We start from the raw sequence: 95227 nt of genomic DNA on the forward strand, positions 1-95227 counted from the left end.
GCATTGCAGGCTCGTATTGGTGTTGTGTGAGAACTCCAACAATACGGGCCTGTTCTCATTGAGATCAATGGATTACGTCGAAACGGGAACAGACCCTAGGGCCATGAGCTGGTGAAGAACGACGCTGAGCAGCTTCATTTCCACCAGCAGCCTCACGCAGAAGGCGCGATTTTTCACACCGGTCATCTACACGGGAATATCGTCGTCGAAATCCGGTGGTGCGTCGTCGTTGTTGTTCTGCGCCCGCTGGGGCTGATGCGTCCGGGCCGCTTGCTGAGGGTGAGACTGTGCAATTTGTACCGCTTCGATCCGGGCAGGCAGGATGCCCACACGAGAGGCCTGTACCTTCAACGCCGAAAAGTCTTCTCCATCTTTGGTCCAGGTATCCATGACCGCCCGGCCTTGTATCAGCACCCGCATACCTTTCTGATAAACGTTGGCATAGTGCTCTGCGTCTTTATGCCAAAACTCGACGTTGGCCCAGAATCCTCCGCGGTCCTCATAGCCTGTGCCATCGCTTTTCGGAATTGAGTTGTCGAAGTAGACGTTCAATCGTAGCAAGCGACGTGGATCCTTGTTGCCATTGGCAAACTCCTTGAATTCTGGAGCAGAGCCGATGTTGCCTTCCCAATCTACTGATGTGCCCATGGTGTATCCCTCAGTGTGTGAATTTTGGAGCAAATGGTGTGCGTGCTGCGTGACTGGCGACGTAGCCGAGCAACTCGCGGGCCTGGCGTGAGGTGTCGGCGAGCTTGCCGGTCATGTGGTTTTTGAAGGCGTCGCTGGCCAGTGCCTCGACCCCCTTGTCGTACAACGCGTTGAACATCAGTTCAGCGTCGTGTGCGGAGCGCAGAAGACCGTAGAGCAAATCCTTGGCGATGGAAGAACCCGCGACATTGGGCAGGTTCACGGCGGCAGACCCCTCGCCGATGATTTGACCCTGGACGAAGATCAACGCCAGCTTGACCTGTTCAGCGGTGGCTTGATCCAGCGACTGGATATCGAGGTAGGTCTGGACCACCTGCTCGCTATTGGGCCGAGGAGGACGACCTTGCGATTGGCCGCGCATGAGTTCGAGTGTCTTGAGGGCGAAAGCGAGCACCGCTTTGTTGTCGACTTCCACGGGCTGGGCTTTGAGGGCCAGCTCCATCTGATTGAAGGCGTTGATGTAGGCCTCCTTCCAGCGTGCAGCTTCCTTGCCGGTGAACCCCATGCACAGAAAAGTAAAGCCATCGCGGGTAATGCGGAATGCTGGGTCTTTACGCGTTCTACCCATACCTAGATCAACGTCAATTTGTATCGGCTCAAAATTGAGCTTATGGAAAGAGTCCGTACACTCAAGGCCTTTGATGGCCTTGATGACATTCTTGTGCAGCTTCCCAAAGTGCGATGCGATATCGACGCTGGTCGTCATGGGCTGGCCCTTGACCAGTTCGATGCTGACCTCGGAAGTCGCGTTAGCGTCGGAAGAAGTGACGATTGATTCAGTCATTGCAATTACTCCTGAGAGACATTGGCGACGCGGGATTGGTTGATCTGTTGCAGCCGTTCTGCGTAAACGGCATCAGCCTGGGCCATCTTCTCGGCACACTCGGCAGCCTGACGGCCGATGCTATGGACCAGACTGATCTGCATGTTCAAAGCGACGCGCTGCTGTTCCATGGCGTGCAGATCCTGGAGCAGTGATTCGGGTGTTCTGGGATCGGTCAGTAAGCTGGACCAGACATTGACGCCCATCTGCCGAGTGCCCATCTCCTGCCAGCGAAGAAAAACGGTGCCGGCGCTTGTGCGTTGCCGAACCATCCGAACCGGTAGAAGGGTGTAGGGATGTCTGTTCGCCTGGGCCAGCACTTGATCTTCGGCCAGCGCGTTCAAATCTTCTTCAAGGGAACGGCACAGCTCGGTCAACTGGAGCATCCCCCCCTTACCTTTAAAAGGTTTTAAAAGGCCTTTTAGGAAGGGCGCGTGTTGCAGGGTGCTGAAAGCATCCTGTTGCAGAGGCTGAAAGGCACCCTGTTGCAGTTTTTTCCCGTTAGCCGCCTGCTGTTTCACGCCGCTCACTCTTCGGACTCTGAACCAGGCTGTTCGTGGTCAGGCTGGCCCAGTGTCATTGCCTCGTCGAAACTGTCTTCACGGTCGTCTACGTCCGCTGGGCTGTTTGATGCGGTGGCCAGAGCTGGAGCAAACTTGGAACGTCGGACGCCCTCCAGGATGTCTTGGGGGATTTCGCCAAACGGCGCATACATTTCGCGCGCTTGCTCGGCGCGTGCGTTCTTGGCTGCAAAGTCTCCCCGGCTAGCGCCCGAGAATTTGTAACGCTGACTCAGGCCGAACAGGCGTCTCAGGATCGCAGCACCTTCATCCAGCCACTGGCCCTTGGCATTGTTGTCGATCAGGCCGACGTGGCTGGCCAGCAGGATGCGGCGCACCAGTTCGTCGTAAGCGGTCAGCAGATACACCGCCTTGAAGGCCAAAGGCGTCGACAGGTATAACGGGAGTGTCACGGGCTGCACGGACAGGTTCTCGCCAATGGACAACATGGCGGGCAGCGCAGCCATGACTTCATCCAGCCTGTTATCGATGTCCTTCATTTCCTGTTCGGCGGTGTCGATCTTTTCTTCTATAAGAAGGAGGAACCAGTCCGAATAAGGATCGTCCTGTTCGCAGCCACGTTTGATGCGATTGAGGATGTTGGCAAAGCCACTCAGGCCGATCATCCCGGGCTTGCCTTCGGTGCGTTGACGACCAAACCAGAGCCTTGAGGCGTGGTGGGTGTGCAGGGTCAGATTGACGCTGCTTCGCAGTGAACCGAGGTTGAGCTGAAAGTTGTCAGCCATGCTGAGCGCTTCCTTTATATGAGCGGATTGATGGAGAGAGGCAAGATTGCCCGCGCGTGCTGGCTCTGGTCAGTAACAAACCGTTTCTTGGTCGATTGGGGTTTCTCAATATCCGTGTTTGAAGTGATTCCCGGGGCATCACCCTGATGGGGGCTCGAAGTGATGCCCGGGGCATCACCCGGATCGGTGCGTGAAGTGATGCCCGGGTCACCACCTGGATCGGCGTTCGAAGTGATGCCCGGGGCATCACCCAGATCGGTGCGTGAAGTGATGCCCGGGTCACCACCTGGATCGGCGTTCGAAGTGATGCCCGGGGCATCACCCTGGTCGGTGCTCGAAGTGATGCCCGGGGCATCACCCAGATCGGTGCGTGAAGTGATGCCCGGGGCATCACCCTGGTCGGTGCGTGAAGTGATGCCCGGGGCATCACCTGGATCGGCGTTCGAAGTGATTCCCGGGTCATCACCCAGATAGGCGTTCGAAGTGATGCCCGGGGCATCACCCTGGTCGGTGCTCGAAGTGATGCCCGGGGCATCACCCTGCTCGGTGCGTGAAGTGATGCCCGGGTCATCACCTGGATCGGCGTTCGAAGTGATTCCCGGGGAATCACCCAGCTCCAGATGTGGCGGGGCGTCCCCAACGGAGCAATCATCAAGCATTTTCAACCCCGAGTCCTCGGTCGAACCATCTGCTTGATGCTCAACATGGCATCGCGTCCGGTTGCCAGTGACGACGCATCTCGTTCTCGAGTCGAAGCCCTCATGACAGGGGGATGGGGAGCTTGAGTGGAAGCGGGTGGCTGGGCGATCGGTGACCTTGAGTGACTGGCGGCCACCTGTGGCTGCTGGGTGGCCGCTGAGGGAGCCTGCCATTGGGCATTGAATTCACCACTCAGGGCTTTCTGCGTGCAGCTCAACAGGTAGCCAAACGGGTTCTTCACCGATCCGCTCTTGCACCGATGTTGCCACTGATCAAGCAGCGGTGTTCGCAACCTAGGTTCTACGCGCTGCAAGGCGATCATGGCCTTGTCACGTTGATCCTGTGTGAACCGCTCAAACCCGGAGGGCAGATCCTGCGCACTTTCCTGAGCTTCGCGCGGTACAAAGCTTTTACATACAGATGTATTTGTATTGGTATACGTACTATATGAGTTCGGAATCCGAACCAAGCCGAAAGAGGCCGAATTCAGACTGAGTTCGGAATCCGAACCCGGTGTTTTTAAATTCGCTCCCGGGCTTTTTTTACTGAGTTCGGAATCCGAACTCAGTGAATCTGACTCGTCTGAGCCCTTGGTTCGGATTCCGAACTCAGTGCCATCCTGTGCGTGTTCGATGGCTTGCGGTGCGTCATGCCATCCCTGCTGCTGCCATCTCTGCTCGATGACTTCGAGTCGTGAAGGCATCGTGCCTGTTGCCGCTGCAAACTCTTTGAACGCATGGTCTGCAACGACTCTGACGGCTTTGTTGGCATGTTCAAGCGCCTGGCCGACGAGTTGCATATAGTGGTGATCGATTTCCATCGCCTCGGCACACCCCACCGGTTCATCGTGCAGGATGTAGACGTTGCCTTGCACCCGACCGCTGACCGAGTCACGTACCCGTTGTCCAAGGCTGAGCCAGCGCGTCAGTCTCAGGACGGTCAACGCCTTGGCCACGGTTTCTTTGGAGGCCGATTTACCTGGCGACGAACCGAGGTAGGGACGTAGCTTTTCATAGCTCGGAAAAGCCGTGACGCCATCACCGTTGATCAGCAGCCTGAAGACTTGCCAGACATTGCGCTCGAGCGGTGAGAGACGATCATCGAGCAGCAGGCCACGGGGCACCGTTTCGTGCGGATTGCCACTGAAGACGACGCCTGCATACGGTTCGTCGCGCACTGATTCAGTGTCACTGGGTGTGGAACCTGAGCCAGCATTCTGCTGTTGAGCCAATTTCATCTGCTGGAGCAGCAAGTGGTTTTGCAGTGTTCCAGCCGCAGCATTGATGGCGACTGCCAGGGGAGGGCGCCGGTTCATCTTCGTCACATCCGTTCGCCTTCTACCTTGCCAGCGGCGCTTTCTTCCAGGCCACGTTCGGGAGCCCTGCCTTTCGGGTTGGCTTTGGTCAGTCGTCGGGATTCGCTCATCAGAACGAGGCTGGCGGATTTACGGTTTTTCCCCGGGGGGTAGAGGTCCTGAGTCAGCCATTGCTGAATCTTGTTCCACACCAGGCCCAGCGTAATCGGTTCGGGCGAGTGACTATCCTGCTCTTCAGCCGGAATGTTGATTTCTTCTGTCAGTAACATGGCAACGTCGAGCAAGGCGACGCCGTCGGTGTAATCGACGTTGAGATCAGCCATCAACTGGACGAACCGGTGCCATAACGGCGTGTCATCGGGCAGATCGCGAAAGCGTCCGGGCTTGCCAGGTACGCCGACCAGAACTCGCTGCAGAGAGACTTCTTGCGGCGACATGCCGAAGAACTGCTGAAGCATCGGTGTGGTGGCACCCAGACGAAGCGCGCGCTGCACGATGCGGATCTCTTCGTCGGTCCGCTCTTTGTTGGAGAGCAGGCGCTTGACCATGTCTGGATCAATCGCCACCTGGCACCAGATGACGTTGGAGTTCAACAGCACACTCTGAGAGGAAGGCTGCTGGAGCAGTACCAGAATTTCCGGGTCCAGGCCCATGTCGATGCAGCGCTTCACCTCACCGTTGCGCAGGTGATGCAGAATCTGGGCGACCATGGCTTCATTCAGTGGATTATGTCGTTTTGACATGTTCAAACTCCTGTCGCAGAACGCCGCGATAAAACCTCACGAGGTGTATGGCCCATCAACGTTCATCGCTTCCAGCTCGACCAGCCGGCGGCCTAACCGGATCAGCCGGAAAAGCTTGACGATGCAGGCATCATCCAGACGGCCCACCAACACGGCCTCCCGGTCTTCATACCTGGGGCTGCCGATTAGCAACTGGCCCAGCGCTGCCGTGAATTGAAACTCCGCCACGTCCAGGGGAGCCTCGGGTGTCTGCCGGTTCAGGGCGATGGCGTAGACCCCGCTGATGGCCTGGAGCAGGGTCAGGGTGTTGTTGGCCAGTTCTGTGAGTTCCAGGTCCATCGGCGGCTCGTGACATATAAAGCCCAGACCTCCAGGTACTCGCGCCACGGTGTCGCGGTTCAGCCCGGCGGTCGTGGCGATTTCGTGAGCAAGCTGAGCGATGACCTGACGCAGTTCATCGGGCTGGTCAATGATGCGTTCGATGTACCAGACATCCGATATCGGATGCAGTCCCCCGGCTTGCACGGGAATCGACACCAAGGCGTTGGCTTTGAAGTCCGGCAGTTCCTCGCCATCCAGCGCCGCAACCTGGCGCTTGATCTCAAAGACGCGGTCGGTAGTTGAGACCGGTGTGACGACATGGGCTTCCAGCCGCGCGATACGCTCTTCGTCAGAGAGTGGGGGCGGCAAAGGCTTGTCGGTTTTCAGGGCAGAAGCCGACGGTGCAGCCAGCGTGCTTTTTTCAGTCACCTGCGTGTCAGGTGACTGGGGCTTTGATTCCGATTGCAGCGTTTTTGGTTCCTGGTCTTCTTGGGGCCGGTGCGCATCAGATTCGGAGTCGGGTTCGGGCTGCACCTGCGGTGTTGGTGGTAATCGCAGCGGCGTTTCAATGACCGATGAACGACGTGCCATCGTCAGGTTTTCGTTGACGTTCAGCAGGACCTGCTCATACGTCCTGCCCGTACCTTCCTTCATATGGCTGATCAGTTCATCCTGAACACGTTCACAGACGAATTCGCTGGCATCGCCATCGAACATTGACAGCACGTCCTGGAACAGCACCTCGAAGTCGGTGACGTTCGGTTTGCCTTCGGTGTGCGTCTGCCACGTCTGAGCGGCGGCTTTACGAAGGGCCAGCAGCCGTTCGACCTGATGCTTGCCCAAACCGGAGTAGAGCGCGGCGGGGATCACTGGCAGCAGGCAACGGATGGTCTCTTGCATGCGGCTGATATGGGACTGCGATACCGGATAACCGTCCGCTTTCAGCCTCTTCGCCAGCTCTCGTTGAGATATGGGCTCGCCGGTTTCTTGCTCATAGATGGCTCGGGCATTTTCAATGCCCACGGCGCGCTCGATGAACATCAGGTTACCGCGCAGGTCGTTTTCGGCCAGGTGGCCGGTGAGGGCAATGATTTCCCCACGCTCGCCATCCCAGGGGCGGAACAGCACGCTGATCCTGTAAAAGCGCTCGTCCCCCGTTTCTTTGTACAGCTCTCGCAGAATCGACAACCGCGTATTGCCGCCGTTGCGGATGATGAACTTCTTCTCACCCGGACGACGTGTGACCTGGGGGGGCTGATCCAGACCCCTGACCCGAATGGAGTCCTTGATCTCCTGGTACTTGATGTTGGTCACCGTGCGAGGGTTATGCTCGTACGCTGACAGCTCATCCAGGGTCAAAACCATAGGCGTGTCTGCAATGGGGTCAGGCAGGCGATCAACCGAGGGGCCAGAGCGACTAAATGAGCCCTGGAGCAACTTGCCCGTTATTTCATCGGCAGTGAGTTTGCTCGCCATGATTATTGACCCGCCTCAGAAAGTTGAACGACATTGCTCGCTGGCGTCCCGCCGTTGAGCAACACATCGATCACGGCCTTGAGCCTTGCGATCTCCTGCTCTTGCTTCAGGCTGCAGTCGATGCGGTGTACGCATTCGCTATTCATGGAGCGATGACTGGCTTTGGCTGCCATCGATAGCCGAGCTCTCATTCCCATCGGGAAACGAACAACAAACTTTTCGTCTTTGTCGTCGTCACGGATATTCACGGTTTCGTTATTCAACATGGCGTTCTCCATCATGGCTGAGGGGGTGTGCGCGGCGCAGTTGAGCGCGAGCATTGAGGCTGGCCCTGTGGTCGCTGGGTGTGAAAGAGGTGAAGATGGGCGAACATCCACCTTTGGTGAACTTGACGTGGCCACCGTGAGTGCGATGGACCGCCCATCCCTGCGAAATGGCGAAGTCAGCCAACGCCTGCAGAGATTTTTTTGCGCCTCGAATAGATGCAGGCATATTGCTCATGATCGTGCCCTCGCATGGCCGAAAGCAGCCGAGCGAAAGGGGATCTGGTAGCGGCGAGCTATGGCTTCACAACGCTTACGCGTTTGATTGAGCGACGCAGCTGCTGAAAAGAGTGATGAACCGGCAGTGCAGTGAGCTCTAAGCAAGCGTGCGAGCTCGGTATCGCTGAGCGCATTTGCTTTTTTCTGCTTCTGAGACTCAGTACCAGCCTTCAACAGGGCCGTTTTTTCAGCATTGATGATGAACGAAGGGTCATTCACACGCTGATCGGCTTCCACTCGTTGGATGGACCCTCCGCGATTGAAGTATTCCGTAATGGCCTTCTCGATCCGCAGCCTGTCTCTCTCTCGATCTGACTGACTGGGTAGATCCTCTTCAAGAATGTTGTGGTGGCGCGCCATGTCACTGTTCCTCCGATCCGCTGAGCTTGTTACCCGCCTGGATCTCCAGGATTTCAACCTCCTGGTCGGCGAAAGTCTCGGTGAGCTTCTCCATGAACGAGCGACGCGAACAGCCATCTTCCATACGAAACACAACGGTGTACTCCATGCCGCGGGGCATCTGATTAGGAGCGGCATCAAGTGCCTTGGTCTCGAACGTGAGGACCTCAACCAAGTCGCCGCTATGGCATACCGGACACTCTCCCTCCGCAATGGCTACATGAGGTGGGAGGTGTTGGCCGCAGTTGCGGCATTCATCTGTAATCGAAAGGGCGTTAGCACACGTATTCATAGCGATTCCTTGGCTGCTTGGGACAGTTCGGGCCATGCCAATTCGGGATAAGTGGCTAGTACTCCATGAAACCCTGGCAGGCCTTGAGCTGAATGCACCTGAGAAGGACGCGTGGCTTGATCTGGCAGGAGAGCCATTAGGAGAGGCAGGGAGCTGCGACGCCCCTTGGTGTTGCGATTCGCCCGGCTTTCAACTACCCGCAAACCCATACAATCGAATGGTTTTGTGAGCCATGACATAGGACGTGGTTCGCTTTCCCCCCAAATAATCTCGGGATTTATGCGAATGACTTCCGAGAACTGAAAATTACCTTCGTGCTGATTCATTACGGCAGCACAGCGTTCGCTGATCAGTTGTTCCTCTCTGAGCCTGTCCATCATGGTTTTGCTGTTAAAGGCTCGACCGTCAACCAACAGGTCGGTGTTGTCTTCGAAGTAAGTTCGAATTTCGGCAAATAGCCACTGTTGAGCGGTCAGGAGCACATCATTGACGAGCCAGGCGTTGGTCCTGACGCCTTCGTAGGTGAGTTGATGACGGCAAACTTCAATGAGCGCGGTACAGAGTATTTCGCTGGAAATACCTGACATATCCGGCGACGATAAAAGCGTGGCGGTGGCGGGCAGCGGTGTTTCTACCGATACTGAGTTTGGTTTTTTGGGCGTGAGCATGTTTGCCCACCAACCTGCAGGCGCTTGTCGTAAGTCGACTATTTGAAATGGAGTAGGGGCATTACCCTCTTTTCCATCCCAGTACCAATAGTAGCCGGGTTGGGTTGGCGTTGACTGCGACCAGACAAGTGTTGCTGTGCTGAAGTTGGTTGGCGTATTCATAGCGAGTGGGCCTCAGACGGCTGGACAGCAGACCGTTGAACATGAGCGGGCAAGACCGCGCGGACTCGTGGGGAAAGGGTGCCGGACGCAGCCAGTGGTAGAGTTCGGTTTCCAAACGAAAACCCAAACCACCGGAGGTCCGGCATGAAACCTAGAGAAGTACAGTCGTACGATGCGCTTGCGGAAGAAATTTGGAAGTCCGCGCAGGCGCTGCTAGGGTTTGACCAGATTGCACAGCGGCAGTGGTATGAGCAGACCTTCTGCCTTTCTGCGTGGGGTGATTCACTGGCTGTCGCAAGAAACTGGGATCTGTCAGGCTTGGAGGCGATTGAATATGCACTCATTCTCCGGCACTCCTGGTTTCCTCACCAGATCCGACAAATGACTCCTCGCGATAAGTGGCTATCACTGCATGAGGAGCTGGCAGGACTGGAGATGGCCTATGGTGCGAAGCAAGCGTGGAGGGATCGGGAAGCAACAGAGCTAGACGCCAACGATTCGCCTGAGGACGTGTGGCGTGTATATCCCCGGGGATACCCAGTGCCATGAAGGGGTGATCTTCAACCTCATGGCAGAACCAGGGAAATGCATCCAGAAGTGCGTTGTCAGGTAGCTCGCCTTTGGCGAGCTGCAACAATGGACGCCAACGCGCTCGGCCGCCGAATTTCGAGTCATACCTCAGAACGTAGCGTTGCGGACGTGATACCAATTCGAGTTGCAGCAGAAGGTCAGCCAAATCGCTCGGAATTTGCCGACGTGGTAGAGGGTTCAATGCAATGCTGATAAGCGCGCTCAGGGCGGCTGCATCTATCAGCACGATGTCATCCACCAGCCAAGCAGACGGATGAGGCTTTTCTGTCAGGCATTGACTTATTGCTTCGTGCAGATGAGGGGCAAGAGATTCCTTTGTCAGTTCAATGAAGGACGTCATGCCCTTGCTCCTTGCCAGGTGCTGGCCGAAAGATTTTCAAAGCGGGTGTGCTGGGGGATGAAAGCCGTTCTGACGGTGCCGAGCGAGCCATTGCGATGCTTGCCAAGAATCAGCTCAGCGATGCCTTTGTGCTCGGTGTCGGCGTTGTAAACCTCATCCCGATACACGAACAAAATCAGGTCCGCATCCTGTTCAAGCGCGCCCGAGTCACGAAGGTCCGCGTTGATAGGTCGCTTGTTCGGGCGTCGCTCCAGTTCTCTGTTCAGTTGAGAGAGCGCGACGACAGGGCAGTCGAACTCCTTGGCCAGCGCCTTGAGGGAGCGAGATATCTCGCTGATTTCGTTGGCCCGATTTTCCGTGCCTGGGCACTTCATCATTTGCAGATAGTCGATCATGATCAGGGCTGGCTTTCCGAAACGCCGTGCCCCTCTGCGTGCCCGGGCACGTATTGCCGAAGGCGTCAGGTCTGCTTGGTCATCAATGACAAGGCGGTCCCTGTAGGAATTGACCTTGGCCACTGCCAACGAAAGCCTCGACCAATCCTCATCTTCGAGCTGTCCGCGTATCAGCTTCTCAAGATTCAGATGTCCCAATATGGATAGAAGCCGGTAAATGATCGCTTCGGCTGGCATCTCCAGGCTGTAGATCTGAACAGTGGAGTGGTCATCTTTCTGAAGCGCAGCGTCCACGAAATTCAGCGCCAGGCTGGTTTTTCCCATCGATGGCCTTGCAGCGAGGATCACCAGATCCGCTGGCTGTAAGCCACCCGTCAACTCGTCCAGATCGGACAGTCCAGTGGGCACTCCGACCACCGACTCTCCTGCGTTGAAGCGAAGATCGATCTTGTCGACCACCTGCAGGAGCATCTGGTTGACGTCGACAAAGTCAGACGCGTGCCTTCCCTGTCCCAGGGCAAACAGCTGCTGTTCGATGACGTCCTGCACGACAGCCGCATCCGCCTGAGGATCCGAAGCCTCCCGGGTGCATGCATAGCCGTGTGAAATCAGCCGACGCAGATGAGCTCGGTTGCTCACTGTGTCGGCATACGCCTTGATGTTAGCCACGGAGGGTGTGTTTTTGGCGAGCTCACTGAGGTAAGCCAAGCCACCAGCAGCATCTATTGCCGCAATGGAGTCGGACACCGTGACCACGTCAAATGGTCTGTTCGATTCAGCCAGCGCCGCAATGCTCTGGAAGATCAGACGGTGCTCGGCCCGGAAAAAGTCATCGGCTTTGATTCGGTCTGCAATCAGGTCCCAGGACTCGTTGTCGAGCATCAGCCCGCCTAGCACCGCTTGTTCGGCTTCGACGGAGTGAGGGGGTGACATATTGGATATATCCATCACGTCCTCCCGATTCGGGCAGAGGACGGGGAATGCTGATCGACACCGCTGGCCATCTCAAAGGCCCCCTTTGACGAGGGTTTCTACGGCGTTTTCGGTCATCGCCTCAAAGCGGTCCGCCCATTGCGGAAAAAGCTCGATGGCCAGATCTCGGATGATCTTCAGGGCGCTGGGCGCTGGGCGCGCGGCGATTGCTAGGTTGCTTGTACTCTATCCGATGAGCCGACATGCCTGCGGTTGAACCTTGGCGGAAAATAACTGAAGCAGGAACTGTATTTCTGAGGACGTCGATCTCAGTGTTGTCAGCAAAAGTCCTTCTGATCGCGTCATGGATCTCGCGGGCATCAACAGTCTGGTCGAGACAGTTCACCACGACCTTGATGGGGGGAACGAGCAGTCCCAGCCTTGAGTAAGGACGCAGGCCTTCAAGCATCTGCAACGTGCCACGGTTAAATTCCCGGGCGCTCAGCATGTTCGGTGGTAAGGGTGAAACGGCCAGATCTGACGCTAACACCACCATTTCCAGCATGACGCTGCGTGCGCCTTGAGTATCTATGAGGATCAGATCGAATTGGTTCGCAAACGCTTTCAGAAGATGAGCCAGTCGAAGCCGTCCGTCAGGTGCCTGGAGCAGCAGGTTGATCAACTGGTTGTTCGGATCGTTTGACAGGATCAGAGACAGGTTTGGGATGCTGGTCCGGGAGATGATTCTTTCTGGATCAGTGAGGTTGTGTGCGATCAGGTCGAAGATGCCGCCGCTGACTTCCTCTGTCATGGGGTAGTAAGAGGAGAGAGAAGGCTGGACCGGGTCCATGTCTATGAGCAGGACCTTCAAGCCGGCGTCGGCGCAGAAGCCGCCCAGGTTGGCAGCAAGCGTGGTTTTTCCGACACCACCTTTGGTGGACAAAAGCGAGGTTACGAACATGGTATAAAGCCTCTAATGGGGACATTAGAGGCTGCGTGGTCTTTCAAAACCGGCTACAGCGTGCTCGTTCTCAAGTTGTCAGCAGGACCAATTGTCTTTTAACCAATTGGTCGTAGGTTCGAATCCCACACGACCCACCATTTCGAAAATCTGGAAGGCCCATGAAAATGCGGATTTCCAGATTTTTTTTTGCGTTGCAGATCATCCGGTCGGATAGCTGATTCGGCTTCTGTGATTGGGTTGAAGCAACCATCTGTAAGGCAGTTGGCAAGTCTTTCGAAGCTTAAGGCAGTATTACCGTTTGAGCGTAATGCGCACCCAGACAAGCAGCCGTCTGTCGCGAAACGTCGCGCCGGAAAGTGGTGATGTCAATTGCGCAGCGGAGTGCCTGTTCGAAGCCCCTTAATGCCACGCGTTTTGCTCACCCTGATACACCGTGTCCGCTGTTATCGGCTATTGCAGGGGTTTGCTGAGTTCGAATGTCTGCTGAATCGACTGCAAATGATGATGGCATTCGGCAAATTCCGACGCCCTCGGCTCATTGTGAGGATCTACTTATTCAAGGGATCCTGTAAAAGCCCTCAGGTGCTTGAGTCGATCTGCGCGCACTTGCCTGTGGCGGTCAGCGCAGCCCGGTGACACTCCCATTCATTTATGCAAGATCGCCTGATGAATATCCTGCAGCGCCATGATGCGCTGGGCGGCATTGAGCTTGATGGCTTCCTTGGGCATGCCGAACACCACGCAGCTGGCTTCATCCTGGGCTACCGTGGCAGCGCCGGCATCGAGCATTTCCTTCAGGCCACGGGCGCCATCGTCGCCCATGCCGGTCATGATGATGCCGGTGGCGTTCTTGCCGGCGAATCGGGCCACGGAGCGAAACAGGACGTCCACTGACGGGCGGTGACGGTTGACCAGTGGGCCGTCGATAACCTGGGCGTGGTAGTAGGCGCCGCTGCGGGTCACCATCAAGTGCTTGCCGCCGGGAGCGATCAGCGCCAGGCCGGGGAGGATGCGGTCGTTGTTACGCGCCTCGCGTACCTCGATCTGGCACACGCTGTTGAGACGTGCGGCGAAGGAGGCGGTGAACTTTTCCGGCATGTGCTGCACGATCACTATGCCCGGACACACCCTCGGCAGCTCGGTCAGCACGGACTCCAAGGCCTGGGTGCCGCCGGTGGAGGTGCCGATGGCGACGATGCGCTCGGTGGTCTGGGCCATGGCGTGGCCGTTCGCGGCGGGCAGCACGGCGTCTGCGCTGAGCTTGCCGGCAGGGGCGGGTGCGGTGGGCGGTTTGACACTGCGTTTGCCCAGGTTCTTGACGTTGGAGTTGGCCGCCGCACGGATTGCCGCGACCAACTCGGCCGCCGAGTCGATCAGGAAATTCTTCAGCCCCGTGGTGGGTTTGGCGATGACTTCCACGGCCCCGGCCGACAGCGCCTGCAGCGAAGTCTCCGCGCCTTTCTGGGTCAGCGAAGAACAGATCACCACCGGCGTCGGCCGTTCGCTCATGATTTTGCGCAGAAATGTGATGCCGTCCATGCGCGGCATTTCCACGTCCAGCACGATGACATCCGGCCATTCCCGGGCGAGTTTGTCCATGGCGAAAATCGGGTCGGATGCCGCGCCCATCACATGGATGTCCGGCGTGTCGCTGAAGATCGCCAGCAGCACCTGGCGCACCACGGCCGAGTCATCGACCAGCAGCACGCTGATTTTTTTGGTAGGCATTTATTAGAGTGTTCCCATTGGTTGGTGCCGGACCCAGACGTTGCCACTCCACAGGTCGAACATAATCATGCGACAGCCGGTGCTGCCCATGTCCTGCGCGGTCAGGTGCAGGTGATAGCGCTCGGTCAGGTCCAGCGCCGCGCGGATATTCAGGCTGGCCACGTTCTGCTTGGAGGGGTGATGTTGCTGCTCGGGAAACATATTGCCGCCGCCGAACAACTTCACCTGATAATCCTCGGGCCGCGTGCAATGAGCGTGGGCGTGGCGCAGCAGCAGTTCGACAGCCTCATCGGCATATTTGCCGTCCAGAGACAGCCCCCTGCACAAACGCGTCGGTAGCATGAAATGGCACATGCCGCCAATCAGCCGCTCTGGGTGCCAGAACGTAAACGCTACGCACGAGCCCAGCAGGGTGCGCAAGCGCGTCGGCCGGGTCGCAAAGCTGACTTGCCCAGGCGCGAGCACCACGTCACTCACCACCAAGGGCATTTTCATGGCTTGCGGTAAATCGACGGTGCCACCAGTTTCAGGGTGTCATTCACGCCGTTGAGGCTTTCCGAGTGGCTGATGATGAAATGGCCACCGGGTTTGAGCAGCGGCAACAAACGTGCCACCACTTGGCTCTTGGTTTGCTGGTCGAAATAGATCATCACGTTGCGCAGGAAAATCACCTCGAACTCGCCCAGGTCGGGCAAGCTCTCGTTGAGGTTGACCTGGGCGAAATGGACGCGGCTGCGCAGGCTTTTGTCGATCAGGAAGGTGCCTTCCTGGCGACCGATCCCCTTGAGGCAATACTTGCTCAGCAGCGGCTGGGGCAGGGTGCTGGCGCGCTCCATGGAGTAGTGCCCGGTGCGCGCCTTGGCCAGCACCTGGGTGCTGATGTCCGATCCGACTACTTCCCAGGGTGTGGTACCCAGGCTTTCGGCCAGGGTCATCGCCAGGCTGTAGGATTCTTCGCCGGAGGAACTGGCCGCACTCCACACGCGAAACAGCTTGCCCGGCGCCGTATTCGGTAGCACCTGCTGACGCAGGAATTCGAAGTGCTTGGGCTCGCGGAAAAAATAGGTTTCGTTAGTGGTCAGCAAATCCAGAGCGACCTGCAGTTCGCCCTTGCGCTGATCGCTCATGATCAGCTTGAAGTACTCCCCATAGCTCTCCAGCTCATAGTGCTTGAGGCGTTTGAACAGGCGTCCGGCCACCAGCGCCTTTTTCGCCGGCGACAGGTTGATGCCGGCCGCACGGTACAGCCAGGACTGGAAATGACCGAACTCGCGGTCATCAAGCGACGAGGTATCTGGCATGACCGGGCCTCAGCGCACGTCGGCATCGAGTGCCGGTGCCTGGCCGGCCTCGGCGAGGCTGGACATCTCGTCGATGGACAGCACCTTGTCCACCTCCAGTACGATCACGAACTTGCCTTCAACCTTGGCCATGCCGCTGATGAAGTCGGCGCGAATCCGCGCGCCGAAGCTTGGCGGCGGTTCGATCTGCGTCGCTGGGATTTCCTGAACCGCCGACACGGTGTCCACCAGCAGCCCGATGTCCTGGGGCTGACCATCTTCAGTGCGGGCTTCGATGATGACCACACAGGAGCGCCGGGTGATAGCCGAGTTCTGCCGGCCAAAGCGCGCCGACAGGTCCACCACCGGCACCACGGCGCCGCGCAGGTTGATCACGCCACGCACGAACGCGGGCATCATCGGCACCACCGTCAGGCTGCCGTATTCGATAATTTCCTTGATGCCCAGAATACCGATGGCGAACATCTCTCCGCCGAGCATGAAGGTCAGGTATTGCGCGTCCTCGTCGGCCGCAATGGCGGTTTGACGTGGAGTGGTTGCTGCGCCCATGTGATTCTCCCTGTGAGCCCGTAGCGTCGCGTACGATCAGAAACGGGTGAACTCCGATTCGTCGGGGGCGCTGGCCATGTTGTAGGCAAATGCCTTGCGCGGTGCCGGCGCAGTTGGGCGCGGCGGCTGGCGGTTGGGCTTGTTGCCGGTGTCCACCGCGCTGCTTTGCACCGTGGCCCTTGACGACGCATCGAGCACGAAGAAGCTCATGGCCTGTTGCAGCTGTTCGGCCTGGCTGCTCATTTCTTCGGCGGTGGCGGCCAGTTCCTCGCTGCTCGAAGCGTTCTGCTGCGTCACCTGATTGAGCTGGGTCATCGCCGTGTTGATCTGCGCAACGCCGGCGGCCTGCTCCTCGGAGGCGGCGCTGATTTCCTGCACCAGGTCGGAGGTCTTGTTGATCGACGGCACCATTTCGCCGAGCAGCTTGCCAGCGGTCTCGGCCATCTCCACGCTGCTGGACGACAACTCGCCGATTTCCTGCGCGGCCACCTGGCTGCGCTCAGCCAGCTTGCGCACCTCGGCGGCCACCACCGCGAAGCCCTTGCCATGCTCGCCTGCCCGGGCCGCTTCGATGGCCGCGTTGAGGGCCAGCAGGTTGGTCTGGTAGGCGATGTCATCGATGATGCTGATGCGCTGGGCAATTTTCTTCATCGCCACCACGGTCTGCTGCACCGATTCGCCGCCTTCGGTGGCTTCCTTGGCGGCCTTGCTGGCCATGCCGTCGGTGACCTTGGCGTTCTCGGTGTTCTGGTTAATGCTGGCGCTCATCTGCTCCACCGACGCGCTGGTTTCCTCGACGCTGGCGGCCTGCTCGCTGGTCGCCTGGCTCATCGATTGCGCGGTGGCGCTGACCTGTTCCGAGGCGCTGGCGAGGTTGTCGGCGGCGTTGCGCACTTCGCCGATGATATGCGCCAGTTTGCCGACCATGTTGCGCATGGAGTTGAGCACCATGCCGGTTTCGTCTTTGGTTCCGGGTTCGATATGCGCGTTGAGGTTGCCCTCGGCCAGTTGCTCGGCGGCGGTCGCTGCCTGTCGCAACGGGCGCGAGATGATCCGCGAGATGAACAGCGCCAGGCACACGCCGATCAACAGGGCCGCGACCAACACTGCAATGATCGACAGGCGCGCGCTTTCATACAAGGCCGTGCCTTTGTCGCCCGCGATTGTGGCGCCGGTGTCATTGAGCTCGACCATTTTTTGCAAGTTGGTGATTGCCTCTTCAAAGCGCAGCTTGGACTCGCCCTTGAGCATTGCCAGCGCCGCAGCTTCCTGGTTCTGCCGGGACAGCTCCAGCAATTGCTTGCTGCTGGCCAGGTAGGCATTCCAACTGTTGTTCACATTGTTGAAAAACTGACGATCGTCATCGCTGACTAACAGCTTTTCGTAGGTGTCCATACGGGTTTCGAGTTGCTGGTTCGATTCGGCGGCCTCTCGCTCCATTTGTGCCTTTTCCTCGGCGGTCTCGGCGCTGAGATGGCGGTATTCCTTCAGGCGATAGTTGGCGGCATAAAAACGCATGCCGGACGCAGCGCGCACCGATGGCAACCAGTTGCTCTTGATGTCCTGGGCAGTCTGGTTGACGGCGCCAAGCTGGAGGATCGCGAAGCCGCCCATGCCTGCCGTGAGCGTGAGGACCAGCAGGAACGAGCTGATCAGCTTGGTGGAAATCTTCAGGTCGTAGAACCATTTCATCAGGAAAACTCCATGGAATTGCAAATACATCAGCGAACGACGACCAAGGGCGCCTGAGGCGCCTGGGCAGTACGGGCTTCCAGTTGTACGATTTGGCTGAGCAGGGCGGGCACGTCCAGAATCAACGCTACGGCACCGCTACCCAGGATGGTTGAGCCGCTGATGCCGCGTAGTGCGCCAAACAGCTTGCCCAAGGGTTTGATCACGGTCTGGAACTCGCCGAGCAGGTCATCCACCACCAGCCCGGCCTTATGCTCGGCGTAGCGCACCACCACCACATTCTGGCGCCGCGCTGGCGGGCCTTCATGGCTGAAGTGCTCACGCAGGTCCACCAGTGGCAACACCTCGCCGCGCAGGTCCAGATAACCCTGGTCGCGGCTCGACTGGCGCTGGTGTTCGTCCAGCTCGATGCATTCCTGCACCATGTCCAGTGGAATCACATAGGTGGACTGATCGATCCCGACCAGAAAACCGTTGATGATCGCCAGGGTCAGCGGCAGGCGAATACGCACCACCGTGCCTTGGCCGGGACGGCTGTCCAGATCGACAGTGCCGCGCAGCAACGTGATGTTGCGCTTGACCACGTCCATGCCGACGCCGCGCCCGGACAGGTTGGTGACCGCATCGGCGGTGGAAAAACCGGCCTCGAAAATCAGGTTGTAAATTTCCTGATCGGTGAGCTGTGTGCCGCTGGCAACCAACCCGCGCTCCTGGGCTTTTTCGAGGATGCGTTCGCGGTTGAGGCCGGTGCCGTCGTCGGCGATTTCGATGACGATGCTGCCGGAGTCGTGGTAGGCATTCAGACTCAGGTGGCCCTTGCTCTGCTTGCCCGCCGCGCGCCGCGCTGCGGCATTTTCGATGCCGTGGTCCATGGCATTGCGCAGCAGGTGCATCAGCGGGTCGCCGATTTTTTCCACCACCGTTTTGTCCAGTTCGGTTTCCGCGCCGCTGATGATCAGGTCGATATCCTTGCCCAGTTCCTGGCTGACATCGCGCACCACACGTCGAAAACGATTGAAGGTGTCGCCGATGGGGATCATGCGCAGGCGCAGGGCGCCATCGAGGATCTCCTCCACCAGCCCCGATACAGTCGACGTGGCTTCCAGCAGTGGATCGTCTTGGCACGAGCGGGCCAGCAGGCTCGCGCCAGCGCTGGCGATGACCAGCTCGCCGACCAGGTTTATCAGTTCATCAAGCTTGTCTGCGTTGACCCGTACGTAGTTGCCATCACGGGGTTTCGCTTCGCCGGTCGCGGCGACTCGTTGAGCGCTCGTGGTCCGTGGGTCGGGCTCGGCTTGCGTTTTGGGTTCGATGCCGCTGGACGCGGAGCTGTCGTGCGCTGCGTCGACTGCGCTGATGTGCACTTCACAATCATCGCGAACGAAGTCGAATACTTCGTTGAGGGCTGCATGGCTGGCTGTCGAGCGCAGGTCTAATTCAAAGCCCAGGTAGCAGCTCTCCGGGTCCCAGCTGTCAACGGGCGGAATGCTGTCCGTCAGTGTGCTGAGTTGCATGATCTGGCCGAGGGTTTCCAGGTAGCGCAGGAAGGACAGCGGGTCCATGCCATTGCGGAATACGTCCACACCAAAGCGCAGAGAGATATGCCACAGCCTCTCGGCGTCTGCATCGCCGTTTGCCGTAGGGGCATCCGCGCTGGCACCAGGCGCGTCAGCCTCCTGATAGGCGCTCAGTGCCTGACGCAATGTCGCTTCGCGTTCCAGCGCGGCGGGCGTCAGGGCTTCGCCCCGGCTGGCGACGACGTCGATCAACTCGAGCATATGGTCGCCAGCATTGAGCAGCAACGCGATCAGCGCGGCATCCACCGCTACGCTGTCGTCGCGCAGGCGGTCGAGTACATCCTCGACGATGTGCGTGAAATTCACGATCGGCGTCAGGCCGAACAGCCCGGCCGAGCCTTTGATGGTATGTGCGGCACGGAATACCGCACCGATCGCACCTTCGTCGTCAGGATCGCTCTCCAGTTGCAGCAGGGATTGCTCCATGGCCTGCAACAGTTCGCGTGCCTCGACGATAAATGTCTGCTGTGCCTGATCGAGATTGATGCTCACCGGGACCTTCCTTGTCGATCATTGAACGAAGTGTGGTGCAGGTTCAAAGCCGTCGCTGCGGCACAATTGCAACGTCTGCGCGACCGCCTGGCTTTGGCCGGCCAAGCTCAAGACCGTGCCGGTATTGCCCGCTTCGCGCTGCATGAGCGCAAGCAGTTGCAGGCCGGCGCCATCCATTTCCGTGACTTGGCACAGATCCAGGTGCAGACGCGGTGTCGTGCCAATCTGTGGCAGCAGCGCGGCGGCCAGTTCGGCCACGGTGTAAATCGTCAGCTCGCCGTCGATGCCCACATGGGCGGTGCCGTCGAGCGTTTCGCGGGTAATCGACATGGGACGCTCCTGGGTTGTAACTGTCAGGGCAGGATCAGCTTGGACACTGCCGCGAGCATCTGCGCCGGCTGGAACGGCTTGACCACCCATGCCTTGGCGCCGGCGGCCTGGCCTTCAGCCTTCTTCGATTCCTGGGACTCGGTGGTCAGCATGATGATGGGCGTGAACTTGTAGTTCGCCAGCTTTTTGACCTCCTTTACGAAGGTGATACCGTCCATGTTCGGCATGTTCACGTCGCTGATGATCAAGTGCACTTTTTGCCCGGTGAGCTTGCCCAGCGCATCGCGGCCGTCACAGGCCTCGATAACGTCATAACCGGCGCTTTTCAAGGCGATACCGACCACTTGCCGCACGCTGCTCGAGTCGTCGACCACTAATACATTCTTCGCCATGGTGTGCTCCCTAAAAGAACGTGATGTCTTGAGAATTCTGTGGCGCGACCGCTTTGCCATGGTGGGTGCGGCGTTGCTCGTCGGTGGCGTAGGTGGCCTCCATGCTCGCCAGCCACTGTCGGGCGTCGACGGACGCCGCCTGGTCCGGCGCCTGGCTGGCCTGCACCAGATGGCCGTGCAGGGCGTCCATGTTGTCGCGCACGTGGCTGAGAATCTGGCTGACTCGATCCTGGAATTGCAGGTTGACCAGCACTTCGGTCATCTCGTCGCGAATGCCGTAGCTTTCCTGCTTGAGCAAGTCAGCTGAGTCGGCCAGGCGCCCGGTGATGTTCTGGAAGCGCTCAAGCACCTGCTGGATACTCTGCTCGGATGCGCTTACCGAGTGGCTGTCTTGATCGGCGCTGCTGGACGCCGCCTGCACCAGTTGGGTAATGGCGTTATTGATGATGTCGACCTTGGCCGACATCTGCTTGCCGGTTTCGCTGGATTTGCTCGACAGGCTGCGCACCGCATCAGCCACCACCGCAAAGCCGCGACCCGCTTCGCCGGCACGCGCGGCCTCGATGGCGGCATTGAGCGCCAGCAGGTTGGTTTGCGCGGCAATCGCTGCCACGTCGGCCGCCATGGTGCGCAGCTCGCCGGTATAGGCGGTAAGGCCGCGCACCTGGGAAAGGGTCTGGTCACGGCTCGATTGAGTCGCCTTGAGAGAGTCGATCACCTGGCTCAGCGCACTGTCGCTGCTTGCCAATACCTTGAGTGCGCCGTCGGCGGCCTGGCCATCCAACTCGCCGGCGGCTTGCTGCGAAGCCTGCACGGTGTCCTGCAGTCGCGCGGAAATACCTGTGAAGCGGTTGGCCAGGCTCACGATCGCGTCTTCGGTCTGCTGACGTGAACTTTCCACTTGTTTTGCCCAGATCGGCATGGCGCCCAGCAATACTTCGTCGAGCTGCGCGCGCGAGTGCTTGTGCTGTAGTCCGGCCTGCACTGTTGAGTCAGCTGCCATCGCGATGGCGCGTTGCACCGCATCGTGCTGCGCACGTCCGCTCCAGGCGCAAGCCCCCAGGCCGATCAGCACCAGCACCGCGCAGGCCCCCAGGTTGGCCGCAGCGGCCGACTGCGCGAGTATCCAACCGACGGCAGGGATTACCGGAATGAACGCAAACCAACGAAAACGCGGACCAGTCGAAAGGGCGGTAAGGCTGGATTGACTTTGGGGCATGAGTTCGATCCTTGAACGTTGATGCAAATCTGAGCGACGTAGCAGGGTTATCAGCGTAGCGCGTCACAACTTTAGGCGCCCGATGTGCATTCGGTCGGATTCATGACCGGCGCGTGACTGAATCGTGAGCTGAGAATCGCCTGCTCCTGCCTTTTCCAGGAGCCCCGGGCCATGCCAGAAGAGGTTTGGCGCGGTCAGGGGAGACATCTTTGAAACAGCATGGGGATTAACGTCAGGTATGGAGCGCTGACAGTCATTTGCACTGTCGGCGCCAAGTCTGCATGGCCACCGTCTCGGTCAGACATAACTTGCTGTCTTTTCTGTGATCACAGCGCATGAGCAAGGGCGTGGCTGCTTTTGATTCAAGTTCTCTGTTGTCTTCGTCAGCACTCAATGCTGGCTCGCTGAGCCAGCATTGAGTGACGGTCTGTCCGGGCCTTATAACATCGTTGTCTCAGGTTGGCTGACGCACCTGTTACTGCCCTTGACCGCTTTCGATGGCTTCCCGGATTTTGCGGATGCGCGAAGCTTCGATAGACATGCTGTAGGAAAGGTCACCCCGTTGGACACGGAACGCCTGAACGCGATCTTGCAGTGTTTCGGCCGGACCTCCGCGGTGGGTGCTGACATCCTTGCTCGCCATTGCAGGTTGTTCGCGCAGTACTGTGGCTATGGTGGCCCGAGATTCTGCGTGTTTGTAAAAGACGGCCGGCAATAGCTTTGTTCCGGAGAGGTATTCCGTTCCGTTGATAAATTCTGCATCACCCCTGCGGGTCGAGCACTGGCCGTGGTCATGCAGCCGCTGGTGCAGGTCGTCGAAAAAATCGGATTGATGAAAGGCATTCAAGGCGAAGTCGAAGCAAAACTGTTGGCAACCGATTTTGGATTTTTGCGCCCTTACGTCGATGACTGCCATCGAAACGGTGTTACCGAACTCATGCTTCAGGTCTTCGATGAATTCCTGGTAACCATCCTGGAGCAACGTTTCACCCTTTTTGTCGCGCTTGAATGCTGCGCCGGTCTCCATGACCAGTAGTGACTTGTGGCCACCTGCATGTGTCCTGACATCGATTGCAACGCGATGCGATCCTCGAGAGTGCAGAATGGCGATTGATCGCCAACTGACTTCATCGGTGTCAGCCAATGCGTCTCTGAACTCGCTCGGCGTTCTCGCGTATTGCAGGTTCAAGCCTTGGTATCTGGCGTTATAGGTTTTCACCAGAGTCGCCAGATTCTTCGCAAAGGTTACTGATTTCTCGAGTCGGCTGGCTGTTACCCACCGTGGCAAGCACTCGTTGCGCGTAGTGCGCCAGTTCAGGATTGACGTTGCCCGCCAGCCTGAGAGCGTCGGCCAGCGCCCTGGCTTTGGTGTCGGCTCGTCGCGGCAGGTGCGAGAAGTTTGTTGCTTCAGCGTCGCTCTCTTGGGCGGGCGAATGGGAAGGGGGGGAGGTGGCGGCCTGGTTTTCAGACTGCCCGCTACGGACCGGGTAGTGCAGGTCTAACGTGGATGGCTTGGATATGCATATGCCCATGTTTTGGCCTTCTGTGTGTATAGGCTGTGTATTGCGGTGCAACGATCCAGTGAGAGAAGCCGTCCCTGCAGGGCGCTCATGGTCGAACGACGGGGCCAGACAATTGCTACCCAACGCCCATATCAACTGTGCAGAGGGTGCTCTGATGGGTTCGGACATCAAGGTGGCCAAAGCAATCATCAGTCAGAGCATGATTGACGCGTCGTTCAGATCGTAATTCTGGACGTCGGGAGTGCAAAGCTTTTGCTCTGGTCTGTTCCCCTGCACAAGATCTTTGGCTGAGTGGCAGGCTGATGTGAACGGGTTCCAATGGTCAAGCGGTTGCCACCTCCGGAAGCGTCGACGTAGATCTGCGGATGTCGAGTAACTGTCAACCGGGCCAGAGTATGAAAAGGGGCTGCCTCGCGTGGCGTCGAGTTATCTGGCGACGATCATGGTTCTGGCAACCGCATAGTCGGATCATCCTGATGACGTAACAATACGTCCACGACCCTTGCTCAGAGACCGTGCCGCCCTGTATCAGGTTTCGGGAACTCATCCGCCTCTGCAACCACTCAATGCGCATCTTTTGGATAGAGCGCTGAACGATGACAAACGTCTCTGGACATATCGGTACCTACTCGAGTCTTGCTACAGCCCATGCGGGTTCTTCGGCGTCGGTCGAAAATCAAATGCCGGATCCTGCACAGTTCAGTGACCCTCGGTGGAAAGAACTTCCAACAGCGCTATCGACTATTGCACTGTCGAGATTTGATCAAGATATTTGCACAAACAACCACGGGATAAGTCAACGTGCGATGTGTTTTGGTCTTTCCTTGAGCTGGATTAACATGATCCACGCAGGTAAAGATCATGCTACACCGTACGCATCGGCAGAAAGAATGAGGTTTCTTGGCTCTTTCGAAGGTGTAGTGCATGCCCGTACGCTTCATAACTTTTATCGAACTGAGCATAAGTTTCTGATGGAGGACGCGGCCGCGAATCCCGGTGTATCCAGCGGCGCCATGGCGGGCACCGAAAGCTTATTGCAAACCGCGGAGTTGAAGGGCTTCGCGCTTCGGCCTGTATTGGAGGATACCTCGAATTCAGGCCTTCCCTTTCGAGTGGCGTGCAAGCAGTCCGGCCGGCAACTTGTGGCTGATGATGCTGCCATAGGTTCGTTGTGCGAAGCCATCGTGGATAATCGAAACGGAGTGTTGGTCATTTACAGCGAGGGAATTGCTCACGCGCTGGGGTTTTCTGTATCCGCAGACCGTAAAAGAACGACCTTGTTTGATCCCAATCTTGGAGAGTTTCATACGCACTCAAAAGCGTTGGCGAGTACCATCAAAAATATAGCGTCTGAGGATGGATTGTCTTTTGTAGGTGTTCAAATATTTGCTTCAAAGCGGCGTTGATGTTGAGCGTTTGGCGTTCGGGGGGCACTGAAGAGCCGGATTGCCGAACATTCATAGGTCCGGCTTTCAGTCTGACGATGACGCGCTGATTGGTTTGTGGCGTGAGTCATACACCCTGTGCGATCAATTCTCGTTGCCGGAAGCTGTCGTAAAATCTTCCGTTAAATCAGTTTTTTAGGGGTAGAATCAGGCCGCTTTCGCAAGCGTGGCCGGCCTATTGATCGTGATCTGATTATGTGTCGCTCAACGGTTGTAACGCGATGCTTGCGCAAAGCTGGGACGCCTCATCACCGTGAGGGCTTCCGGCTTTTTTACTGCCTGTCTTTCGGGTGTAAACTTGTTTTTCGCGCTCAGGCGCTTTCAGGTCCCGCGAACATGACCCAAATTTCCGAACGCTTTCTGGTGCAGGCGCACCTGGATGCCAAGCAACCGAAGGCGTTGAGCCCAGAAGAAGAGACGCGCTACCGCGCCGAAATCGCCGCCGAGCTGAAAAAGCAGGACGCCGTTCTGGTGGCCCACTATTACTGTGACCCTGTTATCCAGGCATTGGCCGAAGAGACTGGTGGCTGCGTAGCAGACTCGCTGGAAATGGCGCGTTTCAGCAACAACCATTCGGCCAGCACGGTTCTGGTGGCCGGGGTGCGATTCATGGGAGAGACCGCCAAGATCCTCAATCCGGAAAAGCGCGTGTTCATGCCGACCCTGGAAGCGACCTGCTCGCTGGATGTGGGTTGCCCGGTCGATGAGTTTTCTGCTTTTTGCGATCAACACCCTGAACGCACCGTTGTGGTTTATGCCAATACCTCTGCGGCTGTGAAAGCGCGTGCTGATTGGGTGGTGACCTCAGGCTGTGCGCTGGAGATCGTCGAAAGCCTGATGGACAACGGTGAGAAGATCATCTGGGCGCCGGACAAGCATCTGGGACGCTACATTCAGCGTGAGACCGGTGCTGACATGCTGCTCTGGGACGGTGCCTGCATCGTCCACGAGGAGTTCAAGTCCAAACAGCTGGAAGACATGAAAGCGTTGTATCCCGAGGCGGCCATTCTGGTTCACCCGGAGTCGCCTGAAGCGGTGATCGAGTTGGCTGACGTTGTCGGTTCGACCAGTCAGATGATCGCTGCAGCACAACGGTTGCCCAACAAGATGTTTATCGTGGCGACCGATCGCGGCATTTTTTACAAGATGCAGCAGCTGTGCCCGGACAAGATCTTCATCGAGGCGCCAACGGCCGGTAACGGCGCAGCGTGCCGCAGTTGCGCGCATTGCCCATGGATGGCGATGAACACGCTTGAGCGCACCTTGCAGTGCCTTCGTGACGGTTCCAACGAGATACTGGTTGACCCTGCGCTGATTCCCCACGCTGTGCGTCCTCTGCAGCGCATGCTGGACTTTACTCAGGCTGCTCGCATCAGACAGGCCGGCAACGCCTGACCGCTTCTGGCTGCGAAACAAAAGCCCGACTGAAGAGTCGGGCTTTTGCATTCAGGGGGGCAGGCAGCAGCTCTACGGCATTTGACGAGCATCAGTTCATCATGTCCTTGACCATGCGCTCTTGCTCGATCAGGTCTTTCTGACGGGCATCGATGCGTGAAGCCAGCTGAAAATTGTTGCTGGCGCGGCGTTTTGCAAAATCCAGTTGTTGAATGGCCTGGCGGAAATCACCCACCAGTGCGAAGTATTCAGCACGCGCCTGGTGCAGGCCGACGGTATTGCCGTTCAGGCCACGGGTCTCTGCCACGACGTACCAGATGTCGGGATCATCCGGGCGGCTCTTGAGCAGCGCCTCAAGGCCTTTCTCGGCTTCGGCGGTGCGGTTCTGTTTCAGCAGTACATCGATGCGTACATCATTGAGCGGATAGTTGTTCGGGTACAGTGCAAGCATCCGGTCTACCCGCTGCTGTGCTTCGGCCAGACGGTTGTTGGTGATGTCGAGGTCGATCTGCGTCAGGTTGTAAGTGATGTCGTTCGGTGACTTTTCCAGCAAAGGCTTCAGGCCTTCGCGTGCTTCATTGAGCTGTCCACCCTTGATCTGGGCGATGGCCAGACCGTAGCGCGCAGGCTCCGATTTCGGGTTTTCCACCAGTTGTGCCCGGAAGCGCTTGGCGGCAATGCCCGGTGTTTCTTCGTAAATCAAGGCGACGCGTGCGCGCATCAGTTGATACTGCAGGCTGTCTTCCTTGCCGCCGGGCTTGGCCTGCTCGGCGCGGTTGCGGGTATCGGCAATACGCGATTCGCTGACCGGGTGAGTCAACAAAAACTCGGGTGGCCTGGCGTCGAAGCGGTACTGACGCATCAGGCGCTCGAACATGGTAGGCATGTTGCGCGGGTCATAACCGGCTTTCTCCAGATTCAGGATGCCGATGCGGTCAGCTTCCTGTTCGTTCTGGCGAGAGAAACGACGCTGCTCCTGAATGGCCGCAGCCTGGGAGCCTGCAATGGCGGCGATACCGGCGTCCCCTGCGCCTGCCGCGGCCATGACGATGCCTGCCAGCATCGCCGCCATGACCGGCACTTGCATGCGTTGTTGGGCTTCTATGCCCCGTGCAAAGTGGCGTTGCGACAAGTGAGCCAGTTCGTGCGCGAGCACCGATGCAAATTCGCCTTCAGTCTGTGCATTGAGGAACAGACCGCCGTTGACCCCGATGATCCCGCCGGGTGCGGCGAAAGCGTTGAGCTGAGGGCTGTTGATCAGAATGAATTCGAGGCGACGGTCCTGCACCTGACTGGTTTCGGCGAGACGATAGACCGATGTTTCGACGTAATCCTTGAGCTGCGGGTCCGACAACTGAGACACCTGACCGCGCAGCAAGCCCAGCCACGCACGGCCCAGTCGGTGCTCCTGTTCAGGGGAGACGATCGAGGAGCTGGCGTCGCCAAGAGAGGGCAGGTCATCAGCCATGCTCGGCAAGGCAAACAGGCAGGCGAGCGTGAGCAGTGTGGGACGCAAAAAATTCATGCACGAAGCTCTTGTCAGAAGAGCCTGTACTGTAGCTGGCTAAATGGCGTGCTGACCAGAGTGAGGTATTCTTGCGGGCATGTCTGTGACACCTTTTTTGCCATCCTTTGTAATTCGATGTGTCCGCCTGGAGAGAAACGATGTCTGACGCTGTACGTCCCGAGGTTTGTGATGCCGAACTTGATGCCTCTGGTCTCAACTGCCCTCTACCGCTGCTCAAAGCCAAGATGGAACTCAACCGTCTGGCCAGCGGTGCTGTGCTCAAAGTGGTTGCAACCGACGCCGGATCACAACGTGATTTCCGGACCTTCGCCAGGTTGGCCGGCCATACGCTGGTGCACGAAGAAGTGGATGCGGGCGTTTACAGCTACTGGCTGCGCAAGGCTTGAGCCATCGCCTGCGTTTTTCTCATAAAAAGGATGTTTGATGTTCAATGTGCTTCGCGGTTGGGTGCAGCGGTATTTCTCTGATGAAGAGGCCGTGGTACTGGCGGTCCTGCTGTTTTTGGCGTTCACCATCGTTTTGACTTTAGGCGGAATGCTGGCTCCGGTTCTGGCCGGGCTGGTGCTGGCGTTTCTGATGCAGGGGCTGGTCAGTCTGCTGGAGCGCTTGCGCTTGCCGGAAGTGGCTGCCGTGGGTTTGGTGTTCGCGCTGTTCATCGGCGTCCTGCTGGTGTTCATGCTGGTTCTGGTGCCCTTGCTCTGGCATCAGTTGATCACCTTGTTCAACGAACTTCCGGGCATGCTCGCCAAGTGGCAATCGCTGCTGTTGTTACTGCCGGAACGCTACCCGCATCTGGTTTCCGATGAGCAGGTGCTTCAGGCCATCGAAGTGGCGAGGGGGGAGATTGGCAAGTTCGGCCAACTGGCGCTGACGTTTTCGTTGTCGAGCCTGCCATTGCTGGTCAATTTGATGATCTATCTGGTGCTGGTGCCGATCCTGGTGTTTTTCTTTCTCAAGGATCGCCGAATGATCGGGCGCTGGGCACGCAATTATCTGCCCCGCGAACGTGCCTTGCTCAATCGTGTGGCGGAGGAGATGAACCGTCAGATCGCCAACTACATTCGCGGCAAGGTCATTGAGATTTTCATCTGCGGGGGCGTCACCTACGTGGCGTTCGTTGCGCTGGGGCTCAACTATGCCGCGCTGCTGGCGATGCTGGTCGGTGTGTCGGTGGTGGTGCCTTATGTCGGCGCGGTGGTGGTGACGGTGCCCGTCGCACTGATCGGTCTGTTTCAGTGGGGCTGGGGCGATCAGTTCATCTACCTGATGATGGTGCACGGCATCATTCAGGCGCTGGACGGCAACGTACTGGTGCCCTTGCTGTTTTCGGAGGCGGTCAATCTGCATCCGGTCGCGATCATCTGCGCGGTGCTGTTGTTTGGCGGCCTGTGGGGCTTCTGGGGGATATTCTTCGCGATTCCGCTGGCAACCCTGTTCAAGGCTGTACTTGATGCCTGGCCGCGTAATGAGCCCACAGTAGCGCCATTACTTTAGTAAAGATCAGCGAGCCGCTGCGACAGGTTGCGCGTCGCAGCGATCGTTGTGCGATCAAGCCTTGTTCAGTGCTTCTGCCTGAGCCAGGACTTCGGCCACATGGCCCGGGACTTTCACGCCACGCCATTCCTTGCGCAATACGCCGTCCTTGTCGATCAGGAAGGTACTGCGATCGACACCCAGGTATTCCTTGCCGTACAGCTTCTTGAGCTTGATGACGTCGAACAGCTGGCAGACCGCTTCGTCCTTGTCCGAAATCAGCTCGAACGGGAACGACTGCTTGGCCTTGAAGTTTTCATGCGTCTTCAGGCTGTCGCGGGAAACGCCCAGCACCACGGTATTGGCCGCCTGGAACTGCGCGATATGGTCGCGAAAGTCCTGGCCCTGTGTCGTGCAGCCTGGGGTGTTGTCCTTAGGGTAGAAATAAATCACCACCTGCTGGCCCTTGAGCCCTGACAGGCTGACAGTCTGTCCGCTGGTGGCGGGTGCCTGAAAATCGGGTACGGATTGATCTACTTCAACGGCCATGAGAATTCCTTACATCGGGGCTTGTGGGCGCCAGGGTTCGATCAGCGCGTCCAGATTCAATGCGTCGGCGAAATCAAGAAACTGATCACGCAGCCAGCTGATTTGAGTACCGGCAGGCAGGGTCACGGTAAATGTGGCGTTCAGCATCGTGCCGCCAGTCTGTGGCGCCTGATAGGTATCGCAGATCAGGTTTTCCAGCTCAACGTTATGATCAATGAAGAACTGGCACAGTTCATTGATGATGTCCGGCCGATAAGCCGAACTGACGTAGGCCACGTATGGCAGGGCTTCAGGGCGACTTTCAAGGGTCGCACTGCGCACGACACTGATCGTGAACGCGTGCTTCTTGGCAAGGCCCTGCAGCCCGGTTTCAAAGCGGGCAAGGGCGTCCCAGCTGCCGGAAACCTGAAGGATCAACGCGCTGCACTCGCCATGGCGGGTGAGACGCGAGGTCACTACCGCGCATCGGTTTTCATGGCTGGCGCGACACAGGACGTTGGTCAGCTCCATGGGATTTGCGCCAAGGGCACTGATGACAAGGAATTGTTCGCGAACTGTGGGGGTGGACGACATGCAGCATTCCTAGACGATGAGCGGTCGGTACATTTTCGGTCTTGCGGGGCTTTTTCGACAAACGGGAGTGCGGGTTATCGTCTTGAGGCCCGGCGCGCCTGGCTTGCATGGCATTGCCATGGCTGGGCTCGAGTGCGCTGGGACAAGGCTTCCGGCGACAAATTCGACCGATTGAACGAGGTGCGCAGGTGACCAGTACCGATCAAAGGACGAAGGGTAGCGAAAACCATCGCTCAGGGGAATGCTCAGAGCGCGGTACTTCGCTTGTACAAGGCTGATGGCGCCAGTACCATTACCGCTCTCTTTTTCCGGCAGGAGCGGTTGCATGATTGCGGGCAGTATGGTGGCACTGGTCACACCCATGGATGCACAAGGTCGTCTGGACTGGGACAGCCTGAGCAAACTGGTGGACTTCCACTTGCAAGAGGGCACCAACGCCATTGTTGCCGTCGGCACTACAGGTGAGTCTGCGACGCTTGATGTAAATGAGCACATCGAAGTCATTCGTCGCGTAGTCGATCAGGTGGCGGGACGCATTCCTGTCATCGCGGGCACGGGTGCCAATTCGACGCGCGAAGCCGTTGAGCTGACAACCAACGCCAAGACCGCCGGCGCTGATGCTTGTCTGCTGGTCACGCCTTACTACAACAAGCCGACGCAGGAAGGGCTGTTTCAGCACTTCAGCCATATCGCCAATGCGGTCGATATCCCACAGATTCTCTACAACGTGCCCGGCCGTACTGCCTGTGACATGTTGCCTGAGACGGTTGCGCGCCTGTCGGTTGTGAAAAATATCATCGGTATCAAGGAAGCCACTGGTAATCTGCAGCGCGCCAAGGACATCCTGGCCAGCGTCAGCAGCGACTTCCTGCTGTATTCGGGCGACGACGCCACGGCGGTCGAATTGATGCTGCTGGGTGGCAAGGGCAACATCTCTGTGACGGCCAACGTTGCACCGCGCGCCATGAGCGATCTGTGTGCCGCTGCCATGCGCGGCGATGCCGACATTGCGCGAGCCATTCACGACGCACTGATGCCGCTCAACAACACACTGTTTATCGAATCCAACCCTATCCCCGTGAAGTGGGCTTTGCATGAAATGGGTCTGATGCCGGACGGTATCCGTCTGCCGCTCACCTGGCTCAGTGAAGCCTGCCACGAACCGCTGCGTCAGGCCATGCGCCAGTCCGGCGTCCTGGTTTAATTGAGGAAGCATTACGCAATGAAGCGATTGGCCGGACTTTCCGCACTTGCTCTGATTATCTCCAGCACCAGCGGTTGCGGTTGGCTATGGGGTGAAGATGGCTACTTCCGCGACCGCGGCAGTGACTACCTCCATGCCACCCAGACCCCGCCGATGCAGTTGCCTGCCGACGTTTCCGGCGTCAAGCGTCTGGATCCACTGTTGCCGATCCCGCGCAACGTTGCTGAAAGCGCGCAAAAGGACGGGGAATACATCGTCCCGCGTCCATTGCCTTTGGCAGCGACCTCCGAGTCCAGTGACTACAGCCTGCAAAAAAGCGGTGACGCTCGGTGGATTCTGGCTCAGCGCCAACCCGCCGAAGTATGGCCAGTGGCGCATCAGTACTTCGAAGACAACGGCTTTCGCATCGCTGAAGAGCGTCCGCAGACTGGCGAATTCAGCTCTTCATGGCAGCGCCTGGACGAACTGTCCGCATCAGTGGCCAAGCGTCTGAGCGCCAGTGGCGTAGCGGCCGACTCGGAAACCCGCGTACGGGTGCGTATCGAGCCGGGCGTGCAGCGCAACACCAGTGAGGTTTACGTTGTCAGCATCGAGCGTCCGGCTGGCAGCACTGCCGATGTCGCGTTCCCTGCTCGCACCACCAATCTGGGTCTGGATGCTGCGCTGACCGATGATCTACTGGCCAGCATGAGCCGTAACGCCGAGAAGGGTGGTGCTGTCTCGCTGCTGGCGGCGCGTGATTACGACACCCCAAGCCGTGTTGCGTTGAGCGAAGACGGCAGCGGCAACCCGGTATTGAACCTGGGTGCCGATCTGGACCGTGCATGGTCGAGCGTTGGCCGCGCATTGGATCAAGGCGGCTGGCGTGTTGAAGACATCAACCGCAGCCTGGGCCTCTACTACATCAACCTTGCCGAGAAAGCGAAAAAGCCTGACGAGCAGCGTGGCATCTTCAGCCGCATGTTCGGCAGCGATTCCAGCAAGGAAGAAATCGACGCCCGCGCCGAACGTTATCAAGTACGTTTGAGCAAGGTGGGTGACAACGTTCAAGTGACTGTCGAGAAGAACATCAATACCGTTGCGCCTGCAGACATCGCTCGCCGCGTATTGAGCGTTATTCAAGACAACCTGGGTTAAGTGCGTTTCGCGGTTCTGGGCAGTGGCAGCCGTGGCAACGGCACGCTGGTCGCAAGCAACGATACGTACGTGCTGGTCGATTGCGGTTTCTCCCTGCGGGAAACCGAACGGCGTCTGGCACGCCTCGGTGTAGGCGCCGAGCAACTGAGTGCGATTCTGGTGACCCACGAACATGCTGATCATGTGCATGGCGTGGGTTTGCTGTCTCGGCGCTACAATCTGCCGGTTTACCTCAGTGGTGGCACCTTGCGCGGGATGCGCAAGCCTGTGGAGGTCACAGGGTTGCTCGCGGGCGGGGAACAGTTGCAAGTCGGGGCGTTGAACATCGATGTGGTGTCTGTCGCCCACGATGCGCTTGAACCCACGCAGTTCGTGTTCAATGACGGTCGCCGCCGGTTCGGCCTGCTGACCGATCTTGGCTCTTACTGTCCGAACGTGCTGGAGCGTTATCAAGGCCTCGACGCATTGATGATCGAAGCCAATCACTGTCGCGATATGCTTGCCCGAGGTCATTATCCGGTTTTCCTCAAGCAGCGCGTCGGTTGTGAAACGGGACATTTGAACAACCATCAGGCTGCCAACCTGGTGAGCGAGCTGGGATGGCAGAGCCTGCAACATCTGGTTCTGGCTCATCTGAGCAGCAAGAACAACCTGCCGCATCTGGCCCGGCAATGTTTTGTCGACACCCTCGGGTGCGACCCGGACTGGCTGCAATTGGCCGATCAAGATTCAGGGCTCGACTGGCGACATATCGCCTAGCCCAACTACTTAGCAAGCGGAGCCCATCATGGAAAAACGTGAAGAACTCTACCGCGGCAAAGCCAAATCGGTTTTCAAGACCGACGACGCTGACCGCTTGATCCTGCTGTTCCGTAACGACACTTCGGCGTTCGACGGCAAGCGTATCGAACAACTCGACCGTAAAGGTATGGTGAACAACAAGTTCAACGCCTTCATCATGCAGAAACTCGAAGAGGCGGGCGTTCCGACCCAATTCGACAAACTGCTGGGCGATAACGAGTGCCTGGTCAAGAAACTGGACATGATCCCCGTCGAGTGCGTCGTGCGTAACTACGCCGCCGGCAGCCTGGTCAAGCGTCTGGGCATTGAAGAGGGCACAAAGCTCAATCCGTACACCTTCGAACTGTTCCTCAAGGACGACGCCAAGGGCGACCCATTCATCAACGAATCCCACGTCGTGGCCTTTGGTTGGGGCACCGCCGAGCAACTGGTTCGCATGAAAGAACTGTCGCTCAAGGTCAACGAAGTCCTGAGCAAGCTGTTCGATGACGCAGGCCTGCTGCTGGTCGACTTCAAACTCGAGTTTGGCGTATCGCATGGCGAGATCATCCTGGGCGACGAATTCAGCCCTGATGGCTGCCGTCTGTGGGACAAGGACACTCGCAAGAAGATGGACAAGGACCGCTTCCGCCAGGGTCTGGGCGACGTTATCGAAGCTTACGAAGAAGTCGCAAACCGTCTGGGCGTGCCGCTCTAACCCGGAAAAACGCGCAAGCGCTTGAAAGCACGAAAAAAAACAGCGTAGGGGCTTCGCCTTACGCGCCGATGCTGTTATGATTCGCGCCGTTGGAGAGATGCCAGAGTGGCCGAATGGGACGGATTCGAAATCCGTTGTACTGGCGACAGTACCTAGGGTTCGAATCCCTATCTCTCCGCCATATACTTAAAGCCCCGGAAGCAATCCTTCTGGGGCTTTTTTGTTTGAGGTCTGTTACGGTCTGTCAACACTACGCCGGAGAGGTTGCAGATGGATTTCCAGCCCATACTGACGCACTTGAGCACTCGGTTGCCTCACTTGCTGGGAGTTTACCTGTTTGGTAGCCAAGCCAGTGGTCATGCCACCTCAGCAAGCGATCTGGACATCGCGGTGCTGGTGGACGGCACATTGAAGCCGCTTGAGCTTTGGCGCCTGGCTGGAGAGATTGCAGACATCGCGGGCCTCTCTGTTGATCTGGTAGACCTGCGGGCAGCGTCCACCGTCATGCAGTATCAGATAATTACCCGAGGCCGTCGTCTTTGGACCAAAAATGAAGTGGCGGGCATATTCGAGGCATTTGTGCTCAGCGAAAAGACTTCACTGGACTCGGCGAGAGCGGGTCTGATCGAAGACATTCAACGCGAAGGTATTATTCATGGTCGATGACGTGCTGATCAACAAGGCAGCCTCCATCGAGCGCTGTGTTGCCCGTGCGCGAGAGGAATACGAGAAAGGTCCTGAAACGTTCGAGGCCGATTTCACACGACAGGATGCCGCTATCCTCAACATCCAGCGCGCCTGTGAAGCGGCGCTCGACATGGGTCAGCACTTGATTCGGCGTGAAAGGCTTGGCGTTCCTCAAAGCGCGCGCGATGTTTTTGAATTGCTTCATCGCGGTGGCTGGCTTGAGACGTCATTGGTGCCTGTTCTGAAAAATATGGTGGGGTTTCGGAACATAGCCGTGCATGAATACCAGACGCTGCAGTTGCCGATCACCGTAGCGATCATCACGCAGCATCTGGACGATTTCGTTTTATACAGCTCGGCAATCCTGCGTAAGGACTCCACTGCCTGAACGCCCGAGTTTGAGATCCGCCCCTAAGACCTCACTCCTCACCGTCGCCCCGTCCGCGTGCTCACATCGACCCATACCGCCAGTACCAGAATGCTGCCCTTGACGATCATCTGCCAGTAGCTGTCGACATCAAGCATGGACATGCCGTTGTCGAGGCTGGTGATGACCAGTGCACCGAGCAGGGCGCCGTAGACGGTGCCTGAGCCGCCGCGCATGGAAGTACCACCGATGAAGCAGGCGGCGATGGCGTCGAGTTCGCCCATGTTGCCCGCCGACGGCGAGCCTGCAGCCAGGCGTGCAGTGTTGACCATCCCGGCGAGGGCGCACATGACGCCCATGATGCCGAAGATCCACAATTTGACGGCCTGCACATTGATGCCGGACAGACGTGTAGCCTCCATGTTACTGCCCACCGAGTAGACGCGGCGCCCGAACACGGTCTGGCTGGTCACATAGCTGAACACACCGAGCAGAACCAACAGAAGCAGCACCGGAACCGGTATGCCGTCGTAGCTGTTGAGGGTGTAGACGAAACCGGCCAGCACCGCGCCGATCAATACGACGCGCGTCAGGTCGCGAACCGGCGAGTGCGCGGTCAGGTCATGCAAGGCTCGATTGCGGCGCTGGCGCCAGGTCAGGAAAAGCGTCAGGGCGAACAGCAAGATGCCCAGGCCTGTTCCCACTGAGTGCGGCAGGTATCCCTGGCCGATATACACCAACTCAGGCGATACCGGCGCGATGGTGGTGCCGCCGGTAATGCCCAGCAGAATGCCGCGAAACGCCAGCATGCCCCCCAGGCCGACGATGAACGAAGGAATACGCAGGTAGGCGGTCATGTAACCGTTGGCCAGCCCGATCATCAGCCCGCAGAGCATCACGATGCTCAGATTGGCCAGCAGCGGGATGTGATAGATCACATCGAGAATCGCCGCCAGGCCGCCCAGCAGACCCAGTAATGAACCCACTGAAAGGTCGATTTCACCACTGATGATCACCAGCACCATGCCGCAGGCGAGGATCCCGGTGATCGACATCTGCCGCAGCAGGTTGGAGAGGTTGCGCGGGGTCAGAAACCCGCCGTCGGTCTGCCAGCTGAAAAACAGCCAGATGATCGCTATGGCAATCACCAGCGCGAGCATTTTGTAGCGGGAGAAGAGCTGTTTGACCTGATTCATCTACGCGGTCTTCCGATCATTATTGTTATGGCTGTCGGGCTGGCTGAGTGCAGCGGCGAGCACTTGTTCCTGAGTCAGGTCATGGTTGATGAAGTCCCCACGCAGTTGGCCTTCACCAATCACCAGAACGCGGTCGGAGACGCCGAGCACTTCAGCCAGCTCCGAGGACACCATGATGATCGAAACGCCCTCGGCTGCCAGGGCACCCATCAGCTTGTAGATCTCGTATTTGGCACCCACGTCGACGCCGCGTGTGGGCTCGTCGAGTATCAACACCCGTGGTTTGGTGAGCAGCATCTTGGCCAGCACAGCCTTTTGCTGATTGCCGCCCGAGAGGCTGGTAATCGGCAGGGACGGGCTGGCGGTCTTGAGGTGCATGCGCGAGATTTCTCTGTCGATGCTGCCCAGTTCGGCTTCGGCGTCGATGCGGGTCATTTTTGCGTAGTTGTCCAACACGGCGAGGGTGATGTTCTGGCCAACCCCCAGATCCGGAATGATGCCTTGGCGCTTGCGGTCTTCAGGCACCATGCACAGGCCGGCGCGGATCGACTTGAGCGGCGTGCGGGTGTCGATCTTTTCACCGTTCAGCCACACCTCACCTTCGTAGCGGCCGGGGTAGGCGCCGAACAATGCGGATACAAGTTCAGTACGTCCGGCACCGACCAGCCCGGCAATGCCCAGAATTTCGCCACGCTTGAGAGTGAACGAAATATTGTCGACCCGTTTGCGCCTTGGGTTATCGACGTCGTAACAGGTCACGTTGCGTGCTTCGAAGATCACCTCGCCAACCTCGTGCGGCTCGGTGGGATAAAGATTGCTCATCTCCCGACCGACCATTTGCGTGATGATTTTGGGGATGTCCATGTCGGCCATGGCGGTGGTCGCGATGTGCTTGCCGTCGCGGATCACCGAGATGGTGTCGCACACGGCGGCCACTTCGTCGAGCTTGTGGGATATGTATACACAGGCCACGCCCTTGGCCTTGAGATCACGGATGATGTCCAGCAGGACTTCGATTTCCGAGCGGGTCAGGGCCGAGGAAGGCTCGTCAAGAATCAGCAGTCGTGCCTGCTTGTTCAACGCCTTGGCGATTTCCACCAGTTGCTGGTGACCGCCGCCGTACTGCGAAACCGGCAGCGCCACGTTCATGTCAGGCACCTTCAGCTCACGCATGAGCGCTTCGGCACGGTGGATCATGGCCGGGTAGTTCATGCGTCCGCCGCGCAGCGTCAGCTCATGACCCATGAAGATATTTTCAGCCACCGACAGGTCAGGAACCAGCGTCAGTTCCTGGTGAATGATGACGATGCCAGCGGCTTCTGTTTCGCTGATCGATTGCGCCTTGAGCGGCTGTCCGTCCCAGAGGATTTCGCCGTCCCAGGTGCCGTAAGGATAGACCGCCGACAGAACCTTCATCAGCGTGGATTTGCCGGCACCGTTTTCGCCGCACAGACCAACGCATTCGCCTGCCTTGACCTTGATGTCGATGCCATTCAGCGCTTTGACACCGTTGAAGGTTTTGACAATGCCGTTCATTTGCAACAGGTAATCGGACATGACAGTTACTCACGCATACGCAACGGGTGAGGGTGGCAGCGCTTGCTGCCGGAGACCTGCATAACCGGGGTGTGCCGGTTCTGCAGGTTTGTCCTCAGGTTTTCAATCGAGTCGGTGAGGCTCGATCAGTCACTGCCCGGCGATCTGCGCTTTGGTGTAGAACCCGTCCTTCTCCAGCAAATCGATGTTGTCCTTGGTCAGCGGAGTGGGTGTGAGCAGGATGGTGTCTACTTTCTTGCTGCCGTTGTCGTACTGGGAGCTGTAGGTCGGCTTCTCATTACGCGCCAGTTGCACCGAGAGTTTGGCGGCTTCGGACGCGATCAGTTTGAGGGGCTTGTAGACCGTCATGGTCTGCGTACCGTCGATCACCCTTTTGACTGCCGCAAGGTCTGCATCCTGGCCTGAGATTGGCACTTTGCCTGCCAGCTTCTGCGCGGCCAAGGCCTGGATGGCGCCACCGGCCGTGGCATCGTTCGAGGCGACGATGCCGTCGATCTTGTTGCTGTTACGGGTCAGGGCATTCTCGACGATGCTCAGGGCTTCGGTGGGGTTCCATTCTTTGACCCACTGCTGGCCGACAATCTTGATGTCGCCTTTGTCGATAGCCGGCTGCAGTACCTTCATCTGACCTTCGCGCAACACTTTGGCGTTGTTGTCGGTAGGCGCGCCGCCGAGCAGGAAGTAATTGCCCTTTGGCGCTGCTTTCAGCACGCCGCTGGCCTGCATCTCGCCAACCTTCTCGTTATCGAAGGAGATGTAGGCATCAATGTCGGCGTTGAGGATCAGGCGGTCATAGGAAACCACTTTGATCCCGGCTTTCTTGGCCTCTGCAATGGCGTTGGTCAGAACCGTGGCGTTGAACGGCACGATGACGATCACATCGACGCCGCGTGAGATGAGGTTTTCGATCTGCGAAATCTGCTTCTGCTCGTTGGCATCCGCCGATTGCACAAAGACTTTGGCATCGAGTTTTTCTGCGGCCGCGACGAAATAATCCCGATCGCGTGACCAGCGCTCCAGGCGCAGGTCATCGATTGAAAAACCGATCTTCGGGTGAGCAGGATCAGCCATGGCGGGAAGCGAAAGCAGGGCCAGAGCGGTGGCGAGCAAGGTGCGTTTTACGTTTTTCATTGTGGTGCGTCCTTTTATTGTTTTTTGAAAGACACTGCCTGACGAAACATGTGGAGCCGGTAGAACTGTAGAGACTTGAAAGGCGCTGCGAGCAGAGATTTGTCGCGAGAATGTAACCGCGTCGCAGCGCTATCCAGTTCATGCAGTCGGAGTGGTAACGGACTCGTTTCAGGTATAGATAAACCGGTTGACGACGTTTTCCAGCATCTCCTGACGGCCGCTGACCGCTTGTGGGTTGAGTTCATCATCAAAGGCTTTTTGTGCCAGCGATTCCAGGCTGAACTCACCGGCGAGCACGGCCTGACCGAATGGCTGCTGCCAACCCGCGTAACGCTGGTCCTTGAACTGCTGAAGCGTGTCGTTCTGCACCATGGCCGCTGCACGTTCCAGTGACAGGGCGAGGACATCCATGGCGGCGACATGGCCGTGGAACAGATCGGCATCGTCCAGGCTCTGGCGACGAACCTTGGAATCGAAGTTGAAGCCGCCATTGCCGAAACCGCCGGCCTTGAGGATTTCGTAGGTGGCCAGGGTCATTTCTTCAACGCTGTTGGGAAACTGGTCAGTGTCCCAGCCGTTCTGCGGATCGCCGCGGTTGGCGTCGATGCTGCCAAAGATTCCCAGCGATACGGCGGTGGCAATTTCGTGGTGGAAGCTATGCCCGGCGAGGGTGGCATGGTTCGCCTCGATATTGACCTTGATCTCCTTCTCAAGCCCGTACTGTTGCAGAAAACCAAAAACGGTAGCGCTGTCGTAGTCGTACTGGTGCTTGGTCGGTTCCTGCGGTTTGGGTTCGATCAGCAGATCACCTTGGAACCCGATCTTGTGTTTATGCTCGACCACCATGCGCATGAAACGGCCCAGCTGTTCGCGTTCGTGTTTCAGGTCGGTGTTGAGCAGCGTTTCATAACCTTCACGACCGCCCCACAGCACATAGTTCGAACCTTTGAGGCGTAACGTGGCGTTCATGGCACTGAACACCTGCGCAGCGGCATAGGCAAACACTTCAGGGTCTGGGTTACTGGCAGCACCGGCCGCGAAACGGGGGTTGCTGAAGCAGTTGGCAGTGCCCCACAGCAGTTTGATCCCGGTCTGTTCCTGATGGCGCTCCAGGTGGTCGACCATCTGCGCAAAATGATTGCGGTACTCTTTGAGCGAGCTGCCTTCGGGCGCGACATCGGTGTCGTGAAAGCAGTAGTAATCGATGCCCAGTTTGGAGAAGAACTCGAAAGCCGCTTCGGCCTTGCCGATGGCCTGTTCCATGGGGGCCGCCGCGCGGTGCCATGGGCGCTTGAACGTGCCAGCGCCAAACACATCGGAACCTGGCCAGACAAAGGTATGCCAGTAGCAGGCCGCCATGCGCAAGTGTTCGCGCATGGGCTTGCCGAGGACCAGCTTGTCGGCGTCGTAGTGGCGGAAGGCGAGGGGTGAGTCGCTGGACGGGCCTTCGTAAAGAATCTTGTCGACGGTTGGGAAGTACGACACGGGCGATTTCCTTATTGTTCTTGGCGGTGTCCTGATACTAGCAATCACCTCTTGGCCCCTGATTATGAAAATCACCAACACCTGGTTCGATTTTGAGTATTGAGATCCGGCGTTTACGGGCATAGCCTGTGTCGATAAACGCTGCGTTTATCGGATCTATGTTTATCGGGCCTACAAAAATAATGAAAACCGTACCTCCCGTGCACCGGATCGCGCTGTTGTTCAACGGCAGCAAGATCTACGACCGCGGCATCATCAGCGGCATTGGCAACTACCTCAGCAGTACACGTGCATCCTGGGACCTGTTCCTTGAGGAGGATTTCCTTTGCCGGTTGCGGGGGATCGAGCGCTGGCAGGGTGACGGCATCATTGCCGACTTTGATGACCCGTTGATCGGCGAAGCGCTGGCCGGGATAAAACTGCCGGTGGTGGCAGTGGGTGGGTCTTATCAGGATGGGCGGGCGTACCCGAAAGGCATTCCCTACGTTGCAACGGATAATCACGCGCTGATGAAGTTGGCGTATGAGCATTTGATCGAGGCCGGGTTGACTCGCTTTGCCTGCTTCAGCCTGCCTGAGGCACAAGCCAATCGCTGGGCACAGGAGCGGGAAAAGGCTTTTCGCCAGTTGATGCAGCGCGATGGTCTGCACGCCGAGGTCTATCGAGGGATGGGCACCAGCGCGCCACTTTGGGATAGCGCAGTTGAGCAGCAGATCGCCTGGCTGCAAGCCTTGCCCAAGCCGATCGGTATCATTGCGGTAAGCGATGCTCGCGCCCGACAACTGCTCCAGGCATGCCTGACGGCGGGGATCGCCGTTCCAGAGCAAGTGGCGTTGATCGGTATAGACAATGACCCGTTGACCCGCACCTTGACGAGGGTGCCCTTGAGTTCGGTGATTCAAGGCACTGAAACCATGGGCAGGACCGCCGCGCACCTGCTGCATCAGATGCTGCACGGCATGCCCTCCACCGGCACGCAGATTCTGGTGCCGCCGGATGCAATCAACGTGCAGACCTCAAGCCTGCATCAACCGCTGGGCAATCCCTACGTCATGCAGGCGCTGCTGTTCATTCGCCAATATGCCTGCCAAGGCATCAAGACCGCGCAGGTAGCGGCCTACGTTGGGGTATCGCGCTCATCGTTGGAAGCGCACTTTCGCAAGGTGCGAGACTGCACCGTGCACGACGAAATACTGCGTTTCAAGCTGGCTGCCGCCGCCAACGGGCTGGAAAATACTGATTCACCGATTGCCGACATCGCTCGTGATTGCGGCTTTAAATCACCGCAATACCTGCACACTGTTTTTCGTCGCGAGTATGGCTGTACACCAAGGGAGTATCAGCAAGGCGCCAGCGCGCCGATGCGGTGATCCGGCGCGCATCTGGTGTGCCAAAGCATCACGTCAAAAAGTGCCACAACAGCGAGGTGCCAACGAGCCCGACCACTGAAACGATGGTTTGCAATACCGACCAGACCCACAGAGTCTGTTTCAGTTGCAGGCCGAAGTATTCACGGACCATCCAGAACCCGGCATCGTTGACGTGACAGAAAAATACCGAACCTGCGCCGATCACCAGCGCAACCAGAGACGCTTCAATCGGCGCCAGGCCGGCCATCATCGGCGCCAGGATGCCTGCTGTTGTAGTGGTCGCCACCGTGGCCGAGCCGGTCGCCTGGCGCAGCGCCACGGCAATCAGCCACGCCAGCAGCAGATAAGGCATGTGCGCGCCTTCTGCCACTTTACTGATGGTCTGGCTGACACCCGCATCCAGCAGCGTCTGTTTCAGGCCGCCACCGGCACCGATGGTCAACAGCAGCACGGCAATTGGCGCCAGGCTTTTACGCAACGTCCCGCCTACCTGTTCACGAGACAGGCCATTGGCCCACCCCAGGCACACCGTTGCGGCCAACACTGCGATACCCAGAGCGACGAGTGGCTCGCCGAGGAACTTCAAGCTCAGCGCGATAGTGCTTTCAGGCGCCATGGCGACTTTGGCCAGCGTGCTGCCGAGCATCAATAGCACCGGCAAAAGAATGATCAGCAGTGAAATGCCGAAGCTTGGCTGCCGACTGGCGTCGGGTCTGGCGCTGAACAGTTTGCCCAGTTCTGCAGGCTCTTCAATGTGCATGCGCCTGGACAGCCAGTTGCCGTACAACGGGCCTGCAAGAATCACTGCAGGCACCGCAACACAAAGGCCGAGCAGCATGGTCAGCCCCAGGTCAGCGTGCAGGGCGCTGACCGCGATCAGCGGGCCTGGATGAGGTGGCATCAACGCGTGCAGGGTCGTCATACCCGCGAGGGCTGGAATCGCAATTTTCAGCAGCGATTGATTGGACTGGCGGGCCATCACGAAGATGATTGGCACCATCATCACCAGACCGACTTCGAAGAACAGCGGAAGACCGATGACCATTGCGACCAATGCCATGACCCATGGCAGGCTCTTGCCTTTGCCCAGCCCGAGCAGCGTTGATGCAATGCGGTCCGCCGCGCCTGACTCGGCCATCAGCGCACCAAGCATCGCGCCCAGGGCAATGATGATTCCGGCCTCGCCAAGAATGCCTCCGGCACCTTTGCTGAACGCTTTTGCCACCGCTTCGGCCGGCAGTCCTGCACCTATACCGGCAATGAAAGTACCGACAAGAATCGACAGGAACGGAGGAAGTTTGGTGGCGCTTATCAGGATGATGATCGTGGCAATTGCAATCAGGCAGCAAACAATCTGACGGGTGTCATGCAACACCCATGCAGCAGACGACAGATCCAATGCGGGACCCCCTTGTCATTCGGAGTTCTGGTGTTTTGGCCAGGATGCGCCTGTCCGTTGAATTGATACATTTTGTTTCAATTCTCCGAACCATACCTGAATGTGGCAATACGTCGCAGCTAAATATTCAGCGGTTTTGGCGCAATCACCCTGCTGTCGAGATGCGACTGTCGAGTTTCGCTTTTGGCCGATGTGATCTATACCTTGGGTTCACGTTTTGTGAAGCAATGGAGCTTTCAGATGTCGGACGTCGATCAATCGCAACACTCACAACCTTCCCCCAACCAGAGTCACGATGACGTGATTGCCCAGATCAAATGGCAGGGCAAACAGATCGACTGGCTGCTCCAGTGGCTGGTCAAATTCGTGGCAAATACCAAAGTTGAATTGGGCGTGACCCTGACCGTGGGTGGGAATCTGGTGTCCGGGCATCTGATTTCTCACGATTCCTATTTCGAACAACTGGCCGAAGATATCTCCAGGCCGTTCACTCAGTTTGCAAACGGCACTGATGAGTCCATGAAGGAGATGATTCTGTCGTTCAAGCCCGGCGATTCGTTCGAGGACACGCCCGCTTTTCACTTTATTCACTTGAAGGATTGCAAGACCTACTCGAGCGACGGCAATCCGGTCTGTGAGGCAGGTGTATTGTGGCGTGGCAGGATTGCAGCGGTGGATGGCTTTACCATCGGGCTCATCGCGCGACAGTAGCCCTGGCTTAGCATGCTCAACGAAGCCCCGTATTGTCGGGGCTTTTCTTTCTGGCTCTGAGCGCTATCTTCTAGCGAACAGTCGCCTCGAGCAGCTGCGCGAACTCGTTTCGATGCTTGATCTGGCGTTGGGTGGCTTGATTCAGGGCCGCGAGGAAGTAGCTGTTTGATGTCATCGTAATGAGTCGCTCGTAGATGGCTATCTGTTTGTCTTCGGTCGCAATGTATTGCCTGAGATAGTGCTCTCGTGACATTCCTGCTTCAGCCTGCTCTGCTCGTGATGCCGCACCGGCGGTACGCTCGGCAGCATCTTGCGTGTCTCGCAACACGTCGTTTTCAATGCCTTTGTCGATGAGCAGGGTACGCAGTTGGTCATAATCCGGCTCAACTTCAAGGTCTTGCTGACCAGCCTGCTGACCTTTGGCCAGCTCCAGCAGAATTGAAGCAAGCACTCTGGCGTTACTGATTTTTTCCTTGGCGATGCGGGTGAGTGTTGTCTTGTAGGTCGCATCTGTCTCATCGACCGCTTGCGCAAAGTAAGCTGTCGCCATGGGTAACTCACCTTCGACGCCCCTGAACTGTTCAAGCAGGAGATCAAAGAACGCGCTGTCAGGCGTCAGGTCGCTGTTTTGCTGGTTAGTCATGCCGGTCTCCGGTTTACCGCTTGTGCTCTTTTTTCTGATCCCGGAGAAAAAATGATCGTTCACTGTATTTTGACGAGTGGAGCGCTGACCTGATCAAGACATCATCGTGGACAGTCACTTGCCACCAGGTTGACTGTGGCATCAGCGAATGGTCAGGGTTAGCCGTTCTTGCTTGAACATGACGTCAAGACCGAGGTAGTTGGGGAGCGTCGCATCCTGTGTCTTATAAGGGTGCAAGTGGGCTGCGGTGATGACCACCACATGAGCCCCCGCTGCCTTGGCGGCTTCGATGCCTGCCGGTGCGTCTTCAAACACCAGGCATTGGCGCGGATCGACGCCCAGCCGTCTGGCCGCCAGCAGAAAGCCGTCAGGTGCGGGCTTGCCCTGTGTGACATCCTCGGCGGTGATCACGATGCCCGGAAGTGTAAGACCTGCGGCATTCATGCGCGCTTTGGCCAGTGCAAGCGGCGCCGAGGTGACCATTGCCCAGCGATCGGCAGGCAGGGAGCTCAGCAGCGCAGCCACGCCTTCAATCGCGACCACACCTTCGACATCGTCAATTTCGGCCTGCGAAATGGCTTGGGCTTCAACTCGGGCGTCGACGCCGGGCAGGTTCTGTTTGCGCACGGTGTCGATACTTCGCACGCCATGAATGGTCGGCAGAAACGAGTCCACGTCCAGACCGTGCTTGCGCGCCCACGTTGCCCAGACGCGCTCGGCGGCCACGACAGAGTTGAGCAGCGTGCCGTCCATGTCGAAAAGAAAGGCGGCGAATGGCGTACGTTCGAGCATGTTTTGCCTCACGAATCAAAGATGAAGGGGCAATGCGGACAGCAAAGATGCCCGGTGCGGCAGGGCCAGCGCAAGGCCTTGATCTCGAGTGTCTGCCCTGAATCGTCGCTGTCGTTCAGTCATTGTTTGCGCGACAAAATGCCGCAACGCCGACCGAGGCGAGTAATATGTGCCCCTGACCTCGAACACCGAGCTGGTCCGCAAAGGCCTGATAGAGAGCTGGCGACAAGAAAAAGAAGAAAAACACGAGCCAGGCTGCCCGCCCCGGTCGACGCACAGAATCAATGAGTAGACGAAAAAGGCGATTAGAAAAAATGACCAACACTTCGCGACCTTTGTATATTTCCTATGCAGGACCTTCACTGCTGGAAATGCCCCTGCTGAACAAGGGCAGTGCCTTTACCCCGCAAGAGCGGGTCGAATTCAATTTGATCGGGCTGCTGCCGCAGAACGTAGAGACGATCGAAGAGCAAGTTACCCGGGTCTACAGCCAGTACAAGCAATGTGCGAGCGACCTGGACAAGCATATCTATCTGCGCTCGATTCAAGACAACAACGAAACCCTGTTCTTCCGTTTGCTGGATTCGCATCTGGACGAGATGCTGCCCATCATTTACACGCCAACGGTTGGTCAGGCGTGTCAGGAGTTTTCCAAGATCTACCGTACGCACCGCGGGCTGTTCATCTCCTACCCTGAGCGTGACCGCATCGACGACATCCTGCGCAGCGCCACCAAAGACCGCATCAAGATCATTGTTGTCACCGACAGCGAACGCATTCTTGGTCTGGGCGACCAAGGCATTGGCGGCATGGGTATCCCGATCGGCAAGCTGTCGCTGTACACCGCCTGTGGCGGGATCAGCCCGGCCTACACGCTGCCAATCGTACTGGATGTCGGGACCAACAATCGTGAGTTGCTTGACGACCCGATGTACATGGGCTGGCGTCACGAGCGGGTGTCTGGCAAGGAATACGAAGACTTCATCGCCTTGTTCATTGACGCCGTCCAGCGTCGCTGGCCTGACGTGCTGTTGCAGTTCGAAGATTTCGCTCAGTCCAATGCCATGCCATTGCTGGAGAAATACCGCGACGAGCTGTGCTGCTTCAACGACGACATTCAAGGCACTGCGTCGGTTGCCGTCGGGACTCTGCTCGCGGCATGCAAAGCCAAAGGCGAGACGCTTGGTCAGCAGAAAGTTGTGTTCGTCGGTGCCGGTTCTGCCGGCTGCGGGATCGCCGAGCACATCATCGCGGCCATGCGCATCGAAGGCCTCAGCGAAAGCGAAGCGCGCAAGCGCATTTTCATGGTGGACCGTTTCGGCCTGCTGACAGATGGCATGGACAACCTGCTGGACTTCCAGAAGCGTTTGGCCCAGAACACCACTGATGTGTCGGGCTGGACTGCCGGCTCCGAGGCGTTCCCGCAATTGCTCGACGTGGCAACCCATGCTGGCGCCACTGTTTTGATCGGCGTGTCGGGCCAGCGTGGTCTGTTCACCGAACAAGTCATTCGCGAACTGCACAAGCATTGTGCCAAGCCATTGGTCATGCCGCTGTCCAACCCGACGTCCAAGGTAGAGGCCACGCCTGAAGAGATTCTGCGCTGGACCGATGGTAACGCTCTGGTAGCGACGGGCAGCCCATTCGCGCCGGTTGAAATCAACGGCCGTACTGTGCACATCGCCCAGTGCAACAACTCCTACATCTTCCCGGGTATCGGTCTGGGTGTGGTCGCATGCAAGGCGTCGCGGATCACCGACCGCATGCTGATGGCCGCGTCGAATGCCTTGGCGGAATGCTCGCCGATGGTGACCGGGCAGGGTGACGCGGTCCTGCCGCCGCTCAAGGACATCCAGCAGGTGAGCCGCAAGATTGCATTGGCCGTGGCCAAGGAAGCTCAAGCCGAAGGCCTTGCCCTGGAAACCACCAAAGAGGTGCTGCTGGCCGCTATCGAGCGTAACTTCTGGCAGCCGGACTACCGTGCTTACCGCCGTCGTTCGGTCTGATCGACACTAAGCGTCACTATGCCTTCGTGCGCCTGCGTGCGAAGGCATTTTTGCAAGTTCATGGCGTTTCCTGAAACGCCTCTCATTTGTTCCTGTGAAATAAACTTCATAAGACCGGATCTTGGCGTTATTTTCACAAAAAATTGATAGCAGTCTGCTTAAATTGTCATCAACAGCAGGGTTGCCTGACTCGCGCTGCAGACGACGTATTCCTATTTGATAAGCAGACCGCAATGCCGAAAATCAGAGCTGTTCGTCCTGAGTTTGTTACCTTGCTTGCCAGTGGCTTTTTATTACTGGGTTTCAATCTTAATCTTTGGCAGCATCTGATTTCGATTACCGGCTCTGACACCAAAGGCCTTGCCATGCGCATTGCCTTCGGGGTGATGGTGTGGGGCGCCTTCAATATCATTCTGACCTGCCTGGCGTTCAGGCGCGTACTCAAACCCGTTTTAATCCTGTTGTTCATGTTCAGCGCAGGCGTTGTTTATTTCATGTCGGAATACGGCGTGATGATTGACGCTGGCATGTTTCGTAACTTTGCCGAAACCAACGCCACCGAAGTTCAGGGCTTACTGTCCTGGAAACTGTTTTTTTATATTCTGCTGTTGGGCGTTTTACCCTCTCTGCTGCTCTGGAAAACCCCAATCAACTACCGTCGCTGGCACCGTGAGTTGCTCAGCAAATTGCTGGTGGGCGTGATCTGCAGCGTCGCGATTGGCGGGGCGGCACTGGCAAACTATCAAGGGTTGTCTTCGCTGTTTCGCAATCATCATGAGCTGCGCCTCATGGTGGTCCCGAGCAACTACATTGGGGCCTCATTAGGTTACCTGAGTGAGCAGGTCATTTCGGCCCGACGTCCGTTCGTGAAGATTGGCGAGGATGCTCGTCGCTCACCGGAGTGGGCCACACACACGCGTAAATCGCTGACGGTGCTGGTTGTCGGTGAGAGCGCCCGTGCAGAAAACTTCGGCATTCTGGGCTATGGACGCAACACCACGCCGAACCTGAACAAGGAGAGCGGGTTGGTGGCATTTACCGACGTTTATTCGTGCGGTACCGAAACCGCAGTGTCGGTGCCCTGCATGTTCTCCAACATGGGACGCAGGGACTACAACGCGACCAAAGCCCGTAATCAGGAAGGCCTGCTGGACGTGCTCAAGCGTGCCGGGATAGAGGTGATCTGGCGTGACAATCAGTCGGGCTGCAAGGGCACTTGCGACCGGGTGACCTTTCAGGACGTCAGCAACCTCCAGGATCCGCAACTGTGTACCGACCATGAGTGCCGCGACGAAATCCTGCTGCAAGGTCTGCCAGCGTTCATCGACAGTCTCGACAAGGACACTGTGCTGGTTCTGCACCAGATGGGCAGCCACGGTCCCGAGTACTTCAAGCGTTATCCGAAGGCCTACGAGAAATTCACGCCGGTGTGTGAAAGCAACGCGCTGAACGATTGCAGCCGTGAGAGCATCGTCAACGGTTATGACAACACACTGCTCTACACCGACCATGTGTTGTCCAGTCTGATCGATGTGTTGCGCAGTCATCAGGATAAAGTCGATACGGCCATGGTGTATCTTTCTGACCACGGTGAATCTCTGGGTGAATACAACCTGTTCCTGCATGGTACGCCGTATGTTCTGGCGCCTGACCAGCAGAAGCATGTGCCGATGCTGATCTGGATGTCGGACAGCTACCAGCATGCATTTGCCGTCAACCCGCAGTGCCTGGGAAAGGAGCGCGATACGCCGCTGAGCCAGGACAACCTGTTTCACTCCATGCTCGGCCTCTTGAAAGTCGACACTCAGGTCTACAACCCCAGCCTGGACATGTTTGCAGGGTGTCGCAGCGAGCAGGCGATGGCCGGCAAGCAATAAGGCATCGGTGCGCTGTGCGTCGGTTATTTGGATGAAGATGCGCAAGACTTGAATGACAGATGCGCGATAACCGCCGATGGCGATATATACTGCGCGCCATTGTTCAAGGGAGAGCCGTGTGGCCATCGATATTCACTGGATTCGCGACGACGACAGCCTCGCCCTGCAGTGCGCACAGTGGCAGTCGCTGCCATTTGTCGCGCTCGACACCGAGTTCATGCGGGTAGACACGTTCTACCCGATCGCCGCGTTGCTGCAGATAGGCGACGGTTCGCGTGCCTGGCTGATTGATCCATTGCTGATCAACGACTGGCGTCCGCTGTCGGCGTTGCTTGAAAACCCCGATGTCATCAAAGTGGTTCATGCGTGCAGTGAAGACCTCGAAGTCCTGCTGCGCCTGACGGGCAGCTTGCCTGTCCCGCTGTTCGATACTCAACTGGCAGCTGCTTACCTGAACCTCGGGTTTTCCATGGGCTACTCGCGATTGGTGCAAGAGGTGTTGAACATCGACCTGCCCAAAGGCGAAACCCGTTCTGACTGGCTTCAACGCCCGTTGTCGGACACCCAGATCAGTTATGCCGCCGAAGACGCAGTGCACCTGGCCGAACTGTTCGAGATCCTGCGCCCGCGTTTGTCTGACGACAAGTACGCCTGGCTGCTGGACGATGGTGCGGAGCTGGTCGCCAACCTGCGTCGAGAAGTCGACCCCTATGACGTCTATCGCGACGCCAAGCTGGCCTGGAAACTGTCCCGTGCCCAACTGGCGGTGCTGCGCGAACTGTGCGCCTGGCGTGAAGTTCAGGCCCGTGCCCGCAATCTGCCGCGTAACCGTATCGTGCGCGAGCACTCGCTGTGGCCATTGGCGAAAACCCAGCCGGACAACCTCGGTGCACTGGCTCGAATCGAAGACATGCACCCGCGAACGGTCCGTCAGGACGGTGAATTTCTGATCGAACTGATCAGGACTTCCAGCAGCCTGCCGCCCGAAGAGTGGCCGCCTGCCTTGCCTGAGCCGTTGCCGATTGACGCAGCCGGTTCAATCAAGCGTCTGCGGGCGATAGGTCAGCAGTACGCCGAAAAGCTTGAAATGGCGCCTGAATTGATGCTGCGCAAAAAGACCCTCGAAGCCTTGCTCAAAAGCGGCTATCCCGACGGTCCTTACCAATTGCCTGATTCGTTGCGTGGCTGGCGTCGCGAATTGATGGGGCAGGCACTGCTGGACAGTCTGTCTACCCCCGGAGAACAGTCTTGAAACGTATCTGCTCCATTTATCGCAGCCCGAAGAGAAACGAGATGTACCTCTACGTGCTGAAAAGTGATGTGCTCAAACGTGTGCCGCCTGAACTGCTGGTCGCGTTCGGCACGCCGTTTCATGCATTCGATCTGGTGTTGAGCCCGGAACGGGCGCTGGCGCGAGAGGACATCAATCAAGTGCTGGAAAATCTCGACAGCCAGGGCTACCACCTGCAAATGCCGCCCGCCGAAGACGAATACATCGAGCATCTGCCGGAAGAACTGTTGCGCCGCAACGATCCGATGTAAAGGGTCGTCTGTCGTTGATTCTGCCTGGCGCAGGCAGTGCTGTTGTGCGATAGCGCTGCCCTGACTTCTGTTTTGTCGGCCTACGCCTGTTGTTGGTTGTCTGTCCTGTTTTTAAGGTTTTTGAAACATGCGCGTTCTGATTGCCGAGCACGATTACCCCGTCTACACCCAATTGCTGCGCAAGGCTGCGCCTGATCTCGACGTGCTGAGCAGTGGCGATTCCGCCGAGCTGTCCCGCATGGCCAGTGACTGTCCGATCTGGCTGGGACAGCCGGATCTGATGGCCAACCTGTTGCGCCAGGGCCACAAGCCGCAATGGCTGCAATCGACCTGGGCCGGCATTACGCCGTTGCTGGCCGAGGGTCTGTATCGTGATTACCGGCTGACGCGAGCGGTCGGGATCTTTGGCCAGGTCATGGCTGAGTTTCTGCTGACCTACATGCTTGGCCATGAACGTGAAGTACTGGCGCGGCTGATGAGTCAGGTCGAACGCAAGTGGGACAACCGGCCGGGTCACAGCCTTGCTGGCCGCAAAGTGTTGATCGTCGGTGCTGGCGACATTGGCCAGCGGGTCGCCGGTTTTCTGGTTCCGTTTGGCGTACAGGTGTATGGCGTTGCGTCGTCAGCCAGAGTTCAGGAGCCATTCATCGAGGTGACAGCACTGGCGGACATGGACCGTCTGATCGGCGAGATGGATTACGTCATCAACCTGCTGCCCAACACTGCGGAAACTCACGATCTGTTTGACGCGAAACTGTTTGCCCGCTTCAAGCCCACAGCGTTATTCATCAACGTCGGGCGCGGCGTGGCGGTGGTCGACGCGGATCTGGTCGAGGCGCTCAAGGAAGGGCATCTGGCAGGCGCGGTCATTGACGTTTGTCGACAGGAGCCGCTGCCTCAGCGCCATCCGTTCTGGACCGCGTACGGGCTGCTGCTCACCGGTCACAGTTCGGCGCCGACTTCTCCCGTGGCCATGACGGACTTGTTCGTTGATAACCTCAAGGCGTATCAGGCGAGCGAAACGTTGCGTGGGGAAGTGGATTTTACGCGAGGCTATTGAAGCCGCTTGACTGGGCCAGCGGTTGACGCTGGCCCAGTCTGGAATTTGCGTCGCTGATCGATGCAAATTGCCGTCTTGTAACTGGAGTCGCAGTCGCTGCGACAGTTACAGGGAGAAATCACCTTCGGCGGCCAGTTGTGCAACAGGCACACGCGGGCTGGGTGCTTCGCGACCTTGCAGGTATTCCGGCAGTGTCGATTTGTCGCCAAGTTTACCTACCGCAACAGCGGCGTGCAGCGCGTAGCCTTCGGGAATATTCAGCTCTTTGCGCGTCAGGTCCTGATCAAAGCCTGCCATGCCATGCGTGTACCAGCCGCTCAGGCTGGCTTGTAACGCCAGGTACGCCCATGCCGAACCCGTATCGAAGGTGTGCCACAGCGCAGGGCTTTCTTCCGTTGCGCCAGGTGCTGTAAAGGTGGTCTTGGAAATAACGATTACCAGCGCCGACGCATGTTGCGCCCAGCCACGGTTGAACTCGTTCAGCAGGCCCAGATAGCGTTCCCAGTTCGGGGTATCACGGCGGGCGTACAGAAACCGCCACGGCTGCGAGTTGTAGGCGGATGGCGCCCAGCGTGCCGCTTCGAAAAAACTCAGCAGGGTTGCTTCGGAAATGGTTTCACCGGTAAAGGCGCGTGGGGACCAGCGATTGGTGAATTGCGGGTCGATGGCATGATCAGCGATGCGGGATGAAGTGCTCATGAAAGTCCTGAATTCAAAGGGGAGGGTGAGCGTGGCTTGATGGGCCGTTGTCGGCAGTCACCGCCTGAACGCGCATGAAGCGCATCAACGCTACTGTTTTGCATTCGTGCTGACAAGCCCTTGATGCCGATGGTCGCAAGTGCTTGGCCCACACCCGATGTACCTCTAGACTGGCGGCCTTTTCATTATCGATACCGTTGTCCGAACCATGGCCGCTAAAGTTGAACCCTTCTGGATACGCAAAACCCTCGATCAGCTTGACGCTCAGGAGTGGGAGTCGCTGTGTGACGGCTGTGGATTGTGCTGCTTGCAGAAGCTGGAAGACGAAGATGACAACAGCGTCTACTACACGCGTATCGCCTGCAAACTGCTGGATCTGAAAACCTGCCAGTGCTCGGATTACTCGAATCGTCGGGCTTCGGTGCCGGACTGTATCCAGCTGACACCGGGCCAGGCCAATGAATTCAAGTGGCTGCCGCCGACTTGTGGGTATCGACTGGTCAGTGAGGGCAAGGATCTTCCGCTGTGGCACCATCTGGTGTGCGGCGACCGCGACGCGGTGCACCACGAGCGCATCTCCCAGTCAGGACGCATGCTCAGCGAGAGCAGTGTGTCCGAAGATGACTGGGAGGATCACCTGATCTTCCGGGCAGGCTGAGCGCTTAGACGCCTGCTTTAGGCTCGGTCAGGGCATCGATACTTTTGTCGGCGGCTTTCTTGACGGCTTCTTCGGCGTCGTCCTTCAGACCGGTCAACTGAGCACCTGCACGTTCGATCGTGGAGCGAGCGCTGTTCAAGTCACTGCGGCCTTTTTCCACCAGGCTTTTTGCCGAGCAATGCCCGGTAATACCCCGCGCCAGGACCGCGCCACCGATTGCCAGTTGGATCAAGCCCAGAAACCCGCCACGGCGCACGCCTTTGCCCATCATCACAACGCCGCCTGCCAGCGAGCCGATACGCTCCCAGCCTTGGACGTTCTGTTCAGGGGTGTGCTTGAGCAACTCGGGCGTGTCGATACGTTCGATGATTGGGGTGTCGCGCATGGTAGCTCTCCAGTGTGTAGTGGGTCGGTTCAGAGAAACTGACTGCCCGCCCTCGTCACTGGTTCAATGCTTTTTACGTCACCGTTCACTGGATGGGTCGGTTTTTTCGCGACCGAACTGCGGGCCCGAACGGGTATTGATACCTTTGGCCATGCGGTCATAGAGCACGACATTGACGGTGGCCGCCAGGTTCATACAGCCCTCGGTAGGGATGTAGACCACGTCTTCGCACCAGTCACGAATCTCTTGATCCAGCGAGCCGTCTTCCGGCCCGAAGATATACAGCGCACGGTCCGGGTGTGTGTATTCGGGCAGTGCGCGTGCGCCTTCCACCAGCTCGACCGCGACCGGGATACAGCCCAGCGGCAGTATGCTTTTCAGGTCTTCGATGCCGATCAGCGGAATATCCTGATGGATTTTCTTGGTGTCGGTGATGAAGTCGCGCGCCCGCTCGTAGCGCTTGCCGGTATAAAACACCGAAGCCACGCCATAGCAGCCCGCAGCTCGCATTACTGAGCCAACGTTTTCCGGCGATTTTGGGTTGTAAAGACCGATGCAGGCGTACCGTTTGTTTGCCACAAGAAGGGTGCTCTGGGAAAACCCGGGATTATACGGCAGCGTCACGGCAATGCCATTTCCATTTCCGGGCTCAACGTTCCCAGCCAAGCAACGATAGCGATGATCAATAGTGCGGCGCCAAGCTCCAGCGTTACGCTGCGTCTGATGGTCTGCGTTGCTTGCGGGTGATCGCCATCAAGCAGGGCGCTCTGGAGTCTGGGGCCGAGGCGAAAGCGATTGAGCGACGCGAAGCCGATCATGCAGGCGAACAGCGCCAGTTTGGCCAACAGCAACTGCCCATAAAGACTGTAAGCGATAGCGTCGAGGGTTGGCCCGACAATGAACAGATAATTGACGATACCGGTCACGCTCAGCGTTATGACGATGGCGCTGCCGGTCAATCCGAAGCCGGCAAGGCTGCGAGAAAGCAGCTCCACCTGCTGAAGGTTTGTCAGTCGGGAAGGGCGTAGCAACAGGCCGAACACCACCAATGCGCCCAGCCAGCCGCCAGCTGCCCACAGATGCAGGATGTCGGCAGTGAAGTGCCAGAAGCGGCGCTCACCTTCGTCCATTGCCCCGTGGCCGTTCCATGCCAGCGTCGCCACGGCAACTGCGCCACCCAGCATCGCGATGCCAAGGCATGCCGTCGGACGCTGCCTGCTGAAGACCATCGCCAGCCCCGCCAGCGTGATGGCCGCGATACGGACTGCCCAGGCCTGGCCCATGTCCGTATCGTTCAGCATCATCGCGATGTGTGCCCACAAAGCCGCGGGCGCTGTTTCGCCGCTCATCAGCATCGCCAGCAGCCACATGTTGGACAGCGCCAATGCGAGCCCGACAAATGCCGTGCCCGCCAGCAGCGATCGCAGGCGCGACAGGGTCGCTGCGGGCGGCTCGCATTCGCGCAGGCTGCACAGTCCGAATGTCGCGATGCCGAATAACAGCAACAGATCAATGTACAACGCCAGACGCAGGGCGACGTTCAACGCGTCGCTCATCATCACTTCACTGTGAAGGTGACATTGCCGGTAACGACGTGGGTGTCGGCTGAAACAACACGCCATTCGACGACGTAGGTGCCTTCAACCAGCGGAGTAGCGGGCGTGATTACCATGGTCTTCGGGTCGGTGCTGGCAGAGACCGCGGTCTTCATGGTCATGGGCGGATGCTGCATGCCAGGCATCTCGGTCATGACCAGTTTGGCGCCGGAGAACTGTGCCACCAGATTTTCGGAGAAGCGCAATTCAATCTTCGCAGGCGCTGGCCCCTGTGACTGATCGGCAGGTGTCGAGGACAAGAGCTTGGAGTGTGCCTGCGCAAAGGGACTCAGCAGCAGGCTGCTGGAGAGGGCGAAAACGACAGCGGCGGATCGAATCAGGGACATGCATGCTCCGTGCAGCAAAGGCTGCGGACAGGGTGACCAAACGTTTTCAGGCGGGGCTCAAAACCACATACGCACACCCAGCACCAGCCGCGCTTCGCTGCGGTCCTGGCCATCATCGCGGGCATAGTCTGCGGTCTTGCCGTAAATTCGATTCCAGTTTACGCCGATGTAAGGCGCAAATTCCCGGCGTATTTCATAGCGCAGCCTGAGGCCGAACTCGGTGTTGGATAACCCCGCGCCAATGCCGCGCTGCGGATCGTCCTTGCCATAGAGGTTCAGCTCGACAGTGGGCTGAAGTATCAGCCGATTGGTGAGTAGCACGTCGTAGTCACCTTCGAGGCGTGCGGCGGTCTGACCCGCTTCGCCAATGAATGCCGTGGCTTGTGCTTCGAAGTTGTACAGCGCCATGCCCTGTATGCCGAAGGCGGCCCAGGTCTGCGACTCGTCGGGTTTGAAGTCCTGACGCACGCCACCCACCAGGTCCCACCAGGGGCTGATGGCGTGCCCCCACAATGCCTGGACTTCGGCCTCGTGGGTCTTGCCATTGATGCGCTCGCCTTCCGAGCGCAGCCACAGGCGATCGATATCGCCGCCTATCCAGCCCGACAGGTCCCAGGCCAGTGCACTGCCCTCGTCTGCATTTTGCCATTCGAGCTTTTCCGCCAGAAAAAAAGAGTTGATGGCGTCGTCATGAACCTGATGACCTGCATGGCTGGTATAGACGGCTGCACGGTCAGCAGCCGTAATGGGCGGGATCGGCGTGCGACTTTCACTGGGCGCAGCCTGAAGCGGCTGCATGGGCTGCAGATCGTCCTGCATGGGTGTCATGCCGTTCATCGAGTGGCTGCCATGGTCCATGCCAGCCATGTCTGCGGCCTGCACGGTTTCCATTGAGGCGCACAAGGTCAGCCCGGTCATGAGAAACCGTAAAGGTTGGCGAGGGGCAGGCGAGCGTCCCGTCAGCATAAGGCGTTTCATTCTTCCACCCGCACTTCACGGAACATACCGGTTTCCATGTGATACAGGAGATGGCAGTGATACGCCCAGCGTCCGAGGGCATCGGCGGTGACGCGGTAACTGCGTCGTGAGCCGGGCGGCATGTCGATCGTGTGTTTGCGCACCATGAACTGGCCGTTCTCGTCTTCGAGGTCGCTCCACATGCCATGCAGGTGGATCGGGTGGGTCATCATCGTATCGTTGACCAGCACCACACGGACTCGCTCGCCGTACTTGAGCCGGAGCGGTTCGGCGTCGGAAAACTTCACGCCATTGAACGACCATGCGAACTTCTCCATGTGCCCGGTCAGGTGCAGCTCTATGGTCCGGCCTGGCTCACGCCCGTCCGGGTCCTCGAACGTGCTGCGCAGGTCCGAATAGGTGAGCACGCGCCTGCCGTTGTTGCGCAGCCCGATACCTGGGTCGTCCAGTTTCGGCGACGTGCTCATAGCCTGCATGTCGACCAGCGGGTTATCTTTTTCGCTCGCCGGGTGCGATTGCATGGTAGGCAGAGTGGTCATTGGCATTGCGCTGTGATCCATGCCCTGCATCGTGCCGTGCCCCATCTGGCTGTGGTCCATCGTGCTCATGTCGTGCATCGGTGCTGTGCTGCCATGGTTCATGCTGCCGTGATCCATTCCAGCCATGCCCATGTCATCCATGCTCAACAGCGGGCGCGGGTCCAGCGGCGGGACAGCCGCTTGCAGGCCGGGGCGGCTGGTCAGCGTGCCACGGGCAAATCCGCTGCGGTCCAGTGCCTGGGCGAACAGGGTATAAGCGCCTTCAGCGGGTTCGACAATGACATCGAATGTTTCCGCCACCGCAATCCGGAACTCATCCACGGTTACCGGTTTGACGTACAGGCCGTCGCTGGCCACCACGGTCATTTTGAGGCCCGGAATGCGCACATCGAAATACGACATGGATGAGCCGTTGATAAAGCGCAGTCGAACCTTTTCGCCCGGTTTGAAGGTGCCGGTCCAATTCATGTCCGGCGCCTGGCCGTTCATCAGGTAGGTGTAGGTGGCGCCGCTGACATCCGCCAGATCGGTCGGATTCATTTTCATTTCTGCCCACATCTTGCGGTCGGCAGTCGTTTTGCTCCAGCCCTTGTCGCTGACGTCGCTGATGAAATCGGCAACAGTGCGTTTGTGGAAGTTGTAGTAATCGGACTGTTTCTTGAGCGTCTTCATCAGGCGCGTGGGACTTTCGTCTGTCCAGTCGGTAAGCATGACCACGTGCTCACGGTCGTACCGGAAAGGCTCAGGCTCTTTGGCGTCAATCACCAGCGGCCCGTAAACGCCCGATTGCTCCTGAAACCCTGAGTGGCTGTGATACCAGTACGTCCCGTTCTGGCGGACCTTGAAGCGATAGACATACATGCCGTCGGGTGCAATGCCGTCAAAACTAAGCCCCGGGACGCCGTCCATGTTGGCGGGCAGGATGATCCCGTGCCAGTGGATGGAGGTGGATTCGCTGAGGCGATTGCTTACCCTCAGCGTGACGGTGTCACCTTCGCGCCAGCGCAGCAGCGGGCCTGGGATACCCCCGTTGATGGTCATGGCAGTTCTGGGGTTGCCAGTGATGTTGACTGGGGTGGCGCCGATAAACAGCTCGAAATCGGTACCTGACAACTCCACCGGCTGGCTCGCATGAGGGTTGGCCCACACAGGACTGCGCCAGAGCCCCAGTCCGCCGAGCAGACCGCCTGCGGCGAGCCCCTTCACGAAAGTGCGTCTGGAAGTCTGGGAGGGCATGGCAAGGTTTCCGATCAGTCGATGCGTGGCAGGCCAGCAGGCATGCCGGTTCGACAGAAAGATGCCACAACGAGTGGCAAGACGGGATTACATTTCAGTCAGGTTGGGGATGAATCATCTCCAGCTGGAGCCTGGATTTAAAGTTGAAACCAGTACCCGTGGGCACCACCTGTGGGAGTAGGCGGGCGGCGTTCCGTCTGCTGACGAAGGGGCCGGTATGGTCACTGAAAGTCTCGGCTCAGCTCAGCGATCAGAATCGAGAAAGCCCAGCCACGGCAGAGCCAAAAACAAACAGCGCCTTTCTACCCCGATAGCCTTCACACCGTCGAGCGCGACGTAAGGTGCCGGCTGAGTTCTGGCGCTGACCCGATTTCCAATTGAAATTCGTATGTATGAGTGAATCCGTGGGAGCGCCAAGGCACGCGGACCTGCTTGCAAAAAGGCCGATATATCCAATGGGGATATACCGGCCTTCTGCGTTCAACCAGTCGCTACTCGTCTTTTTTCATCAATCCCGCCAGTGCTGCGAACGGGTTGTGGGTGGCTTTGGCCGTTTTCGGTGTGCTGAGCGAGCTATCGGAAAAATACTGCTGATCGGTATAACGAGAGTGCTCGTTATCGTGGCAGTACAGGCAGAGCAGCTCCCAGTTGGAACCGTCCTGCGGGTTGTTGTCGTGATTGTGGTCGCGGTGATGTACGGTCAGCTCGCTCAGGCGCTTGCCAGCGAACTCGCGGGCGCAGCGGCCGCAGACATGCGGGTACATCCGCAGAGCCTTGTCACGGTAGCCCATTTCGCGGTCGCGCTGGGCGTCGGCCAGGATACGGTCCAGCTTGGCGGTGTGAGAAGGAGGGTTGGCCGTGCTCATGGTGTCACCTGTTCGTGTGCGCATTGAAAGCGGGAATGAGCCCAAGTTTAGCGCCAGATGGACAAACTCACACCTGTTGCGACAGTAATTGCCCGTCGATTACCCGCAGTATGGTCTTTGTACTCTTGACGTTGGCGGATTGACAGGTTGGCGTGGATTTACAGATCTGTTACCTGGATTTGGCGAATATTGGCGTCTGAATGGGGTGTCCGTTTTCATGAAGTCACCACACCCATTGGCCGATGCCCGGCAGCGTTTTCCAGGCATAAACACCCCGCGTCCTCAGGTTGTGGTCGTCGCCACCGCCCCTCAAAAAGGCGCGTCAGGCAGCACCGTCTTGAAACTCACAAAAGCATGGCTGCAATCATGGGTGGCCCCAGCGGCAGGTGTCCCGGTGAGAACGCTGTCACGTAGGCCGTTTGCCAAGAGTTGTGGGTAAAAGCTGACGCGGCCGCCGCTGAATTCAACGTGCACGTTGGCCGGTGATATCGGACTGCCGTGTCGGCTTCCCGCAAAGGTGAGCGTGCCGCCGTCGAGTACCACGTTGTCCAGGCTGAGCTCGATCGGCAGGCCGGGATATCCAACCCATGTGAGTGTGCCGGCCCCGTAAATCGCGCTGCCAAGGGAATGGATATTCTTGAATACGATGTGTGTGTAGTGCGGCAGTTTTGTGCCGGTGTCGGTGCCGTAATACGAGTCCAGCAGAATCGGCGCCTGCATCCTGCGCATGCAGACGTTTTGATAGGTGACGTGATTGACGAGACCACCTCGGCTTGAGTCTGACTTGATATGCAGGCCGTTACTGTTGGCACTGTCGAAGCCGTCCATGGTCAGGTCATCCACCAGCACGTCGCTGACACCTGCGTCGGTTTCGCTGCCAATCGACATACCGTGACCGTAATAGAAATGGTTGTGCGTAAACATCAGGGCGTGACTGGTTTGCCTGGACCCCGACGACTTGATAGCCACTTGGTCGTCACCCGTGCTGATGTATGAGTAGGCCAGCAATACCTTGGAGGCATGACTGGGGTCAAAGCCATCGGTGTTTTTGACTGTCTGTGGGGTGAAGCATGTGGCCGGGGTCAGTTTGTCAGGGGTTGTGTTCTCAGGGCATTGATAAGCCCCTTGGGTATATACCTGGCTGGGCGAAAGAATTTTTATGCCCCAGGCCGTCACCCCCGTGACTTTGTCGGGGACAATGTGAAAGTTGGGTGAGTTCTCGAACGCCACGCCATAAAGGATGAAGTCGCTGCCTGCATTGATGTGCAGCAGGCGAGGGGTCTGCTGGTAAAGACCCTCGGACTTGTTCTGGTACGCGACGTCCCACCACGAGCGGGCATTTGCGTTGGCGCCGAGGGTGAGCAAGCTACCGCCACGCCCGTCCAGAGTGCCCTCGCCGACAATACCGCTGTGGCGGGTATTGTTGGCGACTATAAAGTCATTACAGGAACGGGTTTTGCTGCGCGTGGCGGTGCCACAGGTGCCCACGCCATTGTCGAAGTCCTCTGGATTGCGCGAGGCGTACAAGGTCACATCACGGTCAATCCATAATGTCACCCCGGAGGGGAGTGTCAGCGGTCCGCTGAGGAAGCCCTTTTTATCGTGCTCACCGATGATCAGTTTGACCGCGCTTCCCGAGGGGCATTGGTCAAGTGCGGCCTGGATGCGCTGTTGATCCGGTGCAGACTGGCTCGGGTTGCTGTCCAGGCTGTCTATGGAACCTTTGACTGGCACAAGGTCGGCCACCAGCGTCGTGCACACTCGAGCGGGCAAGCCCGGCTCAGAGACCATGCCCCACCCGGTACTGACTGGCGAAGTCGGCGAGTCGGGTGAGGCCAAGCCAGATCCCGGAAACCCCAGCAACAGCCCAACGACAACGCTCGCCAGATGCCAAGGGTTTCGCGAGCGCTTGCAACGTATGGTGGATGGCATAGCTTTCTCTTCAGCATAAGGTTTGCCGAGCTTTGTCTTTGCGGCTCAAGCCATTGTACAGGCTCGATTGCCGGGCTTGAAAAGCCGTCCCCGTCTTGCCTGAGTCCACCGGGTTCAAAGCTACGCATCACGCGGGGGATCGATGTCTGACAAGTCAGATTTTGAACGCTGACTGTGAGCTCTACCCCCGATGCATAACCCCATTCTCTTGATGCGTTCAGTTGGCAGTCACGCCGTTGGTCGATCTTGTCGCGATACCCTTGGGCGGTTTGTCAGTTCCTGCGAAGTTTTCCTGTGCAAGCCAGGCAGACAGGTTTCCGGGTACGTGACACTTTAACCGGCCTGCAGGATCGCAACTGCTCACGATGATTCGAGTTCATTTGATCCGGTGTTGTCGTCCCGTTATCCGCCGTGAAACGGTGTGATCCTATTTCAGCGTGTAGGTCAGGGTGCCGTAACCCAGTTGATCAAACCCACCGCTTTTTGGACCGTAGTTGCCGCCCCCACCTTCTGGTCGTACGTTTTTGGCTAAAGCGCTGATGTAGGGCGCATCGAGACCTTTGAGTACCACGTAGTGGTTGTAAAAAAGCTCCCAGACGGGACGAGTGTCGCCACGCCCCTTGTTTGAAATGACGTCCTGAGTGACATCGCTGTTGCTGTACGGGGTGTAAGGTACGTCCTGTCCCGAATTATACTTCGCGATGTACTCCATACCCTGCATGACGCGGTTGTTCTGATAACCGAAAAGATCATCGCCCTGGCTCCACGCCATTTGGCAGAACGCACCCAACTCAGCCGCATTCAGGGTGTTATGCCCCTGATCGCGCCCGCTCTCCTGAGTCTGGCCAAGGCCATCGGGATAGAGCTTCCAAACGACATGATCAATGGCCCCATTGCCTTTACCGTGCTTGAAGTACTCGACGGCCTCATCGTAGATATCTCGACGATCCGTCAGGATGCCGATGGCAATCATCGAGTCCATGTTAGCCAAGTCCCAATTGGCCCAGTAATGATCAATTTTCGCGCCGTTGTGGTTCACCAGAAAGTCGTGGTTCATCGGATAAAACACGTCAAGCATCAGGCTTTTGAAGCGGTTGAAATCCTGGGCAGGCCATCGGGGGTATGTACGCATTATTTCCGCCGCGTTAGCCAACTGATAGCCGTAAATGCCGGAGGCGAGGAACTTGTCGGATGTCCCATCGATATGGGTCAGTTTTCTCGACCAGGCATCCAGGACAGAGACGGCCTTATCGGCGTAGGCCGCGTCGCCACTTACTTTCCAGCGAAGGGCAAGTGCGTAGGCTGCGGCAGCGTCGTTGAACAGCAGGGCATAGTTCTCCTTGTCTGTGCCGTTGTAACCTCGATAAATCACGCTCTGTGCCCGGGGAGTCCAGGCCAGCGCCGCATGTGGATTCTTGATCAGCACGTTCCATCCGTCAGTCCACGGTTGCAAGTGTTGCGTGACTTTAGTCTTCATGCGGTCGAAATCTGCCTGGGTATGAAGAGCTCCGGGGTGGATGAAAGTGCTGGCCATGATGGGCGGTGCAAACAAGGCGATCACCGCAGACGTACACACGAAACGGCGCATGCTTTTGAACGAGAGAGCCATTTTTTTGAACTCCGGAAGACAGGCAATCGACACCGTACGTTATCGGCAGGCCTGGAATCAGCCAGCGGAGTCAGCACGCACCCTTTTGAAACTCACAAAAGCAAAACTGCAACCAACGAAGATCACCCGCATGTAGGCTTCTTTCACACCTGTTGCGACAGTAATTGCCCGTCGACCATACGCAGGCGCTTGGACAGCGAGATTGCAAGGGCGCGGATGATTTTTGCCGCCACCTTGGGTAAGTCCTCCAGCATCTTGTCCAGCGAATCCCGACCAAGATTCAGCAGCTGGCAATGGGTGGCGGCAATGCAACTGGCCGAGCGCCGTTCACCGTCCAGCACGGCCATTTCCCCGAACGAGCGACCACGACGCAAGGTGGCGATTTCGACCTGCTGCCCATCGCTGGCAAGCTTCTGAACCGAAACTGTCCCTTGGTGAATGATGCACATGAACGTCCCGGCGTCGCCTTCAGCAAAAATACTCTGGCCTTTCTCGATGTCGGTGATGCTGAAATAACCGGCGACCGCGAGGAAGTCATTGGGCAGCAGAGTTGCGAACAGTCCGCAATCCAGCAGCATGTCGCGTATGGCGTTGTTCAGGTTGGACAATTGATCTGACATGGTTCGGTCTTGTTATCGGTCGCGTGAAAGGGCAGGTCCGAGGGGCAGTCCTCTGCCCCCGATGCTAGTAAGACAGGTATATCACTTCAAGTTCATTCCTTGAGCTGCAACACCTTGAAGATGAAACCGTACTCCAGCGCTACGTCACGCAAGCCCTGATAGCGCCCGCTCATGCCGCCGTGTCCGGCGCCGAGCTCGGTCTTGAGCAGGAGCAGGTTGTCGTCGGTTCTGGTGTCGCGCAATCGAGCGACCCATTTGGCTGCTTCCCAGTACTGTACGCGACTGTCGTTGTAACCGGCGATCACCAGCATGGCCGGATACGCCTGCGCCCGGACATTCTCATACGGTGCATAGGCTTTGATACGGGCATAGACATCAGGGTCCTGAGGATTGCCCCATTCGTCGTATTCGGTGACGGTCAGCGGCAGGTCCGGGTCGAGCATGGTGTTCAGCACGTCGACGAAAGGCACTTCAGCAATGGCAGCCTTGAACAGCTCGGGCCGCTGGTTGAGCACCGCACCGATCAACAGACCGCCAGCGCTGCCGCCGCTGATGACCAATTGCTCTGTAGTAGTCAGGCCTTTGTCGATCAAGTGCTCGGCGCAGGCAATGAAGTCGCCGAAGGTGTTCTGTTTGTGCTCCTGCTTGCCGTCGCGGTACCAGGCTTCGCCCAGTTCACCACCACCACGCACATGCGCAATGGCGAACGCCACGCCTCGGTCCAGCAGACTGAGACGAGCGTGCGAAAACCAGGGGTCGAGACTTTCGCCGTAGGCACCGTAGCCATACAGATACAGCGGTACAGGCTTGCCGGCCAGTTCGCGCTTGACCACCAGGCTGATCGGCACTTGAGTACCGTCACTGGCTGTGGCCCACAGGCGCTGGCTGACGTAGGCATCGGCGTCGAATATGCCGAGCACCGGTGTCTCCTTGAGCACTACCTGCTCGCCGGTTGCGAGGGCCAGTTGGCGTACCTGAGCCGGACGGTTCAGCGACTGATAGCGCAGACGAATCTTTTCGCTGTCGAATTCCAGCGTGTCCTGCACATAAAGGCTGTATGCCGCGTCGGGTAGTTGAACGCGATAGGCCGCAAGACCTTGCGGCCGGACTTCAATGATCGGCAAGCCGCCTTCACGCAGGCTCAGACTGATGCCTCGGGCGTTAAGGCTGAGGCCTTCGAGCATTACCGAGTCGTCGTGCGCGATGAGCGTCTGCCAGTCTTCCCGCAGCGGGGCGCCGGCAGATGTTTGCGGTGCATGATAAAGGGCGAAGTTGATCCCGCTCTGGTTGCTGCGGATGAACCAGCTCCATACGCCATCCAGCAGGCCATGATCCGGGTAGTACTCGTGGCCTTCGACGCGCGGTGCCAGGCATGTGAACGCCTGCTCGGGATGATCAGCGTTCAGCACCCAGGCTTCGCTGGTGGTCTTGCTGTTGAGCAGCAGCACCAATTGGCGTTCGGAGCTGGTGCGAAAGCAATGCAGGAAGAACCGGCCATCCGGTTCATCGAACACCAGGTCAGCCGACTCGGCACCCAATGTGTAGCGATGCAGCCTGGAGGGGCGATGAGTGTCGTCCAGTTCGCCAAAAAACAGCGTCTGACTGTTGTTGGCCCACGTCATGCTGCCGTCGCAATCTTCGAACGGCAGGCTACTGACCTGACCCGTGCTCAGTTCCTTGACGTAAAGCTGATACACCTCGTCGCCGCTGGTGTCCAGACTGTAGGCCAGACGCTGATGGTCCGGGCTGATACTGAAAGCGCCCAACGAAAAGAAGCCGCCATCGGCCATTACGTTCGGGTCCAGCAGCAGTTCTTCGCCGCTTTCATCCACCGTATTGGAGTCGTCGGCCGGGCGCGGGCAACGGTAATGCCGCGCATATTCATCGCCTTCGGTGGTACGGGTGTAATACAGATACGGTCCCCACGGCGAGGGCAGCGAAAGATCGGTTTCAAGGATACGGCCTTTGATTTCCTGAAACAGCGTCTCGCGCAGTTGTGCCTGATCCGCGAGCTGCTGCTCCTGATAGCTGTTTTCGGCCTTGAGGTAATCGAGCACTTCATCGGTGTCGCGGTTCTGCAGCCAGGCATAAGGGTCGGAGCCGTCGGCCTTGCGAGCGATGGGGGCGCTGGAGGTTGCATTCGAAAAGGACATGCTGGGCTCTCTGTAAAGGCATCAATCAGGAAAATATCGGTACACGCTGAACCGATTACTGAAGCCAGGCAAGCCGGGCCAGTGAAAAGTCGTTATCATAAGCGCCTCTTTACCTGCCTTACCACGGACGACATGACCGAGAACGATTATCTGATCGCCTGGAGCCTCTACGCCTTCGCCGCGTCGGGTTGCCTGCTGGTATGGTTCCTGATGACCCGCTGGATGTGGCGGTATCTCAAGGAGCCGTTGCTGGTGGTGGTCGCAGTGTTGCTGTTCACCCCCACCCTGGTAGACCCTGCCAAGGACGCGTTTGCTCCTGCCGTCGCTATCACCGCGCTTGACCTGTTGTTCAAGGTCGGCAGCAATGTGTGGACGGCTGTGTCGGACCTCGCCATGTATGGCATGTTCGCGCTGGGTGCTTACCTGTTATTCGTACTGGTGCGCTGGCCGATAGAAAAAAGCCGCAAGGCCCGTCAGCCCAAGCCCGTTGCCGAACCCGCCGATGGGCAGGCAGACGATGCCGCCGACGAGCCGTTTGCCACTGACGAACGCTATGCGCGCAAACCGGCAGCACCTGCCGGGCCGGTCCGTGGTGCACGGGTCGAGCCACGTCTGTAGAGTCCCGCTTCGTTGGCATGCGCCGTTGTGTGCGGCGCATCGCCTGCTGCAAAACGTCTTGAAGCGAGAAACTGAACATGTGTGAATTATTGGGCATGAGCGCCAATGTCCCCACCGACATTGTTTTCAGCTTTACCGGGCTGATGCAGCGTGGCGGACGTACTGGCCCGCATCGTGACGGCTGGGGTATCGCCTTTTACGAAGGTCGCGGCCTGCGCCTGTTTCAGGATCCCGCAGCCAGCAGCGAATCTGAAGTCGCGCAGCTCGTGCAGCGCTACCCCATCAAAAGTGAAGTCGTGATTGGCCACATTCGTCAGGCCAACGTCGGCAAGGTCTGCCTGTCCAATACCCATCCCTTCGTGCGTGAACTCTGGGGTCGTAACTGGTGTTTTGCCCACAACGGCCAGTTAGCGGATTTCAACCCGCGCGCCACGTTTTATCGCCCTGTGGGTGACACCGACAGCGAAGCGGCGTTTTGTGATTTGCTCAATCGCGTGCGTGAAGCGTTCCCCGAGCCGGTCGATGTCGAGCAACTGTTGCCTGCCCTGATCGAGGCGTGCGCCGAGTACCGCAGTAAAGGCGTGTTCAACTGCCTGCTCAGTGATGGCGACTGGCTGTTTTGTTTTTGCAGTACCAAACTGGTGCAGATTACCCGTCGCGCGCCGTTTGGCCCGGCGCGGCTCAAGGATGTGGATGTAATCGTCGACTTTCAGGCAGAGACCACGCCCCACGATGTCGTCACCGTGATCGCCACCGAGCCGCTGACCGAAAACGAAAACTGGAACCGCTACGAGCCCGGTCAATGGAGTTTGTGGCGCAAGGGCGAATGCGTGGCCAAGGGTTCTACCGACGCCACTGCCTGATTTCCGTTCGCACGACTCAAGCGTTTATGAAGAAGAGGGATGTCAATGCTGCGAAGTTATCTGCGACTGGTCCTGTTTACCGTGGGCCTGCTGTTCGGGGTTCAGATTCCGGGTTTCATCAGTGATTACAGCAAGCGTGTCGAAGCGCATCTGATTGAAGCGCAGCAAGCCATCAAGGGCTTCAACGCGACGGCGCAGCAGTTCTTCAAAGGTGATATCCAGGCGCTCATCCAGCATTATCGCAACAGTGAAGACCCGGTCTTTCGCAGCGACGCGGACAACATCGACACCTTGCTGACCCGCACCCATGTTCTGGAGCGTCAGTGGCTCGGGCTGCAAGGCGCCTGGTACTCCCGGGCCATTTTCGTGGCCACTTCCTCGGATCCGGACATCCGTCGCGAGACCTACAATGGTTACACCTGGCAAGTTCTGCTGGCGCCCGAAGTCGTGGCGTGGGGCATTATCAGTGCGCTGCTGTTGGCGTTGTTGATCGAAAGCCTGGTGCTGTTGATTGGCTGGGTAATACATGGCGGACGACGCAAGCCTGAGTTGAACAGGGACTGGCGTTAAGCGAATCCGGTAACCGGGCTGTCAGATGACCGCCCGTGTTTCCCTGTCAATATAGGCGACGACTGTTTCAGGCGTGTTCCACATCAAAACGTCCAGTATTGAAAGACTGGGCAAAAAGTTGAATGGCGAGGCGTTGTAAGTCAGCGCAGACGGTTCAAGGAAACGCAACTCTATCCCTCTTTGCTGCCATTCACCGGGCACATAAATCTCGCGTCCGCCCGTAGCGTTTATATATTGTCGGGCTTGCATGATCGTACTGATTTCCAGCGCCCACTGACCCGCGTGTTGAATGGGCGGCAGGTCAAAGTTCATCTCTGAGCAGGTCTTCCAGTTGAACGGCATGCCCAGGTAGTCGCACACTACTTTCAATGAACGCGTGTTCAGCTCGCACAGGTGGGTGACGGGCCGGGCAAAGGTGAGGTCGACCAATTGCTGGACTTCCTGAAACCATGGTGCCTTGCCTCGATAGTGGTCAAGCTGGTTCCTGACGCGCTTGTGGGCTGCCGCGCAGTCGATCACCGTGGCGTCCTTGATCAGTGTTCCGTCCCTGGCGCTCACCGGAACCTTGACGTACTGCCAGCCACCATTGGCATCCAGTACTCGATTGCGGTTCATCCAGCTTTTGCGTTTGTATTTGACGGTGTCGAAGACGAGTCCCTGTTCGACAGCAGCGATGAGTTGGAAATAACCGATATAAGGAAAAAAATAAGGCTGCATGATCCCCAGCGTTTTAATCATAAGTCACCCGCGTAGTCGCGACGGCTGCTCAGGCAAAACGATGGAGTAACGGCAAAACTACTTACTCAGTCAGCACGGTGACCGTCTGAATGGTTGTCAGTGTGCTCAGCGTAGTTGCGGGTCTTGAAAATTGAGGTGCTATTGGTCGGCTTGGAACAGCCAGTCGATGACTGGCTTTTTGGTATTTCCGAGTGCTGTTACTTGGCGAGGTATCGCATGCCTTCTTCAAGGCCGCGCAATGTCAGGGGGTACATGTGATCTTCGATCAAGTCACGGACGATATGCGCAGACGTGGTGTAGTCCCAGGCGTCTTTGGGGTAGGGATTGATCCAGATGATTTTCTTGAATTTGCCCATGAATCGCTGCATCCAGACGTAGCCTGCTTCTTCGTTCCAGTGCTCGACACTGCCGCCTGGCTGGGTGATCTCGTAGGGCGCCATGGCTGCGTCGCCGATGAAAATCACTTTGTAGTCCGCGCCGTATTTATGCAGCAGGTCCTGAGTGGAGGTGCGTTCCGAGCCGCGACGCAGGTTATTCTTCCACACCGATTCGTAGATAAAGTTGTGGAAGTAGAAATACTCCATATGTTTGAACTCGGTCTTGCAGGCCGAGAACAGCTCCTCGCACACCTTGATGTGCGAGTCCATTGAGCCGCCTATGTCGAACAGCAGCAGTAATTTGATGGTGTTGCGGCGTTCCGGGCGCATCTGAATGTTCAGCAGGCCGGCATCGCGTGCGGTGTGATCGATGGTGCCGTCGATGTCCAGTTCGTCCGCTGCACCTTGACGTGCGAATTTGCGCAGACGGCGCAGGGCGACCTTGATATTGCGGGTGCCCAGTTCGACCTGATCGTCGAGGTTTTTGTACTCGCGCTGATCCCAGACTTTGACGGCCTTGCCCTTGCGTTCGCCCGCGTCACCCACGCGGATGCCTTCAGGGTTGTAGCCGCCCGAGCCGAATGGACTGGTGCCGCCGGTGCCGATCCATTTGTTGCCACCGGCATGGCGTTCCTTTTGTTCCTCCAGTCGCTTCTTGAACTCCTCGATCAGCTTGTCGAGGCCGCCCAGCGACTGAATTTGCGCGCGTTCTTCGTCGCTCAACGAGCGCTCGAATTCCTTGCGCAACCAGTCTTCCGGAATCAGTGCCTGGAGATGGTCGTCGAGCTTTTCCAAACCATTGAAATAAGCGCCAAAGGCTCGGTCAAACTTGTCGAAATGGCGTTCGTCCTTGACCAGAATCGTCCGTGCAAGAAAGTAGAACTCGTCGATATCGGCAAAGATGACCCGCTGCTTCAGTGCATTGATCAGGTCCAGCAGCTCACGCAGGGACACCGGCACCTTGGCCGCACGCATCTCGTTGAACAGGTTGAGCAGCATGGGTGTCGCCCTTTTTCGTCACAGGGTGGATGAAGACGATCAGCGGTTGCCGCGACGGCTCATGAAAGCCAGTCGTTCGAGCAGATGAACATCCTGTTCATTCTTGACCAGTGCGCCTGCCAGTGGCGGGATGGCTTTGGTCGGATCGCGTTCACGCAGGACCGCCTCACCAATGTTGTCAGCCATCAGCAGCTTCAGCCAGTCGACCAGTTCGGAGGTTGAGGGCTTCTTTTTCAGGCCAGGGACTTTGCGCACGTCAAAAAAGACGTCCAGCGCCTCGCTGACCAGATCTTTCTTGATATCGGGGTAGTGCACATCAACGATGCGCTGCAAGGTCGCCCGGTCTGGGAACGCAATGTAGTGAAAAAAGCAGCGGCGCAGAAATGCGTCCGGCAGCTCTTTTTCGTTGTTGGACGTAATAATGATGATCGGGCGCTTTTTGGCTTTGATCGTCTCATCAATCTCGTAAACGTAGAACTCCATCTTGTCGAGTTCTTGCAGCAGGTCGTTGGGGAATTCGATGTCGGCCTTGTCGATCTCGTCGATCAGCAGGATGACCCGCTCCTCTGACTCGAACGCCTCCCAAAGCTTGCCCTTCTTCAGGTAGTTGCGCACGTCGTGGACTTTCTCCACACCCAGTTGCGAGTCGCGCAGGCGGCTGACCGCATCGTATTCGTACAGGCCTTGATGCGCCTTGGTGGTGGACTTGATGTGCCAGGTAATCAGCCGCGCCCCGAAAGACTCGGCCAGTTGTTCGGCCAGCATGGTTTTGCCTGTGCCGGGCTCGCCTTTGACCAGCAGTGGACGCTCAAGGGTAATCGCGGCGTTGACCGCAAGCTTGAGATCGTCGGTGGCAACGTAGGCCGGGGTGCCTTCAAACTTCATGGGGTGAATCCTCTCGCAGGGCGCGCATGGCGTTGCTCACGCCGCTGGTGGTGGCGAATGACAGATGGTTGGACACCGCGTGGTGCCGAGCACCTGGGTAACAAATAATGCCCGGACTATAACGTGCTGCCCCGGCGCCTGTGAACGCAGACGCCTCATTCAGTTCTTGAATGAGGCGTCACGGCGTGACCGGGTCATGGCGCGGTCATGAATCCTTGTTGGTTTCATAACGCGCATTGAATGCCTGAACGAAGGCGTTGCGCAGAATTTGCAGAAACGCCTGGAAACCACTGATGTCCTGCTGGTGGACGCTGCCGCTGAGTTCGACCCGGGTAGCGAACTGGTTCTGGCGCTGGTTTTTCAGCACGGTTTCGCTGGTGCCCACCAGCGCTTCCCAGATCGAGCGCAGAACCCCCTTGTCCTTGTCTTCAACGTCCTGGCGCCAGTTGAAGACTTCCACGTTACGCAACAGCGGCTTTATATAGCCGCTGAGTTGACCCTCCTCGGCCTGTGCTTCAATGACCAGATCACCATTGCCTGCGTTGAAGTCAAATTTGGCATACGCTGATGAAAAATCATTCAGCTGCTTTAGCTGGATGCCTGTGGCACGGAGACGGAAGTCAAAATTCTCGAAATTGCTGAGTGGGTCGAATCTGGCCGTGCTCTCGAGGTTGGCGTGGCCCAGCAGGCGCGCCTTGCCCTCGAAGCTGGCGTCTCGATTGCCCTCGAGATCAACTACATTGGTGAGGTTGTAAAAGCTCGCATTGACCCGGTCAGCCTCGATTTTCACCTTGGGTGTCGAACTGAAGTTGTTGAACGTGATGCGCCCGTTGCCAATGCGTACTTCGTTGAGCGTGATGGGCAACAGCTTGTTCAACTCGGTACGCCAGTCGGTGCCCTGGCCGGTCTGGGAAGCCTGTTTGTTCTCGCCGCCGTCGACGAAGTTCAGTTGGGGGTCGATAAATAAAACTTCGGCAACGACGGCATGGTCGTACCAGAGCGAATGCCAACTGACGGCGATATCGATGACCGGTGCATTGATGAAGGGCACTGGAACCTTGCCGTCGACCTTGACGATGTTCAGCCCTTTTATTCGGTAGGCGCCGCGCCACAGAGCGACGTCTACATCGGTGATCTGGCCTCGGTAGTCGCCCATGTCGGCGAGCTTGTCATTGAGGTAATCGCGTGCCAGCCACGGCAGCGCGAGATTGATGCCGATCAACAGAACGACCAGAGTGGCCAGCGTCCATAGCGGCCAGCTGTAGCGACGTTTCATGACACGAGTCTCCGGTTCTATTAAAGGGTTGACTGCGCAGCGGGGCGTCGGTTCGGTCAGACTGGACGCCCGACCGCCAGCGGCATAGGCTTTGATTTTTCCACCGAAGTGCACAAGGATCCACCATGAGCCGTATTTACGCTGATAACGCCCACTCCATCGGTAACACGCCGCTGGTGCAGATCAACCGTATCGCGCCCCGTGGTGTCACGATTCTGGCCAAGATCGAAGGACGCAATCCGGGTTATTCGGTCAAATGCCGGATTGGCGCCAACATGATCTGGGACGCCGAGAGCAGCGGCAAACTCAAGCCGGGCATGACCATTGTCGAGCCAACGTCCGGCAACACCGGCATCGGCCTTGCGTTTGTCGCTGCAGCGCGGGGTTACAAGCTGGTGCTCACCATGCCTGCTTCCATGAGCATAGAGCGTCGCAAGGTGCTCAAGGCCCTCGGCGCTGAGTTGGTGCTGACCGAGCCGGCCAAGGGCATGAAAGGTGCCATCGCCAAGGCCGAGGAACTGCTGGCCAGTGAGCCTGAAAAGTATTACATGCCCGGCCAGTTTGATAACCCGGCCAACCCGGCGATCCACGAAAAGACCACCGGCCCTGAAATCTGGGCTGACACTGACGGCGCGATTGACGTTCTGGTGGCAGGCGTCGGCACTGGCGGCACGATCACCGGTATCTCGCGTTACATCAAAAATACCGCTGGCAAGCCTATTCTGTCGGTGGCCGTTGAGCCCGAAAGCTCTCCGATCATCACCCAGGCGATGGCTGGCGAGGCAATCACGCCCAGCCCGCACAAGATCCAGGGTATCGGTGCTGGCTTTATTCCCAAAAATCTTGACCTGTCGATTGTTGACCGGGTGGCAACCGTGACTGACGATGAGGCCAAAGCCATGGCGCGTCGCTTGATGCAGGAAGAGGGGATTCTATGTGGGATCTCTTGTGGCGCTGCCATGGCAGCAGCTGTCCGATTGGCCGAAAAGCAGGAAATGCAAGGCAAGACCATCGTCGTGATCCTGCCTGATTCCGGCGAGCGCTACCTGTCGAGCATGCTGTTCAGCGACCTGTTTACTGATCAGGAGCTGTCTCAGTAACACATCTTCAGGGGCGCGTGCTTCAAGCGGGTCGCTCAAGGGTTTATGATGGCCGGCTTCCAGGCTACCGGGTGAGCGTCTCTGATCGCCCGGTGTTGCCGGCCCCATATTCAAGATCAGGCATTGACACGGCTCCGCGTGATATTCGGCGTTGTCTGCCCGCTTCAAGGAGAGTTGCATGACCCTTTCATTTGCTGCCAAGGCGTTGATCCTGATGCTTTTTCTCGGCAGTACGCTGTATGTGCATCTGCGTGGTCAGGCGCGGCTGCCCTTGTTGCGCCAGTTCGTCAATCATTCGGCCCTGTTCGCACCCTATAACGCCCTGATGTATATCTTCTCCCGCGTGCCGTCCAGGCCTTACCTTGACCGCAGCAAGTTTCCCGAGCTGGATGTCCTCAAGGACAATTGGGAAACCATCCGTGACGAAGCCATGCACCTGTTCGACGAGGGGTATATTCGTGCCGCCGAAAAGAACAATGATGCCGGTTTCGGTTCGTTCTTCAAGAAAGGCTGGAAGCGCTTTTACCTGAAGTGGTACGACAAGGCGCTGCCATCTGCGGAGGCGCTGTGCCCCAAAACCGTCGCGCTGGTGAACAGCATCCCTAACGTTAAAGGGGCGATGTTCGCCCTGTTGCCGGGTGACAGTCACCTCAATCCGCACCGCGACCCGTTTGCCGGTTCGTTGCGTTATCACTTGGGCCTGTCCACCCCAAACTCCGACGATTGCCGGATCTTTGTCGACGGCAAGGAGTACTCGTGGCGTGACGGTGAAGACGTCATGTTCGACGAGACTTACGTGCACTGGGTCAAAAACGAAACCACCCAGACTCGGGTCATTCTGTTCTGCGACATCGAGCGCCCGTTGAGCAACCGTTTCATGACCCGCATCAACCGCAGCGTGAGTGCCTTCCTGGGCCGTGCGACGGCGCCGCAGAACCTGGATGACGAGCGCGTCGGCGGGATCAATCAGGCGTATGCCTTCAGCAAGCGTTTCAGCGATGGTTTCAGCGGCAAGGTCAAGCAGTTCAAGCGCAGCAACCCAAAAGCCTATCGGGTGTTGCGCCCGATCCTGGCGGTACTGGTGTTGACGTTGTTGGGTTACTGGTTGTTCGGCTGACGGCTAAAGCCTTTTTGCCTGCCATCAAGGTTGTGACATGGACACCCGTGTCGCAGCCTTTTCTTTTCCTGGTGTCTAAATCTTGCCAGTCTTGCCAGTCTTGCCGGTCGTGTCAGTTCAGGCTGACGTGTCGACTCAACAGCGCGCGCAACGCGGCAGGCTTGACCGGCTTGGGCAGGTAATCGAGGCCGGCCGCATGTACTTGGGCAATCAGCTCGGGACGCCCATCAGCACTGATCAACACACCGGGCACCGGCTCGCCCAGACGGGTTCGTAGCCAGGCCATCAAAGCCGTACCTGTTTCGCCTTCATCAAGGTGATAGTCCACCAGCGCGATCTGCGGACGAATGCCGTTGTTCAGCAGGGTTTCGCATTCCTGACGATTGCGTGCGGTCCAGACCTGACAGCCCCAGCGGGACAACAGGCTGTTCATGCCAATCAGAATGCTGTTTTCATTGTCGACGCACAGCACCTGAGTGCCGTTCAAGGCCGGGCGGCTGATTTCGGCTGCTCTGACAGGTTGTACCGGCTGAGCCGCCGCCACGGGCACGCAGACACTGAACACGCTGCCCTTGCCGGGCCATGAGCGGACTTGCAGGGGATGGTCGAGAATCCGACACAGCCCATCAGCGATGGCCAGACCGAGACCAAGTCCTTTGGCGGCATGGGTCTTGTGGCTGTCCAGACGCTTGAACTCCTCGAAGATTACCTTGCGTTTGTCTTCGGGAATCCCCGGACCACGGTCCCAGACTTCCAGGCTGAGGCTGTCACCGTGGCGCCGCACGCCCAGCAGAATCGGGCCTTTGGCATAACGAAATGCATTGGTCAGAAAATTTTGCAGCACTCGACGCAACAGCTTGATGTCACTGTCGACGCGCAGTGCGCTGCTGCTGACCCGGAACTCCAGCCCTTGTTCCTGAGCGAGCGCCTTGAACTCGGCACCCAGGGTGTCGAACAGCGCGCTGAGGGGGAAAGGCTGCCGGTCCGGCGTAATCTTGCCATTCTCTATGCGTGAAATATCCAGCAGGTCGCTGATCAGGTCCTCTGCCGAGCGCAATGAGCTGTCCAAGTGCTGGACCAGTTGCTGGGCCTCGCTGGAGATGCCGTCTTCCTGATGCGACAGCGCAGCAGAGAACAGCCGGGCGGCATTGAGTGGCTGCATCAGGTCGTGACTGACGGCGGCCAGAAAACGGGTCTTTGATTCATTCGCTGCTTCAGCGGTGCCTTTGGCTTCGGTCAGTGCCTGGTTCAGTTTCGACAGCTCATGGGTGCGCTCGGTTACGCGTTGCTCCAGGCTCTCGTTGACGCCCTTGAGCGCTTGCTCGGCGGCGCGGAATGCGGTGATGTCAGTGAAACTCATGACGAAACCGCCGCCGGGCATCGGGTTGCCGATCAACTCGATAACCCGCCCATTGGGGAACAGGCGCTCGGAGGTGTGCGCCCGGCCCTGACGCATCCAGTGCAGGCGGCGCGCAACGTGCACTTCAGCCTCGCCCGGACCACACAGCCCGCGCTCTGCGTTGTAGCGAATGATGTCGGCTATCGGGCGACCGACGCTGATCAGGCCTTCCGGATAATTGAACAGCTCAAGGTAACGATGATTCCACGCTACCAGCCGCAGGGATTGATCGACGACGCTGATGCCTTGGGTGATGTTTTCGATGGCGCCCTGCAGCAGTGCGCGGTTGAACTGCAGCACTTCGGACGCTTCGTCGGCAATACGCACCACGTCTTCGAGCTGCATGTCACGGCCTTCAATGGCTGCTTTTACGACTGCACGGGTCGAGGACGTTCCCAGGACACCCGCCAGCAATCGCTCGGTATGCGCGATCCACTCACCGTTGGCATTCTGATTGGGATTGAAACCCTTGCCTTGGCGGTAGGCAAAACGAATGAAACTCTGCCTTGCGCGCTCTTCTCCCACAAAACGTGCTGACAGGCTCAGCAGATCTTCGATTTGCACTGCCAACAGCGGACGGTTGTAAGTGCGGCCGTGGGTTTCCTGTCCGATGAAGCGACCTGCCTGCCAGTGCTCGGTCACACGAGTTCGCGACAGCATCGAAACCCAGGCGAAGAGGGTGCAATTACCCGCCATCGACAGCACCACGCCCTGGGTCATCGGGCTGATTGGCAAGTCCAGAGGGTTGCTGTGCAGCCAGGAAAGCAACGGGAAGGCGTCCAGCGGCCAGCCCATGCCGTGTGCGGCAACTGGCAGCACCAGGGTGTAAAACCAAATGAAGATACCAGCGGCAAGCCCGGCGAACACGCCGCGACGGTTGGCCTGTTTCCAGTACAGTGCGCCGAACATCGCGGGCGCCAACTGAGTGATCGCGGCAAACGCGATCTGGCCGATAGTCGCCAGACTCGCAGTCGAACCCAGCATCCGATAGCTGACGTAGGCCAGCAGCAGGATCATCACGATGCTGATGCGTCGAACCGACAACATCCAGTGGCGGAACGCTTCAAACGGCCGCTCGGTGTTCTTGCGCCGCAACAGCCAGGGCAGCAGCATGTCGTTGGAAATCATGGTCGAGAGCGCCACGCATGCCACGATCACCATTCCGGTGGCCGCCGATGCACCACCGATGAAAGCCAGCAACGCCAGCGACGGATGCGCGTGAGCCAGCGGCAGGCTGATGACGAACGAATCCGGGAGCATGGAGGCGGGCAGCAACATCTGGCCGGCCAGCGCGATCGGCACCACAAACAGTGCCGCCAGGGCCAGATAAGCCGGGAACACCCATTTGGCCAGATTCAGATCCTGAGGCTCGATGTTCTCCACCACCGTGACATGAAACTGTCGTGGCAGACAGACAATCGCCATCATCGCCACACCGGTCTGCACGAACATAGAGGGCCAGTTGATCGTGTCCTGCCAGTATTCTTCCAGCCGCGGCGCGAGCTTGGCCTGATTGAACAGATCATCGAAGCCGTCATAAAGGCCGAAGGTGACGAACACCCCCACGGCCATGAACGCGAACAGTTTGACCAGTGCTTCAAATGCGATTGCCAGCACCATGCCGCGATGGTGCTCGGTAACGTCCAGGTTGCGCGCGCCGAACACAATGGTAAACAGCGCCAGAATCAGCGAAACCACCAGCGCCGTATCCTGTGCGCGAGTGCCCGTTGAGTCGGCCACTGCCCCGATCAGAATGTTGACGCCCAGCACGATGCCTTTCAGCTGCAGCGCGATGTACGGCAGCATGCCGATCAGGCAGATCAGCGCGACCATCACTGCCAGCGACTGGGATTTGCCGTAGCGCGCGGCGATGAAGTCGGCGATCGAGGTGATGTTTTCCTGCTTGCTGATCAGCACCATTTTTTGCAGCACCCAGGGTGCCAGCACCATCAATACGATGGGTCCGAGGTAGATCGGCAGAAATGACCACAGTTGCTCGGCGGCCTGGCCCACTGCGCCGAAGAACGTCCAGCTGGTGCAATAAACCGCCAGCGACAGGCTATAGACCCATGCCCGCATTGTCGGGCGCAACGAGGCGCTGTACCGATCGCCGTAAAAGGCGATGGCGAACATGATGGCCATGTAGGCAAGGGCAACCGCAGCAATCAGTCCGCTGGACAGCGACATATGAATTTCCAGAGCGTATCGACAGTACGCAGTCTCGCACGATGGCCGCGCTTCGTCTTTCTCGACCAAGGTCGAGCGTGGTGTGGTGTCGCAGCCGTCTGTTAACGGTTTCGGTCCCAGGGACACTGCCCGGTGGCAGTGCGTGCCTCTCAAACAGAAATGTCCTATCGACAATCGGCAGCGTTACGTCTTCAATGTGCCACGGACTGGCGGCCGCTTGAGTTCGCCCCAGCCTCTCAGGACCACGGACGATGAGCCAACAGTCACAATTCAGCTTGCTCGGGAAGCGGCGTTTCCTGCCGTTCTTCATCACTCAATCCCTTGGCGCCTTCAATGACAATATCTTCAAGCAGTCGCTGATCCTCGCCATCCTCTACAAGCTGAGCATTGAAGGCGATCGTTCGATCTACGTGAACCTGTGCGCCTTGCTGTTCATTCTGCCGTTCTTTCTGTTTTCGGCCCTGGCCGGGCAGTTTGGGGAAAAGTACCCCAAAGACAAGCTGATCAGGATTATCAAGTGTGCCGAAATCGGCATCATGACCGTAGGTGCGGCTGGCTTTCTCTTCGATCATCTGGAATTGATGCTGGCGGCGTTGTTCGCCATGGGCACGCACTCGGCGCTGTTCGGGCCGGTCAAGTATTCGATCCTGCCGCAGCACCTGCGCGAGAGTGAACTGGTCGGCGGTAATGCACTGGTCGAGATGGGGACCTTTCTGGCGATTCTGGCGGGCACCATCAGCGCGGGTGTGATGATGTCTTCCACGCATTACGCCTGGGTGGTATCTGCCGCCATGGTGCTGGTGGCGAGCCTGGGGTTTGTGGCCAGTTTTGGTATTCCGGCCGCCGCCGCTGCGTCGCCGGAAATGAAACTCAACTGGAACATATTCACTCAGTCCTGGGCCACGTTGCGCATGGGGCTCGGCCAGACACCTGCAGTGTCACGATCGATTGTTGGCAACTCGTGGTTCTGGTTTGTCGGGGCGATCTACCTGACGCAGATTCCGGCCTACGCCAAAGAGTGGATGTACGGTGACGAAACGGTCGTCACCTTGATTCTCACGGTCTTCTCGATTGGCATTGCGCTGGGGTCCCTGCTGTGTGAACGCCTGTCCGGGCACAAGGTCGAGATCGGGCTGGTGCCCTTCGGCTCCATGGGCCTGACGATTTTCGGGTTGCTGCTGTGGTGGCACTCGGGCGGCTTTCCGCAGAACGTGCAGGCCAACGACTGGCTGGCCGTGCTGTCGTTGGGGCAGGGCTGGTTAGTGTTGTTCGACATCCTGGGTATAGGGATCTTCGGCGGTTTCTATATCGTGCCGCTGTATGCGCTGATCCAGTCTCGCACCCCGGAAAAAGAACGTTCCCGTGTCATTGCGGCCAACAACATCCTCAACGCGCTGTTCATGGTGGTCTCAGCGCTCGTCTCGATCCTGATGCTCAGCTTTGCCGGGTTGTCGATCCCGGAACTCTTCCTGGTAGTTTCGCTGATGAACATCGCGGTCAACGTCTACATCTTCAAGATCGTGCCCGAGTTCACCATGCGTTTCCTCATCTGGCTGCTTGGGCATTCCCTGTACCGCGTCGAGCATCGTGACTTGAATCAGATCCCCGACGAAGGTGCTGCGCTAATGGTCTGCAACCATGTGTCTTTTGTGGATGCCCTGTTGATTGCCGGCGCCGTGCGCCGTCCGATCCGGTTCGTGATGTACTACAAGATCTATCAGATTCCGGTGCTCAACTTCGTGTTCCGCACCGCTGGAACCATCCCGATTGCCGGTCGCAATGAAGACATGGACATCTACGAGCGCTCTTTCAAACGCATCGCGCAGTACCTCGCGGAGGGCGAGCTGGTCTGCATCTTCCCTGAAGGCAAACTGACCACGGATGGCGAGATCAGCGGCTTCAAAAGTGGCATGTCGCGCATTCTCGAAGAAACACCGGTGCCCGTCATCCCTATGGCGCTGCAAGGTTTGTGGGGCAGCTTTTTCAGTCGTGACCCCAACAAAGGGCTGTTCCGTAGACTCTGGTCACGCGTGGTTCTGGTCGCAGGCCCGGCAATTGCCCCCGAAGTGGCGACCCCGGTAGATGTTCGTGAGCAGGTCAAGGCGTTGAGAGGGGCAGGGCGTTAGGGCTGGGATAGTTCTTGCGGTTACGCAGGAGTCTTCCGGTTCTTTAGGGTTCACGCTGAAACGTTGCATTTTCAGGGTATGTTTAGCTGCTCCAGGAACCAGATCAATACTGGATAAATGAAGGCATCGAGTATGCAACATCGAAGCATCGCTAAAAAGGTGTTGATCGCTCTGCTGCTTGTTTGCCTCGCTCAGGCTGTCTGGATAGTCATGGCTCTACCTGTTGAGCCACCGCTTTCCAGAATCGCAGTGACTTACCCCATAGGTGACAATGGGATGCTGTATGCCGTGGTGAGTGACGCAGGAGGCGCGACCGTTCCTTTCACCTATCGCTACTATGTCTACGAGCGTATCGATTACAGGCGAAAGGCTTTGGAAGCGTTGCGGGCGAATGGGAAAGCGTTTCTCGTGACGCGCGATGAAAGTGCACGTGTCGATGTGCAGGGAATTGTTGTCAAAATTGCAGTCAGCAAAGATGTTTACAGCTTCACCAGTTCCACTCTTTTTCGCCATGGTGACGGTTACACGCCAGTGAGCGTTTGGCTCAGCGCGCAACCGGCCCAATAGTCGGGTATCAGCGTATGTCACCCGCAGGCCAATCAGCCCAACTGGGTGACATGCTGGTAGGGCTCAATTGGCCGCAGGCTTTCGCAGTGCTGGCCCGGTCTCTTCTTCAGGCATCTTTCGAAAGTACGTGGAAAGCAGCGCTCCGGAAATGTTGTGCCAGACGCTGAACAGCGCGCTCGGCACCGCTGCCAGTGGCGAGAAGTGTGCGCTGGCGAGTGCGGCACCCAGTCCGGAATTCTGCATGCCGACTTCCAGTGCCAGGGACTTGCGTTGCGGCAGCGGCAATTTGAAGACCTTGCCGGTGAAGTAGCCCAACAGGAAACCAAAGGTGTTGTGCAGGATGACCACCGCCATGATCAGCAGACCTGATTCGGCGATTTTTGCCTGACTGGCAGCAACGACTGCACAAACGATCATCACGATACTGACTACTGATACCAGCGGCAGTACATCCACGGCATAACTGACTCGAGCGCCCAGCAGACGCTGCGCCACAACCCCTAGCACGATCGGCAACATGACCAGCTGCAGAATCGACCAGAACATGTCGAGGAAAGAGACGGGCAGCCATGCCGATGCCAGAAACCAGATCAGGGTCGGGGTCAGCAGCGGGGCGAGCAGGGTGGTAACGGCTGCAATAGCCACCGCCAGCGCCAGATCACCTTTGGCCAGCCAGGCCATGACATTGGAAGACGTACCACTTGGGCAGCAGCCCACCAGGATCACGCCAACGGCAATTTCCGGTGGCAGTTGAAATACCTGGCACAACAACCACGCCACGCCGGGCATGATCACGAAGTGTGCGACAACGCCCAGCGCAACGCGCCATGGGTTGCGCGCTACTTCGGAAAAATCTTCCAGCTTGAGGGTCAGGCCCATGCCGAACATGACCAGCCCCAGCAATGGCACGATCCAGCCTTTCAGGCCGATGAAAAACTGCGGGAACAGGAACGCCAGAATAGCGAACAGCAGCACCCAGTACGCAAATGTATTACCGACAAAACGACTCAAGGCTGCCAATGCTCGCATGGCCTGTTCCTTTTCTTTATAGAAGCGCTATCTCATACCGACAGCACGAGGCAGATGAATGCGCCGTCATAAGACGGCGCGGTGTTTCGACCTGCATGGGTGAAGTATCAGATCCCTTGAGGAATCTCTTCGCCGCCCAGAGCTTCGAACAACTCCGGCAGAAACTCGCCAAAGGTCAGCATCATCAGGGTGAAGCTGGCGTCGAGTTGCCCCAGCGCTTCGTCGCCGCCGTCCTGCTCGGCCTGATCCTGCAAGAGGTCTTCGAACTTGAGGCGCTTGACGACCATTTTGTCGTCCAGCACGAACGACAGTTTGTCCTGCCACGCCAGCGACAACTGGGTCACAACTTTGCCGGTGTTCAGGTGCAGCTGGATTTCATCGCTGGTCAGGTCCTGACGCTTGCAACGTACGATGCCGCCGTCTTCGTGGGTGTCGCGCAGTTCGCACTCGTCCAGCACAAAGAAGTGGTCGGCGGCTTTCTGGGTCTTGACCCAGTCGGTCATGGTCGCGCTTGGCGAGACCTTGACGGTCAACGGACGCACTGGCAGCGAGCCGATGACTTCACGCAGCGTCGACAACAAGTCTTCGGCACGTTTAGGGCTTGAGGCGTTGACCAGAATCAGGCCCTGCTTGGGCGCGATGGCTGCGAAGGTTGCCGAACGGCGGATGAAGGCGCGCGGCAGGAATGCCTGGATGATTTCATCCTTGAGTTGATCGCGTTCCTTCTTGTAGACCTTGCGCATCTGCTCGGCTTCGATCTCTTCGACCTTCTCCTTGAGTGCGTCACGGACCACACTGCCTGGCAAAATACGTTCTTCCTTGCGTGCGGCGATCAGCAGAAAGTCCTGGCTGACGTGTACCAGCGGCGCATCTTCGCCTTTGCCGAACGGTGCGACGAACCCGTAGGTGGTCAGCTCCTGACTGGCACAGGCGCGGGCCGGTTTGGTTGCCAGCGCCGTTTCCAGTGCTTGGGCGTCGAAAGGCAGATCCTGGGTCAGGCGATAGACAAGCAGGTTTTTGAACCACATGAGGTGAATCTCTCTTTCTATACAAAGGCGGGCATTATTCGCTCCTCAGCCTCTGCGGCCAACCCTGCACTGAGTGTTTGTAAGCCTTTGGAAGGATTATAAAAATTATTTAAAAAAGTGCTTGCCAGAGTAAAGGTCGCTCCGTAGAATGCGCGCCACACCGAGAGTGAAGGGTGATTAGCTCAGCTGGGAGAGCAGCTGCCTTACAAGCAGCGGGTCGGCGGTTCGATCCCGTCATCACCCACCAATCTCTCTCTTAGTGTTACGCGCAGCGGTAGTTCAGTCGGTTAGAATACCGGCCTGTCACGCCGGGGGTCGCGGGTTCGAGTCCCGTCCGCTGCGCCATATTTGCTTCCACTAAGGCCCACTGAACGCCTGGAAGTTACGGAAATAGCGGCCTTGAGCCGCTTTTTTCGTTTTCTGAATTCCACTGGAATCCATCGCCAGCCACGGTTTTTAAGTACACATTTAAGTACACCGCTGGCACAGCCTTTTACGATGCCTTGCGCATCAATTTTCGTATTGGTCCGTCTACCGCTGGGTTGTATTCCCCTCCTAGATGCAAAAGGAGGTGTCTGATGGCTCTGACAGATACAGCGATCAAGCAAGCCAAGCCCGCCAGCAAGCCTTATACGTTAACTGATGGGGATGGCTTATCTCTGCAAGTGCCCACGACGGGTTCGAAGCGCTGGCATTTCCGTTTCTATTGGCATGGCAAGCAATTGCGTATTTCCCTTGGCATCTATCCCGACGTCAGTCTCAAGGAGGCTCGCCAGCGGAGAGAGGCTACACGTGCACTGGTGGCCAACAATATCGATCCCCGCTCACATCGTCGCGCCGAGCGCCAAAAAGCCTCTCACGCCGCCAACAACACGTTTGAAGCGGTTGCTGGTCGCTGGCATGAGTTCCGAAGTAAAAAGCTGACGAAAAGTAAGAAGGGCAGTGCAGGGCAAGCGAGCAAATACCTCAAGAAGGACATGCTGCCGTGTTTGGGCGATCTTCCGATCTCAGATATTTCTCGTGGTGACGTGCTGGAGCTCATTAGGCGAATTGAGAGCAGAGGGGCGCTAGTCTCTGCTCGAAAGGTGCGCACCTGGCTCAACCAGATCTTTCGTTTTGCCATGGCGGAAGGGCTCGTTGATGTGAACCCAGCAGCAGACCTTGATATCGTTGCCGAGACGCCGCGGCCAGTTCGCCATAATCCCTTCCTCCAGGTAAATGAGCTTCCAGGACTACTCAGGACCGTCGCCCACTATGGGTGTGCAGAAGCGACACGGCTTGGTATTCGTCTATTGCTGTTGACAGGCGTACGTACAGGAGAGCTACGGGCGGCGACGCCAGACCAATTCGACCTCGACAAAGGGATCTGGTTGGTGCCGCCGGAGGGTGTCAAGCAACTCCGGAGTCGTGTTCGAACCCAGGGGAATGAGATCCCACCTTATGTAATTCCACTGTCTACCCAAGCAATTGCAATTGTGCAGCGGCTAATGCAGTTAAGGGCGCGCGGTGCGCGGTACCTGCTGGTTCACCGATACGAACCGCAGGAAATGATCAGTGAAAATACCCTTAACACCGCGATCAGCCGCATGGGTTACAAAGGAAGGCTCACCGGTCATGGCATCAGGGCTACCATCTCCACGGCGCTTAATGAGGTTGGCTTTGTAGAAGAGTGGATTGAGGCGCAGCTTTCACACGCTGATACCAACCAAATTCGGGCTGCATACAATCATGCAGAATACGTCGAGCCGAGACGTAGGATGATGCAATATTGGGCGGATTCAATAGATGCGCTAGAGGGCGGCGTTTCTCCGCCTACGCCCGAAGCATACATGCCGCATACCGGGCGAATTTCAACGGGTGTCTGAGTGCGCAGTGGGAGTAGGCTGATTAATAGTATGGGGTGCTAGGGGTCGAGTGTTCGAATCACTCCGTCCCGACCATATTTTTCAATGAGTTAGCCCAATCTGAAAAGATTGGGCTTTTTCATGTCTAAAAAATACTCCCACATTTACTCCCACGGATATTCTGGATCTAGGTAGCTTTGGTATCTCAAGGGCTGTGAGCTAGCGACAGCTTCGGCACTGCCTCGCGCAAGCTTTGGCACAAGCAGCAACGATGTGTGTTATTTGAAATCACGACCTTCGGGTCCTTTTTTCGGTGCGCCCAGCATGGACGCAATCTTGTGGCTAAAAATCCCGCAGAATGCAAAGCCAGGCAACAGGCGAAAGCTGTGATTCATCTCTGTCCTGGAGACGCAAAGCAAGCGGCTGAGAGCTCTAGCCCAACAAAGATGGCCGCTGAGCCTGTGACTGCCTGTAAGCAGGCTACGTGTACGATCCGGGGAGCATTCGACCCCAGCTAGTGGTCTCGGGCATCTTGATCCTAGCTCTAGCATGATGGGCATACTGATAGCCATTTACCATCGGCATGGTGGCAGTTATCCTGAATACGCGAGAACAGCCGGTTGTTAATTCAGGGAAAAGATATGAAGGACGTCATTGGCTTTTTTGCTTACGCGTCAACGCCTGCCGAGATAGGGCAAACCATTGAGAATGCTGTTGCTACCAGCTCAAGAACCAATACGAAAACGGTTGTGTCTACCTGGAGGGCCTTGGACATCGTCGGTCACTTCATCTCTGATGAAGTGCTGGCAAGTATTGATGCAGCCGATTTCCTGGTTGCTGACATCAGTGAGCTAAATTTCAACGTCACGTATGAAATTGGCTACGCCCTTGGTAAATCAAAGCGCGTTCTGCTTGTCAAAAACAAAAGCCTTCAGTCGCAGGGGTTGAAAATTTCTGACGTCGGTATTTTTGATACCCTTGGGTTTCAGGAATACCAAAATTCGCCTGAGCTGAGCGTTTTTTTGAACAACGCATCAGCCTGGAAATCGATTGACGTGTCTGCTGCGCTCAATCTCAAAGCACCGGTTTATTTGTTGTATACACCGCACAAAACCGACTGGTCGACACGCATCACCTCGAGAATCAAAAAGGCAGGTTTCATCTTCCGCAACTTTGATCCAAACGAAACTCCCAGGCTTTCGGCCTATGACGCGATCAATCAGGTTGCACAATCCTATGGTGTTGTGGTTCCGTTGCTATCTACTGGGGCGACAGGAGCGGCCATCCACAACATGCGAGCCGCCTTCATTGCTGGTTTGGCCGATGGCATGGGCAAGGCGTTGTGCATTCTTCAGTCAGGCGATGATCCGGTCCCAGTGGATTACCGAGACTTTGTCCAGGTCACCTACCATCCGAATGATGTTAACCGCGCCATTGAGGTGTTTGCGTCCGATGTGACCCAAGCGTTTCAGCAGCTTGAGGCTTCCGGCGCGAAGCCCGAGCGGTCATTCATCAAAAAGCTCAATCTCGGTGCGACCTCAGCCGAGAACGAAATGCGAGATCTCGAACGTTATTATCTGGAGACCGATCAGTTTCTGAAATCGTTGCGTGGCGAGGCGCATTTGGTCGTCGGTCGTAAGGGTTCTGGAAAATCAGCCATTTTTCTTCAAATCAGGGATGCCGAGCGCGACAAAAACCGAAACAAAAATATCGTTTTGGATTTGAAGCCAGACGGCTACAAGCTCATCAAATTCAAAGAACGCATCCTTCAGTTTCTTGCCGAAGGCACCTACCAGCACACGATCACTGCATTTTGGGAGTACGTGCTACTGCTGGAAATTTGCTACAAGATTTTGGAAAAAGACAAACAGCGTCACATCCATGATCATCGGCTGTATGAAGGCTATCGCGAGCTCGCCGAGCTGTATCGGGGAGAAGATTACGATTCAGAAGGCGATTTTTCCGAGCGTATGTCGATGCTCATGGAAAAAATCTACTCCGAATACCAATCCAAATACGGTTCAACCGAAAGCGTCAATCTGAGCTCATTCGAAGTGACCGAGCTCCTGTACAAACATGACGTCAAGCAACTCAAACAGCAACTGGGACGTTATCTTGAGAACAAGCAGGTGCTATGGCTTCTCTTCGACAATATTGATAATGGCTGGCCAACGTCCGGACTGAAGCATGAAGACCTGCTCATGGTCAGAGCTTTGATCGACGCTACGAGAAAGATTGAGCGTCAGTTCAGCAGCGACAACATCAAGGTGCGCTCGGTAGTGTTTTTGCGCAACGACGTCTACGAGCTGCTGGTCAAGGAGACGTCTGACCGCGGCAAGGAAGCCAGTGTGGTGCTGGATTGGACGGATTCTGACTTGTTACGCGAGCTCGTTCGTTTGCGAATCGTGTCCAACGGTCTTGAAGAAGACCTGGACTTCAAGTCGGCCTGGCTGCGGCTTTTTGTAAGCCATTACAAGGGCGAGGAAACGTCTCAATTTCTGATAGAGCGTTCCTTGATGAGACCACGCTTTCTCTTGAATCTGATCAACCATTGCAAGAGCTTTGCGATCAACCTCAACCACGAAATTATCGAAGGCAGCGACATAGAGAAAGGCATCGCGGCCTATTCAGCGGATCTGCTGCGCGATATTGGCTACGAGCTTCAGGACGTGTCCGATGAGACTGATGGCCTTCTCTACGCTTTCGTCGCATCATCCGCCGACCTTTCTGAGCAGCAGGTGATGGATACTCTTCTTAAATCTGGGCTTGATCAGCAGAAGGCAAGTCGCGCGGTGGATCTGCTGCTTTGGTATGGATTCCTGGGCATTCGAATCAACTCGGATGATCCTAAGTTTATTTACGATTTTAGCTACAACAAAGCGCTCATGGACGGGGTTAAGAAAAACTCGAACCAAGCGGTCAGTCTTGTGATTAACCAGGCGTTTTGGCCAGCATTGATGATCAACCAATAATCTAAAAATCATCTGCCGGGCGGTAGGAATAGCCCCATTGTCTGCCTTAGCCGCCCTTGGCCTGACAGACCTCAAAAGAATGCTCTATGTGCGTCGCACGATTCAGATTTGCTCTTTTTGCCGGAGATCGAATTCGCAGTTGCTTCATATCTTTCCAGGGATCATTGATGAACCTTGCATGGGCTTAGCTTGTGCACGAACAGGATCGATAGATAGCTGCGATTTTGATCAAAAATTTTTGCGAGTAAGAGATCGCTGTGATGAAGTTATGCTTTGTCGTGATGGGATATGGCAAGAAAACCGAGTATGAGTCTGGTCGCACGCTCGACCTGAATGCAACGTACGAAACGATTATCGAGCCCGCTGTTACCAGCCGCGGCTTACGCTGCGTTCGGGCTGACGAAATCATGCAGTCCGGACTTATCGACGTAAAAATGTACGACCTGCTGCTCAGGGCAGATCTGGTCATCGCCGATATTTCCACGGGAAACGTAAACGCCGTCTACGAGCTGGGAGTACGTCACGCGCTGAGACCGAATTCCACCATCGTCATGAGCGAGGACAAGGGCAAGCTGTACTTTGACCTCAATCACATCAGCACTTTCCAGTATTCGCATTTTGGTGAAGATATTCTTGCACGTGAGGCGCGGCGCGCCGCGGAGGCCCTGGGTAACCTGATTGAGGCCGTGATGGCCGCCCAGGCTATCGACAGTCCAGTTTATACGTTCCTGCCCAGGTTGCGCTCGCCGAGTATGTCGGATGAAGAGTTTGAAGAGTTGGTCGATGAAGCAGAAGCCGCTCAACAACGACTTTTTCATCACATGCGCGAAGGTGAAAAGTTGATGCGGCTGAGTCAACATCATGCTGCCAGCGTAGAGTTCGCTGCTGCAAGGGATATGAAGCCTGGTGAGCCTGATATTTTGCAAAAGCTTGCACTGAGCACCTATAAGTCAAAGACTCCTGATGAGCTCGCCGCGCTGCGAGCTGCCATGGAGGTGCTTAGCCCCCTCAATCCTGAAAGCTCGAATGATCCCGAGACTGTTGGCATTGCGGGAGCGATCGTCAAGCGAATCTGGTTGCTTGAGGGTGATAGAGCTTCACTTGACTCAGCCATTGCTTTTTATCGCCGAGGCTTTGAGGTCAAGCGTGACTATTACAACGGCGAAAACCTTGCGCTGTGCTTCGAGTTTCGAGCGCAAATACAAACAGAAGACGCGGAGAGAATTTTCGACTTCATGTGCGCGCAGAAAATCCGTGAAGCGATTTTGAAGATTCTGTTGCCTGAGCTGCAGTCTCCCGATTTCATTGAACGCAGCGACAAACGCTGGGTGTATGCGACTTTGGCCAACTGCTATTTTGCGGTCGGAGACGCCACGCAAGCCGAGACGTTCGAGAATCATTTTATGGGAGCCTTCATTGCTCAATGGGAGGTTGATACTTATCAGGCGGGCAAAAGTCACGTGTTAGCAACCCGAGAGAAACGGCTCGCAGCGCTGGCTCCGGCTCAGCACTAACCGTTTGAGGTTATCGACAATGCTCAACCAACGACTTCAAGAAAGGAACAGCGAAATGGGGTTGCCCAGAACATTCGTCGGCTTCAGCAGCACAGACCGCCACATGTATGAACTGATGGGGGCGTGGAAGAAAAACACTCGGATCGATTTTGATTTCGCCGACTGCCAGTTGAACATGGCGCTGAACTCGGAAGACGAGGATTACATCAAGCGCAAATGCCGGGAAAGGATTGATATGGCCGGCACCTTCGCACTGCTGATTGGCAGGGACACGCGTTCGAAACACAAATACGTGCGTTGGGAGATACAGGTAGCGATCGAGAAGGGGTGCAAGCTCATCGGCATCAACCTGGACGGAGCCCGCCAGGTGAATACTGATCTTTGCCCTCCCATCCTGCAGGACGTCGGGGCAGTGTTCGTCCCGTATTCCCCTGCCATTATTGCCCATGCCCTGGCGAACCCCACGGCAAGTGAGCGTGGCAACTATTTTTATCCGCCAGCCGTGTATCAAAAGCTCGGCTATGAGGTTTCTTGATGCAGATTTCTGATTTCCCTGGTCTCTATCAGGCCGCCGATGAGCTGTCGGGTTCCGCTCAGAAGCATTTTCTTGCCGCGCTGCTCACTAACCTGGCGCTGTTGGTGGCCGCCGCAGTCGTCTCCGTTATCAATTATCCTCACTGGGGTGCAGCGGCCCTGCAGGCGGCTCTTTTAGCCGGCGCATTAGCCAGCTCTGTGTATTTGGCGACACAGCGGCCTGAGCGGCTTTGGTATTCAGGGCGTGCCGTCGCCGAATCAATCAAAACCATGGTGTGGCGCTACGTGTCCCGCGCAGAACCTTTTCATGAAAGCGACGAGGCGGCCAAGAAGCATTTGCTGGCAAAGCTTACGCAAGTGGTTGAGCAAAACCCAGGCGTGTCGAACAAGCTGCTCACGCATCTTCCGGCCCAGCAGATTACACACAAGATGAAGCAGATAAGGGCTGGTGATTTCGAAACCCGGCGCGATACGTACATCGAATTCCGGATCAACGACCAACTGGGATGGTATTCACGTAAAGCTAACTTCAACGCCCAGGCCGCCAAGTATTTCTTCATTGCATTGATCTCCGTTAACGCCATCGCTTTTGGATGTGCGCTGATCAAGATAGCCAACGTGGAATACCAATACTTTCCGACTGACGTGCTGATCGCTGTTGCAGCAAGTATTCTGGCGTGGATGCAGGCAAAACGCTTCACTGAGCTATCTGCGTCTTACGCACTTACTGCGCATGAGATCACGCTTATCCGTGAACAGGCCGATGAGCTGAAAAAAGATGAGCATTTGTCGACATTTGTAGGTGACGCCGAGAACGCGTTTTCTCGCGAGCACACCCAGTGGGAGGCAAGGAAGGACAATTGACAGCGCCTCGCGCGCGAAACGACTACCGGCAGGAGTAGGGCGCTAATTTCAGAAGCTAAACACCTTCCTGCCGGCAGCTTATTTGAGCTCGTCGGAGAGCTTCGACCAGGGCACCGTTTTGATCTTGTGTTCTGACACCCATTTAGGCTCAGTTCCGCTGAACTGCTTACCGGAATGTACAGCTACAACCTTCTTGCTAAGCTCTAAGCTCTTTTCCACCTCCCATTTCACCCACTTGCTCTGGGCAGTGTCCTTGGAAATGAAGACCACAGTGATATAGGAGCGGTTGATGCGCTCGGCGATCTTGCGCTTGATGTACTCCGCCTGTTCACTGTCGTAGGGTTCGCGGACTGAATGATCATTGAACTCGATGTCGTTGTTATCGTTTTTTGCCTGTCCCCTGAGCAGATTGACCTCAGCCATGTCCTCGGTGGCAAAACTGATGAACACGTTGCGCTTGCCCTCATTTAGAGCAGCCTTGGCTTTTTGCTCCAGAGACCTGACATCACCGAGTCGGCTCCATCCACCTGTGCTGCTACCGCCCATCATTGGCATCCTCAAATTTGAACTCGTTGCAGGCGATACAGTTGCCGCACGGTTGTTCTTCACCCAGGTGGCACGAGTAGGTCTGAGAGATGCCTTTCTCGGCTGCCAGCGTCACGACGTCAGGTTTGATGAACGATGAGAGCGGTGCAAGCACCTTGATATTCCGGCCCATGCATAGAGTTATCATGCGCTCAGCCTCTTCGAGGAATCCAGAGGTCTGATCAGGAAATAGGCTGGTGCTTTCGTGAAGCAATCCGATCGAGATCGCATCGGCGTTTTTCTGATGGGCGTAAGCGGCGGCGGTCAACAGAAACAGCATGTTTCGGCCGGGAGTGAAGGCGTCGTCAATGATGTGCAAGGAAGGGTCGGTGAGTCCCGAGCGAATCAACCTGCCAAATCCCGACAGACAGGCAATTTCGGGCTCAGGGAGTCCAAGCTTCTGCATGGCCAGCTTGCAGGCCGCGAGCTCTCTGTCGCGGGCTCGTTGACCATAATCTACAAAAAGGGGAAATATCTGCAGGCCTTGCTCCTGTGCCAACTTGGCAACGAGCGTGGAGTCTAGGCCTCCCGAAACTAGTGTCACAATACTCATACTAAAACAGCCTCCTGCTTGCGATTTGCAACGCGCATAACGATCCATATGGCCCAATCCAAAAGACCAACCGGGCAGTCCATTTCCCGGGCATGGTCACGAAGCCTGTCTTCATGCCTGCCATATTGATTCAGTCCGGATATGGATACCTGCGTGCCTGAATATATACCCTGGGCAGACATGTAATTGAGCACGTGCCGATCAAGGATTGCCAAGTCATAAGTAACCCCGCAATTGCGCAAAAACATACTGGCTTGCTTGGGGCCCATACCGGATGCATGGGTCACCAGCCACGCGCGTACATCACTGACGTCACCACTGATCAGCGCCTTAAGTGAGCCGCCAACGTTTGCTACGGCCGCCCACGTGGACGCCAAGTGACCGGCTTTTGCCCTGGGAAACCTGTAAGTGCGTTTTTTACCGTCGATATCGAGAGGGGTACTGAGCACTTCAAACAATTTCTCAGCAAGGTGCTCGCTGTGTTGTGTGTTGTGATGAAGATAGCCACGTTCATCGATGGCATCTGCGGCTGCAATAGCGAGCGGGTAGGGGACCTGGCTACTGAGAATGCAGCACGAAAGCTCCCACCATAGATGACGCTCGTCAGACACAGCGCCGGCTTCGATACGTGTGCGAATATCTGGACAGACCGCAGCGACAGCTCTGCAGAGCGCTTCAGCGCTATAAGTGGTCATAGAAAAATTCCTGGGAATAGCGATCGAAGCTCGGCGCTTTTCATGCCGGTAACTCCCATGGCAAACGGTTCTTCGCGGCCTTTCGAATACATGTCACGCATGATTCGGCCAAACTCCGCATAATACTCTAGATTGTGGAACGCAACCTTGCCTGCGTAGCCTATATTGTCGTTTGCCATCACCCTGTCCATAAATTCACTTCGGATCCTTTTCGTTTTGAAAAAATCGAAGTGTTGAAAGTGGTGAAGCCGCTCAAGCTCTGGGTCTACCGCAAACCGACACCATTCAAGACCGTCGAACGTGTCCGCGCCAGCGGCAGCCAGTAGCGCAATGCTCCACGGGTTTCCAGTGCCCAGTAGATGAATGGGTTGGTAATAGGGCAGCTTGTCCAGTTCATCCCTGATATGTCTGACAGTCAATGCACGCTGCGCAAGACCCGCACCCAATTCCCTTTCCGGAATAGCGATGACAGGCGGTTGCAGGTGCTCGGATATCGCCCTGACGATCCGAGGAAGTCTTTCGAGCCCCTTAGGGGTCTGCTTGACGTGAATGATGGGTAGCACCGGAGCAGAAGTGTGCTTGGCGTCACGCTCCACTGCTTTTATGACCTGCCTTACCGCCACTTCGAATCTGTCACTGGGGGTCATGTTGTCAAAACAGAACGCCCAATCGTGTGGCGTATCGGTTAGCGCGCGCTTCAGGTTCGATGGCTTCCACTGTTTGTCATTCAGGCGGTAGGCCTCATAGTTGCCCGAGTCGATGAGAACAAAACCGCCTTGGTCCCGATAGGTCTTTATTTCAGCAATCATCTTGTGTCGCGATTCAGAATTAACAAGGTCATAGGCAGAAACAAGAATCGAGCGCGTTGGATACACCGTTAATGCTTCCAGCGCTTCTACGGGATCGAACTGTGTCTCGTGTGACGAAACAGACATGAAGACATTAGGAAGCGCAAGCGCGCCGCCAGCTATCGTGGCTAACCGGACGGGCTTACCCTGAGGAGGAATAACGAGCCCAATTTTCTTCTGCAGCAGCTGAAAGCATGAGTGGTCTGCTTCGCCCTGCCATGACCGGAAATCAACACTGCTGAAGTGACCATATGGGTAGGGCGGATCACTGTCATCCAAAATGAGAGGGACGACCTTCTTTTGATATTTTTCTGCCAAACTCAGCTCACCAGTGATGGTGTGCTTGTGAGCAAATGAGGAATACAGAGCAACGACGCATTTCGCTTCTTTGAGATTCTCTGTAATCGCGACACTGAAGTCGCCAACTATCAAATCGTCCAGCCACACGCTCCAAGACGCAGAGAGGAGATCGCGAACCTTCAACGCTGTCTTGCTATTTTCTTTGGCATATATGATATAGACGTCCGCCATGGATCGATCTGGCCTCAGCTGGTTACATTCCGTTGCACGACCCTGCGGGCGATGCCAATTATTATTTTATCTTTCAGTGAGTGGCAGCGGCTTCGCCAGCAGCCCAGGCAGCGAGGTACATTGCTGTCGTGAAGTCATTCGTTGTCTCTGTTGCAACGATTAATACACTAGCGGCAGTATTAGGCTCGTGAAGTGTGATGATCGGAATTGATCGGGCTCGGTCTTCTGCAATTCGTGCCAGGGACTCCACGGATAAGTCATAATTGATTATCAAGGTCGCATCCGTATTCCAGCCAGCGTTCGCCGTTTCAATCTGTGGACATGTCACATCTACACCCAGTTCGCGCAATGCAAACCGGGCTTCTTCCATCGTGTATCGCTGTCCTAGTGAATCAACACCACCTTCCAGACGAACCCTGCCGCCTATCCCGGATGAGATAGGCTGACGTTGCATGAGGATGGATTCATCAAACTCGAACGCACGGGTATCGCAATAGACAGATACCGACCGTGACGCCAAATCTGCAGCTTGGTGAGGCGGCAGCTCGTTTTGCGCCCAATAAACCGCAAATACGGCAGTAAATATGTCACCTGTTCCGATTTTAAAAACACTGCTGGAACGATAAGCCGGTATGTGTGAAATCTTGCCTACACCCTCGTAAACCGAGGCCCCACGTGCACCTTGTTTGATCACGACAACCTGTGCGCGTTGATTTTTGAGCAGGTGTTGCGCCGCTGAGTGCAGTTCATCGATTCCAGTTATCTGACGCGCTTCCAGTTCATTCATTACTAAGGCCAATTCTCTGGCCGTCGATCCATTGGCTCCAAATGATGGCGGGTTATGCCAGGTTTGCGGGTCGTATACGGCCCGATTTGCCGTGACCATCGCATCTCCCTCAAGAAAGCCGAAGCGCAAAACGGCGTTCCCATTCACCGATATCGAGTTCTCGCGGCCGATGGACGCGCGGGGTGGCTCAATATGGGGCGAAGAAAGGGGGTGGAAATACGCGAAGACTATTGGTGATGGCCTGGTAGCGGCATGCGTGATGATTCCCTGCGATTCCAGCGAAACCAATGCGGAGCGATCAGCGGGGGAGGCATAAGTGGTAAACTTGACACCCGAAACCAGTGCGTTGGCGGCCAAAGCAGCGCGACCTCCAGAGCCCAGCGTAGAGTCCCAGAACGGTACATCACATAACTCGCGATATAGACCACCAACGATGTGCATTCCTTGCCCTCGGTCAGTCTTACGTCAGATCGGCAGCCAATGCATCGCTTCAGAGACTGAATGAAGTTCAGATGATTTGCTCTTGAACGCATCATGGCCTACAAAATAAGCCTGAAAGCCAGCTGCCACAGAGTCACTGCGCGGCGAACGACAACGATCGTCGATTGACGATTCGGTCGATCAAGCTTACGTCCTCGATGCCCGATGATGCTGCACGAGTATAGGTGTCATGATGATATTATCGTCAAGCAGGGCGCCCCAAAAAGTAACCGTCCGGTAGACACGTCTTGACGGAATCATCTTAGGCCGATGGCGCGAGCAAGACGCCCCTGTTGACGGTTGCGGTGGAGCATTTATGAGCTTTTGGTGTCCGGGAGGGGGTAAGCGTATGGGGAATACGCCTTGCGTAGATCAGCCAGGCATCCATTGATGCGGCAGTAGATGCTCGATCTCACTGGCTTTCTGCGTCGGCAATCGCG

Annotated in this window: 88 protein-coding genes, 3 tRNA genes and 3 pseudogenes; 33 read left to right on the forward strand and 61 right to left on the reverse strand. The window is 57.2% G+C overall.

Going from position 1 to position 95227, the window contains the following annotated elements; all coding sequences use genetic code 11:
- Nucleotides 1–186: 186 nt before the first annotated feature.
- The 27 genes and pseudogenes from KDX37_RS18840 to KDX37_RS18970 all read right to left on the reverse strand — a co-directional run bounded on the left by KDX37_RS18840 (nucleotide 187) and on the right by KDX37_RS18970 (nucleotide 23468).
- Nucleotides 187–648 (reverse strand): single-stranded DNA-binding protein, encoded by a 462-nt coding sequence (locus tag KDX37_RS18840; RefSeq protein ID WP_004663602.1) that lies wholly within the window; start codon nucleotides 646–648, stop codon nucleotides 187–189.
- A gap of 10 nt (nucleotides 649–658) precedes the next feature.
- Nucleotides 659–1492: a Rha family transcriptional regulator gene (locus tag KDX37_RS18845; protein ID WP_231654223.1), complete on the reverse strand. Its 834-nt coding sequence runs from the start codon at nucleotides 1490–1492 to the stop codon at nucleotides 659–661.
- 5 nt (nucleotides 1493–1497) lie between these two features.
- A complete protein-coding gene (locus tag KDX37_RS18850; RefSeq protein WP_231654224.1) occupies nucleotides 1498–2052 on the reverse strand; it encodes a DUF3158 family protein in 555 nt (184 codons plus the stop codon).
- 5 nt (nucleotides 2053–2057) lie between these two features.
- Nucleotides 2058–2837 carry a PFL_4669 family integrating conjugative element protein gene (locus KDX37_RS18855; RefSeq protein ID WP_116893265.1) on the reverse strand — a complete coding sequence of 260 codons (780 nt, stop codon included), beginning with the start codon at nucleotides 2835–2837 and terminating at the stop codon, nucleotides 2058–2060.
- A 14-nt stretch (nucleotides 2838–2851) separates the two neighbouring features.
- Nucleotides 2852–3502, reverse strand: a complete 651-nt coding sequence (locus KDX37_RS18860) for a hypothetical protein (RefSeq protein WP_231654225.1) — start codon at nucleotides 3500–3502, stop codon at nucleotides 2852–2854.
- Nucleotides 3499–4860, reverse strand: a complete 1362-nt coding sequence (locus KDX37_RS18865) for an STY4528 family pathogenicity island replication protein (protein WP_231654226.1) — start codon at nucleotides 4858–4860, stop codon at nucleotides 3499–3501. Before KDX37_RS18865 ends, KDX37_RS18860 begins: the two co-directional genes overlap by 4 nt.
- Nucleotides 4857–5594 (reverse strand): DUF2857 domain-containing protein, encoded by a 738-nt coding sequence (locus tag KDX37_RS18870; RefSeq protein ID WP_231654227.1) that lies wholly within the window; start codon nucleotides 5592–5594, stop codon nucleotides 4857–4859. The genes KDX37_RS18865 and KDX37_RS18870 overlap by 4 nt, the downstream gene beginning before the upstream one ends.
- A gap of 36 nt (nucleotides 5595–5630) precedes the next feature.
- Complete coding sequence (locus KDX37_RS18875; RefSeq protein WP_231654228.1) at nucleotides 5631–7391, reverse strand: ParB family protein; 1761 nt, start codon at nucleotides 7389–7391, stop codon at nucleotides 5631–5633.
- A gap of 2 nt (nucleotides 7392–7393) precedes the next feature.
- Nucleotides 7394–7657, reverse strand: coding sequence for an Arc family DNA-binding protein (locus KDX37_RS18880; protein ID WP_005739985.1), 264 nt, complete (start codon nucleotides 7655–7657; stop codon nucleotides 7394–7396).
- Complete coding sequence (locus KDX37_RS18885; protein ID WP_032645046.1) at nucleotides 7647–7892, reverse strand: hypothetical protein; 246 nt, start codon at nucleotides 7890–7892, stop codon at nucleotides 7647–7649. The genes KDX37_RS18880 and KDX37_RS18885 overlap by 11 nt, the downstream gene beginning before the upstream one ends.
- A complete protein-coding gene (locus tag KDX37_RS18890) occupies nucleotides 7889–8293 on the reverse strand; it encodes a hypothetical protein (RefSeq protein WP_231654229.1) in 405 nt (134 codons plus the stop codon). The genes KDX37_RS18885 and KDX37_RS18890 overlap by 4 nt, the downstream gene beginning before the upstream one ends.
- Nucleotide 8294: 1 nt before the next feature.
- Nucleotides 8295–8624 (reverse strand): endonuclease Q family protein, encoded by a 330-nt coding sequence (locus KDX37_RS18895; RefSeq protein ID WP_231654230.1) that lies wholly within the window; start codon nucleotides 8622–8624, stop codon nucleotides 8295–8297.
- The gene (locus tag KDX37_RS18900) at nucleotides 8621–9292 is read right to left on the reverse strand and encodes a hypothetical protein (RefSeq protein ID WP_231654231.1); all 672 of its coding nucleotides are present in this window, start codon (nucleotides 9290–9292) and stop codon (nucleotides 8621–8623) included. Before KDX37_RS18900 ends, KDX37_RS18895 begins: the two co-directional genes overlap by 4 nt.
- A gap of 502 nt (nucleotides 9293–9794) precedes the next feature.
- Complete coding sequence (locus KDX37_RS18905) at nucleotides 9795–10385, reverse strand: hypothetical protein (RefSeq protein ID WP_231654232.1); 591 nt, start codon at nucleotides 10383–10385, stop codon at nucleotides 9795–9797.
- Complete coding sequence (gene dnaB, locus KDX37_RS18910; RefSeq protein ID WP_231654233.1) at nucleotides 10382–11728, reverse strand: replicative DNA helicase; 1347 nt, start codon at nucleotides 11726–11728, stop codon at nucleotides 10382–10384. The genes KDX37_RS18905 and dnaB overlap by 4 nt, the downstream gene beginning before the upstream one ends.
- 57 nt (nucleotides 11729–11785) lie before the next feature.
- A pseudogene (locus tag KDX37_RS18915) lies at nucleotides 11786–12653 on the reverse strand (ParA family protein).
- A gap of 648 nt (nucleotides 12654–13301) precedes the next feature.
- Nucleotides 13302–14384 carry a protein-glutamate methylesterase/protein-glutamine glutaminase gene (locus tag KDX37_RS18920; RefSeq protein WP_231654234.1) on the reverse strand — a complete coding sequence of 361 codons (1083 nt, stop codon included), beginning with the start codon at nucleotides 14382–14384 and terminating at the stop codon, nucleotides 13302–13304.
- Nucleotides 14347–14879: pseudogene (gene cheD / locus KDX37_RS18925) on the reverse strand (chemoreceptor glutamine deamidase CheD). The gene KDX37_RS18920 and the pseudogene cheD overlap by 38 nt, the downstream one beginning before the upstream one ends.
- A complete protein-coding gene (locus KDX37_RS18930) occupies nucleotides 14876–15685 on the reverse strand; it encodes a CheR family methyltransferase (protein ID WP_231654235.1) in 810 nt (269 codons plus the stop codon). Before KDX37_RS18930 ends, cheD begins: the two are co-directional and overlap by 4 nt.
- Before the next feature lie 9 nt (nucleotides 15686–15694).
- A complete protein-coding gene (locus tag KDX37_RS18935) occupies nucleotides 15695–16234 on the reverse strand; it encodes a chemotaxis protein CheW (protein ID WP_231654236.1) in 540 nt (179 codons plus the stop codon).
- Between the two features lie 36 nt (nucleotides 16235–16270).
- Nucleotides 16271–17926, reverse strand: coding sequence for a methyl-accepting chemotaxis protein (locus KDX37_RS18940; protein WP_231654237.1), 1656 nt, complete (start codon nucleotides 17924–17926; stop codon nucleotides 16271–16273).
- Between the two features lie 29 nt (nucleotides 17927–17955).
- Nucleotides 17956–19995 (reverse strand): chemotaxis protein CheA, encoded by a 2040-nt coding sequence (locus KDX37_RS18945; RefSeq protein WP_231654238.1) that lies wholly within the window; start codon nucleotides 19993–19995, stop codon nucleotides 17956–17958.
- An 18-nt stretch (nucleotides 19996–20013) separates the two neighbouring features.
- On the reverse strand, nucleotides 20014–20325 hold the full coding sequence (locus KDX37_RS18950) for an STAS domain-containing protein (RefSeq protein ID WP_231654239.1): 312 nt from the start codon (nucleotides 20323–20325) through the stop codon (nucleotides 20014–20016).
- Nucleotides 20326–20348: 23 nt separating this feature from the next.
- Nucleotides 20349–20717 carry a response regulator gene (locus KDX37_RS18955; RefSeq protein WP_024076566.1) on the reverse strand — a complete coding sequence of 123 codons (369 nt, stop codon included), beginning with the start codon at nucleotides 20715–20717 and terminating at the stop codon, nucleotides 20349–20351.
- 10 nt (nucleotides 20718–20727) lie between these two features.
- Nucleotides 20728–21672: pseudogene (locus KDX37_RS18960) on the reverse strand (methyl-accepting chemotaxis protein); the annotation flags it as partial.
- Between the two features lie 739 nt (nucleotides 21673–22411).
- Nucleotides 22412–23155: a YopJ family acetyltransferase gene (locus KDX37_RS18965; protein ID WP_231654241.1), complete on the reverse strand. Its 744-nt coding sequence runs from the start codon at nucleotides 23153–23155 to the stop codon at nucleotides 22412–22414.
- On the reverse strand, nucleotides 23142–23468 hold the full coding sequence (locus KDX37_RS18970) for a hypothetical protein (RefSeq protein WP_231654242.1): 327 nt from the start codon (nucleotides 23466–23468) through the stop codon (nucleotides 23142–23144). Before KDX37_RS18970 ends, KDX37_RS18965 begins: the two co-directional genes overlap by 14 nt.
- Nucleotides 23469–24055: 587 nt before the next feature.
- On the opposite strand from KDX37_RS18970, the gene KDX37_RS18975 reads away from it, so the two are divergent.
- Both KDX37_RS18975 and nadA read left to right on the forward strand, forming a co-directional pair.
- Nucleotides 24056–24865, forward strand: a complete 810-nt coding sequence (locus tag KDX37_RS18975; protein ID WP_231654243.1) for a YopT-type cysteine protease domain-containing protein — start codon at nucleotides 24056–24058, stop codon at nucleotides 24863–24865.
- 375 nt (nucleotides 24866–25240) lie between these two features.
- Entirely contained in the window at nucleotides 25241–26299 is a 1059-nt protein-coding gene (gene nadA / locus KDX37_RS18980) for a quinolinate synthase NadA (RefSeq protein WP_231654244.1), read from the forward strand.
- Nucleotides 26300–26390: 91 nt separating this feature from the next.
- Here nadA and KDX37_RS18985 read toward each other — a convergent pair whose 3' ends face one another.
- Entirely contained in the window at nucleotides 26391–27824 is a 1434-nt protein-coding gene (locus KDX37_RS18985; protein WP_231654245.1) for a M48 family metalloprotease, read from the reverse strand.
- A gap of 140 nt (nucleotides 27825–27964) precedes the next feature.
- Between KDX37_RS18985 and KDX37_RS18990 the strand changes: the two genes are divergently transcribed.
- Nucleotides 27965–28213, forward strand: coding sequence for a sulfurtransferase TusA family protein (locus tag KDX37_RS18990; RefSeq protein ID WP_231654246.1), 249 nt, complete (start codon nucleotides 27965–27967; stop codon nucleotides 28211–28213).
- A 37-nt stretch (nucleotides 28214–28250) separates the two neighbouring features.
- The gene (locus KDX37_RS18995) at nucleotides 28251–29321 is read left to right on the forward strand and encodes an AI-2E family transporter (RefSeq protein WP_231654247.1); all 1071 of its coding nucleotides are present in this window, start codon (nucleotides 28251–28253) and stop codon (nucleotides 29319–29321) included.
- A gap of 54 nt (nucleotides 29322–29375) precedes the next feature.
- On the opposite strand, the gene KDX37_RS19000 is transcribed toward KDX37_RS18995, so the two are convergent.
- Together KDX37_RS19000 and KDX37_RS19005 are read right to left on the reverse strand one after the other, a co-directional pair.
- Complete coding sequence (locus KDX37_RS19000) at nucleotides 29376–29849, reverse strand: peroxiredoxin (protein WP_231654248.1); 474 nt, start codon at nucleotides 29847–29849, stop codon at nucleotides 29376–29378.
- A 9-nt stretch (nucleotides 29850–29858) separates the two neighbouring features.
- A complete protein-coding gene (locus KDX37_RS19005) occupies nucleotides 29859–30422 on the reverse strand; it encodes a glycine cleavage system protein R (protein WP_231654249.1) in 564 nt (187 codons plus the stop codon).
- A gap of 325 nt (nucleotides 30423–30747) precedes the next feature.
- Between KDX37_RS19005 and dapA the strand changes: the two genes are divergently transcribed.
- From dapA to hepT, 7 genes are all read left to right on the forward strand, one after another.
- Nucleotides 30748–31626 (forward strand): 4-hydroxy-tetrahydrodipicolinate synthase, encoded by an 879-nt coding sequence (gene dapA / locus KDX37_RS19010; protein WP_231654250.1) that lies wholly within the window; start codon nucleotides 30748–30750, stop codon nucleotides 31624–31626.
- Between the two features lie 18 nt (nucleotides 31627–31644).
- On the forward strand, nucleotides 31645–32763 hold the full coding sequence (gene bamC / locus KDX37_RS19015) for an outer membrane protein assembly factor BamC (protein WP_231654251.1): 1119 nt from the start codon (nucleotides 31645–31647) through the stop codon (nucleotides 32761–32763).
- The gene (locus tag KDX37_RS19020; RefSeq protein ID WP_231654252.1) at nucleotides 32764–33522 is read left to right on the forward strand and encodes an MBL fold metallo-hydrolase; all 759 of its coding nucleotides are present in this window, start codon (nucleotides 32764–32766) and stop codon (nucleotides 33520–33522) included.
- A gap of 28 nt (nucleotides 33523–33550) precedes the next feature.
- Entirely contained in the window at nucleotides 33551–34261 is a 711-nt protein-coding gene (gene purC / locus KDX37_RS19025; protein ID WP_231654253.1) for a phosphoribosylaminoimidazolesuccinocarboxamide synthase, read from the forward strand.
- 91 nt (nucleotides 34262–34352) lie between these two features.
- A tRNA-Ser gene (locus tag KDX37_RS19030) sits at nucleotides 34353–34442 on the forward strand.
- A gap of 89 nt (nucleotides 34443–34531) precedes the next feature.
- Nucleotides 34532–34927 (forward strand): type VII toxin-antitoxin system MntA family adenylyltransferase antitoxin, encoded by a 396-nt coding sequence (gene mntA / locus KDX37_RS19035; RefSeq protein ID WP_231654254.1) that lies wholly within the window; start codon nucleotides 34532–34534, stop codon nucleotides 34925–34927.
- On the forward strand, nucleotides 34917–35336 hold the full coding sequence (hepT, locus tag KDX37_RS19040) for a type VII toxin-antitoxin system HepT family RNase toxin (RefSeq protein ID WP_231654255.1): 420 nt from the start codon (nucleotides 34917–34919) through the stop codon (nucleotides 35334–35336). The genes mntA and hepT overlap by 11 nt, the downstream gene beginning before the upstream one ends.
- A 38-nt stretch (nucleotides 35337–35374) precedes the next feature.
- On the opposite strand, the gene KDX37_RS19045 is transcribed toward hepT, so the two are convergent.
- From KDX37_RS19045 to xylA, 4 genes are all read right to left on the reverse strand, one after another.
- A complete protein-coding gene (locus tag KDX37_RS19045) occupies nucleotides 35375–36511 on the reverse strand; it encodes a sugar ABC transporter permease (RefSeq protein WP_231654256.1) in 1137 nt (378 codons plus the stop codon).
- Nucleotides 36512–38068 (reverse strand): D-xylose ABC transporter ATP-binding protein, encoded by a 1557-nt coding sequence (xylG, locus tag KDX37_RS19050; protein WP_231654257.1) that lies wholly within the window; start codon nucleotides 38066–38068, stop codon nucleotides 36512–36514.
- A gap of 129 nt (nucleotides 38069–38197) precedes the next feature.
- On the reverse strand, nucleotides 38198–39199 hold the full coding sequence (xylF, locus tag KDX37_RS19055) for a D-xylose ABC transporter substrate-binding protein (protein ID WP_231654258.1): 1002 nt from the start codon (nucleotides 39197–39199) through the stop codon (nucleotides 38198–38200).
- A 168-nt stretch (nucleotides 39200–39367) separates the two neighbouring features.
- Complete coding sequence (gene xylA, locus KDX37_RS19060; RefSeq protein ID WP_231654259.1) at nucleotides 39368–40684, reverse strand: xylose isomerase; 1317 nt, start codon at nucleotides 40682–40684, stop codon at nucleotides 39368–39370.
- A 182-nt stretch (nucleotides 40685–40866) separates the two neighbouring features.
- On the opposite strand from xylA, the gene KDX37_RS19065 reads away from it, so the two are divergent.
- Nucleotides 40867–42054 (forward strand): XylR family transcriptional regulator, encoded by a 1188-nt coding sequence (locus KDX37_RS19065; RefSeq protein WP_231654260.1) that lies wholly within the window; start codon nucleotides 40867–40869, stop codon nucleotides 42052–42054.
- A gap of 28 nt (nucleotides 42055–42082) precedes the next feature.
- On the opposite strand, the gene KDX37_RS19070 is transcribed toward KDX37_RS19065, so the two are convergent.
- Entirely contained in the window at nucleotides 42083–43453 is a 1371-nt protein-coding gene (locus tag KDX37_RS19070) for a GntT/GntP/DsdX family permease (protein WP_231654261.1), read from the reverse strand.
- 240 nt (nucleotides 43454–43693) lie between these two features.
- On the opposite strand from KDX37_RS19070, the gene gvpU reads away from it, so the two are divergent.
- Nucleotides 43694–44164, forward strand: coding sequence for a gas vesicle accessory protein GvpU (gvpU, locus tag KDX37_RS19075; protein WP_231654262.1), 471 nt, complete (start codon nucleotides 43694–43696; stop codon nucleotides 44162–44164).
- Between the two features lie 70 nt (nucleotides 44165–44234).
- Here the strand turns inward: gvpU and KDX37_RS19080 are convergent, their stop codons facing one another.
- Together KDX37_RS19080 and KDX37_RS19085 are read right to left on the reverse strand one after the other, a co-directional pair.
- The gene (locus KDX37_RS19080) at nucleotides 44235–44870 is read right to left on the reverse strand and encodes a manganese catalase family protein (protein ID WP_231654263.1); all 636 of its coding nucleotides are present in this window, start codon (nucleotides 44868–44870) and stop codon (nucleotides 44235–44237) included.
- Nucleotides 44871–44948: 78 nt separating this feature from the next.
- Nucleotides 44949–45599, reverse strand: a complete 651-nt coding sequence (locus KDX37_RS19085) for an HAD-IA family hydrolase (RefSeq protein ID WP_231654264.1) — start codon at nucleotides 45597–45599, stop codon at nucleotides 44949–44951.
- A 314-nt stretch (nucleotides 45600–45913) separates the two neighbouring features.
- Between KDX37_RS19085 and KDX37_RS19090 the strand changes: the two genes are divergently transcribed.
- From KDX37_RS19090 to KDX37_RS19110, 5 genes are all read left to right on the forward strand, one after another.
- Nucleotides 45914–47605, forward strand: coding sequence for an NAD-dependent malic enzyme (locus KDX37_RS19090; RefSeq protein ID WP_231654265.1), 1692 nt, complete (start codon nucleotides 45914–45916; stop codon nucleotides 47603–47605).
- Between the two features lie 233 nt (nucleotides 47606–47838).
- A complete protein-coding gene (locus KDX37_RS19095) occupies nucleotides 47839–49482 on the forward strand; it encodes a phosphoethanolamine transferase (RefSeq protein ID WP_231654266.1) in 1644 nt (547 codons plus the stop codon).
- 118 nt (nucleotides 49483–49600) lie between these two features.
- The gene (gene rnd, locus KDX37_RS19100; protein WP_231654267.1) at nucleotides 49601–50734 is read left to right on the forward strand and encodes a ribonuclease D; all 1134 of its coding nucleotides are present in this window, start codon (nucleotides 49601–49603) and stop codon (nucleotides 50732–50734) included.
- Nucleotides 50731–51024, forward strand: coding sequence for a YcgL domain-containing protein (locus KDX37_RS19105; protein ID WP_231654268.1), 294 nt, complete (start codon nucleotides 50731–50733; stop codon nucleotides 51022–51024). The genes rnd and KDX37_RS19105 overlap by 4 nt, the downstream gene beginning before the upstream one ends.
- 127 nt (nucleotides 51025–51151) lie before the next feature.
- A complete protein-coding gene (locus KDX37_RS19110) occupies nucleotides 51152–52084 on the forward strand; it encodes a D-2-hydroxyacid dehydrogenase (protein ID WP_231654269.1) in 933 nt (310 codons plus the stop codon).
- 105 nt (nucleotides 52085–52189) lie between these two features.
- Here KDX37_RS19110 and KDX37_RS19115 read toward each other — a convergent pair whose 3' ends face one another.
- Nucleotides 52190–52783: a nitroreductase family protein gene (locus KDX37_RS19115; protein ID WP_231654270.1), complete on the reverse strand. Its 594-nt coding sequence runs from the start codon at nucleotides 52781–52783 to the stop codon at nucleotides 52190–52192.
- A 208-nt stretch (nucleotides 52784–52991) separates the two neighbouring features.
- Between KDX37_RS19115 and KDX37_RS19120 the strand changes: the two genes are divergently transcribed.
- The gene (locus KDX37_RS19120; protein ID WP_231654271.1) at nucleotides 52992–53441 is read left to right on the forward strand and encodes a YcgN family cysteine cluster protein; all 450 of its coding nucleotides are present in this window, start codon (nucleotides 52992–52994) and stop codon (nucleotides 53439–53441) included.
- A gap of 4 nt (nucleotides 53442–53445) precedes the next feature.
- Here the strand turns inward: KDX37_RS19120 and KDX37_RS19125 are convergent, their stop codons facing one another.
- From KDX37_RS19125 to KDX37_RS19175, 11 genes are all read right to left on the reverse strand, one after another.
- A complete protein-coding gene (locus tag KDX37_RS19125) occupies nucleotides 53446–53826 on the reverse strand; it encodes a YgaP family membrane protein (protein ID WP_231654272.1) in 381 nt (126 codons plus the stop codon).
- Nucleotides 53827–53904: 78 nt separating this feature from the next.
- Nucleotides 53905–54405 (reverse strand): RNA methyltransferase, encoded by a 501-nt coding sequence (locus tag KDX37_RS19130; protein ID WP_231654273.1) that lies wholly within the window; start codon nucleotides 54403–54405, stop codon nucleotides 53905–53907.
- Between the two features lie 41 nt (nucleotides 54406–54446).
- The gene (gene copD, locus KDX37_RS19135; protein ID WP_231654274.1) at nucleotides 54447–55382 is read right to left on the reverse strand and encodes a copper homeostasis membrane protein CopD; all 936 of its coding nucleotides are present in this window, start codon (nucleotides 55380–55382) and stop codon (nucleotides 54447–54449) included.
- Between the two features lie 2 nt (nucleotides 55383–55384).
- Entirely contained in the window at nucleotides 55385–55768 is a 384-nt protein-coding gene (copC, locus tag KDX37_RS19140; protein WP_231654275.1) for a copper homeostasis periplasmic binding protein CopC, read from the reverse strand.
- 57 nt (nucleotides 55769–55825) lie between these two features.
- Complete coding sequence (locus KDX37_RS19145; RefSeq protein ID WP_231654304.1) at nucleotides 55826–56686, reverse strand: copper resistance protein B; 861 nt, start codon at nucleotides 56684–56686, stop codon at nucleotides 55826–55828.
- A gap of 56 nt (nucleotides 56687–56742) precedes the next feature.
- Entirely contained in the window at nucleotides 56743–58521 is a 1779-nt protein-coding gene (locus KDX37_RS19150) for a copper resistance system multicopper oxidase (RefSeq protein WP_231654276.1), read from the reverse strand.
- Between the two features lie 491 nt (nucleotides 58522–59012).
- Complete coding sequence (locus KDX37_RS19155; protein ID WP_231654277.1) at nucleotides 59013–59387, reverse strand: YajD family HNH nuclease; 375 nt, start codon at nucleotides 59385–59387, stop codon at nucleotides 59013–59015.
- Between the two features lie 309 nt (nucleotides 59388–59696).
- A complete protein-coding gene (locus tag KDX37_RS19160) occupies nucleotides 59697–61319 on the reverse strand; it encodes a glycoside hydrolase family 28 protein (RefSeq protein ID WP_231654278.1) in 1623 nt (540 codons plus the stop codon).
- Between the two features lie 427 nt (nucleotides 61320–61746).
- Nucleotides 61747–62907 carry an alginate lyase family protein gene (locus KDX37_RS19165; protein ID WP_406642827.1) on the reverse strand — a complete coding sequence of 387 codons (1161 nt, stop codon included), beginning with the start codon at nucleotides 62905–62907 and terminating at the stop codon, nucleotides 61747–61749.
- Between the two features lie 164 nt (nucleotides 62908–63071).
- On the reverse strand, nucleotides 63072–63548 hold the full coding sequence (locus KDX37_RS19170) for a cyclic nucleotide-binding domain-containing protein (protein WP_231654279.1): 477 nt from the start codon (nucleotides 63546–63548) through the stop codon (nucleotides 63072–63074).
- 92 nt (nucleotides 63549–63640) lie between these two features.
- Entirely contained in the window at nucleotides 63641–65701 is a 2061-nt protein-coding gene (locus KDX37_RS19175; protein WP_231654280.1) for a S9 family peptidase, read from the reverse strand.
- A 132-nt stretch (nucleotides 65702–65833) separates the two neighbouring features.
- Between KDX37_RS19175 and KDX37_RS19180 the strand changes: the two genes are divergently transcribed.
- The 3 genes from KDX37_RS19180 (at nucleotide 65834) to KDX37_RS19190 (ending at nucleotide 67752) form a co-directional block, all read left to right on the forward strand.
- Nucleotides 65834–66319, forward strand: a complete 486-nt coding sequence (locus KDX37_RS19180) for an MFS transporter (protein WP_231654281.1) — start codon at nucleotides 65834–65836, stop codon at nucleotides 66317–66319.
- A gap of 77 nt (nucleotides 66320–66396) precedes the next feature.
- Nucleotides 66397–67182 (forward strand): class II glutamine amidotransferase, encoded by a 786-nt coding sequence (locus KDX37_RS19185; protein ID WP_231654282.1) that lies wholly within the window; start codon nucleotides 66397–66399, stop codon nucleotides 67180–67182.
- A gap of 45 nt (nucleotides 67183–67227) precedes the next feature.
- Complete coding sequence (locus KDX37_RS19190; protein WP_231654283.1) at nucleotides 67228–67752, forward strand: DUF2937 family protein; 525 nt, start codon at nucleotides 67228–67230, stop codon at nucleotides 67750–67752.
- 21 nt (nucleotides 67753–67773) lie between these two features.
- Here the strand turns inward: KDX37_RS19190 and KDX37_RS19195 are convergent, their stop codons facing one another.
- The 4 genes from KDX37_RS19195 to KDX37_RS19210 all read right to left on the reverse strand — a co-directional run bounded on the left by KDX37_RS19195 (nucleotide 67774) and on the right by KDX37_RS19210 (nucleotide 72027).
- Nucleotides 67774–68490, reverse strand: a complete 717-nt coding sequence (locus tag KDX37_RS19195; protein ID WP_231654284.1) for a WbqC family protein — start codon at nucleotides 68488–68490, stop codon at nucleotides 67774–67776.
- A gap of 197 nt (nucleotides 68491–68687) precedes the next feature.
- Nucleotides 68688–69866 carry a vWA domain-containing protein gene (locus KDX37_RS19200; RefSeq protein ID WP_231654285.1) on the reverse strand — a complete coding sequence of 393 codons (1179 nt, stop codon included), beginning with the start codon at nucleotides 69864–69866 and terminating at the stop codon, nucleotides 68688–68690.
- A gap of 39 nt (nucleotides 69867–69905) precedes the next feature.
- The gene (locus KDX37_RS19205; protein WP_231654286.1) at nucleotides 69906–70751 is read right to left on the reverse strand and encodes an AAA family ATPase; all 846 of its coding nucleotides are present in this window, start codon (nucleotides 70749–70751) and stop codon (nucleotides 69906–69908) included.
- 205 nt (nucleotides 70752–70956) lie between these two features.
- Nucleotides 70957–72027 (reverse strand): DUF748 domain-containing protein, encoded by a 1071-nt coding sequence (locus tag KDX37_RS19210; RefSeq protein WP_231654287.1) that lies wholly within the window; start codon nucleotides 72025–72027, stop codon nucleotides 70957–70959.
- Between the two features lie 125 nt (nucleotides 72028–72152).
- Here KDX37_RS19210 and cysK point away from each other — a divergent pair, with 125 nt between their 5' ends.
- Nucleotides 72153–73127, forward strand: a complete 975-nt coding sequence (gene cysK / locus KDX37_RS19215; protein WP_231654288.1) for a cysteine synthase A — start codon at nucleotides 72153–72155, stop codon at nucleotides 73125–73127.
- Nucleotides 73128–73305: 178 nt separating this feature from the next.
- Complete coding sequence (locus tag KDX37_RS19220; RefSeq protein WP_231654289.1) at nucleotides 73306–74244, forward strand: aspartyl/asparaginyl beta-hydroxylase domain-containing protein; 939 nt, start codon at nucleotides 73306–73308, stop codon at nucleotides 74242–74244.
- A 112-nt stretch (nucleotides 74245–74356) separates the two neighbouring features.
- On the opposite strand, the gene KDX37_RS19225 is transcribed toward KDX37_RS19220, so the two are convergent.
- A complete protein-coding gene (locus tag KDX37_RS19225) occupies nucleotides 74357–77830 on the reverse strand; it encodes a hybrid sensor histidine kinase/response regulator (protein ID WP_231654290.1) in 3474 nt (1157 codons plus the stop codon).
- 251 nt (nucleotides 77831–78081) lie between these two features.
- On the opposite strand from KDX37_RS19225, the gene KDX37_RS19230 reads away from it, so the two are divergent.
- On the forward strand, nucleotides 78082–79956 hold the full coding sequence (locus tag KDX37_RS19230; RefSeq protein ID WP_231654291.1) for an MFS transporter: 1875 nt from the start codon (nucleotides 78082–78084) through the stop codon (nucleotides 79954–79956).
- Nucleotides 79957–80088: 132 nt separating this feature from the next.
- Nucleotides 80089–80523: a hypothetical protein gene (locus tag KDX37_RS19235; RefSeq protein WP_231654292.1), complete on the forward strand. Its 435-nt coding sequence runs from the start codon at nucleotides 80089–80091 to the stop codon at nucleotides 80521–80523.
- Nucleotides 80524–80586: 63 nt separating this feature from the next.
- On the opposite strand, the gene KDX37_RS19240 is transcribed toward KDX37_RS19235, so the two are convergent.
- Both KDX37_RS19240 and rdgC read right to left on the reverse strand, forming a co-directional pair.
- A complete protein-coding gene (locus KDX37_RS19240) occupies nucleotides 80587–81552 on the reverse strand; it encodes a bile acid:sodium symporter family protein (protein WP_231654293.1) in 966 nt (321 codons plus the stop codon).
- A 107-nt stretch (nucleotides 81553–81659) separates the two neighbouring features.
- On the reverse strand, nucleotides 81660–82580 hold the full coding sequence (gene rdgC / locus KDX37_RS19245) for a recombination-associated protein RdgC (protein WP_231654294.1): 921 nt from the start codon (nucleotides 82578–82580) through the stop codon (nucleotides 81660–81662).
- 171 nt (nucleotides 82581–82751) lie between these two features.
- On the opposite strand from rdgC, the gene KDX37_RS19250 reads away from it, so the two are divergent.
- The 7 genes from KDX37_RS19250 (at nucleotide 82752) to KDX37_RS19280 (ending at nucleotide 90308) form a co-directional block, all read left to right on the forward strand.
- Nucleotides 82752–82827: transfer RNA gene (locus KDX37_RS19250), tRNA-Val, on the forward strand.
- Between the two features lie 21 nt (nucleotides 82828–82848).
- A tRNA-Asp gene (locus KDX37_RS19255) sits at nucleotides 82849–82925 on the forward strand.
- A 233-nt stretch (nucleotides 82926–83158) separates the two neighbouring features.
- Nucleotides 83159–84445 carry a tyrosine-type recombinase/integrase gene (locus KDX37_RS19260; RefSeq protein WP_231654295.1) on the forward strand — a complete coding sequence of 429 codons (1287 nt, stop codon included), beginning with the start codon at nucleotides 83159–83161 and terminating at the stop codon, nucleotides 84443–84445.
- A gap of 620 nt (nucleotides 84446–85065) precedes the next feature.
- Nucleotides 85066–87396 carry a nucleoside 2-deoxyribosyltransferase gene (locus KDX37_RS19265; protein ID WP_231654296.1) on the forward strand — a complete coding sequence of 777 codons (2331 nt, stop codon included), beginning with the start codon at nucleotides 85066–85068 and terminating at the stop codon, nucleotides 87394–87396.
- Between the two features lie 260 nt (nucleotides 87397–87656).
- Nucleotides 87657–88910, forward strand: coding sequence for a TRAFs-binding domain-containing protein (locus tag KDX37_RS19270; RefSeq protein ID WP_231654306.1), 1254 nt, complete (start codon nucleotides 87657–87659; stop codon nucleotides 88908–88910).
- Nucleotides 88911–88965: 55 nt separating this feature from the next.
- Entirely contained in the window at nucleotides 88966–89445 is a 480-nt protein-coding gene (locus KDX37_RS19275; protein ID WP_231654297.1) for a TIR domain-containing protein, read from the forward strand.
- A complete protein-coding gene (locus tag KDX37_RS19280; protein ID WP_231654298.1) occupies nucleotides 89445–90308 on the forward strand; it encodes a DUF4231 domain-containing protein in 864 nt (287 codons plus the stop codon). The genes KDX37_RS19275 and KDX37_RS19280 overlap by 1 nt, the downstream gene beginning before the upstream one ends.
- Nucleotides 90309–90386: 78 nt before the next feature.
- On the opposite strand, the gene KDX37_RS19285 is transcribed toward KDX37_RS19280, so the two are convergent.
- The 5 genes from KDX37_RS19285 to KDX37_RS19305 all read right to left on the reverse strand — a co-directional run bounded on the left by KDX37_RS19285 (nucleotide 90387) and on the right by KDX37_RS19305 (nucleotide 94748).
- A complete protein-coding gene (locus KDX37_RS19285; RefSeq protein WP_231654299.1) occupies nucleotides 90387–90854 on the reverse strand; it encodes a TIR domain-containing protein in 468 nt (155 codons plus the stop codon).
- Complete coding sequence (locus KDX37_RS19290) at nucleotides 90844–91446, reverse strand: 7-cyano-7-deazaguanine synthase (protein WP_231654300.1); 603 nt, start codon at nucleotides 91444–91446, stop codon at nucleotides 90844–90846. The genes KDX37_RS19285 and KDX37_RS19290 overlap by 11 nt, the downstream gene beginning before the upstream one ends.
- The gene (locus KDX37_RS19295; RefSeq protein WP_231654301.1) at nucleotides 91443–92141 is read right to left on the reverse strand and encodes an 8-oxoguanine DNA glycosylase; all 699 of its coding nucleotides are present in this window, start codon (nucleotides 92139–92141) and stop codon (nucleotides 91443–91445) included. The genes KDX37_RS19290 and KDX37_RS19295 overlap by 4 nt, the downstream gene beginning before the upstream one ends.
- Entirely contained in the window at nucleotides 92138–93520 is a 1383-nt protein-coding gene (locus KDX37_RS19300; RefSeq protein ID WP_231654302.1) for a toll/interleukin-1 receptor domain-containing protein, read from the reverse strand. The genes KDX37_RS19295 and KDX37_RS19300 overlap by 4 nt, the downstream gene beginning before the upstream one ends.
- 73 nt (nucleotides 93521–93593) lie before the next feature.
- A complete protein-coding gene (locus tag KDX37_RS19305; protein ID WP_231654303.1) occupies nucleotides 93594–94748 on the reverse strand; it encodes a carbohydrate kinase family protein in 1155 nt (384 codons plus the stop codon).
- Nucleotides 94749–95227 lie beyond the last annotated feature (479 nt).

The organism is Pseudomonas californiensis (assembly GCF_021147775.1).
Classification (GTDB): Bacteria; Pseudomonadota; Gammaproteobacteria; order Pseudomonadales; family Pseudomonadaceae; genus Aquipseudomonas; species Aquipseudomonas californiensis.

What these genes read in the sequence shown, in the direction of transcription:
- KDX37_RS18840 (WP_004663602.1), bottom strand. Translation starts at nt 648, where the DNA reads ATGGGCACATCAGTAGATTGGGAAGGCAACATCGGCTCTGCTCCAGAA.
- KDX37_RS18845 (WP_231654223.1), bottom strand. Translation starts at nt 1,492, where the DNA reads ATGACTGAATCAATCGTCACTTCTTCCGACGCTAACGCGACTTCCGAG.
- KDX37_RS18855 (WP_116893265.1), bottom strand. Translation starts at nt 2,837, where the DNA reads ATGGCTGACAACTTTCAGCTCAACCTCGGTTCACTGCGAAGCAGCGTC.
- KDX37_RS18870 (WP_231654227.1), bottom strand. Translation starts at nt 5,594, where the DNA reads ATGTCAAAACGACATAATCCACTGAATGAAGCCATGGTCGCCCAGATT.
- KDX37_RS18875 (WP_231654228.1), bottom strand. Translation starts at nt 7,391, where the DNA reads ATGGCGAGCAAACTCACTGCCGATGAAATAACGGGCAAGTTGCTCCAG.
- KDX37_RS18880 (WP_005739985.1), bottom strand. Translation starts at nt 7,657, where the DNA reads ATGTTGAATAACGAAACCGTGAATATCCGTGACGACGACAAAGACGAA.
- KDX37_RS18885 (WP_032645046.1), bottom strand. Translation starts at nt 7,892, where the DNA reads ATGAGCAATATGCCTGCATCTATTCGAGGCGCAAAAAAATCTCTGCAG.
- KDX37_RS18890 (WP_231654229.1), bottom strand. Translation starts at nt 8,293, where the DNA reads ATGGCGCGCCACCACAACATTCTTGAAGAGGATCTACCCAGTCAGTCA.
- KDX37_RS18895 (WP_231654230.1), bottom strand. Translation starts at nt 8,624, where the DNA reads ATGAATACGTGTGCTAACGCCCTTTCGATTACAGATGAATGCCGCAAC.
- KDX37_RS18900 (WP_231654231.1), bottom strand. Translation starts at nt 9,292, where the DNA reads ATGCTCACGCCCAAAAAACCAAACTCAGTATCGGTAGAAACACCGCTG.
- KDX37_RS18905 (WP_231654232.1), bottom strand. Translation starts at nt 10,385, where the DNA reads ATGACGTCCTTCATTGAACTGACAAAGGAATCTCTTGCCCCTCATCTG.
- dnaB (WP_231654233.1), bottom strand. Translation starts at nt 11,728, where the DNA reads ATGGATATATCCAATATGTCACCCCCTCACTCCGTCGAAGCCGAACAA.
- KDX37_RS18920 (WP_231654234.1), bottom strand. Translation starts at nt 14,384, where the DNA reads ATGCCTACCAAAAAAATCAGCGTGCTGCTGGTCGATGACTCGGCCGTG.
- KDX37_RS18930 (WP_231654235.1), bottom strand. Translation starts at nt 15,685, where the DNA reads ATGCCAGATACCTCGTCGCTTGATGACCGCGAGTTCGGTCATTTCCAG.
- KDX37_RS18935 (WP_231654236.1), bottom strand. Translation starts at nt 16,234, where the DNA reads ATGGGCGCAGCAACCACTCCACGTCAAACCGCCATTGCGGCCGACGAG.
- KDX37_RS18940 (WP_231654237.1), bottom strand. Translation starts at nt 17,926, where the DNA reads ATGAAATGGTTCTACGACCTGAAGATTTCCACCAAGCTGATCAGCTCG.
- KDX37_RS18950 (WP_231654239.1), bottom strand. Translation starts at nt 20,325, where the DNA reads ATGTCGATTACCCGCGAAACGCTCGACGGCACCGCCCATGTGGGCATC.
- KDX37_RS18955 (WP_024076566.1), bottom strand. Translation starts at nt 20,717, where the DNA reads ATGGCGAAGAATGTATTAGTGGTCGACGACTCGAGCAGCGTGCGGCAA.
- KDX37_RS18970 (WP_231654242.1), bottom strand. Translation starts at nt 23,468, where the DNA reads ATGGGCATATGCATATCCAAGCCATCCACGTTAGACCTGCACTACCCG.
- KDX37_RS18975 (WP_231654243.1), top strand. Translation starts at nt 24,056, where the DNA reads ATGACAAACGTCTCTGGACATATCGGTACCTACTCGAGTCTTGCTACA.
- nadA (WP_231654244.1), top strand. Translation starts at nt 25,241, where the DNA reads ATGACCCAAATTTCCGAACGCTTTCTGGTGCAGGCGCACCTGGATGCC.
- KDX37_RS18985 (WP_231654245.1), bottom strand. Translation starts at nt 27,824, where the DNA reads ATGAATTTTTTGCGTCCCACACTGCTCACGCTCGCCTGCCTGTTTGCC.
- KDX37_RS18990 (WP_231654246.1), top strand. Translation starts at nt 27,965, where the DNA reads ATGTCTGACGCTGTACGTCCCGAGGTTTGTGATGCCGAACTTGATGCC.
- KDX37_RS18995 (WP_231654247.1), top strand. Translation starts at nt 28,251, where the DNA reads ATGTTCAATGTGCTTCGCGGTTGGGTGCAGCGGTATTTCTCTGATGAA.
- KDX37_RS19000 (WP_231654248.1), bottom strand. Translation starts at nt 29,849, where the DNA reads ATGGCCGTTGAAGTAGATCAATCCGTACCCGATTTTCAGGCACCCGCC.
- KDX37_RS19005 (WP_231654249.1), bottom strand. Translation starts at nt 30,422, where the DNA reads ATGTCGTCCACCCCCACAGTTCGCGAACAATTCCTTGTCATCAGTGCC.
- dapA (WP_231654250.1), top strand. Translation starts at nt 30,748, where the DNA reads ATGATTGCGGGCAGTATGGTGGCACTGGTCACACCCATGGATGCACAA.
- bamC (WP_231654251.1), top strand. Translation starts at nt 31,645, where the DNA reads ATGAAGCGATTGGCCGGACTTTCCGCACTTGCTCTGATTATCTCCAGC.
- purC (WP_231654253.1), top strand. Translation starts at nt 33,551, where the DNA reads ATGGAAAAACGTGAAGAACTCTACCGCGGCAAAGCCAAATCGGTTTTC.
- mntA (WP_231654254.1), top strand. Translation starts at nt 34,532, where the DNA reads ATGGATTTCCAGCCCATACTGACGCACTTGAGCACTCGGTTGCCTCAC.
- hepT (WP_231654255.1), top strand. Translation starts at nt 34,917, where the DNA reads ATGGTCGATGACGTGCTGATCAACAAGGCAGCCTCCATCGAGCGCTGT.
- KDX37_RS19045 (WP_231654256.1), bottom strand. Translation starts at nt 36,511, where the DNA reads ATGAATCAGGTCAAACAGCTCTTCTCCCGCTACAAAATGCTCGCGCTG.
- xylG (WP_231654257.1), bottom strand. Translation starts at nt 38,068, where the DNA reads ATGTCCGATTACCTGTTGCAAATGAACGGCATTGTCAAAACCTTCAAC.
- xylF (WP_231654258.1), bottom strand. Translation starts at nt 39,199, where the DNA reads ATGAAAAACGTAAAACGCACCTTGCTCGCCACCGCTCTGGCCCTGCTT.
- KDX37_RS19065 (WP_231654260.1), top strand. Translation starts at nt 40,867, where the DNA reads ATGAAAACCGTACCTCCCGTGCACCGGATCGCGCTGTTGTTCAACGGC.
- gvpU (WP_231654262.1), top strand. Translation starts at nt 43,694, where the DNA reads ATGTCGGACGTCGATCAATCGCAACACTCACAACCTTCCCCCAACCAG.
- KDX37_RS19085 (WP_231654264.1), bottom strand. Translation starts at nt 45,599, where the DNA reads ATGCTCGAACGTACGCCATTCGCCGCCTTTCTTTTCGACATGGACGGC.
- KDX37_RS19090 (WP_231654265.1), top strand. Translation starts at nt 45,914, where the DNA reads ATGACCAACACTTCGCGACCTTTGTATATTTCCTATGCAGGACCTTCA.
- KDX37_RS19095 (WP_231654266.1), top strand. Translation starts at nt 47,839, where the DNA reads ATGCCGAAAATCAGAGCTGTTCGTCCTGAGTTTGTTACCTTGCTTGCC.
- KDX37_RS19110 (WP_231654269.1), top strand. Translation starts at nt 51,152, where the DNA reads ATGCGCGTTCTGATTGCCGAGCACGATTACCCCGTCTACACCCAATTG.
- KDX37_RS19115 (WP_231654270.1), bottom strand. Translation starts at nt 52,783, where the DNA reads ATGAGCACTTCATCCCGCATCGCTGATCATGCCATCGACCCGCAATTC.
- KDX37_RS19120 (WP_231654271.1), top strand. Translation starts at nt 52,992, where the DNA reads ATGGCCGCTAAAGTTGAACCCTTCTGGATACGCAAAACCCTCGATCAG.
- KDX37_RS19125 (WP_231654272.1), bottom strand. Translation starts at nt 53,826, where the DNA reads ATGCGCGACACCCCAATCATCGAACGTATCGACACGCCCGAGTTGCTC.
- copD (WP_231654274.1), bottom strand. Translation starts at nt 55,382, where the DNA reads ATGAGCGACGCGTTGAACGTCGCCCTGCGTCTGGCGTTGTACATTGAT.
- copC (WP_231654275.1), bottom strand. Translation starts at nt 55,768, where the DNA reads ATGTCCCTGATTCGATCCGCCGCTGTCGTTTTCGCCCTCTCCAGCAGC.
- KDX37_RS19145 (WP_231654304.1), bottom strand. Translation starts at nt 56,686, where the DNA reads ATGACCGGGCTGACCTTGTGCGCCTCAATGGAAACCGTGCAGGCCGCA.
- KDX37_RS19150 (WP_231654276.1), bottom strand. Translation starts at nt 58,521, where the DNA reads ATGCCCTCCCAGACTTCCAGACGCACTTTCGTGAAGGGGCTCGCCGCA.
- KDX37_RS19155 (WP_231654277.1), bottom strand. Translation starts at nt 59,387, where the DNA reads ATGAGCACGGCCAACCCTCCTTCTCACACCGCCAAGCTGGACCGTATC.
- KDX37_RS19160 (WP_231654278.1), bottom strand. Translation starts at nt 61,319, where the DNA reads ATGCCATCCACCATACGTTGCAAGCGCTCGCGAAACCCTTGGCATCTG.
- KDX37_RS19165 (WP_406642827.1), bottom strand. Translation starts at nt 62,907, where the DNA reads ATGCGCCGTTTCGTGTGTACGTCTGCGGTGATCGCCTTGTTTGCACCG.
- KDX37_RS19170 (WP_231654279.1), bottom strand. Translation starts at nt 63,548, where the DNA reads ATGTCAGATCAATTGTCCAACCTGAACAACGCCATACGCGACATGCTG.
- KDX37_RS19175 (WP_231654280.1), bottom strand. Translation starts at nt 65,701, where the DNA reads ATGTCCTTTTCGAATGCAACCTCCAGCGCCCCCATCGCTCGCAAGGCC.
- KDX37_RS19180 (WP_231654281.1), top strand. Translation starts at nt 65,834, where the DNA reads ATGACCGAGAACGATTATCTGATCGCCTGGAGCCTCTACGCCTTCGCC.
- KDX37_RS19185 (WP_231654282.1), top strand. Translation starts at nt 66,397, where the DNA reads ATGTGTGAATTATTGGGCATGAGCGCCAATGTCCCCACCGACATTGTT.
- KDX37_RS19190 (WP_231654283.1), top strand. Translation starts at nt 67,228, where the DNA reads ATGCTGCGAAGTTATCTGCGACTGGTCCTGTTTACCGTGGGCCTGCTG.
- KDX37_RS19195 (WP_231654284.1), bottom strand. Translation starts at nt 68,490, where the DNA reads ATGATTAAAACGCTGGGGATCATGCAGCCTTATTTTTTTCCTTATATC.
- KDX37_RS19200 (WP_231654285.1), bottom strand. Translation starts at nt 69,866, where the DNA reads ATGCTGCTCAACCTGTTCAACGAGATGCGTGCGGCCAAGGTGCCGGTG.
- KDX37_RS19205 (WP_231654286.1), bottom strand. Translation starts at nt 70,751, where the DNA reads ATGAAGTTTGAAGGCACCCCGGCCTACGTTGCCACCGACGATCTCAAG.
- KDX37_RS19210 (WP_231654287.1), bottom strand. Translation starts at nt 72,027, where the DNA reads ATGAAACGTCGCTACAGCTGGCCGCTATGGACGCTGGCCACTCTGGTC.
- cysK (WP_231654288.1), top strand. Translation starts at nt 72,153, where the DNA reads ATGAGCCGTATTTACGCTGATAACGCCCACTCCATCGGTAACACGCCG.
- KDX37_RS19220 (WP_231654289.1), top strand. Translation starts at nt 73,306, where the DNA reads ATGACCCTTTCATTTGCTGCCAAGGCGTTGATCCTGATGCTTTTTCTC.
- KDX37_RS19225 (WP_231654290.1), bottom strand. Translation starts at nt 77,830, where the DNA reads ATGTCGCTGTCCAGCGGACTGATTGCTGCGGTTGCCCTTGCCTACATG.
- KDX37_RS19230 (WP_231654291.1), top strand. Translation starts at nt 78,082, where the DNA reads ATGAGCCAACAGTCACAATTCAGCTTGCTCGGGAAGCGGCGTTTCCTG.
- KDX37_RS19235 (WP_231654292.1), top strand. Translation starts at nt 80,089, where the DNA reads ATGCAACATCGAAGCATCGCTAAAAAGGTGTTGATCGCTCTGCTGCTT.
- KDX37_RS19240 (WP_231654293.1), bottom strand. Translation starts at nt 81,552, where the DNA reads ATGCGAGCATTGGCAGCCTTGAGTCGTTTTGTCGGTAATACATTTGCG.
- rdgC (WP_231654294.1), bottom strand. Translation starts at nt 82,580, where the DNA reads ATGTGGTTCAAAAACCTGCTTGTCTATCGCCTGACCCAGGATCTGCCT.
- KDX37_RS19260 (WP_231654295.1), top strand. Translation starts at nt 83,159, where the DNA reads ATGGCTCTGACAGATACAGCGATCAAGCAAGCCAAGCCCGCCAGCAAG.
- KDX37_RS19265 (WP_231654296.1), top strand. Translation starts at nt 85,066, where the DNA reads ATGAAGGACGTCATTGGCTTTTTTGCTTACGCGTCAACGCCTGCCGAG.
- KDX37_RS19270 (WP_231654306.1), top strand. Translation starts at nt 87,657, where the DNA reads ATGAAGTTATGCTTTGTCGTGATGGGATATGGCAAGAAAACCGAGTAT.
- KDX37_RS19275 (WP_231654297.1), top strand. Translation starts at nt 88,966, where the DNA reads ATGGGGTTGCCCAGAACATTCGTCGGCTTCAGCAGCACAGACCGCCAC.
- KDX37_RS19280 (WP_231654298.1), top strand. Translation starts at nt 89,445, where the DNA reads ATGCAGATTTCTGATTTCCCTGGTCTCTATCAGGCCGCCGATGAGCTG.
- KDX37_RS19285 (WP_231654299.1), bottom strand. Translation starts at nt 90,854, where the DNA reads ATGGGCGGTAGCAGCACAGGTGGATGGAGCCGACTCGGTGATGTCAGG.
- KDX37_RS19290 (WP_231654300.1), bottom strand. Translation starts at nt 91,446, where the DNA reads ATGAGTATTGTGACACTAGTTTCGGGAGGCCTAGACTCCACGCTCGTT.
- KDX37_RS19295 (WP_231654301.1), bottom strand. Translation starts at nt 92,141, where the DNA reads ATGACCACTTATAGCGCTGAAGCGCTCTGCAGAGCTGTCGCTGCGGTC.
- KDX37_RS19300 (WP_231654302.1), bottom strand. Translation starts at nt 93,520, where the DNA reads ATGGCGGACGTCTATATCATATATGCCAAAGAAAATAGCAAGACAGCG.
- KDX37_RS19305 (WP_231654303.1), bottom strand. Translation starts at nt 94,748, where the DNA reads ATGCACATCGTTGGTGGTCTATATCGCGAGTTATGTGATGTACCGTTC.